This window comes from Arthrobacter sp. S41, assembly GCF_004320535.1.
Taxonomy (GTDB): Bacteria; Actinomycetota; Actinomycetes; order Actinomycetales; family Micrococcaceae; genus Glutamicibacter.
The window spans coordinates 1-113,171 of record NZ_SIHY01000003.1 but is presented as its reverse complement, the minus strand read 5'-3'; the positions used below and the strand labels follow the sequence as shown (position 1 = coordinate 113,171).

Below are 113,171 nucleotides of genomic sequence, written 5' to 3'. Positions count from 1 at the left end.
ATTCTGCAAAGTGGTCAGCTCATCAAAAGCGAACATGATGTCCGCTCCAATCTGGTGCTGAACATTCATGGAAATCTCTGGAGAGAAACGGTGCTTGGTGCCATCAAGATGGGACTTAAACCAGACACCCTCCTCATCAACGTTAGCCAAGCGTTCTTTGCCTGGTGCTACCGCGTCATCCGGACCTGACTGGTCAACGGACTTCATATCGATGACCTTCTTGAACCCTGAGCCCAAGGACATAACCTGGAATCCACCGGAGTCGGTGAAGGTAGGGCCGTCCCAGCCCATGAACTGACCTAGTCCGCCAGCTTCATCCAAGATGTCCGCACCGGGCTGCAAGTAGAGGTGGTAAGCATTAGACAAAACTGCTTGAGCGCCAAGCTCTTTAACCTGAGCGGGAGTCACCGCCTTGACGGTAGCTTTAGTACCCACCGCAATGAACGCAGGAGTTTTGATTTCGCCGTGTGGCGTGCGGATCACGCCGGTGCGACCCAACATTGGGGAGCCGTCGGGTGCAGTGAGTCGGGTTCCGACTTCAAAGCCAAATTCTTCTTGGCGGGCATGCGGGGAGCTGGGGTCAAAGTTCTTTTCGGGCACGTACCAAGTGTGCCGTATTAACGCGCCGGTGAGGAAAACGACAATGTCAAAGTGCCCACAAACCTAGCCCCTCACATGGCAATGAGCGAATAATGGGTGGTATGTGTTGTGTCCAACACGACGGAAGGAAACTGTGGGTCTGGAGAAACTGAAGGAATCAACAAAGTCGCTGGTAACGCTGGGACCGGCCCGCAAGGACCACTGGATTGGGTTGCGTACAGGCCTAGGCATCTTCGCTCCGCTGATCACGCTCTTTGCCATTGACCGAATGGATCTAGTGGTGTTCGCGGTCTTTGGTGCTTTCACCGGAGTCTACGGACGAGTTGATGGTTACTGGAACCGATTGCGCATGCAGGTTCGTTCAGGTCTTCTCTTTTTTGCCGTCATCGCCTTGGCACTAGCGGCCTCGTATTGGTGGGTTGACCACCAGAACCCAGAGGTCATGAAGTGGCAGATCGTCGGAGCCACAACACTCATTGCTGGGCTGTGTTCGGTGCTGGTCGGGTTTATGCGCCTGCGCCCGGGCGGATCCCTATTCCATATCTTCGCTTTTGCGGCCATCGCTTCGATTCCCCACGCGGCCCCCATGGGCGAGGCATTGTTAGTAGCGGGACTGACCATCGTGCTGGCGTTAGTAATCGGCGCCTCTGGGGCCATAGGTCAGTGGGCTAGTTTATGGAAACGTACCAAGCTTCCACCGCTGTCCGATAACGTGCGTAAAGCCATCTGGTGGGAGGGGCTGTTCCATGTACTCTCCGCTGGTGTGGCCGGAATTCTTGCCAACACTCTGGGCAGTGAGCTTTCTGCCGGACACAACTATTGGGCCATGGTTGCCGCTGTAGTTCCTCTGGTCGGGCATACGACTAGACTGCGAATCCGTCGCGGGGTGCACCGTGTATTGGGAACGCTGGTGGGCATGATCCTGATGGCGCTACTGATCTGGTCGAATCCGCAGATGTGGATCTTGCTCGCCTTTATCGCCGTGTGCCAGTTCTTGGCCGAGATGCTGGTCATGCGTAACTATTTCATGGCGCAGATCTTTATCACGCCCATGGCGTTGGTCGGCGTCTCGCTGGGCACCGGGCTCAGCAGCTCGGTGATGTATGACCGCGTGGTTGAAACACTGATCGGTTGTGCCGTGGGCATGCTCGGCGTGCTCTTGGGAAGTTGGCTCGGCTCGGTACTCAAACGCAAGCAGGGTCTCGTTCCCAAGAGCGAAAGCTGAACTTAGATATTGATACCCACGTGGGCCAACGCCTGACGCAAGATATTTTCGCGGCCACCGGCAAACGCGCCTTGAATATCTGAGCTCAGGGCTTCGGCCGGGGTCAGCCAGGTCAGTTCCAGAGCATCTTGGCGTGGAGTGGATTCACCGCGCACCGGAACGATGTAGCACATAGAAACTGCGTGCTGACGGTCGTCGGTTAATCCGGTTTCACTTGGTGCCGGGAAGTATTCGGCCACGGTGAAAGGAACCGGCGAGGCCGGAAGCTGTGGCAGCACCATGGTGCCCAGGTCCTTCTCGATGTGGCGAATCAGCGCGGCACGAATGGTCTCGCGGTACATCACACGACCAGAAACGAAGGTCCGCAGCATACGACCGTCATCGTCACCGGTGAGCAGAAGACCCACTTCATTCACATAACCCAGCGGGTCAAGGCGAACCGGGATCGCTTCAACATAAAGCATCGGTAGGCGCTGACGCGCTTCGTAAAGATCTTCTTCAGAAAGCCATCCGGGATACGGATCTGGGGTACGCACGTTCATGCTTCTATCTTCGTACACAAACCCCGCTCCATGGGTGAAGCTGTATCTGTGTTGCGCAACTCACCAACTGCACGCCAGCGCACTCTAGTACCGCCGGAGGTCTAAAGATAAAATTAGTTAAGCTTTCCTCAATTCTCGCCCCTTGCGTTCGCCGTGGGCACCGAGAGCATATTTCCTTTTCAATTACTCGTGGAAGCAGATTCCAGCCGTGACGAACGCTCCAGAACGACTGAGCAAAAAGAACTTCACCACGATTGCGGTGCTGATCGTATCCAGCTTCGTGGTCATCCTGAACGAAACAATCATGAACGTGGCATTACCTGTTCTGATGCACGAATTCGACGTAACCGCTGATGCAATTCAGTGGCTGTCCACCATCTTCATGCTCACCATGGCAGTGGTCATTCCGATGACCGGATTCTTGCTGCAACGCCTGAGCGTACGCAATGTCTTTGTCCTAGCCATTGGCATGTTTACCTTGGGCACCATTCTGGCGGCCTTGGCGCCAGGACTGACCGTCCTGTTGGTTGCCCGCGTGGTCCAGGCCTGCGGTACCGCCATCATGATGCCGCTGCTGATGACCACCATCTTGCACCTAGTGCCAGCTGAACGTCGCGGTGTGCTGATGGGCAACGTATCCATCGTGATCTCCGTGGCCCCAGCCATCGGCCCGACACTTTCGGGTTTGATCCTGCAGTACCTGTCGTGGCGCTTCATGTTCATCGTGATCATCCCGATTGCGGTCGCAGCACTGATCATCGGTACCCCGCGTCTGTCCAACGAAGTAGACGGTGCATCCACCCCGCTGTCGTTCACCTCGGTCCTTTTGGCTATCCCGGCCTTCGGTGGCTTGGTCTTTGGCCTGAGCCGACTGTCGGTAGGCGTGAGTGCGCTGAACATTGGCATCCTCGTTGTAGCGTTGCTCTGCTTGGCTGCTTTTGTCTTCCTGCAGCTGCGGTTGCAGAAACAAGATCAGGCGCTGCTGGATCTACGTCCGCTGAACTTCAAGGACTTTACGCTTTCGCTAGTGCTGATGATGTTTGCCATGATCTCGCTGTTCGGCGTGATCATCTTGCTGCCAATGTTCTTCACCAACGTGCTGGGCATTGATACCCTGACCACTGGTTTGATCATGCTTCCTGGCGGCCTGCTGATGGGCATTTTGGCCCCAATGGTTGGCAAGTTGTATGACCGGTTGGGGGCCCGTCCACTGATCGTTCCTGGCGGAATCATCTTGCTGACCTCGTTGCTGGGCTACGCACTGATCTTGAACGAAAGCACCCCAATTTGGTTGCTGGTTGTGCTGCACCTGGTGATGAGTTTGGGCTTGGCTCTGATCTTCACCCCTGCGTTCACCACCGCGCTGAACCCATTGCCGCACCACCTGCACTCGCACGGTTCGGCACTGCTTTCCACCTTGCAGCAGTTGGCTGGTGCCATGGGTACCGCTCTGCTGGTGGGCGTTGTGGCAGCGACTACCGCCTCCAAGATTGCCGCGGGTAGCGATCAGTTGGCCGCTACGGTTGAAGGCTTCCAGCCTGGATTCCTCATCGGTGCTGGCTGCAGCGTTGGCATCATCGTGATTGGCTTCCTTCTTGGTGGCAAGAAGGAACTGGTCAGCTTAGGCGCGCAAGAGGCCGAAGCAGAAAAGCACTAAACGGTTTAACACCTAAACAGCTGGATACTCAACTACTGAGTATCCAGCTGTTTGTGCATCTGGGGTGTGCCTAGTGCTTTTACCGCAATGCTTTTACCCCAGTGCACTGGGCAGTAGGCTGGCTGGTAAATGTACGCACTACAAAGGGGTAAGCATGCAGCTGCAGGATTCAGTCGCTTTAGTCACCGGTGGACTTTCGGGTTTAGGCCGGGCCACCGCACAAAAGCTCGCGGCAACCGCCAAACATGTTGTCGTTCTTGACCTGGCGCGAGAGGACGGCGACGAAATTGCAGCACAGATTGGTGCCAACGTTCGCTACGCCCCGGCAGATGTCACCGATGCCCAGCAGGTAGCTACCGCCATCGAGCGGTGCAAGGAACTCGGTGCGCTGCGAGTTGTGGTTAACTGCGCTGGCGTGGCCACTCCCGGCAAGGTACTGGGACGAGATGGCGTACTGCCGCTGGAACGCTTTTCAAAGGTTTTAGAGATCAACGTGAACGGCACCTTCAACGTCATCCGCTTGGCTGCTGAAGCGATGGCGCATAGCGAAGCACTGACTGACGCTCAAGGAACCACCGAACGTGGAGTCATCGTTAATACCGCTTCAGTGGCAGCCTTTGATGGCCAGATTGGCCAGCCTGCCTACGCCGCTTCTAAGGGAGCGGTGGCCGCGATGACCTTGCCGCTAGCCCGTGAACTGGCCAGTCACCAGATTCGGGTTATGACCATTGCTCCGGGGATCTTCCACACGCCCATGATGGATTCTCTGCCGCAGGCTGCTCAAGACTCCTTGGGAGCTCAGGTGCCCCACCCTTCGCGATTGGGACGCCCAGAAGAATACGCCGCATTGGCGGAACACATCGTGGCTAATCCAATGCTTAACGGCGAAACCATCCGTCTTGATGGTGCTATCCGGATGGCTCCGCGCTAAAGCGCGATGTGGCGCGGCAGGTCCCATAAACCGTGGGCCTGCCACACTGCGTCCGGTGCTCCGCGTGGCTCATCCGAAACGATCGATTTTCGCGTCCGTATAAGGCACCTTCACCGGGCAGTTTTGCGGGCGGGGTATACGGGGAATTCTAAGTTCTTGAGACTTCGGTGTTTTGAAATCGTCAGGAATCAGATCGGAGTCTGTCCCGTATGCCGACCGGCTTACGGGACGTTGACCCACCGCCGTCTCACGGACCCGGGTCCTACTGTTGAGAACAGATCAATGACGCCGCTATGGGGCGAGATTTTCTGCGGGCGGATCCCCTAGGCAATGAGCATTGGTGCGAAGGAGTTGTGATTGGATGGTGGGATGAATTCGACCTACCGTTTCTCTTCCGACGACGCCGATATCGATCGGGAAAAAGTGCATCACTGGCTCAGCGAGGAGAGCTACTGGGCAAAGGGAAGATCCCGCTCAACACAGGATCAGGCGATGAACGGATCCCGAAACTTTGGCGTCTACGAGACAAACTCGGGCAGGCAAGTCGCCTACGCGCGTGTAGTCACGGATGGGGTCACGTTTGCCTGGCTTTGCGATGTATTCGTGGCCCCTGAAGTCCGCGGGCAGGGAATCGGCGTTGCCCTTCTAGAAGGCGTTATTGAGGTATTCGAGCCACTGAACTTGAAACGAATGCTTCTATCAACGGGGGATGCCCACGGCCTCTACTCTAAGTTTGGGTTCGAGCCTCTTGATATCCCCTCGAAGTGGATGCAGAGACTAGCGGAACAAGTAGCCCGGTAAGGGTTCGGCCTACGGGCAGTCCCGGATGGTCACTTGACGATAACGACGTGGTTTAGTGGATTCATGCCGACGAATATCGAAATCAAAGCCCGCGTGGCCAGCCTCGAGACCCTGATTCCGGTTGTCGCGTCTTTGGCAGACGCAGGGCCAGAGCATGTTGCCCAGGACGATACCTTTTTCGTTTGCCCCAATGGCAGGCTCAAGCTCCGGGTCCTTGACGACCGACACGGTGTACTGATCTTCTACCGCAGGGCAGATCGGCTCGGTCCCAAAACATCCTTTTACATCCATTCGGAGACAGCCGACCCCGAGGGGTTGCGATCGGTCTTGGCCCTCGCCTACGGCGAGGCCGGACGGGTTCGGAAGCACCGAATGGTGTTTCAGATCGGTCAGGCCAGGGTGCACCTCGATCGCGTTGAAGGACTGGGCGAGTTCGTGGAACTGGAAGTGACCGTGGGCGACAAAATGGACTCTGAGGCAGCAATTTCGGAAGCACACCGGCTCGTTGAAGCATTCGGAATTGAGGAAAGCGCGCTCGTGACGGGTGCGTACCTGGACCTGCACGAAACCAAAATCAACTAGGCGCTGTAAGCGGCTCCTGAGAAAAACTCACGATCTGGGGAAATCCGTCCCAGTAGGGGTTCCGCCTACGGGCGTCGTCTCTCCGAGTAGGTTCCTAGGCGTCGAAGAATGGAAGTGCTTTTGCCAGACCGGTCACGACCAAATATGCGGGATCGGTCGGTACCCAATCTGAAAAATCGAGGCGCAGACGGTCGGAGACTACGGCTCGCCCGGCAAGAACATCCCGCGAGATACCATCGTGAAGATATCCGAGCTTACGCGAGACGCCTTGCGAACCAACGTTGTCATGGAATACCTCGGTCAGCGCCGCAACTGCTCCCAGTCCCTCAAAAGCAAGACTCAGCAAGGCTGTCCGGGCCTCAGTACCAATGCCTTGTCGGTGAAATTCAAGGCCAAGCCACGACTCGGTTTTTACTTCACGCAATACAGAAAAATTGCGTGCCTTTAGCGTGACCATGCCTACCGGCTGGTCTCCACGAAATACGCCCATTTCCAATGCCCAATCTTCCGCACACCACATGCCCCGGCGGCTCCAGTGCTGTTGCAACACGTGGAGTGCCCGCTCACGAGGAGGAAGATCTGTCCAAGGTGTCAAGAAGGGGTGCTCACCAGGTTCGTGCACGCCGCTGGCCGCAACCTGGGCGAGTACGGACAGCTCGTCATCGTTTGGAACGCGGAGTTCCAAATGTTTGGTTGAAAGCGTCAATTGGGCGAGAGGCCAGTAATCGTTGAGCATTTCGCAAGTATGGCACGGCAGGGTTCGCCGAATCACGTTGATGCGCGCGAGAACCCGCAAGCAGACTGCCGCCGCCGTCCCGTAGACCGTTCCTCTTGCGGGCTGACTACAATGTGCAGGAGTATTGAGGACTTCGGAAAGTGGCACCTTGTTAGTTTCTTGTTTCCTGGTCAAGCACGACCGTTTTCGACCACAAACAATTGTTCAGACCGCGCTGCACACAATTGTTGAGAACCAAGTTGTGATTCGATGCCAACTACCGCTTGCTCACCAGCGCTAGAGTCTACGTAGGGGCGTTCTATTTGCCCCTCATGAGTCTGCAGCAAGGTATTTGCTTACAATGTCGCCACGTGAGAGGAATTCAACTGATGAACGATTGGGTCATATTTCATCACGAGGACGATGCCAAAACATCGGTTGAATATGACTGGGCGTGGATTGACACGTTGATTGCTAGATTGGTCGAGCTGCAAGCAGTCGAGAAGAAGTCCTCACATACCGATGCTTTGGCTGGCTGCATTGAAGAGCTTGAACATGCTATTTCTTCAGCCCTGTCGCATGGAGTTTCCGTTCGTGCGATAGGTGTTCGTACAAATTTGAGTCAAAGCGACGTTGCCCGAATACGGGACACCGGACGTCTATACGAAAGATAGGAATGAAAATTCTTTTAGGCCTAATCCTGTTTCGCTTCCAGTAAGTCGGCTAGATGACCGGCGCTTCGGCCAACTGCTGAGCAGAGCTGAAACTACGGTCAATTCCGGTCAGTGGATCAGTAAAGGAAATGGTGTGCGCCAACAGCTGTAGCGGGCGCTGGTAATCATCCGGAGCCAAGTCCCACAAACGCGGATAAAAAGCATCATTGATAATTCCCAGACCCAATGAAGCTAGATGCACGCGCAACTGGTGGGTTTTGCCCGAATGCGGTTTGAGATCCATCAACGCAACTTCCACTCCTGCATGGTGACCTGCACTGCGGCCTACGGCTTCAACATCAATGAAGGTCTTTGCATTGGGTTCACCATCTTTGACGACGGATCGCAACTGTCCCTTGACCTTGGACATGCGGTTTTCGTAAACCATGGGCATCTGGCCAAGCAAGTTGTGCAGTTGCGCTTCGTCTTTGACCAGTGAATGTTCGCCGTTTGGCTGAAGCACTCGGCCGGTTTCCAGACCCGCTCCGGGCTGCAGTGCGACGACCGCTTTATAGCGTTTGCTGATTTCACGGCGTTCAAAAAGCATCTGATAGTCGCCGCGGGTTGCTGGGTTCACGGCAAAAAGAATGACGCCCGCGGTGGCACGGTCCAACCGGTGCATCGGAACAAGATCATCAATGCCGGTTTGGTTGCGCAAACGAACCAGAGCCGATTCTTGGATGAATCGTCCACCGGGAGTGGTAGGCAAAAAATGTGGCTTATCGACAACCAGCAAGTGTTCATCTTGGTGCAGGATCTTGGCTTCAAAAGGAATTGGCGTTTCTACCGGCAATGAGCGGTAGTACCAGATGAACTCGTGTTCATCCATGGTTGTTTGGCGGTCTAGAGGCACGCCGCCGAGTCCAACAATTTCTTGGTTATCAAAGCGTCGCAAGATGCCTTCAGGATCCACATGGCCAAAGCGTTCCAGCAGATAATCGGCCACGGTGGCCCACGCTCCGTCTTGCGGAAGCCGCAAACGGGTTGCATTAACGCCGTTACGAACGGGGAGCGGGGATTCCATAGCCATAAAGGCTATTCTTTCATCTCTTCAGTAGGGCTTCAGACCGCCGGTTGGCAATGTGGGCACCAGTAGCAATCTCGCTCGGAACCTTCTGAAGTTGATGGGATCTTGAGTAACGCGATAGGGGTGCCGCAGCGAAGGCATGGTTTTCCTGCACGGCCATAAACCCAGAGCGGTTCTCGGGTCCGTTCGGTGCCGGTGGTCACGCGACGAGTCCGGTCCTTATTTACCGTCAGCAGACGGTGGGCCATATGAACTACTGCCGGAAGGTCAGCAATCTGGCCGACTTGGGTCAGTGGGTGTAGACGTTTAAGAAACAAGATTTCGCAACGGTACACATTTCCCACACCGGCCATCAGCCGTTGATCCAGCAATGCTTGGCCAATACCTTGCTGTGGATGACTTTGCAGGTTTTCAACCGCCACCTGAGCGTCCCAATCCGCACCCAACAAATCGGGTCCCAAATGACCGATGAGTTCAGCCTCTTGTTCGGTAGGTACCAAGCGCACCTGAGCAATATCAAAGCCCACGGCCGTCACCGTAGATGTTTTGAGCACTACGCGTGCAGTGTGCGCTGGTTTCTTCCAACGCTCATTCGAGGCATACAGATCCCAGCGCCCTTCCATCAGAAGATGCGAGTGCAGGGTCAGTGGCTTGGCAGAGAATTCAGAAGACCCAGCGACTGGAGGATGCAGTCGCATCAACAGGTGTTTACCCGCTGGAACTACCTCATGCACAACATAGTCTTTGAGATCTCTTGTCGCCAAGGCCGGAACTCTAAAATCAGAAGACAGTAAGCTCTGCCCTGCCAGGGCTTGGTGGAGCCGTGCAGTGGCACGATAGACGGAATCACCTTCAGGCATGAGAGCTCTTCTTTCTGTTCAGGAATCAGCGCCGGAATCGAATGCCTTGCGGCGTCGAATAGAAACCTGCAGCCAATAGGGCGGCTCCCACCGGATGGTCGAGTATAGGTTGACCGTCCACGGTAGCGATGGCAATTTTCTCCACCTTGGCCGTGCGTAGGGCAGCCACCAGATGCATGGCAATGATGTTCCATGACTCTTCTGGAAGCTGGGCAAAAGTTAGCACCGTGCGGCCGCCGCGTTCCAGGTACAAACACAATTGACCATCCAACATCCCAACGATGGCACCGGCTTTGCGTCCAGGGCGGTGCCCGGTCTGCGTGGCTGGCCAGCCCAGCGCCGCACCATAAGGATTGGCCGGGTCTGTCGAAGCGAGCACCATGGCTACAGGCTGACGGCGAGGATCCTCGGAGAGCTGGTATCCACGCAAACGGTCAATGGTGGTTGAAGTGGAGAACTGGGCAGCACCCAGCTTTTCCACGAAGTAACCACGACGGGCATGCCCTGCTTCTTCCAACTTGGACAACACCCGGTACAGCTGACCGAAGCCGCCAGGTACTGCTTCGGCGGCGACCGAGCCGCGGGTAAGTACGCCATAGCGTTCCAGCATGATCTCTGCTGTCGCATGCGCTGAAATGGTGGGATCCGCTACCGGCTGGGGGAGCAAAGACCAACGCGCTGAACCGCGTGGACTACGCATCGGGGAGCCACCGTGATCCTGCGCAAGACGGTTCAGACCCGAGAGCCTGTTGAGCCGTGCGGCACGGGCGCGCGGTGCCGGTTTGGCGATCTTGTGTGCAGTACTTCCGCCGGCCAAGTAACCGCGAATCGGAGCCAAGGTGTCGGGTGAAATATATCCGGCCCAGAAAAGCCTCCAGCATGACTCAGCAATGTCTTGGGCACTGACCGGAGGCTTATCCGGATGGTGGATGCGGGCGGCGAGTTCCTCAGCAAAATAGGCGCCGGTTGATTCAAAGGCTTCAAGCACGCGCAGATCTATGGCCTGAAGGCTACTGACATCAGGCGTTGGCAAGGAGAGCGCTGCGTGTTCGGCAGTATGCAACGACAACCAGCCGTCTTTGCCACCGGCTGCACCTGCGCCACACACCAGAATATCTCCCGCGCTGCACAGTTCATCTAGCCACGAGCTTTGATAGCCGTTGAGTCGGGCAGGAAGAATGAAGGACTCCAGCGCGGAGGCGGGCACTTCAGCTCCAGCAAGTTGAGCGATGATTTCATAAAGGCCATCGGGGCCACTAAGAGTTGATCCAACCTGCTGCCAGGCGGGAAGGAACCGGGCATAGGTGTTTTGATCAACCGGCTCCACCTCAGCGCGCAGGGCAGCCAAAGACCCGGTGCGAATGGTGCGCAGCACTTGGACATCGCAGTATTCATCACCGCTGATGCCCTCGGGCACAATCTCCACCGGGCGGAAGGCGCCGACCGATAGTCTGCCGGCAGCCACCAGCTGGTCGAGTATTGGTCGCAACACCGCAACACCCAGTGAGAGTTCTGCAGCAATTTCGGTGAGCGTAAAAGGAACATGGGTGCGCGCGTAGCGTGAGATCAGATCTTGGATGGGGTCGGCCACCGGCTCCAAGAACGCCGCCGGAATCCCGGTGGGCAGCGGGGTGCCCAAGGCATCACGTAACTTGCCGGCATCTTCGATCGCGGCGTAGGCCAAAGACCCACTTTGACGCAGGGTGAAAGCACGGCGAGTGGCAACTAGGGCTTCGGCATGTTCCCTTGCGGTAGCCGGATCTATTGGTGCACTGTCCTCATTTGGATCTCGCAGTCGGGCGGCTAAGGCCTCGCTAGTCAGCGGTCCCAAGAGACGCAGCAGGTCGGCTGCGCCTTCCATTCCGGCTAAACGCCGGTTATCTGCTCGATACTGCAACTGTTCCTGCAAGCCGGTGATAACTCGAGGATCAAGGATTTCACGCACATCATTGCGGCCCAGCAATTCACCGAGCAACACCGGATCCAGACTCAGGGCTGCTGCACGGCGTTCAGCCAGTGGCGCATCAGATTCATAGAGGAATTGTGCAACATAACCAAAGAGCAAGGACTGGGCGAAGGGCGAAGGCAATTCGGTGGTGACTTCTACCAGCCTGATGGCGCGTGAAGAGACCTTGGAGAGAATCGAGGACAACGCCGGCAGATCATAAACATCATTCAGGCACTCGCGTACCGTTTCCAAGATGATTGGGAAGTCCGGGTAATTCCGGGCGACATCCAATAGTTGGCTGGCCCGCTGACGCTGCTGCCACAACGGGGTGCGCTTGCTCGGATTGATCCGCGGCAGCAGCAAAGCCCTGGCGGCACACTCACGGAAGCGCGAAGCAAACAACGCCGAATTTGCCACCTGCGAGGTGACCACGTCAATGATTTCATCTGCTTCAAAGGCAAAAAGATCTGCGCCCGGCGCCTGATCATCCATGGCCGGAATGCGCAGCACGATTCCATCGTCGGCAGCCATAGCCGAAGCATCCAGACCCCAACGTTCGCGCACCCGTGCACCGACCGCCAACGCCCACGGGGCGTGGACCGCTAGGCCAAAGGGAGAATGCAGGATGACCCGCCAGTCGCCAAGCTCATCATGGAACCGCTCGATCACAAAGTTCTGATGGTTGGGCACCTGACCGGTCGCCCGGCGCTGCTCACCCAAATAGTTCAGAAGATTATTGGCTGCGTAGTCATCCAACCCACCGGTACGCAAAACACCTGACGCTTCGCTTCGTTCGCTGGCCAGCAAACTCGTGGTGAATTCACCTAGCGCCGCACCAAGTTCCACCGGACGGCCCAGACCGTCACCGTGCCAGAAAGGCAGTTTGCCGGGTTGGCCAAAGGCTGGGGTGACCAGCACTCGGTCATGGGTAATGTCTTCAATGCGCCAGCTGGTCGCACCGAGCGCAAAGACGTCACCCACCCGCGACTCGTAGACCATTTCTTCATCCAGCTCACCCACACGCTTGGGAGCCTTGTCATCTTCGGCCCCGGCTAGGAAGACACCAAAAAGTCCACGGTCTGGGATGGTGCCACCGGAAATCACGGCCAAGCGTTGCGCTCCAGGGCGCGCTACCAATGTGCCGGCATCTCGGTCCCAAATCAGCCGTGGCTTCAGGGTGGCAAATTCATCTGAGGGGTATTTGCCCGAGAGCATGTCCAAGGTGGCCAGATAGGCGCTGCGTGGGAGCTGTTGGTAGGGAGCGGAGCGGCGTACGGTCTCGAACCACTTCTCAACTTCCAAGTCGTCCATGGCCACTGCGGCCAGAGTCTGCTGGGCCAACACATCCAGCGGGTTGGCCGGGATAACCATTTTTTCGATTGCTCCCTGGCACATGCGTGTGACCACCAGTGCAGTGGAGAGTAGGTCAGCGCGGTGCTTAGGGAAAAAGATGCCTTGAGAGACAGAACCGACTTGGTGTCCGGCACGGCCCACACGTTGCAGACCAGAGGAGACGGAGTTGGGGGACTCGACCTGGATGACCAGATCCACCAGGCCCATGTCGATACCGAGTTCCAGCGAGCTGGTGGCCACCACCGCGCGCAGCTTGCCCAGCTTCAGATCCTCTTCAATCTGGGCGCGCGCATCCTTGGACACCGAGCCGTGATGGGCGCGGGCCAGCAAGGGTGCTTCGGGATGGGCGGCAGCGGTAGAACCGGCTTGAGCCATCAAAACTGCTGGGGACGAGGTGGACGTATCCTCTGCGCTGAATCCCTCACGCTCAGCGTAGATGTCGTTGAGTCGTCCGGTCAGGCGCTCGGCCAACCGGCGGGAGTTGGCGAAGATAATCGTGGAGTGGTTTTCCAGCACCAGATCCACCAACTGATTTTCCACGTGTGGCCAGATGCTTGCCGATGCTGTGGGGGACGAGCTAGGCCCTAAATCGTGAGCGCCGGCAGCCGAAGGCAAATCGGTCATGTCTTCCACCGGGACGCGTACGGCCAGTTTCCACTTTTTGGTGGATGGTGGGCGCACAATATTCACCGGTGCGGAGCCTGCCAAGAACCGGGCAACCTCTTCGGGTGGTTCCACTGTGGCCGAGAGTCCGATGCGTTGCGCCGGAGTCGGCAGTAACGCATCAAGGCGTTCCAAAGACAGCGACAAGTGGGTCCCACGCTTGGTATTGGCGATGGCGTGGACTTCATCGATGATGACGGTGTGTACCTCAGCCAAGGTTTTACGCGCTTGGCTGGTGAGCATCAGGTAGAGCGACTCGGGGGTGGTGATCAGGATTTCGGGTGGATCCTTGAGCAGCTTGCGCCGGTGATTGGCCGGGGTATCGCCCGAGCGTACGCCCACCGATACCGAAGGCTGGGTTAGACCCATTTCGTGTGCAGTGGCGCGAATGCCAGCAAGTGGGGAGCGCAGGTTGCGCTCAACGTCCACGCCGAGGGCCTTCAACGGCGAAATGTAGAGGACCTTGGTGCCGTTGCCTACAGGGTGATCCGCATCGGATTCCAGTCCCGGTAGCGCTGGAGTATCCAGTTCTGCGTGGTGCAGTCGGTCCAAAGCCCAGAGGAACGCGGCTAGGGTTTTACCTGAACCGGTTGGGGCAATGACCAGGGTGTGCTTCCCATCGGAGATGGATTCCCAAGCGCCACTTTGCGCAACCGTGGGCGCAGTGAAGACGTCGGTGAACCACTTGCGGGTGGCCGCACCAAACCGGGAAAGCACATCACTCATGGAATCGATACTACGTTCTACCCACGACAGTTCGAGAACGGCATCTTTGAATCATTGTGCTGCCTCGGCGTCTCGGGTCCTCGCCGTTGGTTACCGTCCATCGTTCAGAGGCATTGGTGGACCCGAGTCATAACATTGGATAGTGCACTAAGCATTGGTACGGAAGTTCAAACCTGCTCCGGTTCATGACCAGATGATCTCGTCCAAGCTCATCCGTTCTCGGCTGGTTCCCGAAGAGGCTAGTTCACCAGCAGCGTGGGTGGCAGTGCCGAATGCGGTTATCGAAGTAACCTCCCAGTGGTGCGGAATAACGAAGTCAGAAGTGATGCCATCTCGGTCGAATGCCCTGAACTGGTGTGCTGCTAGTCCCATAGCTAGACCCTGAAATGTCATATGCGCGACGGCTTGCCCGAGATCGTAGTGAGCGAACTCTGAATACTCCCAATCCGCTGTGCCTTCAACGAGGGTGTGAGCAAGATTCACCACCAATAGCGAAGCGGCTGGCGCCCAGAGCGATGAGCTTCGAGCTAGACGCCGCACGATTCTCTGATGATTCGCATCGCCTCGTCGTGCAACGATAAATTTCCATGGCTGCGAGTTGCCCGCCGACGGTGCGTGCCTAGCTGCATCTAGTAGCGCGTGGACCTCTGCAGTTGTGAGCGTGAGGGTGGAGTTGAATCGAACCGGACTGTACCGTCCAGCCAGCGCAGGATGAATTATTGTAGGTTCATCTGGGACGTGGCATTGAGTCATGCCTTTTATTCTCTAACAGTGCTGTGCAAGCACCCTAAAACCACTGCGTCATTTACCCACAGTAATTTCTTGAAGCGCAGCGACGTGGCCAACATATGCTCGACGCCCTGACGTAGTTAGTGAAACGCGCATGTGGCTGCGGCCCAGCTTGGTGAAGCGTTCAACTTGCACGTAACCTGCATCGCTGAGCTGTTTGAGGTGTTTGCTGAGTACCGAGTCTGTAACACCGAGGATCTGTTTGAGGTGCGTGAATTCCGCCCATTGAACCGGCGCCAGGCTCGCGCAGATCCGTAAACGAAGCGGCGCGTGGATCAGCTCATCAAACCGAGCGCTGCTAGTGGACTTGGTCATTGCCGTCCTCGATACGCGCCTTGTTGTAGGCCGATTGCATCTTGGTCACCAAAAACATGCCGCTGATGAACGTGACAAGAATTTTCGCGAGAACTTCTGAGAGATGTGTGGCTTCCCAGAACCTGAGGCAATTGATCAGCAGGATGCAGAGAAAGAAATACCCTGCGTAAGCGCCTGTCAGAAGGGTGGGACTGTTGAGCAACGATCGTGGTTTGGCCCGACGGCGTTGAGCCAAGACATACCAAAGGATCAACGGAAGATAGAGCATCGCTAACCAATAGGCTTGTGGCGGAAAAGCCTGGAACAACGTGAAGATGACAGCCGAGACCGCGACGACGGTGGTGAGTAATCCACGGGGATTACCAGAAGCTCTAACCATCTGTTGTGAATCTTGCTCGACCGATTGAAGAAGCTTGACCGCGCGATCCTGTTCCATTTGATCCTTTGACGAAGGCATGGCACTCCCTTTCCGTTACGGAAAGTCTTATCTTTCCATATTGGAAAGTCAACGTGTTGACTTACACGTGGTGGTATTTTCCACCGGCCAAGATGTCCTGCGCGCGGTAGAGTTGCTCGGTCAGAATCAGGCGCACCAGCTGGTGAGGGAAAACCAGCTTGGATAGGGACCAGGTGAAGTCGGCGCGGGCGTGCACCGTTGGATCCACTCCGTAGGCTCCACCGATGATGATCACGACGTTGCGCGAAGAATCGATAGGGGAGCGCAGCGTGTTTGCCAGTGCTGGAGAGTCGACATTCTTGCCGCGCTCGTCGAGTAGCACCACAAAGTCGCGGTCATCAATTTTTGCCAAGATGCGTGCGGACTCTTCGGTGCGCGCCGCATCGTTTTCGCGAGACGAGTGGTTGAGCAACTGCCAAGTGAGGTTAAAAGGTTTTTTTAGTCGTTTTTCGTAGCGGGAAATTCCTTCGTCTACCCACGACTCATGTTTCTTGCCAACTGCCAGCACCTTGATTGTCATGCTTCTATTGTTCCGCATTCGTCGGTTGAATGCTTTGTTAGGGTGCACCGATACGATAGAGGGTATGAGAACACCCAGACCACTTCCGCAAGGCCAGCGACCCAGCGGCATGCAGGTGCTCTGGATGATTTTTGGCATCGTCGTTGCCATCTTCTACTTCACCCGACGTGTGCTGGTGTCCCTGCACGCCGGCGGGTGGGCCACAGACCTAGACGCGCCGACTTACCAATGGATATTGGATAATCAGTCGCCCGTCCTTTTTGCGATCTCTGATTTTTTGTATTTCTGGGGATCAACGCCGGGCATGAGCATCATCATGGTGCTCATTACCGGGCTGCTGAGCTGGAAAACACGAAGTTTCTGGCCGTTTATTTCCGTGGCGGTGACCGCAGCGGTATCCGTCGGGCTGACCATCTTGCTCAAGGCGAGCCTGCAAGTACATCGCCCGGAAGGTATTCCTAACGGGCCGACGCCGCCACTGTCCTATTCATTCCCCAGCGGCCATACTCTTAATGCCGCCGCGCTGATTGGCATCTCTAGCTACTTAGCAATCATTTACGGGCTGCGCCGCTATGCCTATCTCATCTGCATCGTGGCCACATTGTTTGTTCTGGCCATGGGAGCATCACGTATCTACATCGGACACCATTGGGTCTCCGATGTACTGGTGGGCTTGCTCATTGGAATCGCGTGGGCCGCGGTTGTAGCGATCCTGCATTACTTCTTTGTGCCGTGGCGCAATCTGCCTAGCTCAGCACGCGGATCGGTGAACCGTTAGCCCAAGCGCGGATATCTTCAACTGCGTCACGGTAGAACATTGAGAATTGTTCGATAGTTACGTAGCCAATATGCGGGGTCGCAATCACACCGCGTGTGCTCAACAACCGATCCTTGGCTGGCAAAGGCTCGGTGTCGAAAACATCGAGCGCTGCCAAATAGAGAAGTTCGTTTTCAAGAGCCGAAATGAGCGCATCGGTCTGCACAATTCGGCTTCGTGAAGTATTGACCAAAATAGATTCCGGACGCATCCACGCCAATTGTTTTGCCCCGATGACGCCAGTGCTGCGTTCGGAGAGCTTGAGATGAACGGTCACGATGTCGCTGGTGGCAAAGAGCTCTGCCTCAGAGACTAACTCCACGCCCACCTCTGTGGCCCGGGCTTTGGTGAGATTCTGGCTGTAGGCAACAACCCTCATGCCGAAGGCCAAGCCGACCTTTGCCACCTTGGATCCCAAGTTGCCCAGTCCGTACACGCCGAGGGTTTTTCCCGCCAGCCCCATGCCGAAACTTGTCTGCCATGGTGTGGCTTCAGCGCGGGGAGATTCTGAAGAAAACAGCTCCACGTCCAGTCGGCGGGTTGCGGCCAAGATCAGTGCCCAGGTATGTTCCACGGCATCGGTAGGGACATAGCCAGTATGCGAAACCACGACGCCGTGCGCGGCAGCGGCTTCCAGATCGATGGCCCCGTTGCGCCGGCCGGTGGTGACCAACAATTTCAACTGCGGGAGCAGTGCAAACCTTGATGCCGGGAAGGGGGTGCGCTCACGCATGGCCACGATGACATCAAAGTTCTTAAGTGCCTCACAGACGACGGCGTCATCGTGCGAGATGTGTTCGGTAAATACTGTCAGCTCAGCGTTGAGCTCGGTCGTCAGTGCCTCAAAATTTGCGAGGTCAGTAGCGACGTTCTGATAGTCATCCAAAATGGCAATGCGCATGAGCTCATCCTATGCGCGAGGTGGTCTTGCCGTCTTGTTTCTGCCGCACAGTGAACTTGCTACTTTGTAATAAACATCTGGTGTTCGTGGCCTCAAATGCACCACAAATCTGTGAGTTCATGAGAGCAGATCTGGCGCGTATTTCTGTGGCGGTCAGGATTCAATTCACAACACTCAGGTCTATGCTGTAACGAAGTTGGTGACATAAAATTGAAGGTAAGTTTCAAAGGGAACAAGCTTGAGAAACTATGCACCGATGAAATCCAGATGCATAAAAGACGACCCGACCTTAAGAAGAAACTGCGATTGCGCTTCAAAGCATTGGAAGCTTCAGACACACTGGCCAACCTTGTGCAGCGGGATCCAGGTGGGAGATGGCACCCACTTCAAGGCGAACGCGCGGGCACTTGGGCGTCAGAGCTCAGCGGAAATTGGAGACTAATCATCCAACCAATTCCCAATGAGCCTAATGCCCGCGAAGTCACAGTTTTAGAAATAACCGACTACCACTGAGAGGAGTCGACATGACCACCACCAATTACGCCGTTGCACCAGGTGAATATCTGGAGGAATGGATTGATGATCAGGGCTTCTCGCAGCAGAAAGTCGCAGATTTGCTGGGCTGTAGCCGCAAGCAGGTCAATGAGATCATCAATGGACATGCTCCCATCACCAGCGAAACGGCACTGCGTCTGGAACGTGTAGTGGGGATCGCGGCGACGACGTGGTTAAAGTACGAAGTGATGTATCGAAGCGATCTTGCCCGAATCGTTGATGAAGAAAATCTGGCACACTTTGCCGAGCAAATTGCACCCACCGCGGCGAGCTATCTGCGCAGCATCGGTGCCACAACAGCAAGCATGAAAAATCCGGGCAAACTTGTCTCAGATTTTCTTTCGTTTCATCGTTGTGGGACGTGGAAGGCCTATGACCAACAACATGCGAAGTCGCTGATCGGTGAATACGGTTTGGCGACGCTCAAGGATTCTGCGGCTCAGCTCGATCAGACTTCGTTGACTACCTGGTTGCGTGCCGCAGAACTGACGCAGGACTACGAGCGCGGGCGCAACTACAAGTATGAAGCGCGCAAATTGCGGGCCGTTATTCCTGAACTTCGAAAGCGTGCCGCCCAGCCAAATCCGGAAATGCTGAACGATATCGCGCGGATGCTCTCAGAAGTTGGCGTGGTTTTTATGGTCGTTGAGCCGCCCAAAAAGTTTCCGCTGTTGGGAGTAACTCGTTGGATCGACAAGCGGGTGCCGGTCATTCAGCAGACCGGGCGCTGGAGTAAAGACGGCTTTGTCATTTGGACGCTTTTCCACGAGATCGGTCATATCCTCAATGACCCGCGCGGCCAGATGCATCTTGAGTGCAGCACCGAGAAAAAACGAAGTAGTGCTGCCGAAAAATCGGCCAATGGTTTTGCGAAGCACGTTCTTCTTGGCACAGGAGGCCTGACACCGTTCCATGGCCTGACCCACGATAGACAAATAGCTGAGAAGGCACAGGAAATTGGAATTGCGCCCGGAGTCGCGGTTCATCAGATGCACCGACACCGAATGCTCGACTACAACCTCGGTAACTCGCTGTTCGTGAATCTAGAAGGAACCTTCAGCGCACAACAAATGGTGGCTGTCGGGCCTTAAGGTCACCTAGTTCCTATTAAGCCCGTGTTTCCTAGAATCTAGGGCTACTTTGAAATGACTTTCCGACATGTCGATGGCTCGTGTGGGTGTAGACGGATCAAATACTCGGAGCAATGAAAAACGAAAAAAGTCTGGGTCGAGGCCACGGAGCTCTACGTTGCCACCATGTCCATTAGCCGCATAGGCACTCCATCGTTGACGAATGTTGTCCACGCCATCTGCCTTACCCACGTAGTGTCGGCCATCCCTAGTATCAGTGATGAGATAAATTCCAATCACCGATGAGAGGGCTGTTCTCCACGATGAATACCGATGTTCGCGCATGATTGCTTGAAGCTGCGGGTAATCAAGCACAAGGCTGTCAAAGCCCGGAAAAGGTATAGGCCGAGAATCGGCGATCTCTACGACAGGATAATGGCTTGCTGTTGGACCGTTGAGGCGCCAAGTACGCGGAGAACGCCATCCGATGACAAGCCTATTCGTAAGGTCGGAAAGATCGTCGGCCACTTCTAGATTGAACCGTCGAGAGGAACCATCGTTCGAAACTTCGCCATGATTTCGAACTACAGCCCAAAACCTTGCTCGGTCTCCGCCCTCCTTGACGAATACCACCCAGATGGAGGGAGGTATAGCGGGAAAAATTCGAGGGTTCGCAGACTGTTGCGCAGTGTACTCTAGGATCTCTTGATCAGTAGAATCCGCATGAATACCCTGCATTTCAGAGTCTTCGCGTTTCCCGACGAAGGCGTGCCGGATAACTTGAATTTGAGCGGGGTCAATCTCCGCACTGCGAAAAATGGAATCCAGGGTAAGAGCCATAGCCGATACTTTATCCAATGTGCATCATCCGCCCGGCATAGGAGGACTTGAACAAGGCTTGCACAGAAATAATAAGTAGGGCGCAGCCCTCATGTTGCTCTTGCGCATAAAAATGGTGGCTGGCGCCCATAGCGCAAGCCACCATTCACAAACTGAAAACTAGTCGGTGACTTCGAATTCGAGCTTGTCGGTGAAGGAACGACCATGAACGTCGGTGGCCGTTACCTGAGCGGTGTGTGATCCGGTTTTCAGATCATCGGGTAGTTCAAGACGCCACAGGTGGCTGGTCTTCTCAGGCAGTCCACCACCGTGGACAAACTGCTCGGCGATAGCCACTGGGTCAGAATACTTGGCTCCAGTGAGCGCGGTTTCGCCGGTGAGCGATTGAGTACGAGTCGACTTGACCGGGTCTTCGCCATCGATGGAAACCTTCACCGTGGAACCGGTGCTGCCCATCCAGACGTTGGTGGTCAGCCAAGTGTCATTAGCCAAACCAGCACGGCTGACCGTCAGTGGGTTCTTCAAAGCCGGTATTGTGCCGTACTTCTTGTCCACATTCTCCTCGTACCAGTCACGGTACGCAGGAGTGTTCAGGCCTACGGCCATCTGGTTGCTGTCATCGCCACCAGTAGGGGTGAAGCGCTCGGTGATCTTGGTGTTCTTGATGTCCAGGGTCAATACGCCTGGCGGGGTACCATCCTGCTGTAGGGAAGTCGGGTAACCGGTTTCGGTGACTCGTCCGCCGTACCATTGGCCGGCAACAGCAGGAACGGTGAGGTGGGTAAATGGCAAGCCATCTTGACCGACTTCATCAATCCAACCCTTCATCAAATCCCCTTCGCGAAGGTTTTCCGACATGTGGGTGTGACCACCCAAGGAGACCACTTCGCGACCCTTGAGGATCTTGTAGATTTCCTTGACCTCCTTGGTGGTGTGCTCATCATTGAAGAAGAATTCCAACAATGGGCTGTGACCGGCCAGGACGATGGCCTTATTCTTTGGCACCTTTGCGATGTCTGCGCGCAACCATTCAAGTTGCTGCTCACCTAGCTGGTAGGTGTAGTCGCTTCGCTTAGCGGGAAGTTTGGTTGGGTACTCGATGGTGTTCAGCGCAACCACGTGGGTCTTGCCGGTGTCATAGGAGTAGTACTCAGGGCCGAACTGAGCGCGGTAGGTATCAAACTCGTGCACGCCGTCCACGGAATCAAAGTCGATGTCGTGGTTGCCTGGAAGGAAACGGGCCGGGCCGTTGAGCATGGAAGTCAGCTCGCGGGTCTGGGCGAACAGGGAAAGATCGTTGCCAACGAGGTCACCGATGAACAGCACGCCACAGCCGGTGTAGTCGGTACGGGCAGCAAGGTCAGCAAAGGCGCCCTTGCGAGCGTACTCAACTTCCTTCTGGTTGTAGGTCTGCACGTCGGCGCCAATGGCGCAGCTCTGCTCAGGTGATTGAGTTGCGGTGCTGCGGGTCAGTGGGAAGTTCACGGCCTCTGGCAGTCCGCCGGTGGGAGCGATGCCACCGTACTTCAGCTTGGGGGAGCCTTCTGGCAAGTGAATGTAGGAGAACTGTGCGACGTTATTTTCATCGACAGGAACCTGGAAGCCACGAGGCTGGGTGACGAAGGCTGTCATGTTTTCAAAAGCCGGCAGTTCGTAGCGACCCTGACCGTCGGTGGTGACAACGTCGCGACCGTTGGACACGGTGACTTTGGGCAGGCCTGGCTCGTTGGCGTCCTGTTTGGAGTTCTTGTTGCTGTCCTCGAAAACGACGCCTTCGAGACTCTTATCTTTGGCTGCTGACTTTTCGTCTTCTGCGCGGACTACCTGAACTGAACCTCGGTAGGCTGAGGACTTCCAGTCTGCGGTTGCTTTAGCTGCCGGTTCTGGGTCGGGTGCTGAATTGGCGGCGGTGAGACCTGCCGATGCTGCGAGGACAACGAGTGCGCCTGCAGTAGCTCGTAGTGGGGTAATTTGATTGGTTTTGCCGGGTCGAGCGAAAAATTTCACGTACGTTCCTCCGGGGTGGTGACAATCTGCCGGCCCCTTGGCCGACCTTTGTCAACGCTGTCAATCTAAGGTGAATAACAGCCCCCGCTCAGGTAATGACGAATAATCGATCCCGTTAATACTTATGCGCTGTCTTGGGCGTATTTAGCTCTCCATGACCAGAGTAAGCAGTAGTGGCCACACGAATTTTCGGAAATTCTAGCGTCGGGAACTGACGTCCTGGTGAAGATGCCAAACGTTTAGCCACTGCGAAGTTCGGGGGAGATAGACGTGGAGTCTGGGTGTTAACGCTCCGTCACGCCGGAGGAGGCAGGAGCCAAAATCTGATCCAATAAATGCATGAGCACTCAAGCAAAAAATGAATTGGCGGGCGCAACGGAAATTGTGTTGCAACTGCGCTGGTCTGATCAGGATGCATTGGGACATGTAAACAACGCCCGCATTGTCACGCTGATGGAAGAGGCCCGCATCCGCTGGACCCGAGAAGACGGGAAGACCGGCCGGTTCGAATTTGGAACGGTTGTGGCCTCCATTCAGATCGACTACAAACGGCCACTGTATTACCAGCCTGAAATGGTCATCCGCATGGGGATCAGTCGGGTGGGCAACAAGTCCTTCACCGTGCGAGGAATCGGTTATCAGGACGACCAGCCGGTCTTTGATTCAACAACCGTTATGGTTCCGCTCGCCGCTGACGGAGTGTCCTCACGGGTTCTCACTGATCAGGAACGTAGCTGGCTGGAGGCGTCGTTAATACCGGCCGCTGCCGCACGAACACGGAACTGAACGAATCTCCTAGCTCAAGTTGGCGAGCTGGCCGTCATGCGAGCAGTAAGAGCAGTCCTTACTGCGCTGCGTATTCGTCCAGAACCTTCTTGCCGATCTTGAAGGCAACATTGGCGGCAGGCACAGAGCAGTAGATGGCGCACTGAAGGAAGACTTCCTTGATTTCCTCGGGCGTCATTCCATTGCGCAGTGCCGCGTGCACATGCATTTCTAGTTCCTCCCAGTAGCCACCGGCAATCATTGCGGTCAGGGTGATGGCGCTACGGGTGGTGCGCGGCAAACCGTCGCGCGTCCAGATGGTTCCCCACGCATAGCGGGTAATCATTTCCTGAAATTCGTCGGTGAATTCGTTCGAATTATTGGTGGAGCGGTCAACGTGCTCGTTACCGAGTACTTCGCGGCGCACGCTCATGCCTGCATCGTAAGTGTCGCCGGGCAGGCGCTGTGAGTCGGTCATCGTAGTCCTGTCCTTTCTTAGTTGGAGAGGAAAAAATCGGCCAGCAATGTTGCTGTTTCTTCTGGTGCTTCGGCAGGAGCCAAATGGCCTGCGGATTCCACAATGGCAGAGTGGCCCTTAGGTGCAGACTCGGCGATGAACTGCGCGTCGGCCGGTGGGCACACCTGATCTTGTGCGCCGTTGATAGCCAGGATCGGATCCGTGGTGGCCTGCAACTGTTCGCGCACATCAAAGTCGGCCAAGGCGCCACAAACGTGGGCATAGGCGAAGCGGTCCGCGTCCTGCAGGCTGTGCAGCAGGCTGGCTGAAATTTCTGGTTGCTTGTCGATGAACCCGGGCGCGAACCAGCGTTGGGCAGAACCTGCGAGCATGGTCGGGGTACCGGCTTTTGCCACGAGTTCTGCGCGCTCGGTCCAGCCTTCAGGCGTACCAATTTTGGCAGCCGAGCAGATCGAGGCCAAAGCATTGAAGAAGCCAGGATGATCCACGGCTAACTGCAACGCGGTGGCACCGCCAACCGAAACTCCGGCGTAAAACAGTTTGGTGTTCTCGGCGATAACCCCATCAGTTCGTAACGCTTCAACCATGGTGGTGACGCCGGTGGCCAGCTCGGCCAACGTGAACTCTTGCGTTGATGGCTTGCTGACGCCGTGCCCGGGAAGATCCCACGCGATGACCTGGAAATGTTCTTTAAGATAGGGCAAGGCCGGACCCCACAACGGCAGGGCCGCGGTGCCCAGCGAAGGGCCAGTAATGAGGGTAGGTAGCTGAGCATCGGTATGAAGTAGCGACGGAGTTAGTTCTGGGACTGCCATAGTTCCTTCCGTGCCGAGTAGTCGGCTAATACAGTTTCGGTGAAACGATCCGCGGCACCAAGGTAACCGGCAGGATCAAAAAGTTCGTTCAACTTGGTATCGCTGAAGTCTTCCGCGGGAATTTCTGAACGCAAAAGTTCGTGCAAAGGCCGTTCTTCACGCAGGCTGCGACGCACCAAGTCCTGGATGGCAGGCTTGCCTCCGTCAACCATTTGAGACAACACGGTAGCCAAGCGTTCGGACAGCACCGCATCTCCACCCAGCGCGAGGTTGCGATTGATGGCTGGAAGATTCACGCTCAAGCCATTGGCCAGGAATGATGCATGGAATGCTGCTCCCGCGGCCAGCCGGGTCAGTTCGCGTAGCGCGCTCCATTCAGCATGCCAACCACCGTCAGGGCGTTCATCCACCGCGGTACCAGCAGCGGTGAAAAGCGTTGAGAGTAATCCAGGGGAGCTGAAAGCAGCATTGCGCAGCAACACCGAACGCACCGGGTTTTGTTTCTGCGGCATGGCCGAGGAACCACCCTTGCCTGCTTCACGTGGTTCGGATAGCTCGCCGATTTCCGGGCGCGAAGAGGTGAGTACATCGGCGCCAAAGGTACCCAGTGCCGCGATGGTCGCACCCAGAGCAGAGCCGATCTGAAGGATGGGCATGCGGTTGGTGTGCCATGGTGCGCCGGGATCCTTCAGCCCTAAACGGTCTGCGAGCTGAGAACTAAGCTGCCCGGTGCTCACCGAGGCATCGCCATGGACTTCAAGGAATTGTTCCAAGGAAGCTAGGGTCCCTACCGCGCCGCCCCACTGCAGTCGTAGCTGCTGCGAAGCATCATCAAGCTGCTTCTCGGCATCCAGCACGGCCGAGAGCCAGCTGGCTGCTTTCCAACCGAAAGTTGTTGGCAGTGCATGCTGGGTCAGAGACCGGGCAATGCACACCGTTTCTCGGTGGGCCCGGGCGAGGCCTACTAGTCCGTCGGCAGTACTGCGCAAGTCGCTCAGGGTCTGGCCGATAGTTTTGGACAGGACCAGCATCAGTGCGGTGTCGATAATGTCTTGGCTGGTGGCCCCGCGGTGTAATGCGGTGCTCGCGGACTTGGGTGCACCATCAACAGCGAGCTGTTCTCGCATCATGCCCAATAGTGGGATCAGCGCATTGGCACCATCGGGAGTTTTTGAAGCTAAGACCGTGAGGTCATAGCGCTGAATGCCAGCCACCGTGTTAACCGCCCGCGAATCGTCGGTACTGCACAAGCCGGCATCGGACTGAACTTGCACCCAAGCAGCCTCAACATCAAGCATGGCTTGGATAAAAGCCACGTCGTTGGACAGCGAAGCTGCCGCGGTACCGGCCCAGGTTGGAGCTAGCACGCCGTAGTCTGCGCCATCCATCAAGTCCCTCGATTCTTCACTGTTTTAGTTTGTCTCTCGCTCTAGAACTGTAGTCCTAGACGCCTAGCTTTCGCGCGGGTAGGAAAGGAACACGGTTTCATCCTCACCCTGCAAACGAACATCAAAGCGCAGTGATCCATCCTCTTCGCGGGTAGCAATCAACGTCTTGCGCTCTGCCTCAGGTAACGAAGCCAGCAGTGCATCATTGGCCAGCGCCTCGGTATCCTCGGGCAGGTAGATCCGAGTGAATAGCCGGTTGAGTAAACCGCGGGCGAAGACCGTAAGCATGATGAACGGTGCCTTGCCCTCTTCGGTGGCGCCCGGGTTCAGCGTGGTGAAGTTGTAGCCACCGACGTTATCTACCGCTACTCGGCCCCAACCGGTGAAGGTGTAACCATCACGAACCAGCGAGCCTTCGCGCGAGACCACCTGGCCCTGCTCATCGGCCTGCCAAATTTCTAGCAGCGCGTCGGGAATGACCTCTCCCTTGCCGTCATAGACCACGCCGTGTAGTCGCACCGAGTTGGGGTGCGCCTGGTTGACCAGCTCATTGTCCTTCTCATAGGGCAGCGCGTAACCGTAGAACGGGCCGATGGTCTGTCCTGGAGTGGGGGTGAGCTTCAATTCTGGAGCTTGCGACATTAGTGATCCGCCTCTTCTTCTTCCATCCAGGTGCGGTTGGACCCGGTCAGTACGATGTCCCAGTTGTAGCCGGTGGCCCATTCGTGGCTGGTGACCGAATGATCATAGGTAGCGACCAGCCGGTCGCGTGCGTCTTGATCAGTGATCGACTGATAGATCGGATCCAGTGCAAACAGCGGATCACCCGGGAAGTACATCTGGGTAATCATCCGCTGGGTGAAGTCGGTACCGAACAGCGAGAAGTGGATATGCGCCGGACGCCACGCGTTGTGGTGGTTCTTCCACGGGTACGGTGCCGGCTTGATGGTGGTGAAGGAGTACTCGCCGTTGGCTCCTGAGATGGCGCGGCCGACCCCGGTGAAGTTCGGATCAATCGGAGCTGGATGCTGATCGCGCTTGTGCACATAACGACCGGCGGCGTTGGCCTGCCAGATTTCCACCAGCTGACCGACCACCGGGCGGCCGTCGCCATCAAGTACTCGGCCAGAAACCACGATGCGCTCGCCGATCGGTTCACCGTTGTGTTGGATGGTTAAGTCTGATTCCAGGGCGTGGACGTCACGCTGGCCGAAGGCCGGGGAGTACAGTTCGATGGTTTCCGGATCTGCGTGGTGCAGATTTTTGGTGGGGTGACGCAATAGTGAGGAGCGGTAGGAGGCAAAGTCCACTCGGGGCTGGGTTTCTGCCTTTTTGCCGGCCAGCAGTTGCTGGCGGTAGTCCTCATGCGTGCTGGAGATTTCGGCGCTGATCTCTTCCTGCGTGGCCGTGGTGGCTGCTGGATCCAGTGTCTTGCTGTTGGCGCTCATGGTGGCTCCTTTCTGAAAATTTGTGTGGGTGCGGTGTTATGCGTGGGGCCAGCCGGTGTAGGACTCGGCGAGATACTGCTGGCCGAAGCGTGAGGAGGTGACGGTTTCCAATTCACCGAGGGCACGCTTGGCCATGAACGGGTCGCCGCCCACCGGGGTGTGCAGCATGGAAGTCATCCAGTAGGAGAAGTTCTGTGCTTTCCAGACTCGTTTGAGTGCCAAGTTCGAGTACCCGTCCAACAGCTTGTCGCTGCCGGTGGAGAAGAATGAATCCAGCGCTTCGAAGAGTACTTTGACGTCGGCGAAGGCCAAGTTCAGGCCCTTGGCCCCGGTGGGTGGGACGGTGTGTCCGGCATCGCCGATCAGGAACATCCGTCCATGCGAGAGTGGTTCGCGGACAAAGGAGCGGAAGCCCAAAACGGTCTTATCAAAGATGGGTCCGGTTTGTAGCTGGAAGTTATCCGGTCCGTCCACGCGCTTTTGCAGCTCGGCCCAGATGCGGTCATCGCTCCACGCGTTGACGTCCTCGTTGGGATCACATTGGAAGTACATGCGCTGTACAGTTTCGCTGCGCTGGGAGATCAGCGCAAAGCCGTGCGGCGAGTTTGCGTAGATCAGTTCCGCTGCGGACTTTGGGGCCTCGGTGAGGATTCCAAACCAAGCGAAGGGGTAGGAGACTTTAAAATCCTTGGCGAGCTTTTGTGGCATCTGGCGTCGGGCGAAAGAGCGGGAGCCGTCGGCCCCAACGATTACATCGGCGTGCACCTCGAAGAGCTCACCTTGCGCATCGGTGAAGCGGAACTTCGGGGTGGAGGTCTCCATGTCCAGGATCTCGGTGACTTCGCACGAGTACCGCACATCTCCTCGATCGCGCTTACGAGCTGCGGCCAAATCCACGAACACCTCGTTCTGCGCGTACAAGGTCACGGTGGCATCAACTAGGTCACGGAAGTCTAGGGGATGGGATTCGCCGTTGAAGCGTAGGTCGATTCCTGCGTGCTCGTCACCTTCGGTGAGTACTCGACCATTGACCCCGGACTCGGTGAGCATGGTGACTGCTTGGGCTTCGAGGATGCCAGCACGGTGGGTGTTGCGGATCGTCTCGTGATCGCGCATTTCCACCACGACGTTCTCGATGCCCGAGGTAGCCAGCAGGTGCGAGAGCATCAGCCCGGCGGGACCGCCGCCGATGATGCCAACCTTGGTCTTCAGGATGCGTGGCGCCTTTGCCATGGTTCCTACCTGTCAGTGCCGGGAAATGGGTCTTGCACAATGATGCTTGCGTCACAGGTGTGAATTCAGTTCGCTTCTCATTGAATGAGAAAAGTGCATCAGGTACTTCAACTGACCCAGTCCTCGTCCTAGGCGGTTCCACCTAGCTGCAGTGCTCTAGAAATTCCTCGCGCCGCCGTGCGTAGTGCCAGCCCGGCCGATTGCACCGCACGAGTCTGGCGGGGGAGCACCACGGAAATGACCGCGACTTGGTAGCCAGCATCATCAAGAATTGGCGCGGCAACGCCGGTAGTTTCCGGATCGATGAAGCCATCAAATGAGGCATAGCCGGTACGGCGAATCTCAGCCATCTTCGCCCGGAAATCTGGATGGGAAGCGGTCATGACGGCATCGTGACGGGACAGATAATCACCGATGATTTCCGGGCGGGAGAACGCGAGAAGAGCCATTCCCATGGAAGTGCGTTGAACCGGCATGCGGCCGGCCACGTTTGCCTGATTAACTACCGAGCCGGGCCGCGAAAGACGCTCAATGATCAGCACTTCGTCCTGGTGCAACACCGAGAGTTGAGTGTTCTGCCCAAGAAGCTGGTTGATGTCTTCCATGAAGGGAAGAGCCGCCGTACGCAGGTCTTGAGTGGTGGCGCTACGGTTGGCCAGCTCCCATAATCGCAAGCCCAAGCGAACCTGCCCGGACGCATCGCGGCTGAGCAGATCATGGGCCACCATTGAGTCCAGCAGTCGATACATGCTCGCTTGGGGGATATCTGCCCGGCGCGCCAAAACGCTCACGCTGAGCGATTGGTTGTTCGCGTCAAAGGAATCCAAGATCCGCACCAAGCGGTCCAACATTGAATCCCCACTAGGAGAATTGGCCATGGAACAACTCTAACTACGCTGTGGCTTTGGAATTTGAGCAATGACCAACACGGCGAGCAGTGCGGCGCCACCGTAAAGGAAAAATGCTCCCGGGTATGCGGTGCCAGCAGCCACCATCAGGCCGGTGATGTATGGGCCAATGATGGCGCCAAAACGGCCGATGCCCGAGGCTAGTCCAATGCCTGTGGCCACCAGGTTGCGCGGGTATACGTGCCCTGCGTAGGCATACATCAGGCACTGGGCGGAGAAAACAAAAACGCCGGTGACAAAGAGGACTGCGGTCAAAAGAACTTGGCTTCCAAAAGGTACTGCCAACAGAAGCAACAGTGCTGCCGAGGCGGCAAACCAGATCAGCGAGACAAGTTTGATGCCCTTGCTATCAGCTGCGTAGGCGCTAATAAACAGCCCTGCGATGGCGCCCAAATTCAATACAAAGAGCATGGTCAGCGAATCGGCCACCGGGTAACCAGCAGCTCCCATGATCTTAGGAAGCCAAGCGTTGAGACCGTAGACCAATACCAGACCCATAAATGCGGCAATCCAAAGGCCGATTGAGGTGCGCAGGTATTTCGGTTTGAGTACATCGGAAATTGAGGTGCGCTCACTACTGGCGATCACTTCGCTTTCGGGAAGCTTGAACCACAGCAGCGCCAGCAGGGCCAGGCCCAGTCCGCCGCCGAGGAAATACAGTACCGACCAGTGCACCCCGGCGGCCTTGCCTGCCAGCGATGCCAGCACTGCACCCAGGTGGTAGCCAACCATCGGCAGATTATTGGCCAGTGCGCGCCGCCCTACCGGGGCATTTTCCTGCATCAACGCCAAGGCCACAGGCATGCAACCACCAAGTCCTAGGCCTGCAATAAAGCGGAAGGTGCCCATCAAGAAGGCGCTAGGCAGGAACGGGAAGAGCAAGGTGAAGATCGAAAAGACGAGGACTGCAATCAGCAGTGGGCGACGTCGTCCAAAGCGGTCGGCCAGCCGTCCCATTGTTGCGGCTCCGACACCGACGCCAATCAGTGAGAAGGTGTTGACCCAGTTCATTTGGCTCACGCTGAACCCGCCGACATTTGGGTCGGTCAACACTGGAATGGTAGCGCCTAGGGCAACAATGTCGTAGCCCTCGAAGACCACGATGAAGAAGCAGAGTGCGGCGATCCAGCCGCCGAGTTTGAGTTTTTGAGTGTCACCTTGTGTTGAAGACATGAGTCGCCCCTTTGAGATCTCTGTTGGCATCGCCAGTGATGCGTGTCACGGCGATGTGATCGTAGCACCACTTTCGTAGAGCGCACCAATGTTCAAGAAGTGAACAAATCAAAAGGTTCCCTTGATTAGATTCTCGGCGGCTAGTAAAGTTCATCTCACGAACTTAAGTTCACACAGTGAACATCTTTCAGCAATGGAGCAGTGAGACTATGCAGCAGGCCTACCTGTACGACGCAATTCGCACCCCTTTTGGCAAGATTGGTGGCGCGCTATCTAGCCACCGCCCGGATGATCTGGCCGCGCATGTGGTGCGCGAACTTGTTGCACGTTCGCCAAAGCTTGATGTGAACACCATCGATGAATCCATCTTTGGTAATGCCAACGGAGCCGGCGAAGAAAACCGAAACGTAGCCCGCATGGCAACGTTGCTCGCCGGTCTGCCAACCTCACTGCCCGGCACCACCATGAACCGCTTGTGTGGTTCCTCGTTGGATGCCTCGATTGCCGCTTCACGTCAAGTCGCCACCTCGGACGCGGACCTTATCTTGGTTGGCGGAGTTGAGTCGATGAGCCGTGCCCCGTGGGTACTGCCAAAAACCGAGCGTCCCTTCCCGATGAACAACTTAGAGCTGGTCAACACCACCCTTGGCTGGCGTCTGGTTAACCCAGCCATGCCGGGCGAATGGACCGTCTCACTCGGTGAGGCCACCGAACAGCTGCGCGAAAAGCACAACATTTCGCGTGAAGATCAGGATGAATTTTCCGCTCTTTCGCACCAGCAGGCTGCGGCCGCTTGGGACGCCGGAAAGTATGACAATCTAGTTGTTTCCGTACCGCCAGCCAATAAGCGTGGCACCGAAGTAACCCGCGATGAAACCATCCGCGCTGACTCCACCGCCCAGAGCCTTTCGCAGCTTCGCACAGTATTTCGTACCGGAGAGAACGCCACGGTCACCGCAGGCAACGCCTCACCGATGAACGATGGCGCTTCGGCGGCCTTTATCGGTTCCGAAAAGGGTGGTGCGTTGTTGGGCCAAGATCCCATCGCGCGCATCGTCTCCAATGGCGCTACCGCTTTGGAGCCGCAATTCTTCGGCTTTGCCCCGGTGGAAGCGGCCAACAAGGCGCTGAATAAAGCAGGCCTGAAGTGGTCTGATATTGCAGCGGTGGAACTGAACGAAGCCTTCGCCGCACAGTCCCTTGCTTGCATCCGTGCCTGGGATATCGACCCTACAATTCTCAACGCTTGGGGAGGGGCTATCGCTATCGGTCACCCACTGGGCGCTTCGGGACTGCGGATCCTGGGCACACTGGCCCGACGCCTGCAGGAATCCGGCGAACGTTATGGACTGGCTGCCATCTGCATCGGCGTAGGCCAAGGTCTTGCCGTGGTCATCGAAAACGTCAACGCCACCAAATAGCTTCGAGAGGAAATCATCATGGCACCACGTATTGCCAGCACCGCGGCGGACGCCGTCGCAGAAATCAGTGACGGCTCCACCATCTTGATTGGCGGATTCGGCAATGCCGGACAGCCCATGGAGCTCATTGATGCGCTCATGGATTGTGGCGCCACCGATCTGACGGTGGTCAACAATAATGCCGGCCAAGCCGATGCTGGTCTGGCCCTGTTGATCAAGGAACGCCGCGTCAAAAAGATCATCTGCTCCTTCCCTCGCCAGTCCGACTCGTGGCATTTTGACCAGGCTTACCGCGCCGGGGAGATTGAACTGGAACTTGTTCCGCAGGGCAATTTGGCCGAACGCATTCGCGCCGCGGGAGCCGGCATCGGCGGCTTCTTCACCCCTACCGGCTATGGCACGTTGCTCGCTGAAGGCAAGGAAAGTCGGATTATCGACGGCAAAGGTTATGTCTTAGAAACGCCCATCCATGCCGACTTCGCCCTGATCAAGGCGCTGAAGTCCGACACCTTCGGCAATCTGGTGTACCGCAAAACCGCGCGAAACTTTGGGCCGATTATGGCCACCGCGGCCAAGGCCGCGATTGTGCAGGTTGATGAAGTGGTGGAGATTGGAAGCATCGATCCGGAGCACGTGATCACCCCGGGGATCTATGTTGACACCGTGGTAGCTCTTGGAGGAGAAAAAGAATGACGAATGTGCGCACCACCGAAGCAAAGTTGACCCGCGATGAAATGGCGCAGCTGGTAGCCCGCGACATTCCTGCCGGAGCCTTTGTGAATTTGGGTATTGGCCAACCGACCAACGTTTCCAACTTCCTTACGGTGCAGCAGGGCGTCACCCTGCACACCGAAAATGGCATGCTCGGCATGGGCCCAGAAGCCACCGGTGAAGACATTGATGAGGATTTGATCAATGCCGGCAAGATCCCGGTCACCGAACTAGCTGGTGCAGCCTACTTCCACCATGCTGACTCTTTCGCGATGATGCGTGGAGGGCACCTGGATGTTTGTGTACTTGGCGCCTTCCAGATCTCGCAGGCTGGCGACTTGGCCAACTGGCACACCGGCGCCGAAGGCGCGATTCCCGCAGTTGGCGGCGCCATGGACCTGGCCATCGGAGCCAAAGCGACGTGGGTGATGATGAGCCTGTTCACCAAGGCAGGTGAATCAAAGCTGGTGGAAACCCTGAGCTACCCGGTCACCGGGCTGGGTTGTGTTTCGCGGATCTACACCGAGGTTGCGATCTTCGAACTGCGCGATGGCAAGGTCTTTGTGCGCTCGACTCACGGCATCAGCTTCGATGAATTGCAGGCCAAGGTCCCAGTTGAGCTGACCTGGGCCTAGAGACACAGTAGATTAGTGGGGTGCCTTCCATCTGGTGGAGGGCACCCCATCAGAGTTTTTACGCATGCAAGGAGTATGGTGAGCGAGCAGGCAACACCTTCAACGTCGGTCCAGTCCCTGGCCCGCGGTTTGGCCGTCATCAGCTGCTTTGACGCGGAGCATATGTCGATGACTCTCTCCGAGGTCGCCGCACGCACCGAACTTTCACGGGCTACCGCCCGACGCTTTTTGCTCACCTTGCAAGAGCTGGGCTTTGTGCGTTCAGACGGCAAGCATTTTGAACTGACCTCCAAGGTTCTGCAGCTGGGTTATGCCTATCTGTCCAGCGCCACCCTGCCGCAGCTGATCGAACCAGTGCTTGAAGATCTCTCCGCGCAAGTGCATGAATCAGCCTCTGCCTCGGTACTTGATGGCACCGACATTGTTTATGTTGCCCGCGTGCACACCCGCTCGATTATGCGTGTTGGCATTTCTGTCGGTACCCGATTCCCTGCGGTCAACACCTCCATGGGTCGAGTGCTGTTGGCCTTTGGACCCGATGAGCTTCGCGAAGAAGTTTTGGCGCAGGGCTTTGAATCTCGCACTGGCATGGGCCTGAAAACGCCGGCAGCCCTGCGCAAGGAACTAGAAAAGATCCGTACGCAGGGCTACGCGGTAGTTGATCAGGAACTGGAGATTGGATTGCGCTCGGTAGCGGTACCAATCTTCAATGCAGACTCCACCGTGGCGGCGGCGATGAACGTGTCTATGAGCGTGCATCCGGCCAGCGAGCAGAGCGCTCAAGCAGCAGCCCAAGCGATCTTGCCTCGATTACTTCAGGCTGCCCAGCAGGTGCGCGAAGCCTTAGCCACTAGCCGATAGTTAGATGGTGCACGACGGTCGGTAGGCCGGATTGGCTGGCCCATCGGTGCTCAGTGCGTTGGGCACCAATCGATGCATTACCGGGTCATGGTTGATCGTCAGGTGACCGGAGAGATCTAATGGACACTTTTCTTGTATGAGAACATTGGTGACCTTCTGATCTGGACCGTCGAGGAACTGCGAACCGTACGGCGTGACAATTTCGTCGTACTTGGTGGTGATCACCGTGTAGTCCGGACCATTGACGGTGTCACCGATGGAGTTGAGCTCGGGCAAGAACTCACTTCCGGCCACCTGATCAATACACGCGTCGCAGGCGACAGCTCCAACAACACCGATCAGCTTCATACCGGTGCTCGACGGCGCGATGACTCCTTGGGTGCCATGGTTTGAAGGTGAAACGGCAACAAGGTCGTTGACGTACTTGGCTCCGCCCATGTACCAGCGAGGCATCATTCCGCCTTGGCTGTGCCCCACGATATCTACTTTCTGGGTTCCGGCGGCCGCACGCACCCGATCCACAAAATCACTGAGCTGTGCTGCGGATTCGCGGATATCACCGGTGCCCGATAGCCCACCTTCAAGCCCATAGTTCAAGGCGTAAACGCAGTACCCCTGGCGTTTGAGGGTTGGTGAAAGGGTGAGCCAGTTGTCGGCCATGGTTTCAAAAGTTCCGTGAACTAGAACCACTGGGGTGGGATGTTTTGCGCTTGGCACGCAGCTCCAGTTGTTGGCCCCGATGGGGCTGACATTCAGTGAAGCGGTGCTGGTGCTCTGAGCTTGAGCGGTATTTCCTGAACTTGGTGCGATGGCTGGTGCTGCGAGTGTAGCCGCGGCAAAGCATAGCGCAGCCAGGCCGGAGAGAATGCGTCGTTGAATGATGTCCTTCGGTGGCAGTGATGGAATACCACCCGTTACTTCCGAGTAGCATGTGACCATGATCACAATACTTTTACCGATTGTCTAGGGTTAGTGGTCGCTTACTTGGTTAATGACGTTGCATGTCGACGCGGGATAAGAGTGGACTCGTGTGCGCTGACAAGCTCGTTTGATTCAGTAGTGGATCTACCTTTAAAAAAGTAGTTGTAGCTTCAACTAAATACGTTATGCTGTTTTTGGAAGACTTTTCAAAGATCAGATGAGGTACCGCGAGCATGGCTCAACAGCTAAATGACGTACGCTCCACGCAATGGAGCGAGAGCCCTGAATCGGGTGCGGTGCTGCTCTTTTTGCACGGGTTCGGCTCTAATGAGCATGATCTGAGCACCCTCGCGGAACCACTTGGGCTGTCTCTGCCGTGGGCTTCGCTGCGTGCGCCTCTGGAATTGGGGTATGGCGGGGCTGCGTGGTTCGAGATCGTTACCCCTGGGGTTCCTGATGCGGCGCCGGTCGAAGCTGCGACCGAGCTGATCTGGGCATGGGTTGAGGAAAATCTTGCCCCTGAAATCAAGATCATCCCCATCGGATTCTCGCAGGGCGGGTTGATGGCAAGTCAGCTATTGCGAACCCGCCCTGAACGCGTGGTGGCTACAACAATCCTTGGTGGTTTTGTACTCGGCGCTACCCAACCCGGAGACGCGTCCCTTGCTAGGCAGCGTCCGGCCGTTTTCTGGGGCCGAGGCCAGCAGGATCAAGTCATTGCCCCGGTAGCTATCCAGCGGACCAGTGAATTCTTGCCTCAATATTCCACATTGACCGAACGTATCTATCCGGGTCTAGCCCATGGAATTAATGCGGACGAACTGTTGGATGTTCGCTCGCACGTGGCCAGCCAACTGGACGCTGCAGAATAAAAAAATCGCCACTAGCTCACCTTTCGGTGAGGCTAGTGGCGACTCGGAATTAGTAGGCGAACTAGGCGGCCACGGTCCGTTCTACTTCTTCAATCTTTGCGTTCTCGTTAGCTAGACGCGTCTTATGCGCGCTCCAGATGTGAGTCGCGACCATCAAGGCTGCGCCGGGAATTAGCCAAATGATCAAGCGCAGGATATCCATGCCGATTCCTTGTCCTGGGAAGTAGACCATGGTCTGAACGGCATGTAGCCACCCGGCGCCATTCCAGAAGGTGTTCAGTGCGCCGAAGAATCCTGGCTGCATGGCTGGCTGGAAGATGCCACCGGAGCTGGTGAAGTTCAAGGCCACAAAGCACATGGTCAAGATCGGTGTGGTCCAGTGGCGAAGCATTGGGTGTAATCCCATGCCGAGCATGATGATCGAGACGGCGTAGACCCACGATGTTAGCCAAATGGCGGCGTAGTGATTATTGATGACGTGGTAGATCGGACCGGAAACAACCACGGCGATGGTCGAGATAACTGCTGCTGCTAGTGCTGCCAAAGCAAAGCGAACTGATAGTTTGACCTTGCCCATGAACCCGGCCAGTGGCACGGCGCTGGCGTAACCACCAATGCTCAGTGCGACGAGTAAGAAGAATAGACCCTGTCCACTAGTGTCGTTTTCTCCGGTAGGAACCACATCGGCAACGTGGAATGGCTGCCCCTGCTTATAGGCCACGTTCATGAAGACTTTTTGTGCGACGTTCACCGACGTTTCTGAAGCGGCGCTCGAAACGTAAAGCGTGGCCGAATCCTTGGTTGATTCGTAAGCGGCTACGATTTCACGATTCTCCACCAACTGCTGTGCGGACTGGTTGTCCTGGACGGTGCGCACATTCAGTGCTCCATCCGATTCATCTTGCAAAGTCTGCGCAAAAACCTTGGTGGCTGCAGAATCTCCAACCACTGCCACCTGCACATTGTGCGGGGTGGGCTGATGGAAAGCTCCGAGGTAGAACAAACCCATGATGGCGCACAAGAAGAACGGAATCAGCATGGTTCGCGCCAGCTTTCCCCATCCCTTCGGTGCAGGCTTAGGGGGCGTAAGTTTGTGCGGCGTGGAGTCGGAATGCTTGGCAGCGGGGGTACTGGGGGCGGTGGTGTCGGTGGCAGTCATATGTTTTAAGGATACCGCTTGTGTTGCATTGTGCAACATAAAATCTTGAGTTCTCCGCCACGTACTAGACTCGGGGTTATGGGCAGGAAAGAACGGGAAACAGACATCGAGTCCGTCTACCATCACATGCAGATGATCACTCGACGAGCAAACTCACGCTCACGGCAACTTGCTGAGCCCTTGAGCACGGTGGAGCATTCGTTGTTACGGTTCATCGCCGATACGCCGGGGTCTCGGGCCACCGATATCGCCGAAGCGTTCTCACTGAATCGTTCAACGGTCTCGCGCCAAGTCGGTACGCTGCTCGATTTGGGCTACGCGGCTTACGACGATTCAGAAGCCGGACGAGGCCGCATTCTGGAGCTCACCAAATTAGGTCAAGAACGACTAGATGCTTCGGCTGCCGTACATCGAGCCGCGGTCATTGAGCGGTTGGAAGGCTGGAGCGCGGAACAAATTAGCGACTTCGCCGCAGCGCTTGAGCGCTACAACGAGGCAGATTCACAGTAGTCTAAGCAACCTTCACAAACCGTGGCCCACTGTAGCCGTCGCGGTCCACGGTCTCTTCGAACATTTCCAGCGGACGGGCCCAGAAGCTGTAGTCATCGTAGAGCTTGCGGTAGAAGACCAGTGGTTCCTCGGTTTCGCTGTGTTTGCCCACGGCCAGCACCTCGTAGCGTTGTCCTTTAAAGTGTTGGTAGATTCCAGCTTCGACGCTCATATTTCAGTCTTTCTGATCAAAGTAGGTAGTGTTTTTAGCGCCGTCCGTGGCCGGTGCCGCCACTGCGCTGAGTGAGCAAATGTTCCAGGACGGTATCCAGCACGGCCAATCCGTCTTTGACCCCGCCGGTGGAACCGGGCAGGGTGATCACAAAAGTCTTGCCGGCAAAGCCGGCCACCCCACGAGTGATAATCGACAGCGGAGTTGAAGCCTCACCACGACGTCGGATGGCCTCAATAATCCCCGGAAGTCGCACATCCAAAAGTGGTTCGACCATCTCGGGGGACCGATCATCGGGGGAGACCCCGGTGCCACCGGTAACGATCACTACCGAGGTGCCGGCGGCGAGCTGTTCTTGAACGGCATCGTGCACCGGTTGCCCATCGGCTACGACCAAGGGGTCTACCACTTGGAACTCGCGCTCACGCAGCCACCGGCGGATCAGCGGGCCGGTTTTATCCTCAGCAGTTCCCGCAGCAGCGCTGGTCGAGGCAACCACCACCGCGGCCTGACGGTTAGTCTTCACGAACCCAGTCGCCACTTTTGCCACCGGACTTTGCCAAGACCTTCACGGAGCGAACCTCGGCGTGCTTATCTACGGCCTTGACCATGTCGTATAGGGTCAATGCGGCTACGCTGGCCGCCGTCAACGCTTCCATCTCCACCCCGGTGACGCCCTTGGTGGTTACCTGCGCGATAACACGCACTGCGGCATCCTGGGCCTCGAAGTCAATGGACACCTTGGAAATCGGCAACGGGTGGCACAGCGGAATCAGTTCCCAGGTGCGCTTGGCCGCCATGATGCCCGCAACCCGAGCAGTGCCTAAGGCCTCACCCTTAGGAAGATTGCCGGTCATCAGCATCGGAACCACGTCTTCGCGGGTGACAAAGATGGCCTCTGCGGTAGCAACACGCTTGGTGACAGCCTTGTCGCTGACATCAACCATGTGGGCGCTGCCGTCTTCACGCAGGTGAGTAAGTTTTTCAGACATTCATGCTCCAAGTTTCAATTTGCTGCCCAGCAGTCAGTTGGCTGACGCCGACCGGGATATGTACCAGCGCATCGGCGCGGGCCAGGTCGTGGACCAGATGCGAGCCCGGATCCAGGATTTCCACTTGGCCCTCGCGGATCACCGCCCGGCGTACCTGATGTTTATGCTCGGGTGAGCTGACATTGGCGGCCAGCGGGTAATGCTGCGATACCGGCTCGGGCAAAACGTTGAACTTGCGCAACAACGGAGCCAAGAACAATTCAGCCGATAACAGCGCACTAACCGGGTTACCGGGGAAGCACAGCACCGCTGCCTGAGGCAGTTGGGCGAAACCTTGCGGGCCACCAGGCTGGATGGCCACATGGTGGAAGGAACCACCCAATGGCGAAAGAGCTTGGCGGACCACCTCATAGGCTCCGGCACTGATGCCGCCCACCGTCAGAATTAGATCTACCTGTTCTTGCAGCGCATCAATAGCCAGTGCAAAGCCTTGAGGATCATCAGGTAGTTGCAGTGTGCGGACCTGCACCTGATAGCGGCGCAACCAAGCAACGAGCATGGGGGAGTTGGAGTCCGGGATCTGACCTTCGGAGCGCTGATCATCGCTGAGTTCGTCCCCCGTGGTGCACACCGCCACCTTTAGGTCACGGCGTACACAAACTTCCCGCAGTCCACTGGAAACCAGCGCGGCAATCATGGTGGGGGTCAGCCGGGTTCCGGCTTTGGCTACCAACGCGCCGGCTTCCAGATCAACACCGACAGGGCGGATGAAGCGCCCCGGTTCACTGGGTGCGGTGAAAGTGGCCTGCCCGCTCGGGGCCCCTTGATTCGCTCGAACCAACTCAGGGAATGTTCCTGTGACGCTCTCTTCTACCGGGATCACGGTATCGGCGCCGAGCGGGATCATCGCACCGGTCATCACCGGGCTGACGGTACCTTCGGCCAAAGTGATTTGCTGATCGCCAGCGGCAGCGGTGAATCCGAGCGGCAAAGTCACCGGGGATGAAGATGTTGCAGTGGCCAGGTCCGCGCTACGTGCAGCGTATCCATCCATCTGCGAATTGGTGAACGCAGGGATAGGTAACTGGGCGTACAGATCCTCGCTAAGGATCCGATCAGCAGCCTCGGGGCTATCAGTGGGCAGCACTTCGCTATCTAAGGAAGCAAAGACCGGGGACAGCACGGCAACAAGTTCGGCTTGATGGTTTTCTAAGGTGCAGGTCATCGGTTATCCGCCAGCAAATGGTGGCAGAACATCCACCGTAAGATTTTCGGCTGAACCAAGCTCGCCGGCATCGCGGCGCACCACTCCATTGATCAGGAAACTTCCGGCACGCAAAACCTGTGCCATTTCTGTCCCGTAGGAATTGATCAGTTCGCTACGCAGCGTCGCGAGCGTTTCGGGGCGTTCCCAGCTCTCCTGCTCGCAGCCCGCTGCTGCCGCCGCGGCAGCGAAGTAGCGTATCGTAATCTTCGACATGACTTCATGCTATCGCGCCACAGCGATAAGGAGCACGATGAAAAGTGAACGCGACTTTCCCGCGCTTGTAGCCCCCGGGCCAGCACTGCGCGAAGAACAGGCTGCACGAGCCGCGCGCCAACTAACCCTGCCCGGATTTGATGACACCGCGCAGCGCAGACTGGCTGCCGCCCGGGTGCTGGTCATCGGCGCCGGAGGACTAGGCAGCGCCAGCGTCCCTTATCTAGTCGGAGCAGGCGTAGGCACCATCGGCATCGTTGATGATGACGTCGTGGAGCTATCTAACCTGCATCGCCAAGTCACCCACACCACCGCCAATATCGGGCTGGCCAAAACCACTTCACTGGCTCAAGCTGCCACAGCGCTGGACCCAAATGTGGAAATCATCGAGCATAATCTGCGCTTGGATTCATCCAATGCGTTAGAGATCTTTGCGAATTATGACTTGGTTATCGACGGAAGTGACAACTTCCCGACCCGCTACCTGACCAATGACGCGGCCCAACTCACCGGCATTCCATTGATCTGGGGCTCCATCCTGCAACACCACGGACAAGTCTCCGTGGCTTGGCACGAACACGGCCCCGGCTACCGTGACCTGTTCCCGGTGCCACCGGCCCCGGGCACCGTGCCCGACTGCGCCGCCGGGGGAGTGCTACCGGGATTGTGCGGAACCGTCGGCTCGCTGTTAGCCACCGAAGCGATGAAGTTGATCGCCGGAATCGGCACCCCGCTGGTGGGCAAGGTGCTGATCTATGATGCGCTGGCCGCCAACACCCGAACCCTCGAATTCTCCCGGGACCCGCAAGGCACTGAAGTCACCGAGCTGATCGACTACGTGCTCTTCTGCTCTGGTTCACTACCCGAAGCCCAAAGCATCAGCGCCCAAGCGCTCGCCGAATTGCTAGCCGGAACGGACGCTCCGGTGTTGTTGGACGTACGCAATGATGACGAACGCGCGCAGCAGCACATTGCCGGTTCCTTGCATCTACCCCTGCCGGAATTGGAAGCCGCGATTGAATCGGGCGCAGCTCTAGATCAGATCCCAGAGCAGGTGACGGTCTACTGCGCTCGTGGTCCGCGTTCGCAACGCGCAGCATCCTTGCTCGCCGGTCGAGGCATCACAACGAATTACCTTGAAGGCGGGCTTCCCGCACTGGCTGAGGTGGCCCCGCAGCTGCTGGCCGAACCCGCACCTACCGAAGGAGCCCGCTCGTGAGCTACGCGCTGATCACCGAAGAACCCATCGACGAGGCCGCAGTCCGCGATGCCGTGCAGTCCGATACCGCCGGAGCGGTAGTGCTCTTCCACGGAATCATTCGCAACCACGACGGCGGCCAATCAGTGAACTCTTTGGACTACTCGCACCATCCGCAGGCACAGGACTTCCTTGAGAAGATCATCGCCGAGGAAGAAGAACGCACCGGTCTGAAGCTCTCGGCAGTGCACCGCGTAGGTCCGCTGAAGATTGGTGATGCAGCGTTGGTCGCTGCCTCGGCGGCCGCGCACCGCAAGGAAGCATTCGATGCGATTGAGAACCTCGTGGAACGCATCAAGGCCGAGGTCCCAATCTGGAAGAAGCAGCACTTCACTTCCGGCAGTTCAGAATGGGTTGGGCTGTAGACGAAGTATTGCTTGAATCCTTGGAACAGCAGTCTTGGAGACTCTTTCAGTCCGTTAACAAGACGCGCCTCAGGCACAATCCGCTAATCTTTCAGCATGACCTTGCACCCCGAAACCATCGCGACTATTCGAGACTCTTGGGCATCGATACTCGGCATTTCGGCCGAAGCACTGGAGCGGGGCGAGAATCGCGTTTATCGCGAAAAGAACGATAGCGCCGTACTCATGTTCGTTTCGTTGTTCGGCACAGGGATCTTGGTTGGCCCTTCATGGGCGATTGAAGCCGGACGAAATTTACCCGATTCAGATCTGGTCAATCACGCGAAACTTCTAGAACTCAGTGCTCCCTATGGAGGAAAACCTCTAGGGGAAGCGAAGTTGTACTACAGCGATACGGCCCCAATACTGCCTACCCCCAATGCAAAGGTGAGCCGTCTGCGAGAGCACGCCATTGATCTCGAAAAAGCCTGCCCATCCAAAGACATCGCAGAAGTCGGCTTGAGCGAGATGGAAAATACCTTCATCATGATTAGCGAATCTGAGAATGAGTCGGCGCCTATGGCAGGTGCTGGCTACGACGTGTGGGAAGAAAAACTGGCCCACCTCGGCGCGCTCGTCGCACCTGCCAATCGGCAAAGTGGACTCGGTTCTCAGACAGTTGCCATCGCTCAACAGCATGCACTCGACGTTGGCCTGATTCCTCAGTGGCGTGTGCACGTCGACAACGCAGCGTCCATCCGAACAGCTATGCGCGCCGGATTTGAGTATGCAGGGACCCAAACCACTGTAATTCTCAAGAGCTAGCGCGCAGCGCACATGGTTAGCTGGCGGTGCGCTTAAAGGCAATAGCTGCCAGTGCTGCGGCCTGATCTCCGAGTACCTGGTCATCAAAAATGACGCGCGGCGAGTGATTCCACTCCGTTTCCTTGGCCGTCATTTCAGACGGTGAGGTGAGCAGTCCGATAAACGTGCCTGGAACTTCATCGAGCACAAAAGCGAAATCCTCAGAACCCATCATTGGTGAAGGCATCACCGCTACGCGCTGTTCGCCGTAGATTTCGCGCATCGTTTCCAGCGCAGCGTCGGTCTCAGCCGGGTCGTTCACAGTCACCGGGTACAACGTTTCAAAGCTCACATCCGCGGTGAGCTCATGGGCTGCTGCCACGCCTTGGATGACTCGTGGCAACCCTTCTTCTAAGACTGCAAGGGATTCGTGGGACATGGTGCGGATGGTGGCCGCCAACTCGACACTTTCCGGGATGACATTGATTGCGCCGTCGCCGGTGTTCATGCGGGTAATCGAGAGGACCACCGGGTCGAAAGCGTTAAACCGTCGAGTGACAAAACTCTGCAAGGCCAGGACAAGCTCTGCTGCAGCGGGAACTGGATCCAGGGTCTGATGTGGTTGTGAGCCATGTCCGCCGCGTCCACGCAATGTCACGCTCAGCTGGTTTGAGCCGGCAGCTACCGGACCGCCGCGAGTTGCGAAGAGCCCGCGTGGACCGGGGCCCACATGGATGGCGTAGGCGGCAACCGGAGGTTCTCCGGCTACCGAGAGTAGTCCCTCTTCGAGCATGATCTTGGCGCCACCGTGGCCTTCTTCTCCTGGCTGGAACATGAAGATGACTGAGCCATGAAGTTCACTTTTCCGGGCCGACAATAATTTGGCTGCACCAACAAGTCCCGCGGTATGCAGATCGTGGCCGCAGGCGTGCATGTTGCCATTGGTGGATGCAAAGTCCAGATTGGACTCTTCGACGATCGGCAATGCGTCCATGTCGCCACGAAGCAGAACGCTCGGACCGGGCAGCTCTCCTCGAAGCACGGCGGTGACCGAGCTGGTGCGTGTGCCGGTGGTGATTTCCAGCGGTAGCCCTTCGAGGGCGTCGAGTACCTTTTGCTGGGTTCGAGGCAGAGTCAGTCCCAGCTCGGGGTCCGCATGCAATGCGCGGCGCAGTTCGACAAGTTCAGGAAGGATCGTTTGCGCGTCAGAGGTAAAGTCGGCAGGGGTCATGAGGCAGCCTTTCATGGGAAGTGTTCGGCGCGATTGCAAAGGCCATCGGAAGGGCTTCGTGATGATACATATGGCCGTGCTGATGGTTAAATCTTTAAGTATTCTCTAGTGAGAGCTTTAATCTGAATGATTTGAATGTGATCAGCACGCCAGCGACTATACTCCCCGGGATTGCCTCGCGAGCACTTCTCAAGGCTGTTTTTGTTGCATCTCACAACTTTCGCAATCAGGAGCTGAGATTCTCCGTCCACGAATCGAGGAGCGTGCGCAGTTCTGCTGGCTGGATGTCGCTGACTTTGGCCTGGCTCATGGCGAGTCCAAATGCGGCCCAGTTCAGATTCATATTCTCGGTTCGCACCAAACAGTTGTTGGCATCGATTGCTTCAATCTGGAACCAGCGGCCGATCAGTGGCTCCAACTTTTTAGCGCTGGCATGGATGCGTGCGCTGACATCTTGCGGTCCAGTCCCGCGCAAGCCTGCACGGACAAACCCTGCCGCATCACCACCTGGCACCGCGCGGGGCGCAAAGCGCAAGGCTCTGGGTGAAGCGTTCTGTGCGCGGTCTACGCGGAAACTGCGCCAATCATCGCGGTCCAGATCAAAGGCCACCAGATAGTAGCGGTTGCCCACGTTCACCAGTTGGGCCGGCTCTACCCTGCGTGAACTCTTTGCTCCTTTGGCATCTTTGTAATCAAAAGCGATTCGTTCATGGTCGCGGCAAGCCTGGGCAAAAGCCACCAGTACTTCAGGATTTACCGGATCCGGTGCGGAGTACTGCGAATTCAGTGGCACGGTGCTCGCAGTCAGTGCCTGCGCGCGCTTGCGTAACCTGGCTGGAAGCACGGGCACAATTTTTCCCATCGCCCGCAAGGCCGCCTCGGCCAGTGTGGAAGATCCGCCGTGCACGCTGGACTGCAGGGAGACCACCAGTGCTACGGCTTCCTCATCATCGAGTACTAGGGGAGGCATGGCGGTGCCGGAAGCCAACTGATAGCCACCGCCCACGCCACGATCGGCCTGCACCGGATACCCCAGATCGCGCAGTCGGTCGATGTCTCGGCGAACGGTGCGCAGGCTGACGTCTAGGCGTTCGGCTAGCTCGTCTCCGGACCAATAACGATGGGTCTGCAGCAGTGAGAGCAAACGAAAAAATCTGGTGCTGGTACTCATGGAATAAGTCTGCCTTGATTTAGGACAGGAACTGGCACTTTTCACTTCTACTGTGGTTATTACCAGCTGGAAATACCGGCTGCAGCTTATGCCAGGAGGCAATCATGAGCACCATGGCCATTACCAACACCACCCTGAATGGCGAACGCGCCGACCTATTCCAGGCACTGGCTAACGCACGGCATTTCCTGCGTTTCACTGTGCAGGGTTTGAGCGACGAGCAGGCTGCACAGCGCACTACCGTCAGTGAATTGACCCTTGGTGGTTTGATCAAACATGTCAGTGCCGTGGAAGGGCAGTGGCAAGAATTCATGGTCAAAGGCCGGGCTGCGATGGCTTGGGATGGCGCAGACTTCAGCGATATGCCTCCCGAAGCGCTTGAAATGTTCCTCAACGAATTCCGTATGCAACCCGGCGAAACCTTGGAAGCGCTTCTGGAGAACTATGCGCAGATTGCTTCTCGGACCGACGCGCTGCTTGCCCAGATAGATCTAGACACCGTGCACGAGTTGCCTGCCGCTCCGTGGTTTGTTGACTCCCAGTGGTCGGTTCGCCGAACGCTGTTGCACATCATCGCCGAAACTACCCAGCATTCGGGACATGCGGACATCATTCGTGAATCGCTGGACGGGCAGAAATCGATGGGCTAGCCCCCTATGTAGGACATCTCGATGCGCTTGCGGTTTCCCGGGGCCAGTGCAGCACGCAACTCAGAATAATTATCATCGCGCTTACGCCAGTGGCCGGTAAGTGCTTTAGCCAAGTCCTCGTCGCTGATCCCTTCCCTCATCAGCTTGCGCAGGTCATAGCCGGAACCAGCAAACAAGCAGGTGTAGAGCTGTCCCTCGGCGGAAACTCGTGAGCGTGAGCAGTTGCCACAGAACGCATTGGTCACACTGGAGATCACGCCTATTTCACCGGCACCATCGGCGTAGCGCCAGCGGTTGGCGGTTTCTCCCGGTTCGGTTTTGGTCACCGGTTCCAGCGCCCAGCGCTCGTTGATCATTGAGACCACCTCAGCTGAGGGAAGAACCTCATCAACCTTCCAGCCGTTGGTGGTGCCCACATCCATATACTCAATGAAGCGCAGGATGGCCCCGGTGCCACGGAAATGCTCAGCTAGGGTCAGGATTTCATCGTCGTTGACCCCGCGTTTGACGACCGTATTAATTTTCACCGGACCTAAACCAACCTGGCGGGCCACCTCGATTGCTTCCAGCACACGGGCGACAGGGAAGTTCACGTCGTTGATGGCTTTAAATTTGGCATCATCAAGTGAATCCAGCGAGATGGTCACACGGTTCAGTCCGGCATCTTTCAGCGACTGCGCCATCTTGGGCAGCGCCGAACCATTAGTGGTCATCGCCAAATCCACTGGTGCACCTTCAGGGGTGCGTAACTTTGCGAGCATCGAGACCAGCTCGGTGATGCCACGGCGCAACAAGGGTTCGCCACCGGTCAGCCGAAGCTTGGTGACGCCAAGGGTTACGCTCACGCGTGCCAAGCGTTCAATCTCTTCAAAGCTGAGTAATTCCGACCGCTCGCGGAAGGCGAAGTCGCGACCGAAAATTTCCTTGGGCATGCAGTACACACAACGGAAATTGCAGCGGTCGGTCACCGAGATGCGCAAATCATGCAGGGGCCGCCCACGGGCGTCGGTGATATCCCCTGCCGGTAAAACTGTCATAACTACCAGCGTAACTGCCGCGGACTAACGGTGGAAGATCGGCGGGTAAAACAGCAAATCAACACGTAAAATAACGTATTTGAACGGACCGCGGTTGTAGCATGGGCACAAAGCTTAAGTACTGGAGAATTCATGCGTGTAACCTGGCCGCTGGCTGCCCGATGTGTGCTGGCAGGCACCGCTGCCGCCCTGGTCCTCTCCGGTTGCAGCAGTGATAAACCAGCTGATCAGCAAAGCATCACCATCTCTGCAGCAGCATCACTGCACGGTGCCTTCGATGAAATCGCCGAAGAATTTCGCAGCGAACATCCCGAAGTAAAGATCAACGGCATCAACTATGACGGCTCCTCAACTTTGGCCACACAAATTGTTGAAGGTGCGGACGTAGACGTGTTTGCTTCCGCTGACGAACGTAATATGGACGAGGTAACCGAAGCAGGATTTGGCCACGAACCAGTGATTTTTGCCAGCAATACCCTGGTGATCGCGGTGCCAAAAGATAACCCCGCCAACATCAAGTCGCTGTCCGATTTGGCCGGAGCCAGCACCGTACTGTGCGCCTCGCAGGTGCCGTGCGGTAACGCCTCACAGCAGTTGCTGACAAAGGCCGGGGTGAAGGTTAAGCCGGTCAGCGAAGAACAAAATGTCACCGCGGTGGTGCAGAAGGTAGCTGCCGGCGAAGCTGACGCAGGGCTGGTGTACGCCACCGACGTGGAGGATGAACCCGATCTGGCCGCTATCGTGCCCGAACGGGCCGATGAAGTGGTCAACAGTTACCCGATCGCCACCCTGGACGATAATCCGGCCGCCCAAGAGTTCCTCGACTTTGTCACCGGCGAGCGCGGCCAGCAGATCCTGACCGACTACGGATTTGGTAGTGGGGCTGCGCAGGGCAATGGCTAGCGACACTGGGCTGCGCGTCCCGGCTTTCACCCTCGCCCCGGCGGTGCTGGGGGTAGCCCTACTGATCTTGCCGCTGTTGGCCTTGCTGGGTCGGGCCAGCTGGTCCACCCTGCTTGCCGATGCCACCAGCGAACAAGCCCTGTCGGCCCTCTGGCTTTCGGTGCGCACCGGGGTGGCGGCCACCGCGTTGTGCGTTGTGCTCGGGGTGCCGCTGGCCCTGGTGATCGCCCGCAGCAGCCCGAAGATCGCGCAACTACTACGTGCACTAATCGCCGTACCCTTGGTGCTGCCACCGATGGTCGGTGGGGTGGCGCTGCTTTTCCTTTTTGGTCGCACCAGCCCGATCGGGCAACTGATCGATTCACTCTGGGGGATCACCCTGCCCTTTTCCACCGCTGCCGTGGTGATCGCGCAAAGCTTTGTGGCGCTGCCCTTCCTGGTGCTCTCGGTGGAGGGGTCGCTGCGCTCGGTGGGCACCGGGTACGAACAGGCCGCTGCAACTCTGGGCGCCGGGCGCTGGATGGTGCTCACCCGTATCACCCTGCCGCTGGCCGCCCCCGGGCTGGTGGCCGGGGTGATCCTGTGCTTCGCGCGGGCCATCGGCGAATTTGGGGCCACCGCGCTGTTTGCCGGCAATGCTCCCGGGATCACCCAGACCATGCCGCTGGCGATCTACACCGCGTTTAATGGGGCCGGCGCCGGACGGGATACCGCCGTGGCGCTGTCCCTGTTGTTGCTGGGAACCGCGGTGCTGGTGCTGTTGTGTGTTCGCGCTTGGCGTCCGGGGGCCATCAAATGAGACTGCTTGTTGATCTGCAGGTGCCACGCGCCGGCTTTGACGTTCAGGCAAAATTCCAGGTGCGTTCGGGCAGTACGCTGGCGATCATGGGGCCCAGCGGGGCTGGCAAGTCCACCATCGTGAACGCCATCGCCGGAACCGAGAAAATTGCGGGCGGGCGGATCGAACTTGATGGCACCATTTTGGCCGATGCGCGCCGGCACCTAGCCCCGCACCTGCGCGGGGTGGGGCTGCTGGGTCAAGCCCCGCACCTGTTCCCGCATCTGGACGCGGTCAAAAATATTGCCTTTGGGGCCCACGCCTCGGGGTTGGGTAAAACTGCGGCGCTGGCTAGCGCCCACGAATGGCTGGCTCGGCTGGGACTAGAAGAACTAGCTGCTGCGCGCCCGACTGCCCTCTCCGGCGGGCAACGCCAACGCATCGCCCTGGCCCGAGCGTTGGCCGCCCGGCCCAAGCTGTTACTGATCGATGAACCCTTTGCCTCACTGGATGTTGAGGCCGCCATGGATATGCGCGCACTGGTGCGCGAAGAGCTCACGCGCACAAATACCAGCGCCATTGTCATCTCGCATTCGGCCGCCGACACCTTGGCGCTGGCCGATCAACTTCTGGTTATGGAACGCGGCCAGATCATTGACTCGGGAAGTGTGTCTGAAGTTTTTGCCAACCCGGTCAACCGGTTTATGCGCGCGGTGGTGGCCACCCTTCCCGCCAACCCACCAGGAGAACAGCGATGAAACGCCAGCCCGAAGAAGCTATCAGCGTGGCCGAACACAGCGCCCGGCTGTTAAGCCTGGTTCAGCCATTGGCACCACAAACCCTGCCGGTGGGCCCGGTACTGCACGGCGCGGTTCTGGCCAGCGACGTATTGGCCAGCCACCCGCTGCCCCTGTGGGATAACTCGGCGATGGATGGCTTTGCGGTGCGTAGCGCCGACACCGCGATTCTTACTTCAGGCAGCCCGGCCACCCTACAAGTCATCGGCGAAGTTCCCGCCGGAAGCAGCTGGGACCCGCAGCTGTTGCCCGGTCAGTGTGTGAAGATCATGACCGGCGCTCCCTTGCCCACGGCTGCCGACGCGGTGGCGCGCATCGAGGACACCAGTGCCGCGGTGGCCGGCTGGGATGTGTCCAGCGTGCGGATCAACGTGCCGGTGCCTAAAGGCAAAGATGTGCGTCAACGAGGTGAAGACCGCAGCACCGGCGAGCTGATCGCCCGCGCCGGAGATGAGCTCGGCGCAGCCCGACTTTCGGCCTTGGCCGCCGCAGGGGCGAGCGAACTGTTGGTGCGCACCATGCCCAAGGTGGCCGTGTTGGTCACCGGCGCCGAGCTACGCCCGCCGGGCCAAACACTGTCCCGCGGACAGATCCCGGAAACCAATTCGCTGCTGATTGCCGGGTTGCTCGCCGAGTCTGGCATTACTGCGGCCACGATCGTGCACTGTGTTGATGACCCGCAGACCGTGCGCGCGAAGCTTAATGAGCTGGCGCCCACCCACGACGCGATCCTGAGCACCGGAGGGGTCGGCCCCGGCGACTATGACGTGATGCGCAAGGTGTTGGCCGACGAGCCCGGCGTGTACGCCACCCGCGTGCGCGTACGCCCAGGCCAGCCGCAGTGTGCCGGACGTTTGGCTAAAGGCGCGATGATGTTCGCGCTGCCCGGCAACCCGGTGAGCGCAGCGGTCAGCTTCGAACTTTTTGTCCGCCCTGCCCTGCGTGCCATGCAAGGCCACAGCGTATTGCAGCGTCCCCGGCTCAAGGCAGTCGCCGCACTTGGGTGGAGGGCCGCCGGCAACCGCTTGCAGGTTTTGCCCATCGTCTTTGAGCATGGCGAGCAGCTGCGCTGCGCCCCGGCGGTTGCGGCCGGTCGCATCTCCCACTCGGTCGGTGGGTTCGGCTCCGCCCAGGGATACGCGCTGATTCCGGCCGGCGTTGAAGAGATCCACCCGGGCGATACCGTTGATGTACTGCGGACCGGGCTATGACGGACGACTTTGACGTGCTTGTGCTGGCCGGCGGGCGCGGCACCCGGCTGGGCGGAGCGAATAAGCCCGAACTGCTTGTTCACTCCCAGCGCTTGGTGGATCGGGTCATTCTTGCCGCCCGTCGTGCCACAGTCGGCCGCGTGGTGGTGATCGGCGATCAGGTCACCGGCGCCTTAGCCGACGTGGTGTTGCGCGAAGACCCGCCCTTTGCTGGCCCCTTAGCGGCCATCGCCGCCGGAATCCCTGAGGTGAGTAGCGGGTGGTGCATGATCCTGGCCTGCGACCTGCAGCATCCCGATGCGGTCATTTCTGCCCTGAGCGACCACGTGGATCAGTGCGCCGCCGATGGGCTGGTGCTTCGTGATGCTCAAGGCTACGTGCAGTGGCTCGCCGGGTACTATCGCACCGCCGCCGTCGCTGAAGCTTGCGAAAAACTGGCCGGGCAGTTGGTTAATGCCCCGGTGCGCAAAGCGCTCGGCGCACTAGATTTGGCTGAACTACCGGTGGATGATGAAACCACCGATGACATCGATACCCCGCAGGCGCTGGAACGCGCCCGCCGCAACACAAAGGAATGACATGGCTGTACACCTGCCTCCCGAAGCGCTCAACGAATGGTTAGAAGCTGCGACCAAAGAGTTGGGACTCGACGCCACCGGCGTTGACATTGCCACGGTCTTGGATGTTGCCAAGCACGTTGCCCACGAGGTTGCCCGCCCGGCGGCTCCGTTGAGTACCTTCTTGCTCGGTGTTGCCTTGGGCAGCAGTAAGGGCGATCTTTCCGGCCTTGCCCAGCAGTTGGTTTCTCGTGCCCACCAATGGTCCGACGAGCATCCGGAAGATGACGCCTAATACGAACCAGTGTTCGAATTTTTCGCTTCAAAGTTCTGATTTCTTGTTGTGGAAAAGCCTGTAATCCCGGTTATTTTCGGCATATAATGAATATATGTTCGAAGACAAAGAAGTGTTCAGCACTAATGTCGAAGACGGAATTCCTGAGGGATCCAGCTTCGGTAGAACACCATGTCTCACGCCAGAAGAGCTGTCGTTAGTCAACATGGCTCTGCGCAACGATGACCCAACTTTTTCGGTGATCGCTCTTGAGAAAGTTGAATCTCAAATTTCATTCCTCGGTTCGGTTCAGGCTCGTCTTGCAGCCCATATGGATGAAGGCAACGAGACATCGCCGGGCAAACCGGCCACGGCAAAACAGCGCGGAACAGCAAGCCAGATAGCCTTGGCACGCAAGCGCTCACCTCATGCCTCCCTGGCTTACGTTCGTCGCATGCGCTTTTTGATCTCGGACATGCCCTACCTGTTTTCCCGGTATCAGCTTGGAGACTTTGGCGAGAAGCTGATCATGTCAATCTTGAGCCCGCTAGAAGACGTCAGCCGGTCAGAGCGACAGGAGTTTGACCGGTTTTTTGCCGACAATCCTTCAATGTTTGATTCAGCTTCTACTCATGAGGCCCATGACATTGCGCAAAAGACCGTGGATCAGATCCGCGGGGAAGAGCGCGATGAAGAAATTGAACGCAAGGCGAAGCATCGTGGTGTTGCCTTCTTCAAAGGCAAAGACTGCATCAACATGAACGTGAAGTTGCCCATCGAGGTCGGTGTAGCAATTGAAGATGCCCTTGAGCATGAAGCCCAGAAGGCTAAAAAAGGCGGAGATCCGCGCACCATCAAACAGCTGAAGGTCGACATTCTGGTATCCAAGCTCGCCGGCCATCCCGCCGACATGCCTCTGCCCATCAAGCTCCACGTCAATCTTGTGATGACGGATATGGCTTTGCTGATGGACGGAAAAGATCCGGCGTCAGTTTCTGGATACGGCAGTGTTCCGGCCAAATATGCGGCCCGACTCTTTGATAGCTATAACGAGTTGGATGACCACACTCCAACTTCGGAACTTGATCAGCTACGCAGGCGGATCAGGGCATTTCCATCCATCCGGCGGCTCTACGTTTTGCCTAAAGGTCAAGATTTGGTCGCCATGGACTCCAAGGAACGCCTCTTCAAGGGTTCACTGCGTAAGCTGCTGGAACTCAGAGATCCTTACTGTCGGACTCCCTATTGCAACAACAAGCCTAGACAAGCAGATCACGTTGAGCAGCATTGCAAAGGTGGAAAAACCTGCTCCATCAACGGTTGCATGAAGTGCGGTTACTGCAATCTAGCCAAGGAAGCTCCCGGATGGACCGAAAAAGTCATTCAGGAAACTCCACACAAGATCAAGATCAGTCCACCAGGAGCAGTCGAGTACGAATCTACTGCACCTCCACTGATCGGGTTGGCCAGACTGGAAAGCAAACTCACCGAAGTGATTGAAACTCGGAAAGTTGAAACGATTCCGAGTGATAGTCGTCAATTCATCATCCGGTTCCCGGATGCCTCCTAAGATCTTCACGCACTAGGCGTTCATTGGTGATGCCCTGCCCACGGTAGACTCGACAACTATGGCTATCGGCGCGACTATGCACACTTTTGACGTTCAACTTGCTGATGTAGATCGCGGGGTATACGAGGATCTTTCACTGCGCGTCGCGCAGCACCCCTCTGAGACCGATGCTTACATGATCACCCGAGTACTCACCTATTGCTTGGAGTACGAAGAAGGAATCACTTTCTCTGCTGGTGGCGTTTCAACTGGTGAAGAACCCGCAATTCTTGTCAAAGACCTCACGGGACTCATCACCGCCTGGATCGAGGTTGGCGCGCCAGATGCGCAGCGCTTGCACCTTGGAAGCAAGCGAGCAGACCGCACCGCAATTTACACTCACCGAGATCCAGCAAAGTTACTGGCATCTTGGCGAGGCAAGACGATCCACCAATCTTCTGAGATTCGGTTCCGATCTTTTGACCCCCAATTTGTTGATGAGGCAGTACGTTGCCTGACCCGTCGCAACACCATGTCGGTATCGGTCACTGAAGGCCAGATCTATTTCGAACTGAACGGAACAAATCTGGAAACCCAGATCAGCGAGCACATCATCGAGTAGTAAAGATTAATCTCCGATTCAACTGCTCTTGAATTGGAGGCCATCAGAGCGCGGAAGTATGGCCGGTGTTCATCAATGACACCGAAGGAAGTCCATCATGAAACTGCGCAGCATTACTTTGGGAACTGCAACGCTTTGCTTGGTTGCCTCACTGTCCGCACCAGCAATGGCCGCTGAAATCAAGTCTTCAGATTCTTCGCCGCTGGTAATCGGCCACCGCGGTGCTGCCGGTGTGGCACCGGAAAACACCTTGGAAGCCCTGAAAGCAGGAAGTCAGTCCGGAGCTGAATTTGTCGAAATTGATGTTCAGCTTTCCAAAGATGGGGTGCCGTTCATCTTCCACGACGGAACCCCAGCCCGCACCACAAATGTCGAAGAGGTTTTCCCGGATCGCGCCAACGATCCCATCACCTCGTTCACCTGGGACGAGCTCCAGCAGCTGGATGCCGGATCCTACTTCTCGGGCAAGTTTGTCGGGGCCAAGATTCCACACTTCGATGATGTTCCTAGCGTGCTGACCGGCGGCACCGGCGTCTTCATCGAGATCAAAGATCCTGCCTCATCGCCAGGCGTAGAGCAGGTTGTTGCCGATGCGCTGGCAAAAGACACCGAATGGAAGGCGCTGCTAGCTGCCAACAAGATCGAGGTACTGGGTTTTGACGCGGCATCCAACGAGCGTTTTGCGCAGCTGGCTCCGCAGGTGCCATTGCAGCAACTGACGGGAACTGTTCCTTCGGCACAAGAACTTGAGCACTACGCAACTTACGCTGATGCCTTCGGCACCAGCTACCGCACTCTGGACGCCGCTGGCGCGCAACGAGTTAAGGACGCAGGTCTGGGCTTGGGTGTGTACACCGTTGACTCTGAGGAAGTTGTCGATGACGCTTTGGAACTGGGCGTTGAGCGAATTACCGGTGACTTCCCGGCACAGATCGATCGTCACCTGAATGGCAAGAAAGTTTTCCCAGCCAATAACGGTGTGCTGATTTCTGATGCGTTGAACGATGCTCCAGGAAGTGACGTGACTCCTGAAAACGGCGAGTACGTTGTAGTGGAAAATACCGGTCAGCGGACCGTCGATGTCAGTGGCTACCTGATCCGCGATGCGGCTAACAACAAGCTGCAGATTGGCGATGGCTACGTATTGGAGCCAGGGCAGAAGCTGCGCGTGTACTCCGGTCCAGGTACCAACAGTGACGAAGCGTTCTACGTTGATGGTCCCGGTGTGCTGAACAATGGGGGAGACTCGTTGGCTCTGTGGGATGCCAAGGGCAAGCTCACTGATTTGTTCTCCAACTAGCTTGCAATAGCTTTTTGGGCAAAGCAAAACCCCGTAGATTCAATGAATCTACGGGGTTTTCTTGGCGGTGACGGTGGGATTTGAACCCACGGTACGGGGTTACCGTACACAACATTTCGAGTGTTGCACCTTCGGCCGCTCGGACACGTCACCAGACCTGATAACTCTATACCGAACCAAAGGTGAATACAAAAACGGAGGCCAGATATTCGCGCTGAAGTGGCTCGAAACACACCTGGCTGATGTTTTAGCTTCGTTTGCTCCGGAAGAATTCGCGCAGAAGCTCTGCACATTCTTGTTCTTTGACTCGTGAATAGACTTCGACCCAGTGGTTCAGTCGTGGTTCGCGAACGATGTCGAAGACCGAACCGCAGGCGCCGGCCTTTTCATCCCAAGCGCCAAAAACAAGTTTGGGGATTCGAGCCAGGACAATTGCTCCGGCACACATGGCACAAGGTTCTAGGGTGACCACCAAGATGCAGTCGGTTAGTCGCCAACCATCGTCGTCGCCGCGTTCTTCCAAGGCCCGGACCGCTTCACGAATGGCCACCACTTCGGCATGCGCCGTGGGGTCTTTGACCGCTTCGCGTTGGTTGCGTCCGGTGGCCAGAACTTGACCTTCGGGGGAGAGGATCACTGCGCCGATGGGGACATCGTCTGTGGCTAGCGCGGCGCGTGCCTCACCCAGAGCAAGGTCCATCCAAGCATCGTATTCGTGCACCATAGTGCTTTTACTTTACGTGCTAGCGCGTGATTCCTGTTTCTTTGGGCACATCATTATCCTTTAAGTGCGGAAAATCGGGGATTTCTATCGATTCAACTATGACGGTGCTGATAGATTTCTACTTATGCGCGTACAGGTAGTCGACCACCCGCTGGTGGCACACAAGGTTTCAGTTCTTCGAGATAAGAACACCCCATCTCCGATCTTCCGTCAGCTCACTGACGAACTGGTCACCCTGCTGGCCTACGAGGCAACCCGCGAGGTGACGACCGAAAGCATTCAGGTTGAAACCCCAGTTGCTACCACTATCGGTACTGCAATTGCCAAGCCGACCCCATTGGTTGTTCCGATCTTGCGCGCCGGTCTGGGCATGCTCGAAGGCATGACTCGTCTGGTGCCAACCGCAGAGGTTGGCTTCTTAGGCATGGCTCGCAACGAGGAAACCCTGGACATCATCACCTACGCTGACCGCGTTCCAAACAACCTGACTGGCCGTCAGGTATTTGTTCTGGATCCAATGTTGGCTACCGGCGGCACCCTGGCTGAAGCGATCAAGTTCATCTTCGATCGTGGCGCCGAATCGGTGACTTGCATCTGCCTGATCGCTGCCCCTGAGGGCGTGGCCCGTTTGGAAGAAATCCACGGTGGCGACAACCGCGTGCACATTGTGCTTGCTTCGTTGGACGAGAAGCTGAACGAAAAGTCCTACATCATTCCTGGCCTTGGTGATGCCGGTGACCGCCTGTACGGTGTCACCCCACCGATCGTCTAAGTAGTTTTCAGCAGTAGCCCACAGGCCACGGTCACTAGACCGTGGCCTGTGGTGTTTGCTCGTCCGACTCGTCGACGTCGGCTAGCGGCAGTCGTACTTCGAACACGGTATTGCCCGGTTCAGAGGTGACCGAGATGCTGCCACCGTGCGCCTCGACGATGCTCTTGGCAATCGGCAAACCTAGACCGGTGGTGCCGTCCGAACCCGAGCGTGCGGTGTCTGCCCGGGTGAAACGTTCAAAGACCCGAGGCAAGAACTCCGGTGCAATACCTTCACCGGTGTCATGCACCTCAAGCACTGCCTCGTCGGTCTCGTCATCCTGATCTACCGTCACCGTTACGGTATTGCCTGCCGAGGTGTGTTTACGTGCATTGGCCAAGAGGTTGGTGATCACGCGGCGTAATGACGTGGAGTCGGCAAAGACGATGGTCTGCTCGGCCAGGGATTCGAATTCCCACTGGTGATCGCTGGCGGTCAGTTTAAAATCTTCGGTGATGTCTGCGGTCAGCGTGCTCAAATCTAGGTTGCTGCGCTTAAACGAATTTTCTTCGTCCAAACGAGCCAACAGCAAGAGATTCTCCACCAGCGATCCCATTCGGCTGCTTTGCTGCAACACCCGGTCAACGGAGCGTTGTCCGTCGGGGGAGAAATGCTCGGTGGCGGATAGCAGCTCGGTGTAACCGCGAATTGAGGACAGCGGGGTACGTAACTCGTGCGAGGCATCGGCAACAAACTGTCGCATCTGGGCCTGAGACTTTTCGCGTGCGGTCAGGGCCGTGGAAACGTTGCTGATCATCGCGTTCAGTGCGTTGCCAACGTTGCCCACCTCGGTTCCTGGCACAGCATCCTCAACCGGTACACGTTGGGTCAAGGCCACCTTGCCCGAATCTAGATCCTCGGCGGCCACCGACTCGGCGACTGAAGCAACACGTTTAAGCGAGGCCAGTGAGCGGGAGATAAGCCACGAGCCAGCCAGTCCGGCACCAGCAATCAAGATCAGTGCAATAAACAGGGTCAGCCAAGCCATGCCACGCAGCGCCATATCCGTGCTGTGCAACGGCAGACCGACGATCAGGATCCCATTGGACCCGGAGTCTTTGACCGCGACCAGGTAGTAGTCGCCAACGGTTAGGTGGGCACGTACGGGATGGAATTTTCCGTCTCCGTGGGTATCGCTGAGTTCTAGGTCCACCATCGGAATCGCGTCTTCTTGGCTCAGCTGCTGCAACTCACCGGTGCGTTCGTCGAGCACACCACCGTTGAAGACGTACTTGTCCACAAAGCGTGCGGTCAGCGTACCGGCGGACTGTCCCGGAGCGTCCAGACGTGAGTTCACCGCTGGTGCGCCTTGGGAGTAGTTCAGCGCCCGCTCGGTGGTCAATCGCAGTTGGCTATTGAGCTGGTCCATCAACGTCTGGCGCATGCCGGCGTTATAGAGCACACCCAAAAGTACCGAGACAGCCGTGAGTGAAGTGAGCAGGATCAGCAGCAGTTTGCGCTGCAGGGAGTGTGGCGAACCTACGTTGGTGCTGGGGGAGAAACGACTCATGCCGCCGGCTTCAGGACGTAGCCCACGCCACGTACGGTGTGGATCATTGGCTCTGCGTCAACGTCGATCTTCTTGCGCAGGTAGGAGATGTAGAGCTCGACAATATTTGCCTGCCCGTCAAAGTCATAGTGCCAGACGTTGTCCAAGATCTGGGACTTGGAAACCACGCGACGGGCGTTGCTCATCAGGTAGCTGAGCAGATCAAACTCGGTGGCGGTCAAGGAGATTTCGCGTCCCGCGCGGGAGACATCGTGCGAGTCCATGTTCAGCACCAGATCGCCGACCACTAGTTCAGCGGAGTCCGCTGCCGCGGCGCCCGAACGCTCAACCAAACGGTGCAGTCGGATCAGTACTTCTTCGAGGCTGAACGGCTTGGCGACGTAGTCGTCGGCTCCGGCGCCTAGGCCCTCGATGCGGTCTTCGACGGCATCCTTAGCTGTGAGGAACAGGACGGGGATTTCAGGGAAATGGGTGCGGACCTTGCGAAGTACTTCTGGGCCGTCAAAACCTGGCAGCATCCAGTCCAAAACCAGTACGTCGGGGGCCAGAGAGCGGGCGGTGGCTACGGCTTCTGGGCCGTCGTGAGCCATGGTGGCTTCCCAACCAAGCATGCGGGTACCCATGGAGACCAGTTCGGCCAGCGATGGTTCATCGTCTACAACAAGGACTTTGATGGCAGTGCCATCAGGGTGGGTGAGGCGGGGCAGCTGCGAAGGTGAAAACCGAGAATCATTCATGTTTAACAGCGTCTCCTATTGCCTTGGGGTAAGAATATGTTTTTACTGTGCGCCAGCTATGACTGTATGTCGAGTTTATGCAGGATTTTTGCTAACGGGAGGTACTTAATTTGGTCAAGGGTAGTGATCGACGAATGATTGAAGTGTGGACTGCGTGTTGTCGTGAATGAATATTCACGCCCCTGAATAGGGTAGTCAGTATGTTCGGTCGAAGTAAAAGTCTTGAGCATATTGAGTAGTTAAGCGCTTAGATAGTCAAGAAATGTCTAAAGTGGTGTGTATCACCTTTGAACGTATTTGTCTCACTATGTGGACATTGCCATAGTTTGTTACTTGCAAGTTGACAATGTTACGAGGAAACTAGAGGTGTGAGTACGGCGCAGAACAGCAAAAAGCATCCCGACGGACAGTCGTGGTTTGCCGATGCAACTTGTAATCGAATGCTCGGCGTCGGCGGCTAAAAGATGAATTTACGGTTCGTTCGTAAATAGAAATCGGAAAGTCGCTGACGGGAAACCCAACTGCTGAACGTGGACGAAGGCCATGAACGGCGCAAGCAAAACCCGAAGCACGAGCGCCAGACCACTTGGCCTTCGCACTAAAAGAGGAAAACATTATGTCGGCTGGATCCGGATACGTCCACGTTTCAATTCGCAACGCGCAGAACCGCGCAGCTGCTGCACAGCGTCAGGCTGCTGGCAACTATGCACCAGCGGGATATCGTCCCCTGCGCGCAGTTTCTAACACCCCAGAAACTCGTGAACCATCCCATCAGCCGACCACCACTGCCGTGCAGTCCACCGGTCAGGCCACCGCCGACACTTCGGCTCGCGGCTTTGTACTGTACGTAGGACTTGATGAAGCGGCAGCTCAGGCGCAGGGTACTTCGCTGGGCAAGCTGGCAACTCAGGTTCGCGCCTTCCTCGCCACCCTTTCTCCTCAGGCTCAGACCCACGCCGCCGTGGCACTGGCTCCAACCAGCGCGCAGGGTGAGCCAATTGACGTTGTACGTCAGGCGCTGGGAGACCCAACCGTCTCACGCCGTCCACGTGCCGAAGCTCGTCCAAGCACCCCACGCCCATCGGGTGTACTGATCGACCTTTCGCGTCGCGAAGTCTACCTAGACGGCGAAACCTTGAATCTGACTTTCAAGGAATTTGAACTGCTCAACTTCCTGGTTGAAAACGGCACCCGCACTGTGGGACGCGAAGAACTGCTGGAAAACCTATGGCGCAATGCCGAAGAGGTACCCAACGAACGCACCATCGACGTACACATCCGTCGCCTGCGCTCCAAGCTAGGTCGCCTAGCTAATACCGTGCGCACCGTGCGCGGTCAGGGCTACCGCTTCTACGAGCACCCAGAAGTTGTTGTTTGGGCAGCGCCTGAATACTCCATCTAATTGCACCACCTGGCAACGGCGGGCAAACCGTATTCGGTTTGCCCGCCGCTGCTGTCTTAAGCTGGGAAGATGAACACCATGCAATCGCGCAAGCTCATCCTCATGCGTCACGCCAAAGCCGACTACCCGCTGGGTGTGAGCGATCATGAGCGACCGCTGGCATCGCGCGGGCATCGTGAAGCTCCAGCGGCCGGTGCCTGGCTAGTAGAGAACAATCTGGTGCCGGACTATATCCTGTGCTCCGATGCGCTGCGAGCTCGATCCACCTGTGCATGGGTGCTCTCAGAGCTTGGTGAAAAGGGGCCCACGCCCTACGTGGACTCGCGGATTTATGGTGCCGGTGTTGCGAAGCTGTGCTCCATTATCAATGAGGTGCCCGATACGGTCAGCACACTCTTGGTGATTGGCCACCAGCCGGTGCTTCAGGACCTTGCCCTTCGACTTGCCTCGGTGGACTCCGACGAGGAGGCCGTGTACGAGCTGGCCATGGACTATCCAACGCTGGGAACAACGGTGCTTGAAACCAGCCATTCGTACTCGCAGTTGGACTCTCGCGATGCAAATATTACCCATTTCTTCGCACCACGACCCGCATGAGAGTACTCTCACCAAGTTTTTTCTTATCGCCTAGTCACCGGCTAATTATCCGATGATCTGCGGTTATGAGAGGCAGATGAAAGCCGTCTCATCGGATGTAGGTGAACCCACCAGCGGGAGTTCATCTTGGGTTAACCATTACTCGATTCACTGAGAACTGTTGGCGAAAGCGCCAATGCCGGAACACGTTGAACGTGGACCGGGACTCGGGTGAAAAGGAAATGGGATCATGGCCGCCATCGCACAATCGCTTCCGCTGCAGAGCACCGAAGCTCGCAATGAACTACAGCAGCCCATCGACGCACAGCGCGCGAGCCGTATTCGTGCTGCCTACACCACGCGGTTTGTTGCCGCGCAGCTACAACGCAACCCGCAAGACTTCCAGATCGTGCGCCGTGCAAATATGGTCCCCAGCGCCGGGGACGTGGTGATCGCCAAGGTCACCGAGCTGGGCAAACACCTGCGTTTGCAATCTCCGACCTCGCGCCGACAGCTCATGTTTGTCGGTCAAGAAATCATGGTGGCGTACGGGCACCGCTACGCACCGGATCAGTTCCTGGCTCATGTTCCAAACAACCTTGGACCGTGCCAGTTGGTGGCCGGCGGGGGCGTGGCCAGCGAAGTGATCGAACAGCACGCCTCCATCGATAAGGCCACAGCTCTTGAACCGGTGGGGCTGTTGTTGCGGCACGGCCAGGTAGTGAACCTGCGAGACTTTGCTCCGCTGGATATCCATAATGAATCGGCACAGGCCGCGCAGGTTGGAGCCAAGCGACCTCCGGTCATCGCTGTGCTGGGAACGTCGATGAACTCCGGAAAATCCACCACTTTGGGGTGCCTGGTCAACGGGTTGGTCGACGCTGGGCTGAACATCGCGGCCGGTAAAGCTACCGGAACCGGCGCGGGCAATGACCCTGATTTGTTCACCGACGCAGGCGCCTTTAGCGTCTGCGACTTCACCGACTTTGGATTCCCAACCACCTACAAACTGGATTACGAAACGGTTCGCTCGCTGCTGGTGGCGATGATCCGTGAGCAAAGCGCTACCGGTGCCGATGCGGTCATCATCGAGATCGCTGACGGGCTTTTCCAGGGTGAGACCTCGCGATTGTTGGCCGATCCGATCTTCGCCGAGCATATCGACAGGGTAGTTTTCAGTGCCCAAGATGCCTTGGGAGCCCAAGCGGGAGAGCGCATCTTATTGGAGGTCGGGCTTGATGTTGCTGCCGTCTCCGGAGTGGTGACCGCCTCCCCGCTGGCCGCCCAAGAGGCGCAGAATCAGCTATCCACCGCGGTGATCGGCACCTACGATCTATGCCAAGCCGAGGTAGCCACCAGCTTGCTGCCTACACGTTAGGTGGCGAAGTTGAGCAAAATGCAGGTGGCGCTGCCGCCATTACTCGCAGGGAAACGCCGAATACTGCTGGCCGGGCTGCTGAGTCTGGGGATCATTGCCGGCCTGATATCCATCATCATTTCTTGGCTGATCGGACAGCTCACCACCACAGTGAGCAGCACAATGCTTGGGGCGGTAGTGGGGTTGATCCTCGGATTTTTTGCCGCCACATATGCGCAGCGGGTACTGGCCGAGAAGCTGGGCCAACACTATGTGGCGCAGCTGCGCCGCGGGTTGATCTCTCACGCTTTGCGCAGTGCACGGGGGCCTTCGGCGGGTATCACCATCGCCCGATCCACGAATGATCTCTCATCTATCCGTAACTGGATTGTGCAGGGAATGGTGCCGCTGGTGGCAGGAGCGCCGTTGCTGGTTCTCAGCGGGGTTGGGCTGTGGATGTTGCACCCATTGTTGGCCGGGAGCCTAGGGGTGACACTGGTGTTGGAGGTCGTCTTTTTGCTGGCCTTGGCACCGGGGACTTTTGGCAGTGCTCGGAGGTTGCGGAAAAACCGTGGTTATTTGGCAGCCCGAATTTCCGACACGGTTGCTGCGCGGACTGCCATTAGCGCTGGGGGAGGCATCGACCGCGAGGTCAGTCGGGTGCAGGACTCTTCACAGAAAGTGATCGATTCCTCGGTGCAGCGCGCCCGATTTGCTGGGGCCTTACGTGCAAGTGCGCTGGCGGTACCGCTGCTGGGGACTGCCTTGATGGTCGGTGCTGCGTCGTTGCTTGGGCTGGAAAGCTCTGCCGTGGCCACGGCGCTGACCCTGATTGGGATCTGCGCCGGGGCGCTGGGGGAATGGGGCAAAGCGGTGGAGTACCGGCAGAACTACAAGGCCGGCCGGCGCATCATTGCTCCCTTGCTACAGCAGGAGGAACAGTGGCGAAAAGCTGATGAACAATCGTTGAGCACTCGTGATGCCAAGGAGCTGCTGGGGCAGCGCGCCGTGGTGCGGATTCAGTTGCCTTACCATACTGACGCCCTTGGTCTGCCACCTTACCCAGTTTTGCGTGTCCAGCCCGGTGAACGCATCGCGCTACAGGGCAACAACTGGCAGCGGGCCGCGTTACTTGAATCAATTGCCACCGGCAACCTTGATCAGTGTGGCGACCCGAATGCTGGAGTGTGGATTGCCGAAGGACGCAGCGAAGATTTGCCCCCAAGCCAGCGACGCAAACTGGTGGGCTCAGCCCTCGAAGCGATGGTGCCCGAACGTGGCACCCTGGCGCGGGCCTTGCGTTACCGTCATCCCGGGGCCTCACTAACTAAAGCACTGAAATTGGCGGAGGAGTGTGGGCTTGACCTGACGCAGTTACCAGAGCGGGATCAAACCCGACTTCGTCGTGGCGGAAAGCCACTGGAGCGAAGTCAGCAGGCAGCCCTTTTGGTGGCTCGTGCCTTATTGCGCGAACCGCCGGTGCTGGTGATCGATGAGTTGCTGACCCGTCTACCGCATAGCGCATACCCGGGCGTGGTGCAGCGGGTCAACAACTATCCGGGCGTGGTGATTTATGCCGGAGACTTGCCGGGAATTAATCCGACTAGTTCTTGGCAGGCGGCGCAGTTGCCAGCAAGCCATCAACGATGAGCAGTACTGAGCGCACCATCTGATCGCGCCCCAGTTCATCGCTGCGCGTCGTGCTCATGCGTGCGTTGAAAAGTGTCGCACCAAAAATGGTGGTGGCTACTGGCAGCTTTTCTGCTTTGGGCAGTTTCACCAAGCGCTCGAGGACTTCGATGAGCAAGGTGGTGACCTGAGAGTGCAACGAGGTGGCTGGGAAGTCGCTGGCGGTGTCGGCGCTGAGCTGCTCTTGCATCCACAGTTGAACAAATGCCGGGTAGCTGGCCACGAAGTCCATGGAGAATTCCAGCATTTTCTTGAACGCTTGATAGGGATCAGCGCAGGCGGCTGCCTGACTGAGCCCATCAAGGAGTTTCTGCGCACCAAAGTTCAGGATCTGGCTGACCAGTTCGTCCTTGGAGCCATAGTTGTAATACACGGTTCCTTTAGACACTCCGGCTGCCGAAGCGATTTCATCGACCGACACCGCGTCGGGGGAACGGGTGCCCAGCAGTTTCATGGCAGCTTCAAAAAGCCGTTCCTTGGAACTGGTGGCGCGCACCCGTTGGCGCTGGGCTGGGATGGCTGTCAATCTTTCAACTCCGGTTGCAGGGTCTTCAAGGTCCAAGTTTTGTTCTTGCGCACGGCCAGCATGCTTAGCAGTAATCCTAGGGCGGTGTAGGCGAGCAAGGATCCGATGATGCCCGAGAGCACGCCCAGATCGGCACCGTAGACCAGGTGACGCAAGCCCAGTACCACGTTGCCCATGGGCAAGATTTGGTGCAGGAATTGCAACGGTTCTGGCAAGGTCTGCCATGGGAAGGTACCACCGGCGGTGATCAGCTGCAGCACCATGAGCACCAATACGAGGAACTTACCCGCGGTGCCCAGCAACGCGAAGAATCCTTGGATCAGGGCACTGAAGCATAGGGCCGCGAGGACCAGTAGCAGCCAAGCCATCCATGGGTGCGCCGTGTTCAGGCCCAGACCGAAGTGCACCGCAGCGTAGAGCATGCTGGTCTGCACCACGGCAATGGCTGCAAAGGGAAGCCAGCCGCCGATCGAAATCTTCCAGTTACTACCGTTGGATAGTAGCGCGCGCTTGGTGATCGGGCGCATCACCTGGGTCAGGACCAAAACACCCATGTAGGTTGCCAAGGTCATGAAGAATGGGGCCAAACCGGCACCGTAGGACTGGGCCTCGGCCTGTTTGACGTTATCAAGCGCTACCGGCGAACCGATGACATCGGCGAGCTTATCGCTGGTCTTTTGATCCGGGTTGGGTACCTGCTTTACACCATCATCAAGACCGCTGGCGAGATCGGAGGAACCGTCTTCAAGCTTGTTAGCGCCCTTGGACAGATCACCAACTCCGTCAGAAAGTTTCACGAGCCCACCGTGCAGTTGATCGGTACCGTCAACGAGGGAAGCGGCTCCGGTATCAAGGGTTTTGGCGCCGTCGGCAGCCTTGGCGGTGCCCTCTAGCGCGGAGGCTTGACCGTCGGCCAGTTTCTGAGCTCCGTCGTTGGCACTGTGCGCGCCGGTGGCCAGCTTGGCCGAACCATCGGCGGCGGTGGAAATACCGTCGACCAGAGATGGTACTGCGGCGTCCAGTTTTTGGGTACCGGCAGCCAAAGTACCCAGTCCGGTGGCAAGCTGCTTGTTGCCGTCGGCTACCTTCTCGGAGCCATCGGAGAGTGTATGCAGCTTCTGTTGCATGCTGGTCAGTCCGGAGTTGACCTCGTTCACCTTGGAATCCAGGGTGCTGGGCACAGTGGAATTCTCAACACTTTGGGTGACCGTGGATTCAACGGTTGTGGCTTGCTCTTCGGTCAAGGTGCCGTCGGCGACGAGCTTGTCCAGCTGTGCCTGAGTGTCGGTTTTGACGTTGTCCAGCTTTTTATCTGCGTCCGTTTGCAGCTGATCAATTACCGAGATGGCATCATCGGCGGTGGTAGCCAGTTGCTTGTTGCCGTCGGCGACCTGACGGGAGCCGGTGGCGAGCTGATCGGCCGCGCTCTTGGCGCTCTGCGCACCGTCGTTAAGCTGGTCCACCGAGCTTGGCAGCGCCTTGGTTTTGGATTCCATGGTGTTTAGTCCGGAGCTGAGCTTGTCCGCACCAGCGGCTAGTTCACTGGTGCCGTCGGCCAAATCGTTGGTGCCGTTGCTCAGCTTTTTCTGTCCGGCCAGTAGTTCCTGTAGACCGCCCGAGAGCTGGGCGGTGCCGCCCTTGAGCTTAACGCTGCCGTCGGACAGTTCGCTGCTGCCGTCAACTAATTTGGTGGTGCCATCGGCCAGGGTGAGAACACCGTCGCCGAGGCTCATCGTACCGTCGTAGAGTTTTTCGGCGCCGTCGGCGGCTTCGCCCATGGAATCGTGGATGTCCACAAAACCGGCAATCATCGCTGAGGCAGTTTCGGTTCCCACCTCTTCAGAGACGGAGGTGCGCACTTCGCCGGCGAGCGTGCGGGCGAAGTTGGAAACCATGAAGTTATTGGCGTCGTTGGTCAGCAGCTCAAGGTCTGCCTGGTCGGCGTCCTTAAAGTCGCCCGGGGAAACGAGGGCAGCGCTGAAGTTATCCGGCAGAACGAGTGCAAAGGCGTATTCGCCGCTGGCCACCGCGTCCTCGGCGTCTTTACGGGAGTCGAGGTGGGCCCAGCTGAAGGTGCCGTCCTCTTCGAGGTTGTCGACGACGCTATCACCAACGCGGGTGAACTCGCCGTCCTTTTTTGCGCCGTCATCGAGGTTGACCACAGCTGCGGTAACCTTGTCCAAGTTTCCCTGAGGATTCCAGTTGGCGTAGAGGTATAGGGCACCGTAAAGCAACGGGACACAGGTCAAAGCGATCAGCGCCAGTTTAGGCAGGGTGCCACGGGTCATGCGCTTAAGTTCAGAGAGCGCAAGTTGCAAAGTCGTCATTAGTTTTCCTTCGCTTCGCTGGTCTCAGCGGCGATTGGTTCGTCTTCACTGACCGGATCCTCATCGAGAGGAGCTTCTCTGGCTGATTCATCAGCAAGCGGTACCTGGTTTGTGGGTTCGGGAAGATCTAGGTCCAGTTCTTCTTGCACAAATTCTTCGCCGGAGAACTCTTCGTGCATTGGTTCGACCGCCGGAAGGGTCAGCTCAATGGGCTGCGCCGAGAGAGATCCGAGGTAACTCACCGGGCCATCCCAGCCGTAGGGAACATTGCTCACGATGGCCACCACAGCAAATTCGCGTGAGCTGGAAGCAAAATCGGCCAGCAGATCCATCCAGAGTTCGTCTTGCATATCGTGACGGTCTGGTGCATCGAGAACTAGCAGTTCCAACTTGGGGTTCTCAGCAGCCAGAAGTAGCTGTAGTTCCATGCGTTGTGCTGGGTCGATTGCGTCGGCCCATTCGCTGGCAACATCGCTGAAACCGTGCTCTTCCATCCACTTTTTGGGCCGAGGCTTGCGCCAAATGGGGCCGGGAACCAATGCAAGGTCTTCGCCGACTAGGTCACGGACCTTTAGGTGTGCTTCGGGCTCGTTGACTTCAGGGGAGTCGAGCAATGCGCTGTGCTGTCGCAGGGTTTTCAGTGAGTCTGAATGTCCCCAGGCCACCGTTCCGGTGGTTGGCTGCATCCGTCCGCTGAGCGCGAGGGCCAACGCGGTACGCGAAATCTGCGGGTCGGCAACAACTAAGAGAACTTCACCGCGGTCCACACGTAAAGAGGTGGGCGGCACTAGTTCTTCATGGCGGCCTTTGACGGTGACTGAATCTGCGATAAGCACAAAACCAGACTAATTGAACTGACCGGTCAGTTCAATTAGTGACTATATTCTTTTAATCACCTCTAGACGTAAACCGCTTGATGCCTTTGGATGGTTCTTGGGGTGGTCTCGCTAATGCAGGACAAAGTTCACCGGTGGTTCACCGAACTTTGATTACCTCGAGACCATAGCCATGGTTGCGATTACCTCGCCGCCTACGATCATCATCAGCTAAGGGAAAACATGAGCAAGAGGTCAACAACTCGCATTGCTGCAGTGTTCTTGGGAGGTGCCCTAGCGCTCTCATGCGTTTCGGTCGCCCAAGCGGACACTGTTGAAATTACCCCCATCGAACAGGTGCAAGGTACTGGAGCTAACTCGCCGATGGTAGGCAAGGACGCGACAGTGCGCGGTGTTGTCACCGGTGCCTATGCCGAGGGCGGGATTCGCGGATTTTATGTTCAGACCCCCGGCACCGGAGGCCAGTTGCCCACAGAAGGTAGCCCAGCGATCTTTGTCTATGGGCCTGATGAGGTTTCTTCGGTCCAAGTTGGAGACTATGTTCAAGTCGCCGGAAATGTCAGTGAATATTACGGGCTGACCCAGATCAAGGCCCAAGAAGTCACGCAGTTGAGCGAACCGGCCGAGAGCGTGAAGCCGTTGGCGGTGCCACTGCCTAATGGCGACGCGGCACGTGAACAGATCGAATCAATGCTCGTGGATCCGCAGGGAGATTTTACTGTCTCGGATAACTACTCGCTGAACCAGTACGGTGAGCTGAGCCTTGCGCAAGGAACCAGCTCAATCTTGCCCGGCGAAAAACTACTGCGTCAGCCTACCGATGTTTTTGCTCCCAATAGCGCAGACGCCAAAGCCTTGGCCGATGAAAATGAGCGGCGAGCCATTGTGGTTGATGATGGTGCCACCTTGAATTTCAGCACCGCCAAAAACACCTCCGTGGCTTTGCCATACATCGATGCCAAGCAGCGCGTGACCGTTGGCGCAAAAGCCACGTTCACCTCGGCGATGATCCTGGATTACCGCTACGACCTGTGGCGGCTGCAGCCGCAGGGACAAGTGATTGGTTCCAATGATGCTGATATCGCGCTGAACTTCGAGCAGATCAACAATGAAGCTCCCGAAGAGGTCGGCGGGAACGTGAGCGTCGGTAGCTTTAACGTGTTGAACTACTTCACTACTACCGGTGACCAGCTCGAAGGGTGCACCTACTACCGTGACCGTGAGGGCAACACGCTCACCGTTCGTCAGGGCTGTGATGCTCGTGGCGCCGCCAACGCGGAAAACTTCAACCGGCAGCAGTCCAAGATTGTTTCGGCGTTGAGCAAGTTCACCGCGGACGTAGTGGTTCTGGAAGAAATTGAGAACTCAGCGCGCTTCGGCGAAGATCGTGACGCGTCTCTGGCTCATCTTGTTGATCAGTTGAACGCGGCTGCTGGTAGCAAGGTATGGAACTTTGTTCCAAGCCCGGCAACTGTGCCAGCTGATGAGGACGTGATCCGCACTGCGATTATTTACCGTGCTCAGGCAGTGAAACCAATCGAGGAATCTGTGATCCTGCAGGATCCTGCGTTTGATAATGCACGTGATCCGCTAGGCCAAGCCTTCCAAAAGGTTGGTGGAAATCAGAACACCCGCTTTGTGGTGGTCGCAAACCACTTCAAGTCCAAGGGCTCCGGACCAAATGATGGTTCGGGCAACGTGGACTCTGGCAATGGCCAGGGTGCCTGGAACGCGGACCGTGTTGAGCAGGCCAAGGCCTTGGTGAAATTCACCGAGGATCTTAAGATCTCCCGCAATACCAAGAAGGTGCTGCTTGCAGGAGACTTCAACTCCTATGCCGCTGAGGATCCAATCCGGGTTCTCAAGGATGCTGGCTTCACCGATTTGGGAGCTGCAGCTGACTCGCAGAGCTATGTTTATGACGGATTGAGTGGTTCGTTGGACCACATTTTGGCTTCTCCGGAATTGGCTTCCAAGGTGACCGGTCAGGACATCTGGAACATCAACGCCATCGAATCTGTGGGCTACGAGTACAGCCGTCACAACTACAACATCACCGACTTGTTCACCGCAAATCAGTACCGCTCATCGGATCATGATCCGGTGTTGGTGGGACTTGAATTGAACAAGTAAGGCTAGTTTCTAGCAAACCGGAACGGCCAGGTGAACCTGCCAGCAAGGGGCACCTGGCCGTACTCGGTTTAAATTTGGGGTTGACAGAAAAATCGCTTCGTGGAGAATTGATGAAGACGTCTTGTGAGAGCGCTCACAAAACGAAAAGCGGAGCTGCTTTCATAACCATGGCAAGCAGGGTTCAGGGATGAACCCTATTCTTTTTGCCGTATTTTGAGAGCGCTCTCAAAATATTGAAGTACCCCACACTCGCACGAACCGAACTTGAATGGAGTCACCGTGAAGTCTTCACGAACATCTCGCCTTGCCAAGGTTGTCGCACTGACCTCAAGCATCGCCTTGCTCGCAGCAGGTTGCTCATCGGGCGAAAGCAAAGATGCCGCCCAGCCAGCTTCGGCGGATAATCCCGTCACCCTGACCGTCACCACCTTCGGCACTCAGGGCCTTGACCCGCTGTACAAGAAATACGAAAAAGAAAATCCTGGCGTCACCATCGAAGCCACCAACATCGACACCGGCGGCAACGCATTGACGGACTGGAAGACCAAGCAGGCTGCCGGCGCAGGTCTGCCAGATGTCCAGGCCGTGGAAGAAGGCTGGCTGGGTCAGGTCATGACCGTCTCCGAGAGCTTCACCGATCTCAACGAGTATGGTGCCAAGGACATCTCAGCTGATTGGGTGGACTGGAAAGTTAAGCAGGCTACCGATGAGCAAGGACGACTCATTGGTTACGGCACCGACATCGGGCCGATGGGCCTGTGCTACAACTCCAAGCTCTTCAAAGCGGCAGGACTTCCGAGCGACCGTGAAAAGGTGGCTGAACTCTTCGGCGGCGAAGATGCCACCTGGGATGACTTCTTCAGCGTCGGCGAAGACTACGTCAAGAAAACCGACAAGGCCTTCTACGACCAGTCCGGCTTTGTCTGGAACGCAATGGCCAACCAACTCGATGAGGGCTACTACAAGGCCGATGGAACCTTGAACATCGAGGGAAATACGCAGCTGCGCGAACAATGGGACAAGCTCTCAGCGGCAGCAAAGAAGGGACTGTCATCCGGGCAGACCCAGTGGGACTGGGGTAAAGGACAGGCATTCATTGACGGTTCCTTTGCGGTTATGCCTTGCCCAGGCTGGATGCTCGGAAACGTCAAAGGCCAGGTTGAAGGAGCTGGCGGGGATTCCTCAGCTGGATGGGACTTTGCTGATGTCTTCCCCGGAGGCGCAGCTAACTGGGGTGGCGCATTCCTGACCGTACCTACCACCTCAAAGCACCCTGCCGAGGCGGCCAAGCTGGCCCAGTACCTGACCAACGCCACTTCGCAGGCTACCTCCTTCGAAACTGCCGGAGCGTTCCCGAGCAACGTTGAAGCACAGAAGTCCAAGGCCGTGACCGGTGAGAACGACCTAACGAAGTTCTTCAATGGAGCACCGATTGGTGAAATGTTGGGCCACCGAGCCGACGGAGTCAAAGCACAGTTCAAGGGCGCCGATGACTCGGTGATCCAGGAACAGGTCTTCGGGCCAGCAACCATCGCCATTGATAAGGGCACCGACGGAGAATCCGCGTGGAACAGTGCGCTGTCAACGCTGAAGGAACTGGAAATCAAGTAACTAAGTACCCTTCACCGCTCTGCGCGAGGGCGAAACCAACCACGGATTTCTTCCCTCGCGCAGAGGCACTGCAGCAGAAAAGACAACACAGATGAGTACCACGACACCAATGTCACGGCCCCACCTCAACACCGAACTACCGCGTGTAAGCACCGGTGAGAAGCTGGATGAAACTAAAGCGGAGCGAAGCATCAGACGGCGCCACTTCCGCGGACGGTTGGACTACAAATACTCCCCATATCTTTACATCTCGCCCTTCTTTATCCTCTTCGGTTTGGTCGGCCTCTTCCCGCTGGTTTACACCTTCGTGGTGTCGATTAATGACTGGGATCTGCTAGGCGGCGCCGGAGAATGGGTGGGACTGGCCAACTACAAGGCGGAACTAACTTCTCCACTGTTCTGGAATTCGCTGTTCAACACCTTCAGCATTTTCCTGCTCTCCTCCATCCCGCAGCTGGTCATTGCCACATTCATTGCGGCCATGCTTGACCAGAACCTTCGTGCCAAGACTTTCTGGCGGATGAGCGTTTTGGTTCCCTACGTGGTCACGCCGGTAGCGGTCACGCTAATCTTCTCCAGTGCTTTTGACGAAAAGTATGGGTTGATCAACAATCTGCTCGGCGCATTAAACATTGATCCCGTTGCGTGGAAAACCTCGGTCTTCCCATCCCATATGGCCATCGCGACCATGGTGAACTGGCGCTGGACGGGATATAACGCGTTGATCTTGCTGGCCGCAATGCAGGCGGTGCCGCGCGAACTGCACGAATCGGCAGCCATCGACGGTGCTGGAATGATCCGCAGGTTCTTCTCGATCACGTTGCCAAGCATCCGTCCAACCATGATCTTCGTAATCATCACCGCCACCATTGGTGGACTGCAGATCTTCACCGAACCCAAACTCTTTAACCCCAGCAGCTCGGTACCGGGAGGGCCGGATCGGCAGTATCAAACCACCGTTCTGTACCTGTGGGATCTAGCGTTCAACCGAGGTGACTTTGGTCGAGCATCGGCCGTGGCCTGGATGCTGTTCTTGATCATTATTGTTATCGGACTGATCAACTTCTTGGTCTCCGGATCAATAGCTTCATCTTCAGAAAAGAAAAAGGGACGAGGCACGAGTAAAGTGACCACAAAACGTGCCGGCCGCATTGCCCCACAAGCCCGGATTCAAAGCCCAGCAGGTTCAATGAAAGGAAGCAGCACCGATGAGTAACGCGACCTTACAACGAACCGTACGCACTAAGCCCACTCGGCTAGGGCGTAGCAAAAACTTCACCGCGGACCGTCGCCCAGGATTCCTGACCTATGGCATCTTGCTGGCCTTCCTTATCGGAAGCACCTACCCGCTGTGGTACTCATTTGTTATTGGTTCTTCCACCGGTGACGTATTCTCCTCGGCATGGCCACCACTGTTACCGGGCGGGCAATTCTGGTCAAATGTTGCCCAAGTATTCGACTCGGTCGATTTTTGGGCGGCGTTGGGAAATAGTTTGATCGTTTCCTCGGTGATTACCTTCTCCGTGGTTTCTTTCTCAACCTTGGCGGGTTACGCTTTTGCCAAGCTGCGCTTCCGTGGACGAGAAGGGCTACTGATTTTTGTGGTTGCTACCTTGGCGGTCCCGACTCAGCTAGGCATCATTCCGATGTTTATGATGATGAAGCAGTTTGGCTGGACCGGCTCTCTAGGAGCCATTATGATCCCTACACTGGTAACCGCTTTTGGTGTCTTCTTTATGCGCCAGTACCTCGTGGACAACATCCCTGATGAGCTGATTGAAGCCGCCCGTGTTGATGGCGCTTCGATGATTGGAACCTTCTGGCATGTGGGCGTGCCTGCTGCTCGACCTGCGATGGCGATCCTTTCGCTGTTCACCTTTATGACAGCCTGGACCGATTACTTGTGGCCTATGCTGGTAGCCCCACAAACACCAACCCTGCAGGTGGCGCTGAGCCAACTGCAATCTGCTCGATACGTTGACTACACCATCGTGATGACCGGCGCCTTGATGGCGACGATTCCTTTGCTGTTGCTCTTCGTTTTGGCAGGAAAACAACTTGTATCCGGAATTATGGCAGGAGCTGTAAAGGGTTAATGACTACTCATCTATCGCAACAGTTCGCGTGGCCCAAGGGATTCGTCTTTGGCTCGGCCACGGCGGCCGCCCAAATTGAGGGCGCCGGCCATGCATATGGCAAAGAAGACTCCATCTGGGATGCGTTTGCACGAAAGTCAGGTGCTATTGCCGGCGGAGAAAACCTTGAAGTCGCAGTGGACCACTATCACCGCTATCGCGAAGACGTGCAGCTCATGCGAGAAATTGGACTGGACTCATACAGGTTCTCCACCAGCTGGGCTCGCGTGGTTCCCGGCGGACGAACCGTGAATCAGCAAGGCTTGGACTTCTACTCTCGCCTCGTAGATGAGCTACTAGACAACGGCATTTTGCCGTGGCTGACTCTCTATCACTGGGATCTTCCGCAGGCTCTGGAAGAGGGCGGGGGATGGACCAACCGCGATACCGCGTACCGGTATTTGGAGTATGCCGAAGCGGTCTACAACAAGCTCGGTGACCGGGTGCGACATTGGACCACCTTTAATGAGCCACTGTGTTCTTCGCTGATTGGTTATGCCGCTGGCGAGCATGCTCCAGGACGGCAAGAACCCGAAGCAGCCTTGGCTGCGATGCATCACCAGCACTTGGCTCACGGCTTGGCAGTACAGCGTCTGCGTGAACTCGGTGCGCAGGAAATCGGCATCACGTTGAACCTGACCAATGCGGTGCCGAACGACCCATCTGATCCAGTTGATCTTGAAGCAGCACGTCGTGTTGATGCCCTGTGGAATCGGATGTATCTGGACCCAGTCTTGCGTGGCTCCTACCCAGCAGATCTCTTGGAAGATGTCAGCCATCTTGGCCTGGCGCAGTTGATTCAGCCAGGAGACTTAGAGCAGATCAATCAGACCATCGACTTCTTGGGCGTAAATCATTATCACGATGACAACGTGTCGGGTCATCCGTTGCCTGAGGGGCAACCGGCTGCTGTGCAGCCTACAGATGCTGCCAAGTCTTCGCCTTTTGTGGGCAGTGAGTACGTGACATTCCCAGCCCGAGACCTGCCACGTACAGCGATGGGTTGGGAAGTGAACCCCGAAGGTTTACGCGTCTTGCTCAACCGATTGACTCAGGACTACGAGAACTTGCCTCCGCTGTACATCACGGAAAACGGGGCCTCGTATACCGACGTGGTGAGTGATGAAGGAACGATCGAGGATACCGAGCGCAGCGAATATATCCTGAACCATTTGGACCAGGTCGCTAAGTCGATTGATGACGGTGTTGATCTGCGCGGATACTTCGTGTGGTCGCTGCTCGATAATTTCGAGTGGGCTTGGGGCTATGACAAGCGGTTTGGAATTATCCACGTCGACTACCAAACTCAGGAACGGATCATTAAGAACAGCGGCAAGGCTTACGCCTCACTGATTGCCGCAAATCGTACAATGGCATAGCACTTGTTGATGATGGCCCGTAGCTCATTACCTGAGGTACGGGCCATCACGCACGCACGATGATCCGCTAACTACTCATACCTAGGCGCAAGATAATGAGCATGAACGAATCGCGCAGACCGCAAGCAACACTGGAAATGGTGGCTGAACGCGCTGGCGTCTCGCGAGCTACGGTTTCACGGGTGGTCAACGGTTCGGATCGGGTTAAGGCTGACGCCAAAAAGGCTGTGGATCAAGCGATCCAAGAGCTGAACTATGTGCCCAATCGGGCTGCCCGCTCACTAGCGCAGGGCAGAACCAACTCCATTGCGTTGGTGGTGCCCGAGAATACAGCGAAGTTTTTTGCGGACCCGTACTTTGCCAAGGTCGTCCAAGGTGTCGCTCAATATGTGGCCGACACCGAATTTATGCTCACCTTGCTGCTCTCTACCGAATCTGATCCAGCCAAAACGACCCGATACTTGCAGGGTGGAAATGTCGACGGCGCCCTGGTTCTTTCGCATCACGCGGATGACCGTTCCTATGCAGACCTAGCTTCCAAATTGCCAATGGTCTATGGCGGGCGCACCATGAGCACAGATCAAAACGAGATCTACGTGGTTGATATCGACAATATTGCCGCCGCTCGTCGGGCAACTGAGGTGATCATCGCTCAGGGGAGAACCAAATTAGCAATGATCGCCGGACCACAGGATATGGGTGCGGGCCTTGACCGGTTGGTCGGGTTCAAGCAGGGAGTTGAGGCTGCAGGCCTTGAACCTGTGGCTATCGAAATTGGTGACTTCACTCCGGCAAGTGGTCACCACATCATGGAACAGCTACTTGCGTCCCAGGTTTCGATTGATGGCTTGTTTACTGCCAGTGCGCAGATGGGTTTTGGCGCTTTGCAGGCGTTGCATGAAGCAGGCATTAATGTGCCGAAGGATATCTCCGTGACGACGGTGGATGATGATTCATTTTCGCGCAGTTCAAACCCGCCGCTCACGACTATTGCTCAATTCCCTGAACGGCAGGGGGAGATTATGGCCGAACTGCTGATCAAAAGGATTCAAGGCGAGAAGGTTCCGGCGTGGAGCATCATGGATACCAAGCTGGTGCTGAGGCAATCGCATTAATTGCGACGCCAAGGCGGTGACAGAAGTTGAAGGAAAGACAAAAAATTCCCACTCGATTGAGTGGGAATTTCAATTTGTGCGCCCAAAGGGATTCGAACCCCTGACCTTCTGTTCCGTAGACAGACGCTCTATCCAGCTGAGCTATGGGCGCATATTTTATTGTTGTCGTCGTGACGACTTGAATAACTTTACACGAGAATTCAGCAGAGCAAAAACCAAATCGGCCAAAAGTGCCGTGATTCACAAGATGTCTGGTCGTGAGGGCATTGAAGCGTATAGAGATGGCTTAGATCAATGCTGCGTGGCCGGGTTTGAAACTAGCTGTGAAGGATCGTTTGATAGAGATTATGGTCTTGCCATCGCCCTGCAATTTTCAGGTAGTTTGGTGCCATCCCGATCTGGGCGAAGCCGTTGTTCAGCAACACTTTCTGCGAAGCAAAGTTGTGCAAAAGAGTGCTGGCTTCCAGGCGATGCAATCCAATGTTCTCCGCGGCTTCAATGCGCAGTGCGGCCACTGCGCGCGAGGCCAGTGCCTGCCCGGTGAAACGATGGTCAACCCAGTAGCCCAGGCTGGCACTTTGGAATGGCCCACGAACAACAGACACGATATTAAAGCGACCAATCAGTTGCTGGTCGCGAAACAGCCCGTATGGATACGCCAGACCGTGTTCATTGGCCGCGAGAGTTTGAGAAATATTTTCTGCATGCCAGGCCTGCGTGAAAAAAGCATCTTCGCGTTCCGGATCCCAGGGGCGCAAGTGTTCGCGGTTGCGCACATAGGCTTCTGCGAGCTGGGCGGCGTCCGAAACTTCGAGCAAACGAAGGATCGTGCGTGAGTCGAGGGTCAATGTGGGCATCAACTTCTCCTTGGGATACAAAAAAATTCCCACTCGTTTGAGTGGGAATTTCAATTTGTGCGCCCAAAGGGATTCGAACCCCTGACCTTCTGTTCCGTAGACAGACGCTCTATCCAGCTGAGCTATGGGCGCATATTCTGTTGTTGGCTCGTTCTCACGAACCTCGAATTACTATACAGGTGGATTTGAGCATGTACAAATCGGCGGGCAAAGCTACCGCGTTCAGGTGAACAGACGGTTATGTGAAGCACGCAAAAGGGTACCGGTCTACGTGACCTTCATCACATCTTTTCGTGTTTTCCACTTTCAAGTTCCCCGGAATCTCGGGATTTTTCAAGTTTTGCGTTTCCTGCCCACGCTTTGTTGAGGTCTCGATCACACCGTGAGCTCTCAGCGTTCACCCTAGCCTTGATTTATTGCTAGTTGAGCCCAATGGAGGGAACACATAATGAGCACGAGCTCGGATCAGACCGTAATCGACGCAGCAACTTCGCACAAGGAGTTGGCAAGCTGGGTCGAAGAAGTGGCCGCCTTGACGAAGCCGGATCGTGTTTATTGGGTAGATGGTTCAGCAGCAGAAGCCGAACGACTGAGTGCTGAACTCGTTGAAGCCGGAACCTTGGTTAAGCTGACCGATCCAAACTTCCCTAATTCTTACGCTGGTTTTTCGGACCCCAAGGACGTAGCGCGTGTAGAAGAGCGCACCTTCATCTGCTCGAAGAAGAAGGAAGACGCCGGCTTCACCAATAACTGGGAAGACCCAGAGAAGATGAAGTCCATGCTCAACGGCCTATTTGACGGTTCGATGCGCGGACGCACCATGTACGTCATTCCTTTTGTCATGGGACCGCTGAACGCTGAAAACCCTGCCTACGGCGTAGAAATCACCGACTCGGCCTACGTTGTTACCTCAATGCGCATCATGGCCAAGATTGGCGATGAAGTACTGCGCAAGATGGAAGCAGAAAACGCATTCTTCGTTCCAGCGCTGCACTCTGTAGGTGCACCGCTGAAGCCAGGCGAAGAAGACGTAGCATGGCCTTGCAACGAGGACAAGTGGATTGTTCACTTCCCTGAAGAGCGCTCCATCATGTCCTACGGTTCGGGCTACGGTGGCAACGCACTACTGGGCAAGAAGTGCTACTCCCTGCGTATCGCCTCCGCCATGGCTCGTGATGAGGGCTGGCTCGCTGAGCACATGCTGATTCTCAAGCTGACCAGCCCACAGAACAAGGCCTACCACGTCGCTGCTGCATTCCCATCGGCTTGCGGTAAGACCAACCTGGCTTTGCTGGATCCAACCATCGAAGGTTGGAAGGCTGAAACCTTGGGCGATGACATCAACTGGATGCGCATCGGCAAACAAGGCGAACTACGCGGAGTGAACCCAGAGTACGGTTTGTTCGGTGTGGCTCCAGGTACCGGTTGGTCCACCAACCCGAATGCTATGCGTGCCATCGCCAAGGGCAACAACATTTTCACCAACGTTGCGCTGACCGACGAAGGTGGCGTGTGGTGGGAAGGCATGACTGACGAGACCCCGGCACACCTGACCGACTGGTTGGGCAATGACTGGACTCCGGAGTCCGGTCGTCCAGCAGCGCACCCTAACTCGCGTTTCTGCACCCCGATCTCGCAGGTCGACATGCTTTCCGAAGACTACTACTCGCCAGACGGCGTGAAGATTGATGCCATCTTGTTCGGCGGTCGTCGTAAGACCACCATTCCATTGGTGACCGAAGCGCGCAGCTGGACCAACGGTATCTTCATGGGTTCCACCCTGTCCTCGGAGACCACTGCAGCTGCTTCCGGTGCTACCGGAGTGATTCGTCGCGATCCAATGGCGATGTTGCCATTCATCGGCTACAACGCAGGTGACTACCTGAACCACTGGGACAGCATCTCGGCCAAGCTCAACCCTGAGCAGATGCCAAAGATCTTCTTGGTGAACTGGTTCCGTTGCAACGCTGAAGGTGGCTTCGCATGGCCAGGTTTCGGTGACAACTCGCGTGTGCTCAAGTGGGCTATCGAGCGCATCGAAGGCACCGCGGATGCCAAGGAAACCATCATTGGTAACGTGCCAACCGGTGAATCCATCGACCTGACCGGCCTGAAAGGCTTCACTCCGGCTGACGTTGAAGCCGCTGTGGCCGTCAACAAGGACGAATGGGCCGCCGAAGTTGAGGGCATCGAAGAATGGTACGCCAACTTCGACGATGCACTGCCAGCTTCACTGCGTGCAGAGCTTGACGGTCTGAAGGAACGCCTGAGCGCATAAGTTCTCGAATAGATCAACATCGACCTTGCTCCTGGTTACTGAAAATCCAGTAACCAGGAGCAAGGTCGTTTAAGCGCCGAAGGTGCGCGCCAAGCAATTGTCACAATCCGGGCACAGTTTTCCCACGCCGTGCAAAAGTGGGTGCAAAATCAACTAACTGTGAAAAGATAACTCTATGGTTTTGGCACGTTTAATCCTTGGGCTCCTATGCTTGTCGCCGATGACTGGTTATGAGCTCAAAAAGCACTTTGACTCCTCTATTAACCACTTCTGGAATGCAGATAAGGCGCAGATTTATCGCACCTTGGCGCAGCTGGTTGATAAGGGCTACGCCACTGTGCGTACGGTGCCTCAAAGCAATTACCCTGACCGCCAAGAGCACCACATCACCGAAGCTGGTCGCGAAGTACTGACCCTGTGGCTTTCGGACGGTCCGGTTGAATCCCCAGAACGCGACCCTTTTATGGGGCAGGTATTTTTCGCTGCGGAGCTCGAGCGCGAAGACATCGAAAAGTTGCTTGTAAAACGTCGTGAAGCAACCCAATTCATTCTCGACGATTACCTCTCCCAGCGCGAGGGGATCGACATGCGAGCTGCTGCTGACCGACGAAGCTTCCTCATGGCCGCAACCCTCGATAATGCAATCCGACAACAAGCCGCGCAGCTGGAATGGCTCGACGCGGTATTGGAGTACTTGCCATGACTTCTGCCAAAGATTCTGCATCAAAGCCTGCGCAGGGCGCTTTGCGTGATGCCACGGATTATCCTGAGGTCCACCCTGGACGTGCCGGGCAAAACCAAAGCCATCCGCAGACCATCGTCTTCCTTCATGGTGGCAACGTGGGTAACTGGAGCTGGGATCCGCAGGTCTTGGCCTTTGGCGACTTTAATGTCCTCACCCTGCACCTTCCAGCCTTCGGTGCGCGGTTTGAAGAGACCTGGGAAGGCCTGGAATCAGCGGCTGATGACGTGGCCGCGCTGATTGCTGACGAGGTTTCAGAAGGTGGAGTGCACCTGGTCGGAATTTCGCTCGGTGGAGTGATCGCCTTGCATGTAGCTGCGCGGCACCCGGAGCTGGTGGACTCGGTACTGATCACCGGTACGCCGGTGACCGGTGCAAGTACCGCGGCACGTACCTTCCACCGGATGCAGCTGAAGCTGATCGGCAGTGAATGGTACTGGCGCTTCCAAGCCGGCGCCTATGGCATGGTGGATGACGAGCGCGAGCTTTTTGCCGAGCATGGTGTGAAACTCAAAGCTGAAAATATGCGTGCCATCATGAATGACTTGGATCCCGGGGGACTGCCTAAAAACCTCGGAGCTTACCGGGGTCCAGTCTTGGCGCTAGTCGGTTCCAAGGAGCCAAAATTGGTGCAGAAATCCTTTATTGCCTTGCGTGAAGAGCTTCCACAAGCCATCACTCGGGTGGTACCGGGAATGCATCACCAGTGGAACATTGAGAATCCCATCCTGTTCAATTCGGTACTGCGCCGTTGGATCACCGATGGGGGACTGCACCAGATTCTGCTGGACCCGCAGGCCACCAAGCCGGCAAGGAACACCAAATCAACACCAGCGGAACAGGCCGCTGAAGTGCCGGTGAATCAGAGCCAAGAAACCGGAGAATCGACGCCGCCACTTCAAGAGGACGGACAGAAGAAACTTGGCAGGTTCACCGGGAAAAGCAATCCTCGAAAGCTGGACTCGAAGAAGTTCGATCTTAAGAAGAAGGGACCGCAACGGGGCGATACGCCGGAAGATGCTGCGGATACCGGAAAATAGAAACAAAAGTGCTGCAGGTGAATTCGCTGGATTCACCTGCAGCACCGCTCTGCAACTCACAGGCTAGGCGGCGAGCCATACATCCGGGCCGAAGACTTCATAGTGGATACGTTCGGCGGGGATGCCAGCTTCAAGCGCCTGGTTGCGCACTGCGTTCATGAATGGCAACGGGCCGCACAGGTAGACCTGGGCATTCTCGGTCAGTGCGCCAGTGAGGTTCATGTAGCCGGACTGGGCGTTTAGGTCCTCTGGCAATTCGCCACGTTCGAACCAGGTGCTGATGGTGGCTTCTGGTAGCTTGCCGATGGATTCGAGCATCTGCTCACGCAATGGCCAGGCGGTGACTTCCTGGTCGGCATGCAACACGGTGATCTTGCGGGTGGAGCCACGTGCAGCCAATATCTGCAATGCGGCTGCGCTCGGGGTACATCCAATCCCAGCGGTGGCGATCACCAATGGCGAGCCTTCGTTATCGATGACCAGGTCGCCATACGGATTTGATAGCTCGACCACGTCGCCGAGCTTCAGGTCATTGTGGATCACAGGGGAGAACTCGCCGTTCATATCCAACTTGACGGTGACGGTGCGACGATTGGTCCGCTCGATGTCGTTGCTCAAAGTGTACTGGCGAACCTGGCGGAGACCGTCGGCCATTGGCATGCGGACCGAAACGAACTGGCCAGGTTTGGCGGTGGTGGCTGGGGTTTCGTCAGCTGGCTCGAAGCTGAAGCAGACCGAATCAACGCCGGTTTTGGTGCGCTCGACAAGCTTCCACGGGGTGTAGATCTCGGCGTTGGCCTGCTGTGCGTACAAGCCATTCTCGATCTTGATCAGCGCGTGGGCCATCAGCCAGTAGACCTCGGTCCAGGCATCGGCGATCTCCTGAGTCAGCGCATCGCCCAGGTCTTCGGCAATGGCGTCAAAGAGATGCTTGTAGACGATGGGGTACTGATCCTCGGTGACACCGAGGGAAGCGTGTTTGTGGGCTACGCGGGCGAGCATGGTTTCCGGGGTGGTGCCCGGGTGCTTGACCAAGTACGTTGCGAAGACTGCGATGGATCCGGCCAGTGCCTGCTGCTGGGTACCGTTCTTCTGGTTCGAGCGGGAGAAGATTCCGTCGAGCAATTCCGGGTGCGCGGCGAACAAGCGGTTGTAGAAGTTCGGGGTAATGCTTGAAATGCGCTCTGCGATGATGGGCAGCGTGGCTTCAATGACCGGGAAGGACTTGGTGGACAGCATCGGGTCTCCTTGGGAATTGTCGATAACTTGTATTTGAAATACAAGATTTATGATCCATTTCTACGCCTAGTAGAAAAGGATTGCAAATTCACCAGCTGGAATACGTAACATCAGTGGGCGATGCTACACCCGGGTCGAAGGGGAATCAGGAAAGATTGCGCACCGTCGGGAAGGGAAGCGCCTTGATCGGCATCGCGGATGATGTCGGGCAGATGTCCTGAATGGTCACTGGATCCAGCGAAGCGTAGAAAACTTCACGAGCCTGCCGGAAGACGGCCCGCAAACGGCAGTCGCCCGAGAGCGGACAATTGGTTTGGGCGTCATGATCGGAGCAATCCACGATATCGGTGCGCTTGTCCAATTTGCGCAACAGCCCGCCGAGGGAAAAGCTCAGCGCTCGGCTGCTCAATGTCGCGCCACCGTTGCGGCCGCGAGCGACCTGCAGAATTCCCAGCGTGCGCAGTTCCAGGACGGCCTTGGCAACGTGGTTGTAGGGAACCCCTACGGAATCGGCAATCTCACGGCTGGTCAATTGCCCGGTGCCCGGCGTTGCCAAAACCATAATGGTTCGCAAGCACACGTCGGTAAAGGCACTGAGTTTCATAATTCATACTTTACGTGGGAAAAGCATTTCGGGGTCAGCATAGTCACTATGCTGACCCCGAAATCACCAAGTGAGATCTACTGCGCGTTGGCCCAGATGGCCTCGGCCGATTCGGCAGCAGGCTCATCGAAAATCCACTCGCCACCTGGCTCAGCTGGCATCGTGTATGGCTGAACGATAGCGAGGGCAGCGCCCACGCGGTGCTCGGCAACGATGTGGATGGCGTCGCGGTCGTTTTCCTGAAGTAGAACATCAGAAGCGATAGCGATGGCATCAAAGTGGGTGCCCTGCTGGTTCAAAACCTCAACCAGTTCAGCAGCCATGGCTTCGGTATCGATGTCAGCATCCGGATCTTCTGGATCATCCGTTGGTGGTACTGCGATCAGACGTAGCTCTGGCTCGCTTTCATCGTCTTTTGGTTCCAGCGCGATCGCGAAGGGAAGGAAAACGCCCTGCTCTTCGAGCTGCTCGCGAGCCACGCCTAGCGCGGTGCCCAAGACTTTATTCAGTGCGTCCTTGACGCCCTCATCCAATGATTCGAGATTCATGTCTTCCCCTTGCTAGTTAGTGACGTTCTCTCCGCGCACGATCGCCAAGACGGTATCGCGGAGGGGCTCAATGATTTCTGCGGTGCGGCCTTCACCGTTAAAACGTAGGAACGGCTCGGTGTTGGACGGGCGAAGGTTGATCCACCAGCTGCCGTCCTTTGCCGAAATGGTAGTGCCATCCATGGTCATCACATCAACAGGTTCCCCGTCAAAGTGGGCCAGAACTCGAGCGGTAGCGCCTTGTTTGTCTTCTACCTCGGAGTTGATTTCTCCGGTAGCAACGTAGGGTTCGTATTCGGCGCCGAGTTCCGACAGTGGCAGATCCTGCTCACCGAGGGCTGCCAAAACGTGCATGGCTGCCAGCATGCCGGTGTCAGCGTTGTAGAAGTCGCGGAAGTAGTAGTGCGCCGAGTGCTCGCCACCAAATACCGCGCCCTGACTTGCCATCTCAGCTTTGATGAAGGAGTGGCCCACACGGGTCATCACCGGGGTGCCACCGGACTTGGTGACAAATTCAGGCACTGCTTTGGAGGTGATCAGGTTGTGGATGATCACGGGGTTCTCTTCGCCAGCTGCCTGAACGCGAGCGATTTCGCGAACAGCAACCAAGGCGGTGATTGCCGAAGGGGACAGCGGAAGGCCGCGCTCGTCGATAACAAAGCAACGGTCCGCGTCGCCGTCGAAGGCTAGGCCCATGTCGGCGCCGTGCTCGAGCACCGCAGCCTGAAGGTCCTTGAGGTTTTCTGGTTCCAGTGGGTTGGCTGGGTGATTAGGGAAGGTGCCATCCAGCTCAAAGTACAAGGGAACGATATTAAGCGGTAGTGCTGAAAGTACGGTGTCGCCAAGTACTGCAGGGGTGGTCATGCCGCCCATGCCGTTGCCTGCATCCACCACGATCTTCAGCGGGCGGATGGATGAGATATCAACCAGTTCACGCAGGTATGCCGCGTAATCAGCCAAGACGTCGCGTTCGGTGATGCTTCCCTGCGGGGTATCGCCGGAAACTGGCAGTCCCTCGTTCAGGTACTGCTGTGCCACGTCGCGGATATCAAACAGGCCCGTGGCCGAAGAGATCGGACGAGCACCAGAAGTGGACATCTTGATGCCGTTGTACTGGGCTGGGTTGTGGCTGGCGGTAAACACCACGCCAGCAGCATCAAGCTTGCCCGAAGCGAAGTACAGCTCGTCGGTGGAGATCAAGCCGAGCATGATGACATTAGCGCCACGGTAGGTAGCACCACGGGCGAACGCCTGGGCAAATTCTGCAGAGGATGGGCGCATGTCGCCACCCACCAATACGTCCTTGCCCGACAGGGACAAGACATCAACAAAGGCCGCGCCAATAGCTTCGATTGCTTCGGCGTTCAGGCTTTCGCCGACTACGCCGCGGACGTCGTAGGCCTTAAAGCTCTGATTAAGATCAATTTCTTCACTCACATCATTCAGCCTACCGGTTTGACTGATTCAAATCAGCGAGAATGGGGCGATTGTGGATGGGAAATGCCTAACACTTCCGCTAAATCGGGCTCTGGATGCTATCCAAAACGTTGTTAGTGCACAAATCGCCACGTCTGGATCCTAATTCAGGGGAGGAAACTGAAATACTGAAGTCATGGATGGCTCAATGCAAGTGGATCTGAAAACCCTGGCTCTGCAGAAACTGCGCGCTCTGGTGCAAAACCCCGAGGCACAATTCCACGACGGCCAGTATGAAGCAATCGAAGCTTTGGTGGCCGAACGTCGTCGTGCCCTGGTTGTACAGCGCACCGGTTGGGGAAAGTCAGCGGTCTACTTCATCGCATCACTCCTTTTGCGTGAGCAGGGTTATGGGCCCACCTTGATCGTGTCTCCATTGCTGGCTCTCATGCGTGATCAGGTGGCCGCGGCCGAGCGTGCAGGGGTACGGGCCGCCGCCATCAACTCAGCCAACGTGCTCGAATGGCGCGAGATTCTTGAAAAGCTGCAACGCAACGAACTTGATGTGCTGCTGGTGTCGCCAGAACGCCTGAATAATCCATCATTCCGCGAGCAACAGCTACCAATGCTGATGCAACGACTAGGTCTGCTGGTTATTGACGAAGCCCACTGCATCTCAGACTGGGGCCATGATTTCCGTCCCGACTATCGGCGTATCCGAGACTTGATTGCCAAGTTGCCTAAGGGCCTTCCTGTTCTTGCCACCACCGCAACTGCCAACAGTCGCGTCGTAGAAGATGTGGCTGAACAACTGGCCGGCGGGACCGAGCAAGTTTTCACCTTGCGTGGCACCCTTGCGCGAGATTCACTTCGACTTGGCGTACTGAGATTGCCTTCTCCACGGATGCAATTGGCCTGGTTGCTCAGCCATATCAATGATTTTAACGGCTCAGGCATCATCTACACGCTGACCGTTTCTGCAGCCGAAGATATTGCTCGCTTGTTGCGCGAAGCTGGTCATGAAGTCGCGGCCTATACCGGGCGCACCGACCTAGAGGAACGCGAACGGCTAGAACAAGCACTAAAAAACAATGTGGTTAAGGCGCTGATCGCAACTAGCGCCCTTGGTATGGGCTTTGACAAGCCAGACCTCGGATTTGTGCTGCACATTGGCGCACCCAGCTCTCCGGTGGCCTACTACCAGCAGGTGGGTCGTGCCGGTCGTGGCAGTGTGAATGCGGATGTTCTATTGCTTCCTGGCCCAGATGACTCGGAGATCTGGGAGTACTTTGCGACCAGTTCCATGCCGGACCAAGTCCGTGCCACCCAAGTACTAGAAGCGCTAGCAGGCACCGACGGGGCGATGAGCGTGCCGGCGTTGGAAAGCGCAGTGAATCTGCGCCGTTCTCCTCTGGAGCTGTTGCTCAAGGTACTAGCAGTTGATGGCGCGGTGGAACGTGTTGCAGGCGGATGGATGCGCACCGACATGCCGTGGAGCTACGACGCGGAACGATACAAGCGTGTGGCCCAGAGCCGGGTGCACGAACAAACGCTGATGGTCACCTACGAAAATACTCGTGGGTGCCGCATGCAATTCTTGACCGAAGCCTTGGATGATCCGCGTTCGGTACCATGTGGACGCTGCGATAACTGTGCCGGTGTCTGGTTTGACGATCATATTCCTGAAGACTCTAAGGACAGCGCCCAAGCGGCGCTGGGCCGCGTGGGAATCCCGATTGAACCACGTAAGCTCTACCCATCGGGTTTGGACCGCTTGGGATACACGCTCAAGGGAAAAATTCCGGTTGATGAGCAGATCTCCAATGGACGGGCATTGGCTCGTCTTACCGACCTCGGGTGGGGCAATCGACTGCGTCAACTATTTGCCGACCCCACCGATAATCCCATTGATAAGCCAATGGTGGATGCCTGCATCAAGGTACTAGCCGAATGGAATTGGGAAGAACGGCCCGTTGGTGTGGTTGCCATGCCGTCAAATAAGCGGCCACAACTCATTACCTCGTTGGCTCAGAGCCTGGCCGAGGTTGGCCGGTTGCGCTATCTAGGTCAGCTTGAGTACCGCGGCTCCGGCCCACAAAATGGCTCCGGAGGTAACTCGGCATTCCGCGTTGCTGCGGTGGCAGATGCCTTTGAACTTCCAGCTGCGTTGGAACAATTGGTTTCGGGTGCGCCGGGTCCGGTTTTGCTCGTGGATGATCTTGTTGATTCGCGCTGGTCGATCGCTATGGCTGGGCGGGCTTTACGAATTGCTGGCGCGCCGGGTGTCCTGCCTTTCACTTTGGGCGTAGCCGGGTAATTGCACAGTTAAAAGAAGTAGTCTGGAGGTATGGAAATTATCATCTGGCTCGTTGTCATCATCGCAGTGATTGCCTTGGGTTACTTCGGTCTGCAGGCATTACGGAAGAAAAACTCTGCGCAGGTTGCGCAAGCTATCTCCCGTGAAGTGGCTGAAGCTGCCAACGCGAAACTAGATGATTCTGCCCGCAATTCCGTCTACCGCAATCTTGCTAAAGGCGACGTGATGGGGGCCGTGCAAAACTATCGCGCGGCTACCGGTGAATCGGTGAAAGACTGCGTCATCGCGGTTCGCAGCCTCGATAAATACCCTCAGGTTGCCCCGGCTAAGGAGCTACCATCGGACGACGCTGAAATTCAGGCCTTGAGCGACAAGCTGGAAGCTCAGGTTGAACGGGAAGACCGAGAAGCTGCTAGCGGTAATGAGCAAGAGGCCACACTAGGTTCGGACGCTGATACCTGGATTGTACCTAGCGAGTGGAGTGAACAGTTCGGTTCCGAAAACGAGCCAAGTGCGACTCACTTCAAAATGGCCTTCGAACTTGACGGCGAAAGCCGTGAATTCTCCAGCGAACAGCTTCCGCCCAATGAGTATGATCAGCTCTTCTCCATGCTCCGCGATTCAAACTTTGAAGAAGCGGCAAAGATTTTGCACGGCTACACCGGTTTGCCAGTTGATGACTTGGAGCGGATGATAGCGACTTCGCCAATGTCCGGTGCAAGTGCCAACGGCAATGTTGCTGATTTCAAATTCGAAGGACAAGGCCCAGACGGTCCAGTTCACTTTGACGCGGCGGAACTGCCTGAAGCTGACCGTGAAGCCTTATTTGAAGCCATTGCCGATACGGACCTTGATCGCATGTCAGAAATTATCGTCCGTCATACCTCGCTACCTAAGGATATTGTGCAGAACATGCTGCAGACCTTCGTGAAGCGCAATGACTGATTTAGGCACTGGCGGCCGAAGCCGTTAACCCTCAAAGGACGCCTCTGAGCATGATGCTCGGAGGCGTCCTTTTTGGTATCAAGTAATTGTTGGTGCAGGCGGGTATCGCGATGCCCTGCAGAAACAAAAACCCCTACCGAAGTAGGGGTTTTATGGCGGACACGGGGGGATTTGAACCCCCGGTCGAGTTTTAGCCCGACCCTTCATTAGCAGTGAAGTCCATTCGGCCGCTCTGGCACGTGTCCATCCGCTGTTTCCAGCAGAATCTAGCCTACCTGAAGATAGGCGAGTGTTCCAAAACGAGAGAGCTAATGCACTTTTCGCCACAGGAATTCGTAACTTGTGGCAAGCATTTTCGCCGTTGATTCATTGTCCGTCGAACCTGCATGGCCACCGCCTTCAGGCTCGTGATACCGCACATTTTTGATGCCTAGGTCCATCATCTTGGCGGCCATGATGCGCGCCTGCGAGGGGCCGACCCGGTCATCAGAAGTTGTGGTCCAAATCAAAGTCGCTGGATAGTCATCAACCGGATGTGGTTGGTCACTGAGTCGATGCACCGGGGAGAAAGTACGTAAGAACTCCCAATCCTCGGGTTTCTCTGGATCGCCATATTCAGCGATCCATGAATGACCCGCTGCCAGCTGTGTGTAACGCTTCATATCCAAAAGCGGTACACCGCAAGAAATAGCACCAAATAGTTGCGGGTAGCCAGCAATCATGTTGCCCATCAGCAATCCGCCATTGGAGCGTCCTGTGGCCGATAGATGCTCGCGGCTGGTTACGCCACGTGTCACTAGGTCCTCTGCGATGGCCGCAAAATCTTCATAGGCACGGTGACGCTTTTCCCGAAGAGCCGCACGGTGCCACGTTGGACCGTATTCGCCGCCTCCTCGAATATTGGTCATTACGTAGATCGCACGGCGGTCGGTTTCATTCGTGCGCGAAAGCCAACCTACGCCCATAGCTGCGGCATAACCCGGAGTCATACTGTGTTGGAATCCACCGTAGCCATCCATGAGCACAGGATTTTTCCCGTCAAGAACCAAATTTTCCGGTGCTACCTGGAAATATGGAACCTTTGTCCCGTCCGCCGACGTTGCGAAGTGCTGTGTGACTTCCAGACCTGTTGCATCAAAACGATCAGGCGATCTTTTCACTACGGTGCCGTGGGAGCCCACAGTCCCACGCAACAAGGTGGTGGGAGTGATGAACCCGGTGATGGTCATCCAGTAGTCATCTGCGGCGGTCTCATCTTCGTCATCAACGGCTCCAACGGAAATATTGAGCATCGGGTCCGCTAGGGGCATCAGCGTTTCATTGAAATTCTCTGTCAGGCTGATGACTCGAACCTGCGACGCAACATCTTGCAACACAGTAAGCAAAAGGTAATTCGCGGTGAAGCTCAGTCCTTCAAGGGCATTGCTCCCGTCAGGGACGAATAGCACCTTGTCGATGGTTCCGTCTTCAAGAAATGTCTCTAGCCGGGCAATGGCCAACGAACCTGCAACCAAGATCTGGCCTTGGTGCTCCCAATCGGTCTGCGGCGCGAACAGAACCCACTGGCGGTGCAAGCTCACCTGAACATCATCGGGAACCTGAATTACGTGGTGTGCGCCCTCTAGGATGAAACCGGTGCGCGAACGGTAGAAGTCGATGGCGTCGGTGGTGATCACACGCTCAAAACCGGGTGTGGAATCGAAGTAGCCGAACGCCGCAACATGGTCCTTTTTGACCTCGAAAATCACCGGGGCGTCTTCAATTCTTACACCTCGGCCCACCCGGCGCAGGGTGCTGGCATAAGTGGAGCGGGTAGTGAATTGCTCACTGCCCGCAGAGCCAACAAGCAAGGTATCCCGGTCAATCCAGGAAGCATGAGTTTTGGCCACGGGAAAATCAAACCCGTCTTCAACAAAAGACTTGCTGCTCAAATCGAATTCTCGAATGCGTACCTGGTCGCCGCCGTCGGGGCTCAGACGCAGTAGCGCGCGCTCATAAGGTTCCGCGCCCTGGGGACGCAGCAATGAGGAACCGGCAAAGTGCCATTCCTGTCCTTCGCTGATCGCCAAGGCGTCAAGATCCAACAAGATTTCCCACTGTGGTTCGTCGCTGAGGTAGGACTGCCAAGTGGTGCGGCGCCACAAGCCCAAGCGGTGTTCTGAAGCGCGCCAAAAGTTGTAATAGTACTCGCCACGCTTGCTCACCATGGGAATGCGGTCCTGAGCGTCGAGCACCGTTTTGATCTGCTGAACCTGCTGATCGAATGAAGTGTCATAGAGTTCAGATTCAGTTCGCGCCGTCTGCTCACGCACCCAACTCAGCGCGGTCTCGTCGTGGATTGCCTCAAGCCAAGAATATGGATCGGTACCGGTTACATCAGAAACTTGGTCAGTCATGGGCATAGTCTATGCGTTAGGGCTCGTGAGCTGGCCTAAAGGTAATAACCTATAGGGGTGAGCACCAAAATGCAGAACCTCAAGAATGAGTACACCCTGGCTGTCGTCGGGGCCGGTCCGCGCGGTACTAGCGTCGTGGAAAGGTTTGCTGACCTGTCCTCGAAGCTAGCGCCCAAAGACGGCAATCTCAAGATCGTGGTTTTGGATCCCTTCCGTCCCGGCTCAGGGCACGTCTGGAATCCGCACCAGTCCGAGAACTTCTGGATGAACACCCCAGCTTCGTTCCCTACGGTGGCTCCAGAACGTACCTCAGTCGAGCCTGGGTTGAGCTTTCAACAGTTTGTGGAACTGCACGGTGATGGACGGAAACTCACCGAAGAGCATGCCAAGAGCATCAAGAACATAGATGCCGGCACTTACCCGTCACGAGCCATCTACGGCGAGTACCTCGAACACGTTTTTGACAGCAGTTGTGCTGCCCTTCAAGCGCACGAGTCGTTCAGCGTAGAACATGTGGCAGCTGAAGTTTTGGCTGTGAGGCCAGAAGGTAGCGGATATCAGCTGGAGTTCCAAAGAACTGCTGGTAGTTCTGAAGTGCAGATGATGGCGGTTGACGCAGTTGTCCTTGCTTTGGGGCACCAAAGTGCTGACCTGAATCCATGGCAGAAGCAGCTGCAAGAAGCAGCAACTACATCCGGGGCTGTATACCTTGGTCCTAATGTTCCTGCCGATATGGACTTTGATCAATTTGCCCCCGGTCAGCCTGCGCTGATCCGCGGATTGGGGTTAAATTTCTTTGACACCATGGCAGAGCTAACGCTGGGGCGCGGTGGGCTTTTCCGTGAGGTTTCCACTGATCCAGGTCACCGGTTGGAATACGTCGCCGCGGGAAGAGAACCAGAACTAATTGTTGCTTCCAGACGTGGCACTCCGTACTGGGGTAAGCCAGTAGTTGATCAGTTCATCCCAGAAGAAATCGAGCTACGGTTCTTTGACGTGCCGGACTTGATCGGTCATCTGGCCGAGCTGAGGTCCACCAATCCGCAGGCCACTTTGGAGTTCTCCCGTCATATCTGGCCCAACCTGCATCGAGATGTGCTCTTTGCCTACTATCAACAGAGCGCCCAAAGTTGTGGAGTCCCTGAGGGTTTCTCGGCCGAAGGATTTATTGAACAAGTAGATAACATCTTGTCTGCCGAACACCGAGAAGGTAGCCAAGTATGGCTGGGAGAATTGCGGAAGTTCATTGCGCAATTCCCCGAAATTCAGTGGTTGGACGTCCCGAAGCTCGCAAAGCCTTTTGAAGAGATCGGGTTTGCCTCCAACGAGGAGTACCAGAAGGCTGTACAAGACTATCTAGTTGACAACGCACAGCACAGCGCCGGAGGACTGGACGATCCATTGTCGTGCGCGATCATGACAATGAATGCGGGACGAATGCTGGTCAAGGAACTGATCGTCAACGGCGTAGTTGATGAGCAGTCCAGAATTGAAGAAATCCAAGCTCACTTTGAACCGTTGGTGGAGGGGCTGGCCTCCGGCCCACCGCTAGAACGTATTGAACAGTTACTGGCACTCTCACGCGCTGGGGTCGTGACCTTTGTTGGCCCGGAACCTGAATTTACCTTTGACGAAGTTTCTGGCCAATTCACCGCGTCATCACCTTGGGTTGATGCCGAAGTGCATACTGCCCGAACTATGTGCGAAGCGATGATGCCAAGCAACAGAGTGTTACAAAACAACACCCCCCTGATCAAACAATTGCTTAGCGATCATGTGGGACGTGTGCACACGTGGCGTAACTCAGAAGGTGAAACCCTTCCGGGGTCCGGCTTTGATGTAGTCGGCGAACCGTACCGTCTGGTCAACTCCGAAGGCCTCGCCCACCGCGGTATTTTTGTGCTGGGCCTGCAATTGTCCTCAGCTCAGTGGGGGACAGCGATTGCTGCTCAAGCAGGAGACCTGAACAATCCCGCAGCTAGAACGCTGAAAGATGCCACCCATGTGGCCAACGAAGTAGCGCGTCTGGCAGGATTCTTAGTAGGCGAAGGCTTGCCGACAGAACGAATTTAAACAGTGAGGCGGGCTGATCCTAAGATCAGCCCGCCTCACTCAATACGCGGATGGTATGGGATTTGAACCCATGAGACGGGGTTACCGCCTACTGGTTTTCAAGACCAGCTCCTTCGGCCGCTCGGACAACCATCCAACCCGAAAAAGTATACGGCATGAACCCCCGATGAAAGGAATTGAGATCCGTGAGTGAATCGATGAAGGCTTATATCTACAACGGTGGTGGCGGACCAGAGGTTATCGAACTCACCGAAAGGTCGATTCCAAAGGTAGGCGCAGGTGAGGTGCTGATCAAGGTTGAAGCATTCGGCCTGAACCGTGCCGACGTGCAACAGCGCAAGGGCGTCTACCCGCCACCTGCCGGGGCTAGTGACATCCCTGGTCTGGAGGTCTCCGGGACGATCGTGGAACTCGGAGAGGGCGTCATCGGCTGGAGCACAGGAACGCGCGTGGCGGCTTTGTTAGCAGGTGGGGGCTACGCCCAGTACGTCAACGTGCCCGCCGAGCTGCTCATCAATATCCCAGAGAATCTTTCGAGCACCGATGCAGCGGCGCTACCCGAGGTTGCCGCAACGGTAGTTTCTAACCTCTTCATCGAGGGCGGTCTAGCTGAAGGCCAAACCTTGCTGATCCACGGCGGGGCCGGCGGCATTGGTTCCATGGCCATCCAGCTGGCCAAAGCGGCCGGCGCCCGAGTCTTTGTTACCGCATCCTCAGCAGAAAAGCTGGAGTACTGCGCACAGCTTGGAGCGGATGAGGGAATCAATTACCGCGAAGAAGATTTTGAACAGCGGGTCAAAGAACTGACCGACGGGGCAGGTGTGGACCTGATTCTTGACGTTATCGGCGCCAAGTACCTAGAGAGTAATATCAAGGCGCTCGCCGTTGGAGGCAGAGTAGTCGTGATCGGACTTCAGGGTGGTACCAAGGCTGAACTGAATCTGGGGATGATGCTGGCTAAGCGCGCACGGGTGATCGCCACGACGCTTCGCGCTCGACCGCTGGATGAAAAGACTCAGATCATTAAGCAGACCGTCGCACGGGTACTGCCGTTGGTCGAAGCGGACAAACTGTCTATCAACGTCTCCAAGACCTTCGAGTTCTCCGATCTGACCAGTGCACATGAGTATTTCGACTCGGGTGAGCACACCGGAAAAATCGTCGTTAAGGTTTAGCCGAAACTTCCTCAGGCGCGTAAAGTGACACAGTAGTCATAACGGTGTGACCGGTCTGATAAAGGGCAGTCACGCACATCACTTGCTAAGTCTTGAGGAGGATGCTCGCATTGAGTGCCCAAAATACCTTGCCCCCAGCAGGCGTTGATCCCGAAGTTGCCCAACACGAAGAAAAACGTTGGACTCCTTTGCGGATCGCCGTCTGGATCGCTATCGCACTGGTCGGTGGCATCGCCTGGTCAATCCTCGCGTTTTCGCGCGGGGAAACCATCAACGCAATCTGGTTTGTTTTTGCAGCCGTTGCTACCTATTTGATCGCTTACCGTTTTTATTCGAAATTCATCGAGCGCAAGATTACAAAGCCTGATGACTTCCGTGCGACCCCCGCGGAGACCGTAAACAACGGTCGTGACTTTGTGCCAACCGACCGCCGAGTGCTCTTTGGTCACCACTTTGCGGCTATCGCTGGTGCTGGACCACTGGTCGGCCCGATCTTGGCAGCCCAAATGGGCTACCTGCCAGGCACCATCTGGATCATTGTTGGTGTGGTGCTCGCCGGTGCGGTGCAGGACTACCTGGTGATGTTCTTCTCGATGCGTCGCGGTGGACGTTCGCTGGGTCAGATGGCCCGCGAAGAGCTTGGACTAGTTGGTGGCACGGCGGCCTTGATTGCCACCTTGACCATCATGATCATCATTACCGCCATCTTGGCGCTGGTTGTGGTTAATGCACTAGGCGAATCGGCATGGGGCGTTTACTCTGTGGGCCTGACCATCCCGATTGCCTTGTTCATGGGTATTTACCTGCGCTTCATCCGCCCGGGCAAGGTTTTGGAAATCTCCGTCATCGGCTTTGCGCTGTTGATGTTCGCAATCGTCTCCGGTCGCTGGATTGCTGAATCGCCGTGGGGTGCTGAATTCTTCCACTTGGATCGCACCACCATTGCTTGGGCCATCATCATCTACGGTATTATCGCCGCAGTGCTGCCCGTATGGTTGCTGTTGGCTCCACGCGACTACCTCTCCACCTTCATGAAAATCGGTGTGATTGGTCTGCTGGCTCTGGCCATCATCATTGTTCGCCCTGAAATCTCCGTTCCAGCATTTTCCGAGTACGCCGGACGCGCCGACGGACCGGTGGTTAGCGGACACATCTTCCCATTCCTGTTTGTCACCATCGCCTGTGGTGCTTTGTCTGGCTTCCACGCGTTGATCGCCTCGGGAACCACCCCGAAGCTCGTCGAGAAGGAGAAGCAGACCCGCTTCTTGGGCTACGGTGGCATGCTCATGGAATCCATGGTTGCCATCATGGCTCTGGTCGCTGCGATCTCGATTGACCGTGGTGTGTACTTCGCGATGAACTCGTCGGTGGCTGCCACCGGTGGGACCGTGGAAACCGCGGTAGCTTTTGTGAACTCGCTGGGGCTATCCGGCGTCAACCTGCAGCCCAATACGCTGACCGAACTGGCCACCAACGTCGGTGAAACCAACGTGGTTTCGCGTACCGGTGGCGCTCCAACCTTGGCAGTGGGCATTGCGCACATCATGCATCAGTGGTTCGGCGGCACCGCGATGATGGGCTTCTGGTATCACTTCGCAATCATGTTTGAAGCACTGTTCATCCTCACCGCGGTGGATGCTGGTACCCGTGTAGCGCGCTTCATGCTGCAGGACACCATCGGTAACTTCTTCCCTAAGTTCAAGAACACCTCATGGCGTCCCGGGGTGTGGATCTGCACGCTAATCATGGTGGCCGGCTGGGGATACATCCTTATCCTCGGCGTGACCGATCCGCTGGGCGGCATCAATACCTTCTTCCCACTGTTCGGTATCGCTAACCAGCTCCTAGCCGCCATTGCCTTGGCAGTGGTTATGGCGATCATCGCCAAGCAGAACAACTTTAAGTACCTATGGGTGGTTGCTGTTCCGTTGGTCTTCACCGTCGCAGTCACCTTCGTTGCGAGCTGGCAGAAGATCTTCTCGACCAACACCAAGGTGGGCTACTTCGCGAACCACAACGCCTACAAAGAGGCGCTGGCCAACGGCGAAACCTCGCTGGGAACGGCCAAGACTGTTGAAGCCATGGAAGCAGTGGTACGCAACACCGGAGTTCAGGGATGGCTTTCGGTATTGTTCTTGCTGCTCACTGCGATTGTGATCGTTTCTGCGATTCTTACCACCATCAAGGCAAAGCGCAACGGAGGCGGAAACAATACCGAAGATCGCGCTGTGCCATCGAAGATGTACGCACCAGCTGGTCTGATTTCTTCACCTGCTGAGAAGGAACTGGAGAAGGCTTGGAAGCAAGTTCCGGCCGAAGCTCAAATTCAGCGCGGCGGACACTAGTCGTGGCCTCGTTATTGGAGCGATTGGGACAGGCCAAAAGATTTGTTGATGGGGTTCTTGGTGCCGATAAGTATCAGCACTACCTGGAGCACCACCAACGTAATCATCCTGATCAGCAACCAATGAACGAGCGTGAGTTCTGGAAGGACTACACCGACTGGCAAGAAAAAAACCCTGAAGGGCGTTGCTGCTAGGTGCACTGCGTGTCGGCCTCGATCTATCTGCATTGGCGGATGGATCGAGGCCGGTTTCGTTTTATGTCGTTTTCACAAGCTTGCTGGTGCTCCGCTCCCGGTAGGCTAGAAGCGTTGATCTTTGTTCATCTCTGGTAGAGAAGTGTCATGGCGTTCTTTTCACGACTTCGCGCGCAGCGCGCAGCCACTCGCGAACTTGGCGAGGGCGTCTGGCGTCGCGCCCACGACCGGTTCCAGCGTTCATTGGATCGGGTCTTCCAAGTGATCGAGGGAATTGCAGATGACCAGGTGTATAACCAGCTGGTGAAAGAGGCCAATGAGATGGCCGACCTGTTGCCAACGGTTCGTCAGATCTGTTCTACCGCTCAGCGAATCACGCCGAGCGACGACGAGCAGATCCCGCAAGCCACCGCAGGCGTTCACCGCAGTCTCACCAAGTCGGCCAACGATTTGGCCACCACCGCACAGGTCATTGCGATGATGAGAATGCAGGCCGAAGCCGGAGGGCAAATTGATATCAACTCGGTGCAACACCGTGCACGGTTGGTTAAGGAAGATGTCAGCCGAGCGGCCCAAATGTTCGCTAATAATGAATAATTGAGAATTACCGATCAGTTCAGCGGTGATCCTAGAATTTGGGTCGATTCGTGAACTAAGTTGGTTTCATGACCCAATCAATACCATCAAGTAAGTTCCTCGACGGAAACACCATCGATCAGCTGGGCTTCGGCGTTTGGCAGGTTGCAGACGAGGAAGCAGAAGTTGCTGTCGGCAAGGCGCTGAAAGCTGGATACCGTCACATCGACACCGCGAAGATCTACGGAAACGAAGCCGGCGTAGGCCGTGCCGTTGCCGCTAGCTCAATTGCTCGTGAAGAACTTTTCATCACCACCAAGGTCTGGAACGCAGATCAGGGATATGACAAGACCATCGCTGCAGCAGACGCATCGCTGGAACGTCTTGGCTTGGAATATGTAGACCTGTACCTGATTCACTGGTTGCAGCCCAAGCGTGGCACCTACGTGGATACTTGGAAGGCACTGATCCAGCTTCAGAAGGACGGCAAGGCCAAGTCCATTGGTGTTTGCAACTTCACCAAGGAAGCACTTGAAGAGCTGTACACCGAAACCGGTGTTCGCCCAGTGATCAACCAGGTTGAAACCCACCCATACTTCCCGCAGGCAGAACTTCGCGCCTACGAAGCAGAGCATGGCATCCTGCACCAGGCGTGGTCCCCGCTGGGCCAGGGCGGAGACCTGCTCAAGGAACCACTGCTTGCCGAGATCGCTAAAAAGCACGAAGCAACGGTGGCGCAGGTAGTCATCGCTTGGCACTTGGCATTGGGTAACGTGGTGATCCCTAAGTCGGTGACTGACTCACGCATCGTGGAGAACTTCGAATCTTTGAACGTGAAGCTTGACGCTGAAGATATCGAAGCAATTGCTACCTTGGACCGAGGTGCAGAAGGTCGTATTGCAGCCGATCCAGCAACCGCTGACTTCGAGTAAAGCTCAGTCCTAAGTAACTATGTGGTCCTTGGCTTCATCTGAAGCCAAGGACCACATTTACACCATCGCTCAAACCAGCGCTCATGAGGAGAAAACACCATGCATAAGCTCATCGTTCTATATCCCGAGCCGGTAGATCGCGCCGCGTTCATCGAGTACTACGAGTCGACTCACCTGCCACTAGCTACGAAGCTTCCGGAGTTGCGTTCATGGCGTTACACAACGAATGTTTCGCCAGATGCCAAGGGAAACCCTGCCCCGTACTTCGCTGTTTTTGAGGCCGAGTTTAACGATGTAGATGACTTCCGAGCAGCTATGAGTTCTCCTGAAGGTCAGGCTGTTGCCGCAGACGTTCCCAACTACGCAACCGGTGGAGCGATTACGCTCGACTACACTGTTTCTGGCGGTAGCAACGTCTGAGATTGACGTCTTTTAGAAAGCGAAAAACCCGGAATCGTGCACCGCACGATTCCGGGTTTTTCGTCACATGAGCCCCCTGCCGGATTTGAACCGGCGACCTGCTCTTTACGAGGGAGCTGCTCTACCCCTGAGCTAAGGAGGCCTGTACCTGCAAACAGGCACCACGTCACTTTATCCGAGGAATTGTCTGATCGTCAAAACGAGAATGACACGAACATGCCCAATCAGCACTGAGAATTTGCTGCTGGACCCTTCCCATCGATGAGGTAGCCATCAACGGCGTCAGTAATGCAGTCGTTGGACCGACCGTAGGCGGTGTGACCATGACCTTCGTAGGTCAACAACGTAGCATTATCTAGCTGCTTGGCCAACGACTGCGACCACTTATACGGGGTTGCCGGGTCTCCGGTGGTACCAACGACCAGAATCTCATTTGAACCCGGAGCATTCAGCTCTTCAGCATGTCCCGAGGCCTTGTGATCCCACACGTCGCATGCGATTTCACCGTAAGAAAGGTACTTGCCAAGCGTGGGGGCCACGCGCATCAGCTCGGTGGCTTCCTCGCTCATGGCATCGCTATTGGCGTTCATCGGACGGTCCAAGCAATTGATGGCGGTAAAAGCGTCTGAAGAATTTGACGAGTAAGTTCCGTCGATTTGGCGGTCAGCAGCTATATCGGCGAAGCCCAGAATGCTATCAACGTTGCCGTCATTAACAGCCGAAGCCATCGCCTCGGTCAGGTATGGCCAATTTGAATTGTCATAGAGCGGCAAGATGAAACCGTTAACAAAATCGATGATTGGAACGGTGCGGCCATCGCTGGAGACCATAGGCTGGTTTTCCACCTGAGCGAAGAACTGCTGTAGTTGAACCTTCGCCTCGGCGACGCTTCCACTGAACGGGCAATCCTCCGACTCAACACACTGGGCAAGCCATGCGTCGATCTCGTTTTCAAATCCAACAGCTTGTGCCTTGGTCAGATCAGATGCCTGGCTGGTTGGGTCCATGGCGCCGTCGAGCACAAAGCGTCCAACCTTCTTAGGGAAGAGATCCGCATAGGTTGAGCCCAAGAACGTCCCGTAGGAGAACCCTAGGTAGTCCAGCTGCTTATCACCCAGTGCTGCTCGGATGACGTCCATGTCTTTAGCCGCCGAAACGGTGTCAACATGTCCCAAGAGATCGCCGGTGTTGGCCGTGCAGTCCGCCGCGTAGTCATCGGTTTCTTCGATGATTTGGGTTTGATCCTCGGGCAACCAAGCACGCAAGTTCTCTTGGCGGCCCTGATCAATTTCGGCATCGGTTTGGCAGGTCACCGGGGAGCTCTTACCCACACCACGTGGATCAAATCCGATGATGTTGTAAGCGGCCTGCAGATCCTCACTGAACATGGACTGGACCGAGGATTCGACCATGTCCAGGCCCGAGCCACCAGGGCCACCTGGGTTAATCAGCAAATTCGCCGAGGCGTTTTCTGCGGCGCGACGGTTCAACGAAAGCTCGATGCTCTCACCCGAGGGGTCGGAGTAATCCAGTGGAACTTTGAGCGTTGCACATTCAAGTACATCTCCGCAGTCTTTCCAGTCGAGCTTCTGGGAGTAGTAGGTTTCCAGCCCCTTGGGGGCCGCTGCGCTACTTGCGCTCGGTGCTGCGTTGGTTCCATCGGCTTCTGGAACGGATGATCCGGCTGAGCAGCTGGTTAGACCGATCAGGGCGAGAACGGACCCCACGGCTGCTAACTGCATTTTGAGCGAGCGTACAGGCACTTTAAGTGTCTCCTTGAGTGGGGTTAGCGGCGGCCCGGCTGCGGTAGCAACCGGGTCATCAAGGCTTCAAGTGCCATGAGTTGATTAACGTTGGCAGCCAGACGGCTACGCGTCTGATTGATCGCGTCGAGCTGTGCTAATGATTTCTCGGTGTTTTGTCCGCGAGCGTAGTTTTCAAGTTTTTCGCGAAGATGTTCGTTGATCAACTCAATACCGGTGCCAAGCTGAATGCTCAATACGTCACGGAAAAACGTAGTTAAGTCGGTCAACGTTCGGTCCAGCGCATCAAAACTGGCACGTCGAGCAAAGCGCTTAGCGTCCTCTTCCAAGGACTTAAACTGGCTACGCAACCCTGGGGGAATGGTCTCTTCAGGACCAATTCCGTTGGCGTGACGAAGCTGTTCAGTTTTGCGTTGCAGATCGGTGCCGGTGATATTTTCGGCACGCTCAGTAGCAAGCTTGGAGATTTCCGCGGCAGCGGCCATTGCCTGAGGCAGGGTGGTGGTGTGCAACGGTAGGGTGACTACCTTTTCGCGCTGGATGCGGGCCTGCTCGTCCCGAGCCAACAACCGGGCAACACCAATATGCGACTGCGAAACCCTGGCGGCAAACATGGCTTGTTGTTCATCGAGCCCATCGCGGCGCACCAAAAGATCCGCCACATCTTGGGTTGAAGGAACGGAAAGGTTCACCGCACGGCAACGCGACCTGATGGTCACCAGTACGTCAGCCGGGGACGGAGCGCAGAGGATCCAGATCATCCGTGCTGGAGGTTCTTCGATGGCCTTAAGCAGGACGTTGGTGCTTCGTTCAGACATACGATCGGCATCTTCGATGATGATGATTCGCCAGCGTCCGGTGCTAGTGCTTTCCTGCGCCCGGGTGATCAGGTGACGGACATCGGCGATCTGATACTCGAACTTGTCCGTAGAAATAAAGGACACGTCCGGGTGTCCCGAAGACTGCACTAGTTTGCAGCTTTCGCACTCACCACAACCAGCAGGGCTGTTCGTGCACTGCAGCGCAGCGGCAAAGGCGCGAGCGGCGGTGGTACGGCCTGACCCGGGAGGGCCAGTGACTAGCCAAGCGTGGGTGGGATTACCTCGGTCAACTTCGGCGGTAAGGGTCTGAATAACCCGCTGCTGCCCGGCGAGATCTGCAAATACCGGCCGACTCACAACAGGCTCGCTAAGTACGTGGTGATAGCAAGGTGCAGCTCTTCGACGGTACCGGTGGCATCTAGTACCAGGTAACGATCTGGTTCGCGAGCAGCCAAGTCCAAGAAGGCGTTGCGGATGCGTTCGTGGAAGTCGTCGGGCTCAGCTTCCAGACGGTCCGCGGCCTCCACACCACCACCGGCAGCGACCCGTCGAGCACGACCGTCAGCGGCAGAAATATCCAAAATGATCGTCACATCGGGCTTAAGCCCGTTGGTAGCAAAGTCATTAATCTGGGCCACGGCCTCAAAGCCAAGAGCTCGGCCCATTCCCTGATAAGCCAAGGAAGAATCAACAAAACGGTCGCAAATAACGTGGCTGCCGGCAGTTAGCGCCGGGGTGATCAGCTGTTGTACGTGGGCGGCACGGGCCGCCGAATAAATCAGTGCCTCGGTGCGAGAATCGATCTCACCGTGGCCATGTTCGAGTACCAAAGAGCGCAGTGACTCGCTAATTTGGGTTCCACCTGGCTCACGAGTGGTGATGACCTTTGACCCGCGGGCTTCAAGCCATTGCTGGGCCATGGCCACCTGCGTGGACTTGCCCGCTCCGTCGCCACCTTCAAATACGATGAACAGCCCAGGGGTCGGCGCGCTCGATTTGTTACTCACCCCTCTAGCCTATCCAAGGTCGAGCCAATCATTGACATGCGCCCACATGCTGTGGACGGTAAATCTCGAAATGTAATGAAACCGATCCGTGGACGTGCCTGTGCTGAGCGTAAAGTTTTTCTCATGAACTTCAGCAGCACGCCATCAGCATCCCGCCCAGCGTGGGACCCAAAGACCCTCATCGTTGCAGGTGGCCGACCGGCTCACGCCGTTGACGCCCCGGTGAATTACCCGGTGACTTTCACCTCCACGTATCACTCCCAGGGTCTGGCTGCTGCTGACGAACGTGTCTACGCACGATTCTCCAACCCGAGCTGGGATCCCTTTGAAGAAGTATTGGGTCAGCTGGAAGCTGCCGCGCGACCGGCTCTGGTTTTCTCTTCGGGTATGGCCGCGATCGCTGCCGCCTTGAACTTGGTTCCAGCCGGGGGAGTGCTGGTTATGCCAAAGCACTCCTATAACGGTTCGCTGGCGTTAACCTCCGAGCTGGAGGCCGCTGGTCGTTTGATCGTCCGCCCGGTAGACATCGCCGATACCGACGAGGTCATCGCCGCGCTGGAAGGCGCGCACGTGCTCTGGGTTGAATCGCCGACCAACCCTATGCTTGAAGTTGCAGACCTCCCGGTACTTCTTGCAGAAACCAAGGCGCGCGAAATCTTGTCCATCGTGGACAATACTTTTGCCACCCCACTGTTGCAGCAGCCATTGACCCAAGGGGCCGATGTAGTAGTCCACTCGGTGACCAAGTACCTCTCGGGCCACTCCGATGTCATCATGGGTGCGGTAGTCACCAGTGATGAAAAGCTGCACAACACCGTGCACGGTTACCGAACCCTGCACGGGTCTATCGCTTCACCGATGGATACCTTCTTAGCCTTGCGTGGTGTGCGCACCATGGCGGTGCGTCTGGATCGTTCACAGAGTAACAGCCAGATCCTTGCCGAACGTTTGAGCGAACACCCCAACGTTCAAGCCGTGCGTTACCCGGGACTTAAACAAGACCCGGGGCACCAACGCGCAGCAAAACTTATGAGTGGCTTTGGTGCGGTCATCGCCTTCCAAGTCGGTGGCAGCGCTGACGGCGCCGACAAGGTCATCGGTGCATTTAAGCTGATCACCGGCGCAACATCGCTGGGCGGGGTGGAGACCCTGGCTGAACGTCGGGCCCGGCATGCCTCAGAACCGGTGAGTGTTCCAGAAAACCTGATCCGACTTTCGGTGGGTATCGAAGATGTTGAGGACCTCTGGGCTGATCTTTCGCAGGCGCTGGAACAGCTCTGAGGTGTGGCAGTGCCCAAAATCGACAAAGGCCAAAGGTAGAGTGAAGGTATGTCAATGATGTTTGTCGCTCAAAGCATTGAGCAGTACCTGATGTTGGCCCTGAGCGTAGTTATTTTAGTCCTTGCGCTGTGGGCGCTCATCGATTGCCTACGCCAAGGTACACAGCGCTTTGCCCAAGAAGGCAAACGAACCAAGGGCTTCTGGACCGGGCTGACCATCGCCAGCGTCGTAGTTTCCTTGCTTGGCGTTTTCAGCGCTGGCGGAATCGGTTTCCTTCAGCTCATCGGTGCCTGCATTGCGTGTGTTTACCTTGCCGATGTAAAGCCTGCCGTGAGTGGCAAAGGCGGCGGCTGGTACAACTACTAGAGCCAGCTGAGTAACCAAAGATTTTTGAAGACCCGTACCCCGTCAAAACGGTGGTGCGGGTCTTCTCAATTATTGAGTAGTCCTTAACCTTGGCGCATCCGGGTACCAGCATTGGCTAGGATAGATTGTATGAGTCACACTTTGATCTTGCTTCGCCACGGGCAGAGCGAATGGAACGAAAAGAATCTATTCACCGGTTGGTACGACGTATCACTGACCGAACAGGGCCGCGCTGAAGCTTCGCGCGGTGGCGAACTACTTGCAGAAGCAGGGTACAAGCCAGAGGTACTGCATACCTCGTTGCTCACCCGCGCAATTGTCACCGCTAACCTCGCGTTGGAAGCTGCTGGCCGTTCCTGGATTCCAGTGAACCGCGACTGGCGCCTGAACGAGCGTCACTACGGTGCGCTGCAGGGTAAGGACAAGGCTCAGACCTTGGCAGAATACGGTGAAGAGCAGTTCATGGAATGGCGTCGTAGCTACGACACCCCACCACCAGTACTTGATGATTCCTCGGAATTCAGCCAGATCAACGATGAGCGTTATGCCGATCTGGGCGATAACGCTCCGCGGACCGAATGCCTCAAGGATGTTCTTGACCGCATGCTTCCTTACTGGGAAGAAAACATCAAGGCTGATCTGAGCGCTGGCAAGACCGTTATGGTCACCGCGCACGGCAACTCGCTGCGCGCGCTGGTTAAGCACTTGGACGGCATTAGCGATGCGGATATCGCTGGGCTGAACATCCCAACCGGTATCCCATTGGTTTATGAGTTGGACGACAACTTCAAGCCGGTCACCGCTGGCGGAACCTACCTCGATCCTGCAGCAGCAGCTGACGCCATCAAGGCAGTCGCGAACCAGGGTCGCAAGTAAAACGCACTTTTCGGCGGCACCGAAACTCAAGGGCTTAGGCTTTTGAACTTCGGTGCCGCCGTTCTGACTTTAAGTCGGCAAGAGGTGCGGAACAACGGCTGTGAGCGAAACAACTGCACACGATTGTATTTTTGGCATTAGTATGCTGTAATCTCCTATTTCGAATAGGCTCAATGGCTCACGTTAGGAATGCAATTCGTGGCAACTGATTACGATGAAGTCCGCCCAGACGTTGCTGAGGCACGTAAGGCTTCTCTGGATGCGGTTAAGTCCGCAAACGCACCGGACGCAAAGTCCGTGGTGCGCGAGCTCGACGAAGCCGATCACACTGATGGAATGGATCTGCCAGGTGCAGATTTGTCCAACGAGGAATTGACGGTCACCGTCATTCCACAGAAAGAGGACGAGTTCATTTGTGGCTCGTGCTTCTTAATTCGCCACCGCTCCCAGCTGGTACGCGAAGAAGGCAACGTAGGTTTCTGCGTAGAGTGCGAAGGCTAAAAGCCGCTCTACGCTGGCGCTAATAATGCGCCGGAATGCTAAAGGCAGCCCACCAATTGGTGGGCTGCCTTCGCTTTTAGGCAAATACGCTGTTTAGGCGTCGGACGGATCCCATTCGCCGGTCACCAGGTAGGTGACCTTGCGGGCCACGGAGACACCATGATCGCCGAAGCGCTCTAGATAGCGACTGGTCAACGAAACATCCACGGTGGTTGGTGCGGTGGCGTCCCAATCATCGGCAGCAATCTGCGTGAAGACGCTGGAGTGCAAACGGTCCACCTCATGGTTCAGCTCAATAATCTTGGCCGCAATGGCCAAATCACGAGTATCAAGAAGCGTGGCAACTTCCTTGGCGATCTGAATATCAATCGCAGCCATCTGAGCAAAGGTTGCAGAAATCTTCTCTGGGATCGCTGGCTGTGGGAAGCGCAAGCGGGCTAGCTGAGCCAAGTGGCGTGCGAGGTCACCCATGCGCTCAAGCGAAGCGCTCATTCGCAGCGAGCCGACGATCATGCGTAGATCGCTGGCTACCGGTCCCTGAAGTGCGAGGGTATCGATGGCACGTTCATCTAGTTGGTTCTGGAGGAAATCAATTTTCGCGTCAGCCGCGATGACTTCCTGGGCTAGATCCACATCGGCATTGGCCAACGAATCCCATGCGTGATCCATAGCGGTAGCGACCTGATTGGCCATCTCAATGAGTTCTTCGCCGATTTGTTGTAGATCTGCCTGAAAAACCTTGCGCATAGCAGTTCCTTTCGAGTGTCGGTCCCATGCCAATCGGTGGCCTGCATGCACGGGCCAACCGCCCCAAAACAGATTTATGGCATGGTGGAGGGTCTTACTCCACCCTGTCAGCAGGTGATTAACGAATATGCCACTAAACGTGAACGTTTGGTGAACAGCGCGCCGATTTGGCCAAAATTGCGTCATTTAGGCGGGAAGGAACCCATAGGTGAAGTTAGGCTAAAAGGGTGAACGATGTGATCTCGACTCTGATAGCCGGTGCCCTCGGTCTTGCCCTAGGAATCGTTGGCGTGATCGCTTTTCGAATTTCCCAACGCAGGACCGCTAGGCTGCCGCAGGTTGACGAGCCTGCACTCCCAGAAGGTGCAGCTGCCGTCTTGTCCGTCATTGGTCGCGCCTTCGTGATCTTGGACGACGTAGATGGCGTTGTGCGGGCCAATCCTGCCTCCTACGCCTATGGGCTAGTGCGCGGGCACACCCTCGTGCACAACGAGCTTCTGGCCTTGGTACGCCAGGTGCGTGCAGACGGCGTGATTGCCGAAAGCCAATATGAATTACAACGCTCCACGCTCGGCGCCGGTCAGCTGATCGTCCATGTGCGAGTGGCCCCACTGGGCGATGAATATATTTTGCTGCTGGCCGATGACCGCACCGAAATCACCCGCACTGAAGCCATGCGAAATGACTTCGTGGCTAACGTATCCCACGAACTGAAAACTCCGGTCGGAGCTATTTCCCTGCTTTCCGAAGCAATCTCCGAAGCAGCAGATGATCCGACCGCGGTGCTTCGATTCTCCACTCGGATGCACAAGGAATCACGCAGGCTTGCCGCGCTGGTCCAGGACATCATTGAGCTCTCCCGGCTTCAGGCCAGCGATGCAATTGTGCAGGGCAAGGAAGTGAACATCGACAGTGTGGTGGCCGAGGCCGTGGACCGCAGCCACCTATTGGCCGAAGAGAAGGGCATCGACATTACCGTCGGTGGCCATCTGAGCGAACCAATTCTCGGCGACCCGGACCTGCTGATGACCGCGGTGCGCAACCTGATCGACAACGCGATTCGCTACTCGCCAGAAAACACCAAAGTGGGCGTTGGTATCCGCCAGCGTGATGGCTACGCGCAGATCTCGGTCACCGACCAAGGCCCAGGCATTTCGGCCGAGGAACAAGAGCGAGTCTTCGAGCGCTTCTACCGCGTCGACTCGGCCCGCTCACGACAAACCGGCGGTACCGGCCTGGGGCTGAGTATCGTCAAGCACGTGCTGGCCAACCATGGCGGCGAAGTATCGCTGTGGTCGCAGCCCGGCCATGGCTCCACATTTACCCTTAGACTTCCCCTAGCGGATGAAGAACCGGCCAGATCTAATGCTCTTGCCGATGAGATGATGAAGGAACAAGCGGTCGAGGCTCGAACCTCAGACCGCAAAGGAGGACGACGATGACCCGCATATTGATCGTAGAGGATGAGGAATCGCTCTCTGACCCGCTGTCTTTCCTCTTGGAACGCGAAGGATTCGAAGTACGAATCGCTGATGACGGACTGGTCGCCGTCACTGAATTTGAACGCCACGGCGCCGATCTGGTGCTGCTGGATTTGATGTTGCCGGGCCAACCGGGCACCGAGGTGATTCGCCAGATTCGCCTGAACTCTCAGGTTCCGGTCATCATGCTCACCGCCAAGGATTCGGAAATCGACAAGGTGGTTGGCCTGGAGCTCGGCGCCGATGACTATGTCACCAAGCCATACTCATCGCGAGAATTACTCGCACGCATCCGTGCGGTACTTCGCCGTCAGGGCGAGGCCGAAGAACTGATCAGCAATGTGGTGACCGCTGGACCGGTGCGCATGGATGTGGAACGGCACATGGTCTCGGTGGATAACACCGAGGTATCGATGCCGCTCAAGGAATTTGAATTGCTAGAAATGCTCCTGCGCAATGCCGGGCGCGTGCTTACCCGTGGCCAGCTGATCGACCGCGTGTGGGGTAGCGACTACGTGGGGGATACCAAGACGTTGGATGTCCACGTGAAGCGTCTTCGTTCAAAGATCGAGCCAGATCCTGCCACGCCAGAGCATCTGGTGACGGTGCGAGGTTTGGGCTACAAGTTCGTGGTCTAGCACTGCTCACCCCGCGCGTAACCGCTTAAAGCGAAAGGGCCTCGGGAAAGAATCCATAGATTCTTTCCCGAGGCCCTTTATCGTTGGTGTTTAGTGCTCCGAGGTCGCGTGGCTCTCGGTTGCCTTCAGGTGTTCGGTTACCTTTGCATCGGAACCGCCTGGTACGAAGTCACGGTATTCGGCAAGGGTGCCGTCTACGACTGGGACGCTGAAGTCCACGGTGTCTCCGTTGGAAGTGAAGGTAGTCTCGGCATGTTCGCCGGCTTTGACACCAAGGCCAGAAATGACCTTCTGGTTAGCGTCATCTTCTAGCTTCAGGGACTTGTCGGTTGGAACCGAGATGGTCACTGGCGTAGCGCTAGCGGCTTTGACGGACAAGGTCAGAGCAGAATCGCTGTCGTTGACCACGGTGCCGATCAAGCGGGCCTTGCTGCCATCGCTGTTGGTAACGAACATCAGGTTACGAACCTGTGCTTTGGCGACGTCGACATTGATGCCATCGCTGGCAGCGTAGTCGGTGTTGGTGGCCTGCTCGTTGATGGCGCCACAGCTGGTGACACCGAATGCCAGGGCAGCCACAGCGAGGGACGCGGCAATGCGACGTCCAGCGGTCATGCGTGCGGTGATCACGACACTAACTCCTCGGTGAGAATAATGAGTTGCTTCGGTTCATGGTCTACCGAATCGACTCCACCTAGGGTGAGGAGCAACTCGCGAAAAAGACCACGATTACCTCTAAGCCTAGCTGTTTTTCACACAAAGACGCGATTTAGCGACGTGCAACACACGCTTTTCGACAAGAAGTAGAGAACCAAGTTTGGGATAAGAGGTTTGGAACTTCGATCGCCGTACTCTCTTCCTACCATGTTTCTCTTGCGAATGGAAGAGGTGATTCCCCGTGAATTCGCGGTTATATCGGGCACAAACGCAAGTTCGTCGAGAGCAAACATGTTAGACTAGTCAATGGGAAAGGGGTTTATCCACATGGTTTTTGAGGTTGGCGAGACTGTTGTCTACCCGCATCACGGCGCGGCAATGATCGAAGAGATCAAAATGCGCAAGATCAAGGGCGAAGAGAAAATGTATCTCAAGCTCAAGGTGGCTCAGGGTGACTTGACCATCGAAGTTCCAGCAGAGAACGTTGATCTTGTTGGCGTACGTGACGTGGTAGGTCAGGAAGGCTTGGACCATGTGTTCGATGTCCTTCGTGCTGAATTTACCGAAGAGCCGACCAACTGGTCGCGCCGCTACAAGGCAAATGTCGAGAAGCTAGCTTCCGGCGATGTCATCAAGGTTGCCGAGGTCGTTCGTGACCTATGGCGTCGAGAAAATGATCGTGGTCTGTCCGCTGGCGAAAAGCGCATGCTGGCTAAGGCTCGTCAGGTATTGATCAGCGAATTGGCTCTGGCCAAGGACCTGGATGAGACCAAGGCTGAAGGCCTGTTGGATGAGGTTTTGGCTTCGGCTTAAACAAAACTCCTACGCGCATCTTGCCGTGAAACGTTTAAACGTTTCACGGCTGTTGCCGTTAAGGCCCCAATGAAGCGCCGATCCACGCGATAAGCTGAGCGGTGTGAAGCAAACACCATCGCATCCTTCGAGCTTGATCTTGGTCGCAGCCGGCATGGGCACACGGCTAGGCGCCGGCATGCCAAAAGCACTGGTTCAAGTAGCCGGCAAATCTTTGGCGGCACATGCCATCGACCGGATCCTGCAAGTGGCGCAGATTAACGAAATCATCGTGGTTACCCCACCAGATGATCAGCGCATGCAATCAGCACTCGCGGGTTATGGAAGCAAACTTCGCACCGTGCCCGGGGGAGCAAGCCGAGCAGACTCGGTGCGCCGCGGCCTTCAACTGGTCAGCGATGAGGCAGCCACCATTCTTGTTCACGATGCCGCCCGAGCCTTCGCGCCGGTGGAACTGTATCAACGTGTGCTTCAAGAGCTGGAAGCGCCCGAGACAAAGGCCGTGATCCCTGCCTTGGCAGTGACCGACACAATCTCTGTTGTTGCCCAACAAGACGGTCATGGCCCCGAATTTATCGAGCAGACTCCCGCACGCTCCACCTTGCGCGCGGTGCAAACGCCCCAGGGATTTGACGCAGAGGTACTGCGCGCAGCTCATGCTCAACTTGATCACTACACCGAAGCCGAGCTGGAGAAAGTCACCGACGACGCTTCGATCGTGCGCGCTTACGGAACAACTGTTCAGGTGGTGGCCGGTGAACAACAGGCCCTGAAAGTAACGCACCCAGAAGATCTAGAAGTGGTCAGCAAACTGGTTACGCCAACAACGCCCGCACTTCACATTGCAAGGGAAGCCATGGATCTGCCACGTATCGGAAATGGTATCGATGTCCACGCGGTCAGCGATGACCCGTCCCGACCCATGTGGTTGGCGGGCCTGCACTTCCCAGATGACATTGGGCTCTCCGGTCACTCAGATGGGGACGCGGTAGCCCACGCAGCCTGCGATGCACTGTTCTCGGCAGCGGGAATCGGAGACTTAGGAACCCACTTTGGGGTGGATCGACCGGAATTTGCTGGGGCCAGTGGTGTGAGCCTGATTGCAGAAGCAGCCCGCTTGGTGCGCGAAGCAGGGTTTGAAATTGGCAACATTGCCGTGCAGTTTGTGGGGCGCCGACCACGCTTTGCAGCACGTCGTGAAGAAGCAAGCCAAGTGCTCAGCGCTGCGGTAGGAGCCCCGGTCAGCGTCATTGCAACCACCAGCGACGGCCTGGGTTACGAGGGTGAAGGCACCGGGTTGACCGCCTACGCCACCGCGCTGGTCTACCCCAGATAGGACGGCGCTGGGTCGGCTTGGTTGACGGGCCATATCACCGAGCGCATCACAAGTGAAATACAAAGGCTGCATCCATCGGATAACCTTAACGACGTGAGCCTGCGATTCTATGACACCAAAACAGCATCTGTACGTGACTTCCAGCCGTTAAACGACGGCGAAGTCAAGCTGTACTACTGTGGCGCCACCGTGCAAGGAATGCCGCACGTGGGCCATGTTCGTAGCGCTATCGTTTTTGATGTTTTGGTCCGCTGGCTTGAATACCGTGGCTTCGCAGTGACCACGGTGCGCAACGTGACCGACATCGACGACAAGATCTTGGAAAAATCGGCGAAGTCTTTTGCCGAGGATTTCCAGGCCGATGAGTACTACCAGCCGCGCGAAGAATGGTTCGCTCTGGCCTACCGCTTTGAACAAGAATTTGCCCGCGCGTACCAAGCGTTGGGTGTTCGTCGACCGACCTATGAGCCACGCGCCACCGGGCACATCACCGAAATGCACGAGTTGATCGCCACGTTGATCGAACGCGGACATGCTTACCCGGCAACCGATGACTCCGGGGACGTCTATTTTAATGTGCGCTCCTTTGCCCCCTACGGTGCGCTGACCCGCCAGAACATCAACGACATGCAGGGGGCTACCGACGCTGACCCACGAGGCAAAAAAGATGCTCGCGACTTTGCCCTGTGGAAGGGCCATAAGGAGTCCGACCCAGCTACCGCATCGTGGCCAAGCCCATGGGGACGCGGTCGTCCCGGTTGGCACCTAGAGTGCTCGGCGATGGCCGGCAAGTACCTCGGTACCGAATTCGACATCCACGGTGGGGGATTGGATCTACGATTCCCGCACCATGAGAACGAGATGGCGCAGTCCAACGCGGCCGGTCACGGTTTTGCGAACTTCTGGATGCACAACGGCATGGTCACCTACGAGGGTGAAAAGATGTCCAAGTCGATCGGCAACACCATCTCGCCCGAAGAAATGCTGGCCCTGGCCGACGCCCGCGTGGTGCGCTACTTCCTTGGGCAAGCACAGTACCGTTCCATGCTGGACTACCGACCGGAGTCGCTGGCTGAAGCGCGGGCCGCGGTGGAACGGATCGATACTTTCATCTCCAATGCACAGTATCGTTTGGGCGCTGGCGCCGATTCGATTCAGGCTACGCAAGTGCCAGCGGCCTTTGGCGCCGCAATGGATGATGACCTCAACGTTCCCATGGCATTAGCCGCACTGCACGAAGCGGTTCGTCAGGGCAACGCATCCCTAGAAGCCCACGACAATGCAGCGACCGAGCAAGCGCTCGGACAGGTGTTGGCCATGACCCAGGTTCTGGGCTTAGACGATGCAGGGAACACCAAAAACTCGCAGGCAAGCGCGGAGCACGAAGCATTGGATCAGTTGATCCAGTCGCAGCTGGCAGAACGTGCGCAGGCTCGCGCGGCCAAGGACTGGTCACGCTCGGATGCTATCCGTGACGCATTGGCCTCCGCTGGCATCATCGTTGCTGACTCAGCAGACGGTGCCCGCTGGACATTAGACAACTAGCCGTTTCAACGGCTGAACCAAAACTCAACTTTAAGGACAAACACCATGAGTAAAAAGGGCCCAACCAAGGGTAGTGGCGGCAAGGGACGCAGTTCCCTAGAGGGTCGCGGCCCAACTCCCAAGGCCGAAGACCGTCCGTACCACAAGGCGTACCGAAGCAAGCAGCTTGCTGAGCGTTCGGCCGCTAAGCGCTCCACGGCCAAGCGCACCGACCGCATCAAGGTCAACGCAGAATTTGTCACCGGTCGAAACTCTGTTGTTGAAGCACTGCGCGCTGGCATCCCGGTCAAGGCACTGCACGTGGCGATCCGCATCGAGGTTGATGACCGCGTGCGCGAATCGCTCAAGCTTGCTGCAGCTCAGGGCATTCCCTTGATGGAAGCTTCAAAGCCAGAGCTTGATCGCATGACCGACGGCGCGATCCACCAGGGCATGGCCCTGCAGATCCCTGCCTACGAGTACAAGGACGCCGTTCAGTTGGCAACCAAAACCATCAAGGATTACGACCGTGGCTACACCACGTCGCAGCCACTGTTGCTGGCCTTGGATGGCATCACCGATCCACGTAACCTCGGTGCGATCGTTCGTTCGGCTTCGGCCTTCGGCGCCGACGGTGTCATCATTCCGGAACGCCGAAGTGTTGGCATGACTGCCTCCGCTTGGAAGACCAGTGCGGGTGCTGCAGTTCGCGTACCAGTAGCTAAGTGCACTAATTTGACCAGCGCACTGAAGGAAATCAAGGCCGCTGGTATCTTCGTGATCGGCCTTGACGCCGGCGGAGATATGGATCTGCCCAACTTCGAGTTAGCCACCGGCCCACTGTGCATCGTTGTTGGTTCTGAGGGCAAGGGTCTTTCACGACTGGTCCGCGAGAACTGCGACGCAATCGTTTCCATCCCGATCGATTCGGCCATGGAGTCGTTGAACGCTTCGATGGCCGTAGGCATCTCGCTTTACGAGGTCTCTCGCTTGCGCAAGGCACAAGCGAAGTAGCCTGCCACGATCCTCAATGGGTTGTCACTTGTCCTGGACAAGTGACAACCCATTTTGTGTAGGGTGACCCGCTTCATAACAACAAATTTCAGTTGTTTTTGAGCAGAGTTCACCTCGGAGAGCTCTAAAAGCGCGAAATGTCGGCGTTTTTGGGTCCTAAATGGGTTGTACTGGCCGATTTTGCGCCGGGTGGGAATCCGTGTAGAGTCTTATCTCGCGCCGCTGATCCGGACGGGCCGAAAAGGTCTGAAAGAAACAGTGGGGTAAACAAGCTGGAAACATCGAGTTGACTTTGGTTAG

Annotated in this window: 109 protein-coding genes and 6 tRNA genes (1 of these 115 running past the window's edge); 61 read left to right on the top strand and 54 right to left on the bottom strand. The window is 56.6% G+C overall.

Annotated elements, in window-relative coordinates; all coding sequences use genetic code 11:
- Positions 1-600 carry the 5' end (the start) of a tRNA guanosine(34) transglycosylase Tgt gene (gene tgt, locus EYR88_RS14550; RefSeq protein WP_131090489.1) on the bottom strand. The gene continues 696 nt to the left of window position 1, outside the view, so 600 of the gene's 1,296 nt are visible here — the first part of the coding sequence; the start codon lies at positions 598-600; the stop codon falls past the left edge of the window.
- A gap of 133 nt (positions 601-733) precedes the next feature.
- On the opposite strand from tgt, the gene EYR88_RS14545 reads away from it, so the two are divergent.
- Positions 734-1,825 carry an FUSC family protein gene (locus tag EYR88_RS14545; RefSeq protein WP_131090488.1) on the top strand — a complete coding sequence of 364 codons (1,092 nt, stop codon included), beginning with the start codon at positions 734-736 and terminating at the stop codon, positions 1,823-1,825.
- A gap of 2 nt (positions 1,826-1,827) precedes the next feature.
- Here the strand turns inward: EYR88_RS14545 and EYR88_RS14540 are convergent, their stop codons facing one another.
- Positions 1,828-2,367 carry an NUDIX hydrolase family protein gene (locus EYR88_RS14540; protein ID WP_131090487.1) on the bottom strand — a complete coding sequence of 180 codons (540 nt, stop codon included), beginning with the start codon at positions 2,365-2,367 and terminating at the stop codon, positions 1,828-1,830.
- Between the two features lie 208 nt (positions 2,368-2,575).
- On the opposite strand from EYR88_RS14540, the gene EYR88_RS14535 reads away from it, so the two are divergent.
- From EYR88_RS14535 to EYR88_RS14520, 4 genes are all read left to right on the top strand, one after another.
- Complete coding sequence (locus tag EYR88_RS14535) at positions 2,576-4,024, top strand: MDR family MFS transporter (protein WP_131090486.1); 1,449 nt, start codon at positions 2,576-2,578, stop codon at positions 4,022-4,024.
- Positions 4,025-4,178: 154 nt separating this feature from the next.
- Positions 4,179-4,955, top strand: coding sequence for an SDR family NAD(P)-dependent oxidoreductase (locus EYR88_RS14530; protein ID WP_131090485.1), 777 nt, complete (start codon positions 4,179-4,181; stop codon positions 4,953-4,955).
- 369 nt (positions 4,956-5,324) lie between these two features.
- Positions 5,325-5,756: a GNAT family N-acetyltransferase gene (locus EYR88_RS14525; RefSeq protein WP_131090484.1), complete on the top strand. Its 432-nt coding sequence runs from the start codon at positions 5,325-5,327 to the stop codon at positions 5,754-5,756.
- A gap of 63 nt (positions 5,757-5,819) precedes the next feature.
- Positions 5,820-6,338 carry a class IV adenylate cyclase gene (locus tag EYR88_RS14520; protein WP_131090483.1) on the top strand — a complete coding sequence of 173 codons (519 nt, stop codon included), beginning with the start codon at positions 5,820-5,822 and terminating at the stop codon, positions 6,336-6,338.
- 94 nt (positions 6,339-6,432) lie between these two features.
- Here the strand turns inward: EYR88_RS14520 and EYR88_RS14515 are convergent, their stop codons facing one another.
- The gene (locus tag EYR88_RS14515; protein ID WP_131090482.1) at positions 6,433-7,074 is read right to left on the bottom strand and encodes a GNAT family protein; all 642 of its coding nucleotides are present in this window, start codon (positions 7,072-7,074) and stop codon (positions 6,433-6,435) included.
- 368 nt (positions 7,075-7,442) lie between these two features.
- On the opposite strand from EYR88_RS14515, the gene EYR88_RS14510 reads away from it, so the two are divergent.
- Positions 7,443-7,727, top strand: a complete 285-nt coding sequence (locus tag EYR88_RS14510; protein WP_131090481.1) for a hypothetical protein — start codon at positions 7,443-7,445, stop codon at positions 7,725-7,727.
- Between the two features lie 49 nt (positions 7,728-7,776).
- Here the strand turns inward: EYR88_RS14510 and EYR88_RS14505 are convergent, their stop codons facing one another.
- From EYR88_RS14505 to rlmH, 7 genes are all read right to left on the bottom strand, one after another.
- Entirely contained in the window at positions 7,777-8,790 is a 1,014-nt protein-coding gene (locus EYR88_RS14505) for a pseudouridine synthase (protein WP_131090680.1), read from the bottom strand.
- Positions 8,791-8,828: 38 nt separating this feature from the next.
- Positions 8,829-9,653: a DNA-formamidopyrimidine glycosylase family protein gene (locus tag EYR88_RS14500; protein ID WP_131090480.1), complete on the bottom strand. Its 825-nt coding sequence runs from the start codon at positions 9,651-9,653 to the stop codon at positions 8,829-8,831.
- 25 nt (positions 9,654-9,678) lie between these two features.
- Positions 9,679-14,343 (bottom strand): ATP-dependent helicase, encoded by a 4,665-nt coding sequence (locus EYR88_RS14495; protein WP_131090479.1) that lies wholly within the window; start codon positions 14,341-14,343, stop codon positions 9,679-9,681.
- A 183-nt stretch (positions 14,344-14,526) separates the two neighbouring features.
- Positions 14,527-15,096, bottom strand: coding sequence for a nitroreductase family protein (locus EYR88_RS14490; protein WP_131090478.1), 570 nt, complete (start codon positions 15,094-15,096; stop codon positions 14,527-14,529).
- Positions 15,097-15,144: 48 nt separating this feature from the next.
- The gene (locus EYR88_RS14485) at positions 15,145-15,447 is read right to left on the bottom strand and encodes a transcriptional regulator (protein ID WP_131090477.1); all 303 of its coding nucleotides are present in this window, start codon (positions 15,445-15,447) and stop codon (positions 15,145-15,147) included.
- Positions 15,431-15,883 carry a hypothetical protein gene (locus tag EYR88_RS14480; protein ID WP_131090476.1) on the bottom strand — a complete coding sequence of 151 codons (453 nt, stop codon included), beginning with the start codon at positions 15,881-15,883 and terminating at the stop codon, positions 15,431-15,433. The genes EYR88_RS14485 and EYR88_RS14480 overlap by 17 nt, the downstream gene beginning before the upstream one ends.
- Before the next feature lie 82 nt (positions 15,884-15,965).
- The gene (rlmH, locus tag EYR88_RS14475; RefSeq protein ID WP_207306531.1) at positions 15,966-16,424 is read right to left on the bottom strand and encodes a 23S rRNA (pseudouridine(1915)-N(3))-methyltransferase RlmH; all 459 of its coding nucleotides are present in this window, start codon (positions 16,422-16,424) and stop codon (positions 15,966-15,968) included.
- A 64-nt stretch (positions 16,425-16,488) separates the two neighbouring features.
- Here rlmH and EYR88_RS14470 point away from each other — a divergent pair, with 64 nt between their 5' ends.
- A complete protein-coding gene (locus tag EYR88_RS14470) occupies positions 16,489-17,202 on the top strand; it encodes a phosphatase PAP2 family protein (protein WP_165477391.1) in 714 nt (237 codons plus the stop codon).
- Here the strand turns inward: EYR88_RS14470 and EYR88_RS14465 are convergent.
- Positions 17,171-18,142, bottom strand: a complete 972-nt coding sequence (locus EYR88_RS14465; protein ID WP_131090474.1) for a D-2-hydroxyacid dehydrogenase family protein — start codon at positions 18,140-18,142, stop codon at positions 17,171-17,173. The genes EYR88_RS14470 and EYR88_RS14465 overlap by 32 nt on opposite strands.
- Positions 18,143-18,666: 524 nt before the next feature.
- Here EYR88_RS14465 and EYR88_RS14455 point away from each other — a divergent pair.
- Positions 18,667-19,788, top strand: coding sequence for a HigA family addiction module antitoxin (locus EYR88_RS14455; RefSeq protein ID WP_131090472.1), 1,122 nt, complete (start codon positions 18,667-18,669; stop codon positions 19,786-19,788).
- A 6-nt stretch (positions 19,789-19,794) separates the two neighbouring features.
- On the opposite strand, the gene EYR88_RS14450 is transcribed toward EYR88_RS14455, so the two are convergent.
- Together EYR88_RS14450 and EYR88_RS14445 are read right to left on the bottom strand one after the other, a co-directional pair.
- Complete coding sequence (locus tag EYR88_RS14450) at positions 19,795-20,607, bottom strand: GIY-YIG nuclease family protein (RefSeq protein ID WP_131090471.1); 813 nt, start codon at positions 20,605-20,607, stop codon at positions 19,795-19,797.
- 159 nt (positions 20,608-20,766) lie between these two features.
- Positions 20,767-22,614, bottom strand: a complete 1,848-nt coding sequence (locus tag EYR88_RS14445; protein ID WP_131090470.1) for a calcineurin-like phosphoesterase family protein — start codon at positions 22,612-22,614, stop codon at positions 20,767-20,769.
- Positions 22,615-22,953: 339 nt separating this feature from the next.
- On the opposite strand from EYR88_RS14445, the gene EYR88_RS14440 reads away from it, so the two are divergent.
- Positions 22,954-23,400: an acyl-CoA thioesterase gene (locus tag EYR88_RS14440; protein WP_131090469.1), complete on the top strand. Its 447-nt coding sequence runs from the start codon at positions 22,954-22,956 to the stop codon at positions 23,398-23,400.
- A gap of 58 nt (positions 23,401-23,458) precedes the next feature.
- Here EYR88_RS14440 and pcaC read toward each other — a convergent pair whose 3' ends face one another.
- From pcaC to EYR88_RS14400, 8 genes are all read right to left on the bottom strand, one after another.
- Positions 23,459-23,857 carry a 4-carboxymuconolactone decarboxylase gene (gene pcaC, locus EYR88_RS14435; protein ID WP_131090468.1) on the bottom strand — a complete coding sequence of 133 codons (399 nt, stop codon included), beginning with the start codon at positions 23,855-23,857 and terminating at the stop codon, positions 23,459-23,461.
- Between the two features lie 17 nt (positions 23,858-23,874).
- Positions 23,875-24,672 carry an alpha/beta fold hydrolase gene (locus EYR88_RS14430; RefSeq protein ID WP_131090467.1) on the bottom strand — a complete coding sequence of 266 codons (798 nt, stop codon included), beginning with the start codon at positions 24,670-24,672 and terminating at the stop codon, positions 23,875-23,877.
- On the bottom strand, positions 24,654-26,060 hold the full coding sequence (locus EYR88_RS14425; protein ID WP_131090466.1) for a lyase family protein: 1,407 nt from the start codon (positions 26,058-26,060) through the stop codon (positions 24,654-24,656). The genes EYR88_RS14430 and EYR88_RS14425 overlap by 19 nt, the downstream gene beginning before the upstream one ends.
- Positions 26,061-26,123: 63 nt before the next feature.
- Complete coding sequence (gene pcaG / locus EYR88_RS14420) at positions 26,124-26,702, bottom strand: protocatechuate 3,4-dioxygenase subunit alpha (RefSeq protein WP_131090465.1); 579 nt, start codon at positions 26,700-26,702, stop codon at positions 26,124-26,126.
- The gene (gene pcaH, locus EYR88_RS14415) at positions 26,702-27,508 is read right to left on the bottom strand and encodes a protocatechuate 3,4-dioxygenase subunit beta (RefSeq protein ID WP_131090464.1); all 807 of its coding nucleotides are present in this window, start codon (positions 27,506-27,508) and stop codon (positions 26,702-26,704) included. The genes pcaG and pcaH overlap by 1 nt, the downstream gene beginning before the upstream one ends.
- A gap of 36 nt (positions 27,509-27,544) precedes the next feature.
- Positions 27,545-28,741: a 4-hydroxybenzoate 3-monooxygenase gene (locus EYR88_RS14410; protein WP_131090463.1), complete on the bottom strand. Its 1,197-nt coding sequence runs from the start codon at positions 28,739-28,741 to the stop codon at positions 27,545-27,547.
- Between the two features lie 128 nt (positions 28,742-28,869).
- Complete coding sequence (locus EYR88_RS14405) at positions 28,870-29,619, bottom strand: IclR family transcriptional regulator (protein WP_131090462.1); 750 nt, start codon at positions 29,617-29,619, stop codon at positions 28,870-28,872.
- 9 nt (positions 29,620-29,628) lie between these two features.
- Entirely contained in the window at positions 29,629-30,822 is a 1,194-nt protein-coding gene (locus EYR88_RS14400) for an aromatic acid/H+ symport family MFS transporter (protein ID WP_131090461.1), read from the bottom strand.
- 209 nt (positions 30,823-31,031) lie between these two features.
- Here EYR88_RS14400 and EYR88_RS14395 point away from each other — a divergent pair, with 209 nt between their 5' ends.
- From EYR88_RS14395 to EYR88_RS14380, 4 genes are all read left to right on the top strand, one after another.
- Positions 31,032-32,243: a thiolase family protein gene (locus EYR88_RS14395; protein ID WP_131090460.1), complete on the top strand. Its 1,212-nt coding sequence runs from the start codon at positions 31,032-31,034 to the stop codon at positions 32,241-32,243.
- Between the two features lie 18 nt (positions 32,244-32,261).
- Positions 32,262-32,936 carry a 3-oxoacid CoA-transferase subunit A gene (locus EYR88_RS14390; protein WP_131090459.1) on the top strand — a complete coding sequence of 225 codons (675 nt, stop codon included), beginning with the start codon at positions 32,262-32,264 and terminating at the stop codon, positions 32,934-32,936.
- Positions 32,933-33,589, top strand: a complete 657-nt coding sequence (locus EYR88_RS14385; protein WP_131090458.1) for a 3-oxoacid CoA-transferase subunit B — start codon at positions 32,933-32,935, stop codon at positions 33,587-33,589. The genes EYR88_RS14390 and EYR88_RS14385 overlap by 4 nt, the downstream gene beginning before the upstream one ends.
- 75 nt (positions 33,590-33,664) lie before the next feature.
- A complete protein-coding gene (locus tag EYR88_RS14380) occupies positions 33,665-34,450 on the top strand; it encodes an IclR family transcriptional regulator C-terminal domain-containing protein (RefSeq protein WP_131090457.1) in 786 nt (261 codons plus the stop codon).
- On the opposite strand, the gene EYR88_RS14375 is transcribed toward EYR88_RS14380, so the two are convergent.
- Complete coding sequence (locus tag EYR88_RS14375; RefSeq protein ID WP_165477390.1) at positions 34,451-35,389, bottom strand: alpha/beta fold hydrolase; 939 nt, start codon at positions 35,387-35,389, stop codon at positions 34,451-34,453.
- Positions 35,390-35,604: 215 nt separating this feature from the next.
- Between EYR88_RS14375 and EYR88_RS14370 the strand changes: the two genes are divergently transcribed.
- On the top strand, positions 35,605-36,243 hold the full coding sequence (locus tag EYR88_RS14370) for a hypothetical protein (RefSeq protein WP_131090456.1): 639 nt from the start codon (positions 35,605-35,607) through the stop codon (positions 36,241-36,243).
- Between the two features lie 61 nt (positions 36,244-36,304).
- Here the strand turns inward: EYR88_RS14370 and EYR88_RS14365 are convergent, their stop codons facing one another.
- Complete coding sequence (locus EYR88_RS14365; protein WP_131090455.1) at positions 36,305-37,402, bottom strand: ABC transporter permease; 1,098 nt, start codon at positions 37,400-37,402, stop codon at positions 36,305-36,307.
- Positions 37,403-37,480: 78 nt separating this feature from the next.
- Between EYR88_RS14365 and EYR88_RS14360 the strand changes: the two genes are divergently transcribed.
- The gene (locus EYR88_RS14360; protein WP_131090454.1) at positions 37,481-37,912 is read left to right on the top strand and encodes a MarR family transcriptional regulator; all 432 of its coding nucleotides are present in this window, start codon (positions 37,481-37,483) and stop codon (positions 37,910-37,912) included.
- 1 nt (position 37,913) lies between these two features.
- Here the strand turns inward: EYR88_RS14360 and EYR88_RS14355 are convergent, their stop codons facing one another.
- From EYR88_RS14355 to EYR88_RS14335, 5 genes are read right to left on the bottom strand one after another with little or no spacing between them, the layout of a single operon-like run.
- Entirely contained in the window at positions 37,914-38,123 is a 210-nt protein-coding gene (locus tag EYR88_RS14355) for a DUF1653 domain-containing protein (protein WP_131090453.1), read from the bottom strand.
- A gap of 34 nt (positions 38,124-38,157) precedes the next feature.
- Positions 38,158-38,649 (bottom strand): molybdopterin-binding protein, encoded by a 492-nt coding sequence (locus EYR88_RS14350; protein WP_131090452.1) that lies wholly within the window; start codon positions 38,647-38,649, stop codon positions 38,158-38,160.
- On the bottom strand, positions 38,639-39,115 hold the full coding sequence (gene moaC / locus EYR88_RS14345; RefSeq protein ID WP_131090451.1) for a cyclic pyranopterin monophosphate synthase MoaC: 477 nt from the start codon (positions 39,113-39,115) through the stop codon (positions 38,639-38,641). The genes EYR88_RS14350 and moaC overlap by 11 nt, the downstream gene beginning before the upstream one ends.
- Positions 39,108-40,340 carry a molybdopterin molybdotransferase MoeA gene (locus tag EYR88_RS14340; protein WP_131090450.1) on the bottom strand — a complete coding sequence of 411 codons (1,233 nt, stop codon included), beginning with the start codon at positions 40,338-40,340 and terminating at the stop codon, positions 39,108-39,110. The genes moaC and EYR88_RS14340 overlap by 8 nt, the downstream gene beginning before the upstream one ends.
- Positions 40,341-40,343: 3 nt before the next feature.
- The gene (locus EYR88_RS14335; RefSeq protein ID WP_131090449.1) at positions 40,344-40,595 is read right to left on the bottom strand and encodes a MoaD/ThiS family protein; all 252 of its coding nucleotides are present in this window, start codon (positions 40,593-40,595) and stop codon (positions 40,344-40,346) included.
- Positions 40,596-40,632: 37 nt separating this feature from the next.
- Here EYR88_RS14335 and EYR88_RS14330 point away from each other — a divergent pair, with 37 nt between their 5' ends.
- The 3 genes from EYR88_RS14330 to EYR88_RS14320 all read left to right on the top strand — a co-directional run bounded on the left by EYR88_RS14330 (position 40,633) and on the right by EYR88_RS14320 (position 43,022).
- Positions 40,633-41,814 carry a ThiF family adenylyltransferase gene (locus EYR88_RS14330; RefSeq protein WP_131090448.1) on the top strand — a complete coding sequence of 394 codons (1,182 nt, stop codon included), beginning with the start codon at positions 40,633-40,635 and terminating at the stop codon, positions 41,812-41,814.
- Complete coding sequence (locus EYR88_RS14325) at positions 41,811-42,218, top strand: molybdenum cofactor biosynthesis protein MoaE (RefSeq protein ID WP_022875540.1); 408 nt, start codon at positions 41,811-41,813, stop codon at positions 42,216-42,218. Before EYR88_RS14330 ends, EYR88_RS14325 begins: the two co-directional genes overlap by 4 nt.
- Before the next feature lie 96 nt (positions 42,219-42,314).
- Complete coding sequence (locus EYR88_RS14320; RefSeq protein WP_131090447.1) at positions 42,315-43,022, top strand: GNAT family protein; 708 nt, start codon at positions 42,315-42,317, stop codon at positions 43,020-43,022.
- A gap of 16 nt (positions 43,023-43,038) precedes the next feature.
- Here EYR88_RS14320 and EYR88_RS14315 read toward each other — a convergent pair whose 3' ends face one another.
- Positions 43,039-44,232, bottom strand: a complete 1,194-nt coding sequence (locus tag EYR88_RS14315; protein WP_131090446.1) for a M20 family metallopeptidase — start codon at positions 44,230-44,232, stop codon at positions 43,039-43,041.
- Between the two features lie 226 nt (positions 44,233-44,458).
- On the bottom strand, positions 44,459-45,403 hold the full coding sequence (locus tag EYR88_RS14310; protein WP_131090445.1) for a transcriptional regulator: 945 nt from the start codon (positions 45,401-45,403) through the stop codon (positions 44,459-44,461).
- Positions 45,404-45,507: 104 nt separating this feature from the next.
- Between EYR88_RS14310 and EYR88_RS14305 the strand changes: the two genes are divergently transcribed.
- Positions 45,508-46,053: a DinB family protein gene (locus EYR88_RS14305; RefSeq protein ID WP_165477389.1), complete on the top strand. Its 546-nt coding sequence runs from the start codon at positions 45,508-45,510 to the stop codon at positions 46,051-46,053.
- Here the strand turns inward: EYR88_RS14305 and moaA are convergent.
- Positions 46,050-47,090 carry a GTP 3',8-cyclase MoaA gene (gene moaA / locus EYR88_RS14300; protein ID WP_131090444.1) on the bottom strand — a complete coding sequence of 347 codons (1,041 nt, stop codon included), beginning with the start codon at positions 47,088-47,090 and terminating at the stop codon, positions 46,050-46,052. The genes EYR88_RS14305 and moaA overlap by 4 nt on opposite strands.
- Positions 47,091-47,222: 132 nt before the next feature.
- Between moaA and modA the strand changes: the two genes are divergently transcribed.
- The 9 genes from modA to EYR88_RS14255 all read left to right on the top strand — a co-directional run bounded on the left by modA (position 47,223) and on the right by EYR88_RS14255 (position 55,081).
- Positions 47,223-47,993 (top strand): molybdate ABC transporter substrate-binding protein, encoded by a 771-nt coding sequence (gene modA / locus EYR88_RS14295; protein ID WP_131090443.1) that lies wholly within the window; start codon positions 47,223-47,225, stop codon positions 47,991-47,993.
- The gene (locus EYR88_RS14290) at positions 47,986-48,792 is read left to right on the top strand and encodes an ABC transporter permease (RefSeq protein ID WP_131090442.1); all 807 of its coding nucleotides are present in this window, start codon (positions 47,986-47,988) and stop codon (positions 48,790-48,792) included. Before modA ends, EYR88_RS14290 begins: the two co-directional genes overlap by 8 nt.
- Complete coding sequence (locus EYR88_RS14285) at positions 48,789-49,529, top strand: ATP-binding cassette domain-containing protein (RefSeq protein ID WP_131090441.1); 741 nt, start codon at positions 48,789-48,791, stop codon at positions 49,527-49,529. The genes EYR88_RS14290 and EYR88_RS14285 overlap by 4 nt, the downstream gene beginning before the upstream one ends.
- Positions 49,526-50,779 (top strand): gephyrin-like molybdotransferase Glp, encoded by a 1,254-nt coding sequence (gene glp, locus EYR88_RS14280; RefSeq protein ID WP_131090440.1) that lies wholly within the window; start codon positions 49,526-49,528, stop codon positions 50,777-50,779. Before EYR88_RS14285 ends, glp begins: the two co-directional genes overlap by 4 nt.
- Positions 50,776-51,357 (top strand): NTP transferase domain-containing protein, encoded by a 582-nt coding sequence (locus tag EYR88_RS14275; RefSeq protein WP_131090439.1) that lies wholly within the window; start codon positions 50,776-50,778, stop codon positions 51,355-51,357. The genes glp and EYR88_RS14275 overlap by 4 nt, the downstream gene beginning before the upstream one ends.
- Position 51,358: 1 nt before the next feature.
- Complete coding sequence (locus tag EYR88_RS14270; protein ID WP_131090438.1) at positions 51,359-51,631, top strand: DUF6457 domain-containing protein; 273 nt, start codon at positions 51,359-51,361, stop codon at positions 51,629-51,631.
- Between the two features lie 94 nt (positions 51,632-51,725).
- Positions 51,726-53,180: a hypothetical protein gene (locus EYR88_RS14265; RefSeq protein ID WP_131090437.1), complete on the top strand. Its 1,455-nt coding sequence runs from the start codon at positions 51,726-51,728 to the stop codon at positions 53,178-53,180.
- Between the two features lie 58 nt (positions 53,181-53,238).
- Positions 53,239-53,781, top strand: coding sequence for a YaeQ family protein (locus EYR88_RS14260; protein ID WP_131090436.1), 543 nt, complete (start codon positions 53,239-53,241; stop codon positions 53,779-53,781).
- Between the two features lie 97 nt (positions 53,782-53,878).
- Positions 53,879-55,081 (top strand): glycerophosphodiester phosphodiesterase family protein, encoded by a 1,203-nt coding sequence (locus tag EYR88_RS14255; RefSeq protein ID WP_131090435.1) that lies wholly within the window; start codon positions 53,879-53,881, stop codon positions 55,079-55,081.
- A 62-nt stretch (positions 55,082-55,143) separates the two neighbouring features.
- Here the strand turns inward: EYR88_RS14255 and EYR88_RS14250 are convergent.
- Both EYR88_RS14250 and EYR88_RS14245 read right to left on the bottom strand, forming a co-directional pair.
- A tRNA-Ser gene (locus EYR88_RS14250) sits at positions 55,144-55,234 on the bottom strand.
- A gap of 94 nt (positions 55,235-55,328) precedes the next feature.
- Entirely contained in the window at positions 55,329-55,805 is a 477-nt protein-coding gene (locus EYR88_RS14245; RefSeq protein WP_131090434.1) for a nucleoside deaminase, read from the bottom strand.
- A 124-nt stretch (positions 55,806-55,929) separates the two neighbouring features.
- Between EYR88_RS14245 and upp the strand changes: the two genes are divergently transcribed.
- Positions 55,930-56,577, top strand: a complete 648-nt coding sequence (gene upp / locus EYR88_RS14240; RefSeq protein ID WP_131090433.1) for a uracil phosphoribosyltransferase — start codon at positions 55,930-55,932, stop codon at positions 56,575-56,577.
- Positions 56,578-56,611: 34 nt separating this feature from the next.
- Here upp and EYR88_RS14235 read toward each other — a convergent pair whose 3' ends face one another.
- Both EYR88_RS14235 and EYR88_RS14230 read right to left on the bottom strand, forming a co-directional pair.
- Positions 56,612-58,126 (bottom strand): HAMP domain-containing sensor histidine kinase, encoded by a 1,515-nt coding sequence (locus EYR88_RS14235; RefSeq protein WP_131090432.1) that lies wholly within the window; start codon positions 58,124-58,126, stop codon positions 56,612-56,614.
- Positions 58,123-58,863 (bottom strand): response regulator transcription factor, encoded by a 741-nt coding sequence (locus tag EYR88_RS14230; RefSeq protein ID WP_131090431.1) that lies wholly within the window; start codon positions 58,861-58,863, stop codon positions 58,123-58,125. Before EYR88_RS14230 ends, EYR88_RS14235 begins: the two co-directional genes overlap by 4 nt.
- A 616-nt stretch (positions 58,864-59,479) precedes the next feature.
- On the opposite strand from EYR88_RS14230, the gene EYR88_RS14225 reads away from it, so the two are divergent.
- The 4 genes from EYR88_RS14225 (at position 59,480) to EYR88_RS14210 (ending at position 63,848) form a co-directional block, all read left to right on the top strand.
- The gene (locus EYR88_RS14225) at positions 59,480-60,265 is read left to right on the top strand and encodes a winged helix-turn-helix domain-containing protein (RefSeq protein ID WP_131090430.1); all 786 of its coding nucleotides are present in this window, start codon (positions 59,480-59,482) and stop codon (positions 60,263-60,265) included.
- Between the two features lie 69 nt (positions 60,266-60,334).
- Positions 60,335-60,862 carry a histidine phosphatase family protein gene (locus EYR88_RS14220; RefSeq protein WP_131090429.1) on the top strand — a complete coding sequence of 176 codons (528 nt, stop codon included), beginning with the start codon at positions 60,335-60,337 and terminating at the stop codon, positions 60,860-60,862.
- Between the two features lie 229 nt (positions 60,863-61,091).
- Positions 61,092-62,219, top strand: coding sequence for a DUF1611 domain-containing protein (locus tag EYR88_RS14215; RefSeq protein WP_131090428.1), 1,128 nt, complete (start codon positions 61,092-61,094; stop codon positions 62,217-62,219).
- Positions 62,220-62,237: 18 nt separating this feature from the next.
- Positions 62,238-63,848 (top strand): ABC transporter ATP-binding protein, encoded by a 1,611-nt coding sequence (locus EYR88_RS14210; RefSeq protein WP_242632619.1) that lies wholly within the window; start codon positions 62,238-62,240, stop codon positions 63,846-63,848.
- Here the strand turns inward: EYR88_RS14210 and EYR88_RS14205 are convergent.
- The 3 genes from EYR88_RS14205 to EYR88_RS14195 are packed head-to-tail and all read right to left on the bottom strand — an operon-like array spanning position 63,802 to position 67,576.
- Positions 63,802-64,413 carry a TetR/AcrR family transcriptional regulator gene (locus EYR88_RS14205; RefSeq protein ID WP_131090426.1) on the bottom strand — a complete coding sequence of 204 codons (612 nt, stop codon included), beginning with the start codon at positions 64,411-64,413 and terminating at the stop codon, positions 63,802-63,804. The two genes, EYR88_RS14210 and EYR88_RS14205, sit on opposite strands and share 47 nt — an antisense overlap.
- Positions 64,410-66,740, bottom strand: coding sequence for a YhgE/Pip domain-containing protein (locus EYR88_RS14200; RefSeq protein ID WP_131090425.1), 2,331 nt, complete (start codon positions 66,738-66,740; stop codon positions 64,410-64,412). Before EYR88_RS14200 ends, EYR88_RS14205 begins: the two co-directional genes overlap by 4 nt.
- A complete protein-coding gene (locus EYR88_RS14195; RefSeq protein ID WP_131090424.1) occupies positions 66,740-67,576 on the bottom strand; it encodes an ABC transporter ATP-binding protein in 837 nt (278 codons plus the stop codon). The genes EYR88_RS14200 and EYR88_RS14195 overlap by 1 nt, the downstream gene beginning before the upstream one ends.
- Positions 67,577-67,798: 222 nt before the next feature.
- On the opposite strand from EYR88_RS14195, the gene EYR88_RS14190 reads away from it, so the two are divergent.
- The 6 genes from EYR88_RS14190 (at position 67,799) to EYR88_RS14165 (ending at position 75,949) form a co-directional block, all read left to right on the top strand.
- On the top strand, positions 67,799-69,709 hold the full coding sequence (locus EYR88_RS14190; RefSeq protein WP_131090423.1) for an ExeM/NucH family extracellular endonuclease: 1,911 nt from the start codon (positions 67,799-67,801) through the stop codon (positions 69,707-69,709).
- 279 nt (positions 69,710-69,988) lie between these two features.
- Entirely contained in the window at positions 69,989-71,320 is a 1,332-nt protein-coding gene (locus EYR88_RS14185; protein WP_131090422.1) for an extracellular solute-binding protein, read from the top strand.
- 91 nt (positions 71,321-71,411) lie between these two features.
- Entirely contained in the window at positions 71,412-72,536 is a 1,125-nt protein-coding gene (locus EYR88_RS14180; RefSeq protein WP_131090421.1) for a sugar ABC transporter permease, read from the top strand.
- The gene (locus EYR88_RS14175) at positions 72,529-73,416 is read left to right on the top strand and encodes a carbohydrate ABC transporter permease (protein WP_131090420.1); all 888 of its coding nucleotides are present in this window, start codon (positions 72,529-72,531) and stop codon (positions 73,414-73,416) included. The genes EYR88_RS14180 and EYR88_RS14175 overlap by 8 nt, the downstream gene beginning before the upstream one ends.
- Positions 73,416-74,834: a GH1 family beta-glucosidase gene (locus EYR88_RS14170; RefSeq protein WP_131090419.1), complete on the top strand. Its 1,419-nt coding sequence runs from the start codon at positions 73,416-73,418 to the stop codon at positions 74,832-74,834. The genes EYR88_RS14175 and EYR88_RS14170 overlap by 1 nt, the downstream gene beginning before the upstream one ends.
- Before the next feature lie 95 nt (positions 74,835-74,929).
- The gene (locus EYR88_RS14165; protein ID WP_131090418.1) at positions 74,930-75,949 is read left to right on the top strand and encodes a LacI family DNA-binding transcriptional regulator; all 1,020 of its coding nucleotides are present in this window, start codon (positions 74,930-74,932) and stop codon (positions 75,947-75,949) included.
- Positions 75,950-76,026: 77 nt separating this feature from the next.
- On the opposite strand, the gene EYR88_RS14160 is transcribed toward EYR88_RS14165, so the two are convergent.
- The 3 genes from EYR88_RS14160 to EYR88_RS14150 form a co-directional block, all read right to left on the bottom strand.
- Positions 76,027-76,100 (bottom strand) — tRNA-Arg (locus EYR88_RS14160).
- Between the two features lie 166 nt (positions 76,101-76,266).
- Positions 76,267-76,806, bottom strand: coding sequence for a GNAT family N-acetyltransferase (locus EYR88_RS14155; RefSeq protein ID WP_131090417.1), 540 nt, complete (start codon positions 76,804-76,806; stop codon positions 76,267-76,269).
- A 58-nt stretch (positions 76,807-76,864) separates the two neighbouring features.
- Positions 76,865-76,938: transfer RNA gene (locus EYR88_RS14150), tRNA-Arg, on the bottom strand.
- Positions 76,939-77,254: 316 nt separating this feature from the next.
- Between EYR88_RS14150 and EYR88_RS14145 the strand changes: the two genes are divergently transcribed.
- The 3 genes from EYR88_RS14145 to EYR88_RS14135 all read left to right on the top strand — a co-directional run bounded on the left by EYR88_RS14145 (position 77,255) and on the right by EYR88_RS14135 (position 80,866).
- Positions 77,255-79,084: a phosphoenolpyruvate carboxykinase (GTP) gene (locus tag EYR88_RS14145; protein WP_131090416.1), complete on the top strand. Its 1,830-nt coding sequence runs from the start codon at positions 77,255-77,257 to the stop codon at positions 79,082-79,084.
- Between the two features lie 175 nt (positions 79,085-79,259).
- Positions 79,260-79,787: a PadR family transcriptional regulator gene (locus tag EYR88_RS14140; RefSeq protein WP_131090415.1), complete on the top strand. Its 528-nt coding sequence runs from the start codon at positions 79,260-79,262 to the stop codon at positions 79,785-79,787.
- A complete protein-coding gene (locus EYR88_RS14135; protein ID WP_165477388.1) occupies positions 79,784-80,866 on the top strand; it encodes an alpha/beta hydrolase in 1,083 nt (360 codons plus the stop codon). The genes EYR88_RS14140 and EYR88_RS14135 overlap by 4 nt, the downstream gene beginning before the upstream one ends.
- 63 nt (positions 80,867-80,929) lie before the next feature.
- Here the strand turns inward: EYR88_RS14135 and EYR88_RS14130 are convergent, their stop codons facing one another.
- From EYR88_RS14130 to EYR88_RS14115, 4 genes are all read right to left on the bottom strand, one after another.
- The gene (locus tag EYR88_RS14130) at positions 80,930-82,105 is read right to left on the bottom strand and encodes a globin domain-containing protein (protein WP_131090413.1); all 1,176 of its coding nucleotides are present in this window, start codon (positions 82,103-82,105) and stop codon (positions 80,930-80,932) included.
- 145 nt (positions 82,106-82,250) lie between these two features.
- On the bottom strand, positions 82,251-82,709 hold the full coding sequence (locus EYR88_RS14125) for an Rrf2 family transcriptional regulator (protein ID WP_131090412.1): 459 nt from the start codon (positions 82,707-82,709) through the stop codon (positions 82,251-82,253).
- A gap of 77 nt (positions 82,710-82,786) precedes the next feature.
- A complete protein-coding gene (locus tag EYR88_RS14120; RefSeq protein ID WP_131090411.1) occupies positions 82,787-83,257 on the bottom strand; it encodes a hypothetical protein in 471 nt (156 codons plus the stop codon).
- A 12-nt stretch (positions 83,258-83,269) separates the two neighbouring features.
- Positions 83,270-84,694, bottom strand: coding sequence for a phosphomannomutase/phosphoglucomutase (locus EYR88_RS14115; RefSeq protein WP_207306530.1), 1,425 nt, complete (start codon positions 84,692-84,694; stop codon positions 83,270-83,272).
- Positions 84,695-84,869: 175 nt separating this feature from the next.
- Between EYR88_RS14115 and EYR88_RS14110 the strand changes: the two genes are divergently transcribed.
- Together EYR88_RS14110 and EYR88_RS16300 are read left to right on the top strand one after the other, a co-directional pair.
- Positions 84,870-86,990, top strand: a complete 2,121-nt coding sequence (locus tag EYR88_RS14110; protein WP_131090409.1) for a RecQ family ATP-dependent DNA helicase — start codon at positions 84,870-84,872, stop codon at positions 86,988-86,990.
- A 30-nt stretch (positions 86,991-87,020) separates the two neighbouring features.
- Positions 87,021-87,935, top strand: a complete 915-nt coding sequence (locus tag EYR88_RS16300) for a hypothetical protein (RefSeq protein ID WP_131090408.1) — start codon at positions 87,021-87,023, stop codon at positions 87,933-87,935.
- A gap of 153 nt (positions 87,936-88,088) precedes the next feature.
- On the opposite strand, the gene EYR88_RS14100 is transcribed toward EYR88_RS16300, so the two are convergent.
- Together EYR88_RS14100 and EYR88_RS14095 are read right to left on the bottom strand one after the other, a co-directional pair.
- Positions 88,089-88,180: transfer RNA gene (locus EYR88_RS14100), tRNA-Ser, on the bottom strand.
- 63 nt (positions 88,181-88,243) lie between these two features.
- On the bottom strand, positions 88,244-90,331 hold the full coding sequence (locus tag EYR88_RS14095) for a prolyl oligopeptidase family serine peptidase (RefSeq protein WP_131090407.1): 2,088 nt from the start codon (positions 90,329-90,331) through the stop codon (positions 88,244-88,246).
- Positions 90,332-90,388: 57 nt separating this feature from the next.
- Between EYR88_RS14095 and EYR88_RS14090 the strand changes: the two genes are divergently transcribed.
- Positions 90,389-92,404 (top strand): FAD/NAD(P)-binding protein, encoded by a 2,016-nt coding sequence (locus EYR88_RS14090; protein WP_131090406.1) that lies wholly within the window; start codon positions 90,389-90,391, stop codon positions 92,402-92,404.
- A 47-nt stretch (positions 92,405-92,451) separates the two neighbouring features.
- Here the strand turns inward: EYR88_RS14090 and EYR88_RS14085 are convergent.
- A tRNA-Ser gene (locus EYR88_RS14085) sits at positions 92,452-92,539 on the bottom strand.
- 62 nt (positions 92,540-92,601) lie between these two features.
- Between EYR88_RS14085 and EYR88_RS14080 the strand changes: the two genes are divergently transcribed.
- From EYR88_RS14080 to EYR88_RS14055, 6 genes are all read left to right on the top strand, one after another.
- Entirely contained in the window at positions 92,602-93,579 is a 978-nt protein-coding gene (locus tag EYR88_RS14080; protein ID WP_131090676.1) for an NAD(P)H-quinone oxidoreductase, read from the top strand.
- A gap of 101 nt (positions 93,580-93,680) precedes the next feature.
- Positions 93,681-95,924, top strand: coding sequence for a carbon starvation CstA family protein (locus EYR88_RS14075; RefSeq protein ID WP_131090405.1), 2,244 nt, complete (start codon positions 93,681-93,683; stop codon positions 95,922-95,924).
- A 2-nt stretch (positions 95,925-95,926) separates the two neighbouring features.
- On the top strand, positions 95,927-96,118 hold the full coding sequence (locus EYR88_RS14070; protein ID WP_131090404.1) for a YbdD/YjiX family protein: 192 nt from the start codon (positions 95,927-95,929) through the stop codon (positions 96,116-96,118).
- A 147-nt stretch (positions 96,119-96,265) separates the two neighbouring features.
- A complete protein-coding gene (locus tag EYR88_RS14065; RefSeq protein ID WP_131090403.1) occupies positions 96,266-96,715 on the top strand; it encodes a hypothetical protein in 450 nt (149 codons plus the stop codon).
- Positions 96,716-96,783: 68 nt separating this feature from the next.
- A complete protein-coding gene (locus EYR88_RS14060) occupies positions 96,784-97,626 on the top strand; it encodes an aldo/keto reductase (protein ID WP_131090402.1) in 843 nt (280 codons plus the stop codon).
- 99 nt (positions 97,627-97,725) lie between these two features.
- A complete protein-coding gene (locus tag EYR88_RS14055) occupies positions 97,726-98,046 on the top strand; it encodes an EthD family reductase (protein WP_131090401.1) in 321 nt (106 codons plus the stop codon).
- 70 nt (positions 98,047-98,116) lie between these two features.
- On the opposite strand, the gene EYR88_RS14050 is transcribed toward EYR88_RS14055, so the two are convergent.
- The 4 genes from EYR88_RS14050 to tmk form a co-directional block, all read right to left on the bottom strand.
- Positions 98,117-98,188: transfer RNA gene (locus tag EYR88_RS14050), tRNA-Thr, on the bottom strand.
- 82 nt (positions 98,189-98,270) lie between these two features.
- On the bottom strand, positions 98,271-99,809 hold the full coding sequence (locus tag EYR88_RS14045) for an alpha/beta hydrolase (RefSeq protein ID WP_242632605.1): 1,539 nt from the start codon (positions 99,807-99,809) through the stop codon (positions 98,271-98,273).
- A gap of 23 nt (positions 99,810-99,832) precedes the next feature.
- Positions 99,833-100,987 carry a DNA polymerase III subunit delta' gene (locus tag EYR88_RS14040; RefSeq protein WP_131090400.1) on the bottom strand — a complete coding sequence of 385 codons (1,155 nt, stop codon included), beginning with the start codon at positions 100,985-100,987 and terminating at the stop codon, positions 99,833-99,835.
- A complete protein-coding gene (gene tmk / locus EYR88_RS14035) occupies positions 100,984-101,637 on the bottom strand; it encodes a dTMP kinase (protein ID WP_131090399.1) in 654 nt (217 codons plus the stop codon). The genes EYR88_RS14040 and tmk overlap by 4 nt, the downstream gene beginning before the upstream one ends.
- A gap of 123 nt (positions 101,638-101,760) precedes the next feature.
- Here tmk and EYR88_RS14030 point away from each other — a divergent pair, with 123 nt between their 5' ends.
- The 4 genes from EYR88_RS14030 to EYR88_RS14015 all read left to right on the top strand — a co-directional run bounded on the left by EYR88_RS14030 (position 101,761) and on the right by EYR88_RS14015 (position 104,661).
- Positions 101,761-102,918: an aminotransferase class I/II-fold pyridoxal phosphate-dependent enzyme gene (locus EYR88_RS14030; RefSeq protein ID WP_131090398.1), complete on the top strand. Its 1,158-nt coding sequence runs from the start codon at positions 101,761-101,763 to the stop codon at positions 102,916-102,918.
- A gap of 48 nt (positions 102,919-102,966) precedes the next feature.
- Positions 102,967-103,284, top strand: coding sequence for a DUF2516 family protein (locus tag EYR88_RS14025; protein WP_131090397.1), 318 nt, complete (start codon positions 102,967-102,969; stop codon positions 103,282-103,284).
- A gap of 129 nt (positions 103,285-103,413) precedes the next feature.
- Positions 103,414-104,160, top strand: coding sequence for a phosphoglyceromutase (locus tag EYR88_RS14020; protein WP_131090396.1), 747 nt, complete (start codon positions 103,414-103,416; stop codon positions 104,158-104,160).
- 198 nt (positions 104,161-104,358) lie between these two features.
- Positions 104,359-104,661 (top strand): DUF4193 domain-containing protein, encoded by a 303-nt coding sequence (locus EYR88_RS14015; RefSeq protein WP_131090395.1) that lies wholly within the window; start codon positions 104,359-104,361, stop codon positions 104,659-104,661.
- A 93-nt stretch (positions 104,662-104,754) separates the two neighbouring features.
- Here EYR88_RS14015 and phoU read toward each other — a convergent pair whose 3' ends face one another.
- Positions 104,755-105,408 carry a phosphate signaling complex protein PhoU gene (gene phoU / locus EYR88_RS14010; RefSeq protein ID WP_131090394.1) on the bottom strand — a complete coding sequence of 218 codons (654 nt, stop codon included), beginning with the start codon at positions 105,406-105,408 and terminating at the stop codon, positions 104,755-104,757.
- Positions 105,409-105,644: 236 nt separating this feature from the next.
- On the opposite strand from phoU, the gene EYR88_RS14005 reads away from it, so the two are divergent.
- Together EYR88_RS14005 and EYR88_RS14000 are read left to right on the top strand one after the other, a co-directional pair.
- Positions 105,645-106,850, top strand: coding sequence for an ATP-binding protein (locus EYR88_RS14005; protein WP_131090674.1), 1,206 nt, complete (start codon positions 105,645-105,647; stop codon positions 106,848-106,850).
- Complete coding sequence (locus tag EYR88_RS14000; RefSeq protein ID WP_131090393.1) at positions 106,847-107,527, top strand: response regulator transcription factor; 681 nt, start codon at positions 106,847-106,849, stop codon at positions 107,525-107,527. Before EYR88_RS14005 ends, EYR88_RS14000 begins: the two co-directional genes overlap by 4 nt.
- 90 nt (positions 107,528-107,617) lie before the next feature.
- On the opposite strand, the gene EYR88_RS13995 is transcribed toward EYR88_RS14000, so the two are convergent.
- Positions 107,618-108,157, bottom strand: a complete 540-nt coding sequence (locus tag EYR88_RS13995) for a DNA modification methylase (protein ID WP_131090392.1) — start codon at positions 108,155-108,157, stop codon at positions 107,618-107,620.
- 354 nt (positions 108,158-108,511) lie between these two features.
- Here EYR88_RS13995 and EYR88_RS13990 point away from each other — a divergent pair, with 354 nt between their 5' ends.
- The 4 genes from EYR88_RS13990 to rlmB all read left to right on the top strand — a co-directional run bounded on the left by EYR88_RS13990 (position 108,512) and on the right by rlmB (position 112,871).
- Entirely contained in the window at positions 108,512-108,997 is a 486-nt protein-coding gene (locus EYR88_RS13990; RefSeq protein WP_022877089.1) for a CarD family transcriptional regulator, read from the top strand.
- 103 nt (positions 108,998-109,100) lie between these two features.
- Positions 109,101-110,333, top strand: a complete 1,233-nt coding sequence (gene ispD, locus EYR88_RS13985; RefSeq protein ID WP_131090391.1) for a 2-C-methyl-D-erythritol 4-phosphate cytidylyltransferase — start codon at positions 109,101-109,103, stop codon at positions 110,331-110,333.
- A gap of 93 nt (positions 110,334-110,426) precedes the next feature.
- A complete protein-coding gene (cysS, locus tag EYR88_RS13980) occupies positions 110,427-111,878 on the top strand; it encodes a cysteine--tRNA ligase (RefSeq protein WP_131090390.1) in 1,452 nt (483 codons plus the stop codon).
- 45 nt (positions 111,879-111,923) lie between these two features.
- Entirely contained in the window at positions 111,924-112,871 is a 948-nt protein-coding gene (gene rlmB / locus EYR88_RS13975) for a 23S rRNA (guanosine(2251)-2'-O)-methyltransferase RlmB (RefSeq protein ID WP_131090389.1), read from the top strand.
- Positions 112,872-113,171 lie beyond the last annotated feature (300 nt).

What these genes read in the sequence shown, in the direction of transcription:
- EYR88_RS14365 (WP_131090455.1), bottom strand. Translation starts at nt 37,402, where the DNA reads ATGACTGCCACCGACACCACCGCCCCCAGTACCCCCGCTGCCAAGCAT.
- EYR88_RS14355 (WP_131090453.1), bottom strand. Translation starts at nt 38,123, where the DNA reads ATGAGCGTCGAAGCTGGAATCTACCAACACTTTAAAGGACAACGCTAC.
- EYR88_RS14370 (WP_131090456.1), top strand. Translation starts at nt 35,605, where the DNA reads ATGGCTCAACAGCTAAATGACGTACGCTCCACGCAATGGAGCGAGAGC.
- EYR88_RS14305 (WP_165477389.1), top strand. Translation starts at nt 45,508, where the DNA reads ATGAGCACCATGGCCATTACCAACACCACCCTGAATGGCGAACGCGCC.
- EYR88_RS14480 (WP_131090476.1), bottom strand. Translation starts at nt 15,883, where the DNA reads ATGGAACAGGATCGCGCGGTCAAGCTTCTTCAATCGGTCGAGCAAGAT.
- rlmB (WP_131090389.1), top strand. Translation starts at nt 111,924, where the DNA reads ATGAGTAAAAAGGGCCCAACCAAGGGTAGTGGCGGCAAGGGACGCAGT.
- EYR88_RS14065 (WP_131090403.1), top strand. Translation starts at nt 96,266, where the DNA reads ATGGCGTTCTTTTCACGACTTCGCGCGCAGCGCGCAGCCACTCGCGAA.
- pcaH (WP_131090464.1), bottom strand. Translation starts at nt 27,508, where the DNA reads ATGAGCGCCAACAGCAAGACACTGGATCCAGCAGCCACCACGGCCACG.
- EYR88_RS14210 (WP_242632619.1), top strand. Translation starts at nt 62,238, where the DNA reads ATGCAGGTGGCGCTGCCGCCATTACTCGCAGGGAAACGCCGAATACTG.
- EYR88_RS14120 (WP_131090411.1), bottom strand. Translation starts at nt 83,257, where the DNA reads ATGAATCTCGAATCATTGGATGAGGGCGTCAAGGACGCACTGAATAAA.
- EYR88_RS14530 (WP_131090485.1), top strand. Translation starts at nt 4,179, where the DNA reads ATGCAGCTGCAGGATTCAGTCGCTTTAGTCACCGGTGGACTTTCGGGT.
- EYR88_RS14060 (WP_131090402.1), top strand. Translation starts at nt 96,784, where the DNA reads ATGACCCAATCAATACCATCAAGTAAGTTCCTCGACGGAAACACCATC.
- EYR88_RS14055 (WP_131090401.1), top strand. Translation starts at nt 97,726, where the DNA reads ATGCATAAGCTCATCGTTCTATATCCCGAGCCGGTAGATCGCGCCGCG.
- EYR88_RS14430 (WP_131090467.1), bottom strand. Translation starts at nt 24,672, where the DNA reads ATGGCAGTCCCAGAACTAACTCCGTCGCTACTTCATACCGATGCTCAG.
- EYR88_RS14155 (WP_131090417.1), bottom strand. Translation starts at nt 76,806, where the DNA reads ATGCCCACATTGACCCTCGACTCACGCACGATCCTTCGTTTGCTCGAA.
- pcaG (WP_131090465.1), bottom strand. Translation starts at nt 26,702, where the DNA reads ATGTCGCAAGCTCCAGAATTGAAGCTCACCCCCACTCCAGGACAGACC.
- EYR88_RS14315 (WP_131090446.1), bottom strand. Translation starts at nt 44,232, where the DNA reads ATGACCCCTGCCGACTTTACCTCTGACGCGCAAACGATCCTTCCTGAA.
- EYR88_RS14135 (WP_165477388.1), top strand. Translation starts at nt 79,784, where the DNA reads ATGACTTCTGCCAAAGATTCTGCATCAAAGCCTGCGCAGGGCGCTTTG.
- EYR88_RS14130 (WP_131090413.1), bottom strand. Translation starts at nt 82,105, where the DNA reads ATGCTGTCCACCAAGTCCTTCCCGGTCATTGAAGCCACGCTGCCCATC.
- EYR88_RS14540 (WP_131090487.1), bottom strand. Translation starts at nt 2,367, where the DNA reads ATGAACGTGCGTACCCCAGATCCGTATCCCGGATGGCTTTCTGAAGAA.
- EYR88_RS14255 (WP_131090435.1), top strand. Translation starts at nt 53,879, where the DNA reads ATGAAACTGCGCAGCATTACTTTGGGAACTGCAACGCTTTGCTTGGTT.
- EYR88_RS14470 (WP_165477391.1), top strand. Translation starts at nt 16,489, where the DNA reads ATGAGAACACCCAGACCACTTCCGCAAGGCCAGCGACCCAGCGGCATG.
- EYR88_RS14020 (WP_131090396.1), top strand. Translation starts at nt 103,414, where the DNA reads ATGAGTCACACTTTGATCTTGCTTCGCCACGGGCAGAGCGAATGGAAC.
- EYR88_RS14375 (WP_165477390.1), bottom strand. Translation starts at nt 35,389, where the DNA reads ATGGTCACATGCTACTCGGAAGTAACGGGTGGTATTCCATCACTGCCA.
- EYR88_RS14385 (WP_131090458.1), top strand. Translation starts at nt 32,933, where the DNA reads ATGACGAATGTGCGCACCACCGAAGCAAAGTTGACCCGCGATGAAATG.
- EYR88_RS14510 (WP_131090481.1), top strand. Translation starts at nt 7,443, where the DNA reads ATGAACGATTGGGTCATATTTCATCACGAGGACGATGCCAAAACATCG.
- EYR88_RS14270 (WP_131090438.1), top strand. Translation starts at nt 51,359, where the DNA reads ATGGCTGTACACCTGCCTCCCGAAGCGCTCAACGAATGGTTAGAAGCT.
- pcaC (WP_131090468.1), bottom strand. Translation starts at nt 23,857, where the DNA reads ATGACCGACTCACAGCGCCTGCCCGGCGACACTTACGATGCAGGCATG.
- EYR88_RS14165 (WP_131090418.1), top strand. Translation starts at nt 74,930, where the DNA reads ATGAGCATGAACGAATCGCGCAGACCGCAAGCAACACTGGAAATGGTG.
- EYR88_RS14380 (WP_131090457.1), top strand. Translation starts at nt 33,665, where the DNA reads ATGGTGAGCGAGCAGGCAACACCTTCAACGTCGGTCCAGTCCCTGGCC.
- EYR88_RS14175 (WP_131090420.1), top strand. Translation starts at nt 72,529, where the DNA reads ATGAGTAACGCGACCTTACAACGAACCGTACGCACTAAGCCCACTCGG.
- rlmH (WP_207306531.1), bottom strand. Translation starts at nt 16,424, where the DNA reads ATGACAATCAAGGTGCTGGCAGTTGGCAAGAAACATGAGTCGTGGGTA.
- EYR88_RS14180 (WP_131090421.1), top strand. Translation starts at nt 71,412, where the DNA reads ATGAGTACCACGACACCAATGTCACGGCCCCACCTCAACACCGAACTA.
- EYR88_RS14110 (WP_131090409.1), top strand. Translation starts at nt 84,870, where the DNA reads ATGGATGGCTCAATGCAAGTGGATCTGAAAACCCTGGCTCTGCAGAAA.
- EYR88_RS13990 (WP_022877089.1), top strand. Translation starts at nt 108,512, where the DNA reads ATGGTTTTTGAGGTTGGCGAGACTGTTGTCTACCCGCATCACGGCGCG.
- EYR88_RS14095 (WP_131090407.1), bottom strand. Translation starts at nt 90,331, where the DNA reads ATGACTGACCAAGTTTCTGATGTAACCGGTACCGATCCATATTCTTGG.
- EYR88_RS14505 (WP_131090680.1), bottom strand. Translation starts at nt 8,790, where the DNA reads ATGGAATCCCCGCTCCCCGTTCGTAACGGCGTTAATGCAACCCGTTTG.
- EYR88_RS14200 (WP_131090425.1), bottom strand. Translation starts at nt 66,740, where the DNA reads ATGACGACTTTGCAACTTGCGCTCTCTGAACTTAAGCGCATGACCCGT.
- EYR88_RS14230 (WP_131090431.1), bottom strand. Translation starts at nt 58,863, where the DNA reads ATGAATGATTCTCGGTTTTCACCTTCGCAGCTGCCCCGCCTCACCCAC.
- EYR88_RS14275 (WP_131090439.1), top strand. Translation starts at nt 50,776, where the DNA reads ATGACGGACGACTTTGACGTGCTTGTGCTGGCCGGCGGGCGCGGCACC.
- EYR88_RS14030 (WP_131090398.1), top strand. Translation starts at nt 101,761, where the DNA reads ATGAACTTCAGCAGCACGCCATCAGCATCCCGCCCAGCGTGGGACCCA.
- EYR88_RS14400 (WP_131090461.1), bottom strand. Translation starts at nt 30,822, where the DNA reads ATGTCTTCAACACAAGGTGACACTCAAAAACTCAAACTCGGCGGCTGG.
- EYR88_RS14395 (WP_131090460.1), top strand. Translation starts at nt 31,032, where the DNA reads ATGCAGCAGGCCTACCTGTACGACGCAATTCGCACCCCTTTTGGCAAG.
- EYR88_RS14455 (WP_131090472.1), top strand. Translation starts at nt 18,667, where the DNA reads ATGACCACCACCAATTACGCCGTTGCACCAGGTGAATATCTGGAGGAA.
- EYR88_RS14320 (WP_131090447.1), top strand. Translation starts at nt 42,315, where the DNA reads ATGACCTTGCACCCCGAAACCATCGCGACTATTCGAGACTCTTGGGCA.
- EYR88_RS14265 (WP_131090437.1), top strand. Translation starts at nt 51,726, where the DNA reads ATGTTCGAAGACAAAGAAGTGTTCAGCACTAATGTCGAAGACGGAATT.
- EYR88_RS14075 (WP_131090405.1), top strand. Translation starts at nt 93,681, where the DNA reads ATGCTCGCATTGAGTGCCCAAAATACCTTGCCCCCAGCAGGCGTTGAT.
- EYR88_RS14335 (WP_131090449.1), bottom strand. Translation starts at nt 40,595, where the DNA reads ATGTCGAAGATTACGATACGCTACTTCGCTGCCGCGGCGGCAGCAGCG.
- moaC (WP_131090451.1), bottom strand. Translation starts at nt 39,115, where the DNA reads ATGTCTGAAAAACTTACTCACCTGCGTGAAGACGGCAGCGCCCACATG.
- modA (WP_131090443.1), top strand. Translation starts at nt 47,223, where the DNA reads ATGCGTGTAACCTGGCCGCTGGCTGCCCGATGTGTGCTGGCAGGCACC.
- moaA (WP_131090444.1), bottom strand. Translation starts at nt 47,090, where the DNA reads ATGACAGTTTTACCGGCAGGGGATATCACCGACGCCCGTGGGCGGCCC.
- EYR88_RS14405 (WP_131090462.1), bottom strand. Translation starts at nt 29,619, where the DNA reads ATGGCCAATTCTCCTAGTGGGGATTCAATGTTGGACCGCTTGGTGCGG.
- EYR88_RS14225 (WP_131090430.1), top strand. Translation starts at nt 59,480, where the DNA reads ATGTCGGCTGGATCCGGATACGTCCACGTTTCAATTCGCAACGCGCAG.
- EYR88_RS14515 (WP_131090482.1), bottom strand. Translation starts at nt 7,074, where the DNA reads ATGCTCAACGATTACTGGCCTCTCGCCCAATTGACGCTTTCAACCAAA.
- EYR88_RS14140 (WP_131090415.1), top strand. Translation starts at nt 79,260, where the DNA reads ATGGTTTTGGCACGTTTAATCCTTGGGCTCCTATGCTTGTCGCCGATG.
- EYR88_RS14245 (WP_131090434.1), bottom strand. Translation starts at nt 55,805, where the DNA reads ATGGTGCACGAATACGATGCTTGGATGGACCTTGCTCTGGGTGAGGCA.
- phoU (WP_131090394.1), bottom strand. Translation starts at nt 105,408, where the DNA reads ATGCGCAAGGTTTTTCAGGCAGATCTACAACAAATCGGCGAAGAACTC.
- EYR88_RS14125 (WP_131090412.1), bottom strand. Translation starts at nt 82,709, where the DNA reads ATGAAACTCAGTGCCTTTACCGACGTGTGCTTGCGAACCATTATGGTT.
- EYR88_RS14330 (WP_131090448.1), top strand. Translation starts at nt 40,633, where the DNA reads ATGAAAAGTGAACGCGACTTTCCCGCGCTTGTAGCCCCCGGGCCAGCA.
- EYR88_RS14215 (WP_131090428.1), top strand. Translation starts at nt 61,092, where the DNA reads ATGGCCGCCATCGCACAATCGCTTCCGCTGCAGAGCACCGAAGCTCGC.
- EYR88_RS14235 (WP_131090432.1), bottom strand. Translation starts at nt 58,126, where the DNA reads ATGAGTCGTTTCTCCCCCAGCACCAACGTAGGTTCGCCACACTCCCTG.
- EYR88_RS14450 (WP_131090471.1), bottom strand. Translation starts at nt 20,607, where the DNA reads ATGGCTCTTACCCTGGATTCCATTTTTCGCAGTGCGGAGATTGACCCC.
- EYR88_RS14080 (WP_131090676.1), top strand. Translation starts at nt 92,602, where the DNA reads ATGAAGGCTTATATCTACAACGGTGGTGGCGGACCAGAGGTTATCGAA.
- EYR88_RS14285 (WP_131090441.1), top strand. Translation starts at nt 48,789, where the DNA reads ATGAGACTGCTTGTTGATCTGCAGGTGCCACGCGCCGGCTTTGACGTT.
- EYR88_RS14340 (WP_131090450.1), bottom strand. Translation starts at nt 40,340, where the DNA reads ATGACCTGCACCTTAGAAAACCATCAAGCCGAACTTGTTGCCGTGCTG.
- EYR88_RS16300 (WP_131090408.1), top strand. Translation starts at nt 87,021, where the DNA reads ATGGAAATTATCATCTGGCTCGTTGTCATCATCGCAGTGATTGCCTTG.
- EYR88_RS14190 (WP_131090423.1), top strand. Translation starts at nt 67,799, where the DNA reads ATGAGCAAGAGGTCAACAACTCGCATTGCTGCAGTGTTCTTGGGAGGT.
- EYR88_RS14145 (WP_131090416.1), top strand. Translation starts at nt 77,255, where the DNA reads ATGAGCACGAGCTCGGATCAGACCGTAATCGACGCAGCAACTTCGCAC.
- EYR88_RS14220 (WP_131090429.1), top strand. Translation starts at nt 60,335, where the DNA reads ATGAACACCATGCAATCGCGCAAGCTCATCCTCATGCGTCACGCCAAA.
- EYR88_RS14310 (WP_131090445.1), bottom strand. Translation starts at nt 45,403, where the DNA reads ATGAGTACCAGCACCAGATTTTTTCGTTTGCTCTCACTGCTGCAGACC.
- EYR88_RS14290 (WP_131090442.1), top strand. Translation starts at nt 47,986, where the DNA reads ATGGCTAGCGACACTGGGCTGCGCGTCCCGGCTTTCACCCTCGCCCCG.
- EYR88_RS14520 (WP_131090483.1), top strand. Translation starts at nt 5,820, where the DNA reads ATGCCGACGAATATCGAAATCAAAGCCCGCGTGGCCAGCCTCGAGACC.
- EYR88_RS14525 (WP_131090484.1), top strand. Translation starts at nt 5,325, where the DNA reads ATGAATTCGACCTACCGTTTCTCTTCCGACGACGCCGATATCGATCGG.
- EYR88_RS14440 (WP_131090469.1), top strand. Translation starts at nt 22,954, where the DNA reads ATGAGCACTCAAGCAAAAAATGAATTGGCGGGCGCAACGGAAATTGTG.
- EYR88_RS14390 (WP_131090459.1), top strand. Translation starts at nt 32,262, where the DNA reads ATGGCACCACGTATTGCCAGCACCGCGGCGGACGCCGTCGCAGAAATC.
- EYR88_RS14500 (WP_131090480.1), bottom strand. Translation starts at nt 9,653, where the DNA reads ATGCCTGAAGGTGATTCCGTCTATCGTGCCACTGCACGGCTCCACCAA.
- EYR88_RS14485 (WP_131090477.1), bottom strand. Translation starts at nt 15,447, where the DNA reads ATGACCAAGTCCACTAGCAGCGCTCGGTTTGATGAGCTGATCCACGCG.
- EYR88_RS14410 (WP_131090463.1), bottom strand. Translation starts at nt 28,741, where the DNA reads ATGGCAAAGGCGCCACGCATCCTGAAGACCAAGGTTGGCATCATCGGC.
- EYR88_RS14495 (WP_131090479.1), bottom strand. Translation starts at nt 14,343, where the DNA reads ATGAGTGATGTGCTTTCCCGGTTTGGTGCGGCCACCCGCAAGTGGTTC.
- EYR88_RS14465 (WP_131090474.1), bottom strand. Translation starts at nt 18,142, where the DNA reads ATGCGCATTGCCATTTTGGATGACTATCAGAACGTCGCTACTGACCTC.
- glp (WP_131090440.1), top strand. Translation starts at nt 49,526, where the DNA reads ATGAAACGCCAGCCCGAAGAAGCTATCAGCGTGGCCGAACACAGCGCC.
- EYR88_RS14490 (WP_131090478.1), bottom strand. Translation starts at nt 15,096, where the DNA reads ATGACTCAATGCCACGTCCCAGATGAACCTACAATAATTCATCCTGCG.
- EYR88_RS14260 (WP_131090436.1), top strand. Translation starts at nt 53,239, where the DNA reads ATGGCTATCGGCGCGACTATGCACACTTTTGACGTTCAACTTGCTGAT.
- EYR88_RS14000 (WP_131090393.1), top strand. Translation starts at nt 106,847, where the DNA reads ATGACCCGCATATTGATCGTAGAGGATGAGGAATCGCTCTCTGACCCG.
- EYR88_RS14170 (WP_131090419.1), top strand. Translation starts at nt 73,416, where the DNA reads ATGACTACTCATCTATCGCAACAGTTCGCGTGGCCCAAGGGATTCGTC.
- EYR88_RS14360 (WP_131090454.1), top strand. Translation starts at nt 37,481, where the DNA reads ATGGGCAGGAAAGAACGGGAAACAGACATCGAGTCCGTCTACCATCAC.
- upp (WP_131090433.1), top strand. Translation starts at nt 55,930, where the DNA reads ATGCGCGTACAGGTAGTCGACCACCCGCTGGTGGCACACAAGGTTTCA.
- EYR88_RS14425 (WP_131090466.1), bottom strand. Translation starts at nt 26,060, where the DNA reads ATGGATGGCGCAGACTACGGCGTGCTAGCTCCAACCTGGGCCGGTACC.
- EYR88_RS14025 (WP_131090397.1), top strand. Translation starts at nt 102,967, where the DNA reads ATGTCAATGATGTTTGTCGCTCAAAGCATTGAGCAGTACCTGATGTTG.